Consider the following 112,046-nt stretch of genomic DNA (forward strand, 5'->3'; position numbering starts at 1 on the left):
GCTGATCAGGTATCCGGCGGTCGGGATCGAGACGCCGAAATCGGTCGCGACCTCGGGCAGCAGGCCCATGATCACGAATTCACTGGTATTGATGACAAATATCCCCAGGGCGAGGATCAGAACCGCAAAAGGCATTTTGGCCTCCTTTACTCGACGGATGAACCGAGTATCGGGGCAGGAATTTGGCGGGTGACCCCCAAAATATTGAAACAGCCGTTTCACTATCCGGCGTTGTTTGGCGCCCGGGCTTGCCGGATGTTGCCCGAGACATCCAGGTAAGGAGGTACCGATGCCAACGGAAATGACGCTTTATACCATCAACGGTTCATGCTCGGATGCGGTCGTGGCGCTCTGCGCCCATCTTGGCCTGCCGGTCGAGTTGCGGGAACGACGCGATCACGACGCCGATCTGGCGACGGTCAATCCCAGCCGGACGGTGCCGACGCTGGTGACCGACGAAGGCCTGACGCTGACCGAAACCACCGCCATCCTGAACCATCTTGCGCGCAGCTTTGCCGCGGAGATGCTGGGCCGGACCCCGGCCATGCGGGCCCGCAACGACGAGATGCTGAGCTTTCTCGCCACATCCGTCTACAATGCCTTCCTGCTGAGGTTCCGGCCCGATCGGTCTGCGGAGGATCCGGCTGCGCAGCAGGCCGTTCGCGCCATGTCCGACGCCGAGATCGCGAAGGCGCTGGACATGCTGGAGACGCGGGTCAGCAATCAGACCTTCGCCCTTGGCGAAAACCTGACATCATCGGATTTCTTCCTGCTGGTGATGCTGAACTGGGCCGATCGGATCGACGGCAGGCTGCTGAGATCCCGGCCAAAGCTGGCCGCCCATTTCGAGGCGTTGAAGGAAATGCCGTTTCACGCCCGTGCCTTTGGTGCGCAGGCCGCCTGAAGCGATGTCAGCCATGACAGATATCAGGTTCGAAACCGGCGCGGCCAGCTATGGCGGCGTTTTCGTCGACCGGCAGGCGCGGCGCACGGTACTGATCCTACCCGATTGGCGGGGATATCAGACCGCTTATGCCATGCGCCGCGGCATCGAGATTGCCGATGCGCATGGATGCAATGTGGTGGTCAGCGACCTTTACGGAGAGGCCTATCGGCCCCGGGAATACGGCGGAGATGCCGAGATCTGGATCGCCCGGACCCTGGGCGACCCTGAAGCCCTGCGCGGCAATCTGTCGACCTATATCAGCGCCCTGTGCGAGACGCTCTCGATCACACCGCGAAGCCTGCATGTGGTGGGATATTGCCTCGGTGGGGCGCTGAGCTTCGAGATGGGCCGGGCGGATGCCGATCTGGCGGCGGTCGCCAGCGTGCACGGCATCCCGTCAAGCAGAAAGCCCATCACCATGCTGGCAAGCGACACGCGCTTTGTCGCGATCCACGGCGCGTCGGACCCGATCATAGGCATGGAGCACATCACCGCCTTCCAGACCGAGATGACCGAGGCGGGCGTGGACTGGATCAGCCTGGCCCTCGGGCATGCCCGCCACGGCTTCACCAATGAAGAGATCGACCCACACGGCCAGGCGCAACGGTTTGATGCGGGCGCGGCACGCCATTGCCTGAACGGCCTACAAAGCTTTCTTTATGCGGAGGCGACGCCATGACACCCGATCAACGCGTTCTTATCGTCGGCGCGGGGCCCGTGGGCCTGACGCTGGCCTGTCTTCTGGCCAGCGCCGGGACGCCGTTTCGCATCATCGATGGCAAACCGGCCCCCGTCGGCGACTCGCGCGCCCTGGGCGTGCACGCCCGCACGCTTGAGGTGATGCAATCGCTGGACCTGGCCCAGGCGTTCATCCGCCATGGCCGTGTCACCCGCTACATGACATTTCACGACAAGACGCGCGCGCTCTTCTCTCTCGATTTCGAAATTCTGCGCCGCGACACGGCCTATCCCTTCTATCTGATCCTGCCGCAATCGATCACCGAGCGGCTGCTTTATGACAAGCTGCGCAGCCTTGGCGGGGACGTGGAGTGGAACACCACCCTGCGCAGTCTGGAGGAAGATGCCGATGGCGTTGTCGTCCATTCCGCGGGCAAGACCATGCGGCATGATTATGTGGTGGGCTGCGACGGCGCCGCGAGCGTCGTGCGCAAATCCCTCGGCATAGATTTTTCCGGGCTCACCTATGACGCGCGTTTCGTGCTGTCGGAAGTCAGGATCGCCGAAGACCGGCTGGCCACGGACGCAACCCATGTGATCATGGCCAACCAGTCCGTTCTGGCGGCGATCCCGCTGCCGAACGGCGCCTATCGGCTGGTCGGGCCGGACAGTATGGCCAGCACCGATCTGGCATCGGGCGCACAGATCAGCTTTGATGCCTTTGCCGATTTCCTGCGCCGCAACGGGCTGTTCCCCGATACGCGCCTTTATGATCCGTCGCGCGTCGTCTCCTACAAGATGCAGAAACGTGTCGCTGACAGGTTCATGACCGGCCGGGTGTTTCTGGCAGGCGATGCCGCGCATATTCACTCGCCCGCCGGCGGGCAGGGTATGAATATGGGTATTCAGGATGCGGCCAATCTGGCCTGGAAGCTCTCCGTCTCGCACCACGGGCCGGCCCCGGGCCTGCTGGACAGCTACGGCCAGGAACGGCGCGGCATCGCGCTCAGCGTCGCAAATGGCACGGACCGTGCCCTGCGCCTGATGAATTCGCCCAATCTTCTGCATCGGATCGCATTCCGCTTCGTCGCACCGGTTCTCTGCCGTTTCTGGCAACCCCGAGTGCTGATCGAGGCGATGGCGCAACTGCGGATCGCCTATGGGACCGGGCCCGATCCGGTCGCCCCGGGCAAGCGGCTGCCATGGGTACGGCTGGCCGATGGCGGCGACCTCTTTGACCTGCTGGCGCCGGGCCGGATGCTGGTGCTGCACCTGTCGGGCGGCGATGCACTAGGTGGTGCATGGCCCGTCGACGAGATCAGGCTGGACGACAATCGCTATTACCGCCCCGGCGAAACCGCAGGCCCTATGACGGTGCGCCCCGCAACTACGCGGGAGCGCGCGAAGCTGGGGCCGGTCGCGCGGGTTCTGGTCCGACCGGACGGCTATGTTGCGGCGGTTGACCGGTCGCTCCGCGATCGCGCGGTGTCCAACAGGCTTGGCGAGCTGTTCGCCGCAGGCGCGTCCGCGGATGGCTGATCCGCTTTTCATTGCCGGCCTTGGCGCAGTGCCCGGCCCGGACCGGCTTTCGGTCAGCGACGCGGTTCGGGCAGGTCGGTACGAAAAAGACCGCGCCGAGGCGGACGGCTATGTCTCCATCATCCGGGAGCCTGTGCGCGCATCTTACGAAATGGGCCTTGCCGCCGCAAAGGACGCGCTTGCGGAGGCGGGTCTTCGCGGCATCGATCTGTCCGGGCTGGCCTATACGTCGATCCATCGTCACGGCCAGCCGCGGTTATGGGCGCCGGCATCCTGGGTGCAGCGCCATCTGGATATCGGCGGGCATGTTCCGGCGCTGAGCGTGAACCAGGGCTGCAATGGCTTGCTTCAGGCCATGATCGCACTTGGACCGCTTTGCGATCGACGTCCCGACGGGCAGCTGTTGCTGGTCGGGGCGGACCGGTTCGAGGCATCGGGTTTTGACCGCTGGCAATCGGATTACGGGCTTTTGTACGGCGACGCGGCGGCAGGCGTGGTCCTGTCCCGCCGGGGCGGGTTCGCCCGGGTTCTGCATCTGGCGCTTGACGGTGCCCCCGATCTGGAAGAGCTGCACCGCGACGCCGCGCCCAGCGATGAAACGCCCGATAGCTGGCGCCGCGAATACGATGTGCGCCGCAGCAAAAAAGCGTTTCTGGCGGCGCATGGCCATGCAGGCTTCGCAGGGCCGCTGAACCGGGCGCTTGATCGTCTGAAGACCGGACTGCTGTCCAGCCCGGACTGGACAGGCCCTGCGGATTGGCTCTTCACGCCCTTTGTCGGGGCCTCCGTCCGCGATGCGACATATGAGGCGGTCTTCGGCGCGCTCGGGCAGCGATCCGGCTGGGAGATCGGCAGGACGCACGGCCATCTGGGCACCACCGATGGCTGGGTCGGTCTGGCGGAGATCCGCGCGAAAGGCCTTCTGCACAGCGGCGACCGCGTTCTGATCGTCTCGGCCGGGGTGGGCTTCAGCTGCGGCGTGATCCTTCTTGAAATCCTCTGAACTGAAAAGGAAAGATCCATGAAAACCAGGCAAATAGGACAATCCGGGCTCAGCACCTCAACGCTTGGACTGGGCTGCATGGCGATGTCGGAGTTCTACGGTGCGTTTGACGAGGCCGAGGCGATCTACACGCTGGAGCGCGCGATGGATTATGCCGTCACCATGCTGGATACCGCCGATCTCTACGGAGATGGCCGGAACGAGGAACTTCTGGGCCGGTTCATCGCCCAGACCAGCCATACCCCCTTGATCGCCTCCAAATGCGGCATCGTCCGGACCGACGAGATCATGTCGGACGGAAACTTCAAGCGGGAGCGCTGCGGCACTCCCGACTACATCACCGCAAGCTGCGACGACAGCCTGCGGCGGCTGGGGATCGACGTGATCGATCTTTACTATCTGCACCGGGTCGATCCGAACGTTCCTGTGGAGGACAGCATGGGCGCGCTTGCCGAGCTGAAGGCCGCCGGCAAGATCCGCGCGATCGGCCTCTCCGAACCCACGGCTGACGAGTTGACGCGCGCCAATACGGTGGCTCCGGTCGATGCGGTACAGTCGGAATACTCGCTCTGGACCCGGCTGGTGGAGGACGAAGTGTTGCCTGTCATTCGGGATACCGGCGGCACCCTGGTCTGTTACTCGCCGCTTGGCCGGGGATTGCTGCGCAAGACAGGTGCACCGCCCAAGCTGGACGCGGATGATTTCCGCCGGACCTTGCCACGGTTCACGCAAGACAGCTTCGATGCCAATGCGCCTTTGTTCGATCTGCTGGACGAGGTCGCGGCGGAGGCCGGTGTGAGCGTACCGCAGCTGATGCTGATCTGGCTGCTCGATCAGGGCGGTGACATCGTACCGATCCCGGGCGCGCGCAAGATCGCACATCTGGAGCAGAATGCCGCCGCCGTCGATCTGAGCGTCGATCGGGCCGCGCTTGATCGCCTCTCCGCAGCTTTCTCGCCCAACGCGGTCGTCGGCGCACGCTATACCGAGGGGAAGGCGGTGAAAGCCGGCTGATCTCGCGGCGGAAGCATATGGCGGCATCGGAGCACGCGCCCCCTAGGTGGGATCGCCGCCCCGAGCCGCCATGATGCTTGCGGACTCCTTCCTGATCGCCTTGCGGATGAAGTCGCGAAATTCCGTGATATGGCGATAGCTGGACAACCTGTCCGCGGTGACAAGCCAAAGCGGCATCGTGCCCACCACGCCCGGCGTCATCAGGGCGCGCACGCCGGGAAGTCGCTGGCCCACGATATCCGGCAAGATACCTGCGCCGATACCGTTCTGGATCGCGTCCACCAGCCCGGTGTACTCCGATATCGCCAATCCGGTGCGCCGCGCACTGAGCACTTCACTCAGCTTTTGCTGAGGCATGCTCACACTTGTGCCCGGCGTCCATGTAATGCCGCGAAGCCCGGTTTCCGACAGGGCCTGCCACGCATCCACGGGTTCGAACCCGTCCGGCAGGATCCCTTCGGCGCAATAGACGTTGAAGGACACCGAGCCGACGCGCTGCCGCACGACGGCGCCGCGTTCGGGTTCGACAAATCGCAACGCGACATCCCCCTGCCCCGAGCCGATATCGACAATCCGAAACGATGTATCCACATCGATCATCACGTTCGGCCAGCGTTCCATATAGGATTCGATATTGGGAAATATCAGCGCATTGGCCAAGGCGGGCGTGGTGGAAAACCGCAATTCGATCCGCTGAGTGTCGCGCATGCGGGTTGCAAGATCGGGCGCGTTGGAAAGCAGACGTTCGGCTTCCTGCCATATCTCGACAAGGTTCTGAGCGTTCGGCGTCAGCTCCAAACCCTGGTTGCAACGGCTGAGCAACGGGAACCCGATTGCCTTTTGCAGCGAATTTATCCGTCGGCTGACGGTGGGGCCGCTGATTTTGAGATCCTGTGCCGCATTCGCGACCGATCCCGCGCGGAGGTAGCCCAGAAATACGCGGATATCTTCCCAACTCGGATCACGTGACACGGGTCTCAACCTTAAATGGCCGGGTAAAACACCGCTATCGCGGCACGGGGGCAGCGCAGGGAAACTAGCACATAGCCCAAACCCTCACCACATGGGGACCGGGCACGGCGTGTATTTGCGCGCGCGGGCGCCCGGCGAACTCCGGTATGCCCGCCCTGACGGCGCGATCCGCGGTCCGTTGGTCACTATGCAGGCGCTGTTTGAAGTGTCGACGCCCCGTTGTCCGGGCCGGCAAGCCGATCTCGCGCCGGTTTTCGCCGCGCCGGGCTAGCGCGCGGCCATCGCCCCGCTGGCCTGCAATCGGGAGAGGTCGTAGCCGTTGAAGGCCAGCACTTCGCGCGCGGCGGCAAGGCGATCGGCCGGGATCACGGGCTCCCGGTTCAGGATCCAGCCGGCGCGCCCGTCGGGCTGGCCGATCACAGCGGTGCGGTACCCTTCATCAACCCACAGGACCCAGTAGGGCGCGGCCACCGGCACGCCGGAGAGCCGGACCGACAGGCGGCCGGGTCCGACGATGGTGGCCCGTCCGCTTATGTCGTCGGTCGGCACGCCGGTTTCATCAAGGCAGGTGTTGCGAATGGCAATATCGCCCCCGGGGCGCGGTTGATACTCCGCTATGGCACCGGCGCAACCGGCCTGGAACGGGTTGGGATACCGCGCCACTTCGTACCACCGCCCCGCATAGCGCGCCGGATCGAAATTCGCGTTGGAGGCGATGGTCACCGACTGATCCCTGTAGCTGGGCGCGAAGACGCCGCAACCCGACAGTGCGAGCAGAAGAAGAGACACGATTGCAAAACGCATGGGAACAGCCCTGACGATGAGTATCGGACATAGCTGAAGCCAGTTCCGCCATCGGGGCAACCCCCCGCAACGGCGGGACGGCGACCAATAGCCACTATCCGAGCAAATATGTCAGGAAATCCGTCGGACAGTCTTGTGCGCGGCGCGATCCATCGCCTAGAGCAGGTACATGGGACGACGCTACTCCTCCTCCAGACGGCTTGGCGCGCTGGCATGGCTGGCGGCAGGCCTGTGCATCCTGCCGATGGCGGCGGTGGTTCTGGCCGCACTGACCGGCGGGCTGGAGACATTGACCCGTCTGGGCGAAACGGTACTGCCGCGCTATGCCGCCACGACGGGCATCCTGATCCTCGTGGTGGGCCTTGGCACCGCGATCATCGGCTCCGGTACGGCATGGCTTGTCACGGCGACGCGCTTTCCCGGCCGGCGCGTTCTCGAAATCGCTCTTGCCCTGCCGCTGGCCTTCCCGGCCTATGTGCTGGCCTATGCCTACACCGATTTCCTCGATCATCCGGGATGGGTGCAGACGACATTGCGCGACGTGATGGGCTGGGGCCCCCGCGACTATTGGTTCCCCGAGATCCGGTCTCTTGGCGGCGCGGCGGCGATGCTGACGCTGGTTCTCTATCCTTACGTCTACCTTCTGGCCCGCGCGGCGTTCCTGCAGCAATCGGCGACGGCCTATATCGCCGCGCGAACGCTCGGGCGCGGGCCATGGGGCGCGTTCTACCACGTTTCCCTTCCCATCGCGCGGCCTGCCATCGCCGGTGGCGTTCTTCTGGCCTTGATGGAAACCCTCGCCGATTACGGCACTGTCGCCTATTTCGGCGTGCAGACCTTCGCCACCGGCATCTATGTCAGCTGGTTCGGCCTCTTCGACCGGGCGGGCGCGGCACAACTGGCGCTGTGCCTGCTTGTCGTGGCGCTGGCCCTTGCCATGCTGGAGCGCTCGCAACGCAAGCACCTGCGTCACCACGATGCCGGGCGGCGGTTCGAGCGGATGGAGCCCATCACGCTGACCGGGCGGCATTCGGTCGGCGCATTCGTGTTTTGCGCGTTGCCGGTCCTGCTCGGGTTCCTTCTGCCCACGATCCTGCTGATCACGCTCGGCTGGGACTCGGGCGAGCTGTTGTTCACACCGCGCTATCTGGCCTTTTTGCAGAACTCGGTGACGCTTGCGAGCATCGCCGCGATCCTCACGGTCGCCGCCGCCGTGTTCCTCGGCTCCAACGCGCGCCTGCATCCGACGCCGAGCGCAAAGGCCACGACCCGCGTGGCGGGGATCGGTTATGCGGTGCCGGGCGGGGTGATCGCGGTTGGCCTGCTCTTTCCCTTCGCCGCGCTCGACAATGCCATCGACCGGATGATGGAGGCCAGTTTCGGGATCGACACCGGGCTGCTGATCACCGGGTCGATCTGGCTGATGATCGTGGCCTATATGGTCCGCTTCATGGCCGTGGCGCTCAACACCTACGATTCCGGGCTGGCGACGATCAACCCCAATGTCGACGCGGTGGCGCGCACCCTTGGCCAGAGCCCGATACCGATGCTGCGGCGCATCCACTTGCCGGTGCTGAGACCCGCGGTGCTGACGGCGCTGCTGATCGTGTTTGTCGATGTGATGAAGGAACTGCCCGCGACGCTGATCCTGCGGCCTTTCAATTACGACACCCTGGCGGTGCAGGCGCACCGGCTGGCCTCGGACGAGCGCCTGCATGAGGCCGCGGTGCCAAGCCTCGTGATCGTCGCCGTCGGGCTGATCCCGGTAACGCTTCTATGCTGGAGCATCGGGCGGGACGCCCGGGTCGGCCGGGCGGCACGGCGCACCGGCAGCGGGCAGCTCGAAGCGTAGGCCAGAGCAAAAAAAAGCGGGCGCCACATGGGCACCCGCTTCGCGATATCTGTCGGTGGCTTTTGGCCGGGCTTACTCCCAACCGGCGTTGTTCAGCACATCCACCGCGGCGTCCACATTGTCGGCGATTTCCGATAGATCGATCGTATCGGGGCGGAAGATGCCAAGCGACGCGACCGAGGGGCTGAGGGCCACACCCGGGACCGCAGGATACTCATCGTTGCCCGCGGAGAAGTATTCCTGCGCCTGATCGCTGGCGAGATACTCCAGGAAGGCGATGGCGTTGTCGCGATTTGGCGCATGCGCGGCGACACCGCCACCCGAGATGTTCATATGCGCGCCCAGATCGTTCTGGTTCGGGAACACCCACCCGACCATGTCGAGCGAGCCGGACAGGCCGTCAACCTCGGTGCGGATGGCGCGACCGAAGTAATAGGTGTTCGACATCGCGATGTCGCACTCCCCCGAAACGATACCGCGAAGCTGATCGGTGTCGCCGCCCTGCGGGTCGCGGGCGAAGTTGCCGACCACGGCGGTGGCCCATTCCTGGGTCGCCTCGACACCCAGATGCGCGATCAGCGCGGCAACAATGTTCTGGGTATAGACGTTGGAGGAGGAGCGGATGCAGACCATGCCCTCATATTCCGGGTTGGCGAGATCCTGATAGGTCCGCGGCGGGTTTTCGACATCGTTACGGTCGTAGAACAGGATCCGCGAGCGCTGCGAGAAACCGAACCAGTGGTTTTCGTCATCCTGCAGATAGGCCGGAATGCGCGCCTCAAGCACGTCGCTTTCCACCGGCTGCAGCAAACCCATATCGGTGGCGCGCGCGAGGCGGACGGTGTCGACGGTCAGGAACACGTCGGCGGGCGAGTTCTCGCCCTCGGCCTCCATCCGCGCGATCAGTTCATCGGCATTGCCTTCGATCCGGTTGATGGCGATCCCGGTCAGCTCCGTGAATTCGGAATAGAGCCGTTCGTCGGTGTCGTAATGGCGGGAGGAATAGAGGTTCAGTTCCTGAGCCTGGGCGGCTGTCAGGCTGCTCGCGACGATGATTGTGCCGAGCAGAAGGGCAAGTGTGCGGGTCATCTAGGACGCTCCGTTGCTGGAATTCGATATTACCTGACCGTTTTTGTCGGTTGGGTGGGGGTTTTGAACCTCATCCCTCTCGAGGTGTCAAGAATATCCGACTAAAAGAATCGGAAAAACTATTGAAACACGCGCCCTTGCCGCCCCCTGCGCCAGAAGGCAGGGTGCCGGAAGAGACCGCAGAAGGGGCCATGAGATGAAAGCCGGGTTGGCATTTCTGGTGCTGGGCTATGTGCTCAGCCAGTTCTACCGCGCCTTTCTGGCGGTTCTGGCCCCGGTTCTGGGCGCGGAAATCGGGGCCGGGGCGGAGGATCTGGCCCGCGCCTCCGGCCTGTGGTTCGCGGCCTTCGCGATCATGCAGATCCCGGTGGGCTGGGCGCTGGACACGATCGGGCCGCGAGTGACCGCGGCGGCTCTTTTCGGTCTCTGCGGGGCGGGAGGGGCCGCAGTTTTTGCCATGGCGCAGGGGCCGGGCGCGATCCAGATTGCAATGGTCCTGATCGGCATCGGATGTTCGCCCGTCCTGATGGCCAGCTATTACATCTTCGCGCGGGTCTATTCGCCGGCGGTGTTTGCAACACTGGCAGGCGTTACCGTCGGCGTCAGCTCGCTCGGCAACATTGCCAGCGCCCTGCCAATGGCCAGCGCGATCGACGCTTTCGGCTGGCGCGAGACGGTATGGGCCCTGGCCGGGATGACCCTGGCCGTGGCCCTCGCCATGGCGCTGCTGGTGCGCGATCCGGCCAAGCCCGATGGCGAACCCAAGGGCTCCTTGCTGGACGTGCTGCGCATACCCGGCCTTTGGCTGATCCTGCCGATGATGTTCGTCTGCTACGCCCCCGCCGCCGGGATCAGGGGGCTTTGGATCGCACCCTACATGACCGATGTCTATGGCGCGGTGCTTGCCCAGATCGGAACCGTCACGTTGATCATGGGCCTGGCCATGGCGGCGGGCAATCTGGCCTACGCCCCGCTGGATCGGCTGTTCGGCACCAGAAAACGGGTGGTTCTCGCCGGCAATCTGGTGGTGGTTCTCTGCTGTCTTGTGCTGTGGATCTTTCCGGCGGGCAGCTACTGGACCGCCGTCATGCTGGTGACGGCCATCGGCCTGTTCGGCGCAACCTACCCGATGGTCATCGCCCATGGGCGCAGCTTCCTGCCAGCCCATCTGACAGGGCGCGGGGTGAGCCTGCTGAACCTGTTCGGCATGGGCGGCGCCGGCGTGATGCAGTTTGCCAGCGGCCCGTATTTTGCATGGCTTTCCACAGATGCGCCGCCGGCCGATGCGTTTGGCACATTGTTCGGTGTCTTCGGGCTGGTCGTGCTTTTGGGATGTCTGCCCTATCTCTTTGCTCAGGATCGCACGGATTGAGCTTTGTGCGCCACTGACGGCAGTATTCGGGCCAAAGCTCTGGCCAAACCCGGGCCCGGGCCGGTATGGCCTGCCGCATACGTGCATTTGACGTGCCGCACGCGGCACCGGTTCTGGCGGAGACACCCCGAAACATGTCCCCTGATTTCCTGTCCCGCATGCGGGGCGACTGGCTTGGCAATATCCGCGGCGATCTCCTGTCCGGTCTGGTTGTCGCGCTCGCCCTGATCCCCGAGGCGATCGCCTTTTCGATCATCGCGGGCGTGGACCCGAAGATCGGGCTTTATGCGTCCTTCTCGATCGCGGTGATCACCGCCATTGCGGGCGGGCGACCGGGCATGATCTCGGCTGCGACGGCGGCCACGGCGGTGTTGATGGTGACGCTGGTTCGCGATCACGGATTGCAATACCTGCTGGCGGCGACGGTTCTGGCCGGCCTCCTGCAAATCGCGGCCGGGTTTCTGAGGCTCGGCACAGTCATGCGGTTTGTCTCCCGCTCGGTCATGACCGGGTTCGTCAACGCGCTTGCGATCCTCATCTTCATGGCTCAACTGCCCGAACTGATCGGGGTGCCCTGGCTGACATATGTCATGGTGGCGGGCGGTCTGGCGATCATCTACCTGTTTCCCTACGTCACGACGGCGATCCCCTCCCCGCTTGTCTGTATCGTCGTGTTGACCGGTCTGGCCCTGATGGTGGGTATGGATCTGCGAACCGTGGGCGATATGGGCGCGCTGCCGGATACGTTGCCGGTGTTCCTGATCCCCGATATCCCGCTGACACTGGAAACCTTGCAGATCATCCTGCCCTATTCCGCCGCCGTGGCTGCCGTGGGGTTGCTGGAAAGCCTGATGACCGCGCAGATCGTCGACGATCTGACGGATACGAAATCGGACAAGAACCAGGAATGCATCGGCCAGGGCCTCGCCAATACCGCGACCGGCTTCATTGGCGGCATGGCAGGCTGCGCGATGATCGGCCAGTCGATGATCAATGTGAAATCGGGCGGGCGCGGGCGCCTGTCCTGCTTTGCCGCGGGTGTGTTCCTGCTGATCCTGATCGTGGTTCTGGGCGATATCGTGTCGATCATTCCGATGGCCGCACTGGTCGCGATCATGATCATGGTGTCCATCGGCACGTTCAGCTGGTCGTCGATTGCCAACCTGCGGGATCATCCGCGCAGCTCCTCCATCGTGATGCTGGCAACGGTGGTGGTGACGGTCTACACCCACAACCTGGCTATCGGCGTGCTGACCGGTGTGCTGCTGTCGGGCATTTTCTTTGCGGGGAAAATCGCGCAGCTCTTCCGGGTCACGTCCGAGCTGTCGGCGGATGGCATGACACGGACCTATCACGTGCAGGGACAGTTGTTTTTCGCCTCCGCCGACGCCTTCGCCGCGGCCTTCGATTTCGGTGAGGTGCTGGAGCGCGTGGTGATCGACGTCACCCGCGCCCATATCTGGGATATCTCGTCGGTTGCCGCGCTGGACATGGCGGTGCTCAAGTTCCGCAGGGATGGTGCCGAGGTCGAGATAAAAGGCCTGAACGAGGCGTCCGAGACCATCGTGGACCGGCTGGCCGAACATGACAAACCGGGCGCCATGGACCGGCTGATGGGACATTGAGGGGGGAACCGATGGGCAAGATCATCGCACTGGTCGACGGGTCGATCTATTCGCAAAGCGTATGTGACCATGCGGCATGGGTCGCGAAGGGGAAGGGCTGGCCTGTCGATATCGTCCATGTGATCGGCCGCCGGGATGAAAGCACCGATCCGCGCAACCTGTCGGGCAATATCGGACTGGGCGCACGGACGGCGCTGCTGCACGAACTGGCGGAGCTTGACGCGCAAAAGGCCAAGCTGGCCCGCAAGCGCGGGCAGGCAATCCTGGAGGATGCCGTGGCCCGCGTCGCCGCCGAGGGGGTCGCGGCGCAATCCAAACTTCGGATGGGGGATCTGGTGGAGACCCTGCGCGAGATGGAAACGGAGGCCGAACTGATCATCGTCGGCAAGCGCGGCGAAGCGGCCGATTTCGCCAAGATGCATCTGGGCAGCAATCTGGAACGGGTGATCCGCTCCTCGACCAAACCGATACTGGTGACCTCAAGGGCGTTTCAGCCTGTGAAGACACTGTTGGTGGCCTTCGATGGCGGCGGATCGTCCCTGAAGGCGATTGATCATATCGCCCGTTCGGAGCTTTTTGCCGGGCTGGGCATCCATCTTCTGACCGTCGGCACCGAAAGCACCGGCTTGAGACGCGGGATCGAAGGGGCCGCGGCGCTGTTGACGGGCGCCGGGTATCAGGTGACGGCCGAGGTCGTGGCCGGAGAGCCCGAGACGGTCATCGCCGAACGGGCCGAAGCCCATGATTTCGATCTGCTGATCATGGGCGCCTACGGGCATTCCCGGATCCGGAACCTGTTCATCGGATCGACAACGACCGAGATGATCCGGTCCTGCAAGGTGCCGATCCTGCTGTTCCGCTAAGGCCGATACGGTCCCGCCGGAGGCCTCTTTCGGGAGATCTCCGGCGGGGATGTTTCAGGGCAAGGACGCGACGGGCGCCCGCTACGCTCACGCGGCGTGGCGACGGGGCCGGCGCGGTTTGCGGCTGCCGGTGTTGCCTTGGGGCTTGCCGGCCTGCCCGTTGCCGCCGCCCGGGCCGCGACGCCGCTGTCCGCCACCACCGCGACGCGGCTTGTCGGACTTCACGGCGGCCGGACGGGTCCCGCCCGCGACGGGGATTTCCAGCTTCATCACCTTTTCAACCTGTTTCAGCAGATCGATTTCCTCGGCAGAGCACAGGGTGATCGCCTCCCCCTCAAGACCGGCGCGCGCGGTACGACCGATGCGGTGAACATAATTGTCGGGGACATCCGGAAGGTCGAAGTTGATGACATAGGCGACGCCCGGAATGTCGATGCCACGCGCGGCCACATCCGTTGCAACCAGCGTCTTGATCTGACCGTCGCGAAATGCCTTGATCGCCCGTTCACGCTGCCCTTGCGACTTGTTGCCGTGGATCGACGCTGCGTTGAACCCGTCGGCCACGAGACCCTTCATCAGCTTTTCCGCCCCATGCTTGGTGCGCGCGAAGACAAGGGTCAGCGCCTCGGGATCGCGGGAGAGGATTTCGCGGAGCTTGGCCGGTTTCGCCGGTTTCTCCATGAAATGGATCGACTGGGTGACCTTGTCCGCCGCCTTGCCGGGCGGGGCAACCTGCACCCTGCGCGGGTTGGTCAGATAGGCGCTCGACAACTCTTCCATCTGTTTCGGCATCGTCGCCGAGAACAACATGGTCTGGCGGGGGGTGCCCAGTTTCGGCGCGATCCGGCGCAGCGCATGGATGAAGCCCATGTCGAGCATCTGGTCGGCCTCGTCCAGAACCAGATGCTGCACCGTGTGCAGCTTGACCGCACCGCGATCCATCAGGTCGATCAGGCGGCCGGGCGTGGCGACAAGAATGTCCGTGCCGCGATCCATGCGCTTGATTTGCGCGTTGATCGACTGGCCACCGACAACGACCTGCACCTTCAGCGGCGTGCCGGTGGTAAAGGCCCGAAGGCTCTCGGCGATCTGATTGGCCAGTTCGCGGGTCGGCGCAAGGATCAGCGCCTTGGCGGTCTTGGGGTCGGGTTTGCCGTGCAGAGCAAGCAGATGCTCGATCAACGGCAGGCCGAAGGCCAGGGTCTTGCCGGTGCCGGTCTGCGCCAGGCCCAGGATGTCATGGCCGTCCAGCGCAAGCGGGATCGCCTGGTTCTGGATCGGGGTGGGTTCCTTGAAACCGGTTTTCTTCAGCGCGGTCATCAGGGTCGGCGAGAGGCCGAGCATATCGAAATCGAACAAATAGTACCTTTCTTGCGCGGAACCGGCTGGCCCGCGCGATAACATGGGTCGGAGCCGCGGCACTGCGCGGCGTCGAAGGGTGCGATCCGGCGCTAGGACGACACGGGCGTTTCCCGTGCAGACCGGCCAGATCGTCAGACCCTGCGTGATGGGGGCTGTGGAGAGATCTTCATTCTGTCGCGCGGATGCGCGGCTGCTCACGCGGCAGCGCAGAATGCTTGAGAGGCACATGCGGCCTTGCCGTGCATAAGTCAAGGCTCATGGGGCTTTTCCTTTGCGATAGCATCCTTTATGTGCCGCGCATCCAGACCTGAAGGATATGACAATGGGCTATCGAGTCGCCGTCGCCGGCGCCACGGGCAATGTGGGCCGCGAAATGCTGAACATACTGGCCGAGCGCCAGTTCCCCATCGATGAAATCGTGGCGCTGGCGTCGCGCAAGTCGCTTGGAACCCAGTGCAGCTTTGGCGATAAAACCCTGACCACAAAGGATCTGGACACGTTCGATTTCGCCGGATGGGACATCGCGCTCTTTGCCATCGGCAGCGAGGCAACCAAAATCTACGGGCCGCGTGCGGCGAAGGCGGGCTGCGTCGTCATCGATAACTCCTCGCTTTACCGCTATGACGCGGACGTTCCCCTCGTCGTGCCGGAGGTGAACCCCGAGGCCGTGGACGGCTATGCCAGGAAAAACATCATCGCCAATCCGAATTGCTCGACCGCGCAGATGGTGGTGGCGCTGAAGCCGCTGCACGACCGCGCCAGAATCAAGCGTGTCGTCGTGTCGACCTATCAATCGGTTTCCGGCGCCGGCAAGGGTGGCATGGATGAGCTGTGGGACCAGACCAAGGGCATGTATGTACCCGGGCAGGAAAAGGCCCCCGATCAGTTCACCAAGCAGATCGCCTTCAATGTGATCCCGCATATCGACTCGTTTATGGACAGCGGCGAGACACGGGAAGAATGGAAGATGGTCGCCGAGACCAAGAAGATCGTCGACCCCAAGATCAAGGTGACCGCCACCTGCGTGCGCGTGCCTGTTTTCGTCGGCCATTCCGAGGCGATCAACATCGAGTTCGAAGAGTTCCTCGACGAGGATGAAGCGCGCGATATCCTGCGGGAAAGCCCCGGTATCATGGTCATCGACAAGCGCGAGGACGGGGGGTACGTCACACCCGTGGAATGCGTGGGGGACTATGCGACCTTCATCAGCCGCATCCGGCAGGACAGTACCATCGACAACGGTCTGAACCTGTGGTGCGTGTCCGACAATCTGCGCAAGGGTGCAGCGTTGAACGCGGTCCAGATAGCGGAGACGCTCGGCAACCGGATGCTGAAGAAGGGCTGAGCTTTCCGGAACTGGTTATTGTATAACCGGCGCAGTCAGGGGAAGCTTTGCGGGATGATCTTTCCCGGAGGTTTCCCCGATGCGTTGTACCGTTTCCGCTCTTGCCCTGATCGTGGCCACCGCGGCCCATGCGGACGATATCGTGACCCGCGCGGATATCGCCCGGGCGACCGTCTATATCACTTCGGCCGAGATCAGCCGCACCACAACCGTCACCGTACCGGCGGGAACCCATCGGGTGATCGTCGCCTTGCCCGGCGGTTCCGGCGAAGTGCCGCAGGTTTCGACCGAGGCGGATGTGGTTCTGGGCGTACCGAGTGAGGTGTTCGGCGTTCCGGTGGCCGAGGGCGCGCTGGACACCGCCGCACAGGCCCGCGCCCGCGACGCGGTCGATACCGCGCAAGAGGCGGTGCAGATGGCGGAGGACAGAATTGCCCGTGCCGATGCGAATATACGCGGCGCAAATCTGCAGATCGCCTATCTGGAAGCTTTGGCGCGGGGCGGGGAAGACGGGGCGGAGATGCCCGATGACCCGAATGATCTTGCCATCTATCTTGGCGCGATCGGCACAGAAACCGCACGGGTCGCCGAAGACCTGCAAGCCGCACTGGTCGCCCGACGCGACCTGACCGATGATCTTGACGCCCGCCAGACCGATTTGCGCAGTGCCGAGCAGAGGCTGGCCGCGCTGCGGCCTTTCGGAGCAACGGTCGACGGTCTGGCCATCGAGGTTACCGCCGCCTCGGAAACGACACTCGACCTGACGCTGGAGCATTTCGCTCAAGACATTGCCTGGTCCCCTAGCTACGAATGGCATCTCGACAGTGAAACGGGCGCTCTGTCGCTCGACCGGTTCATCTCGCTCGCCGTCGACAGTGGCGAGCTCTGGCAGAATGTGGCGGTTACCTTCTCAACCTCCAACCCGTTCCGGCAAAGAGAACCAAGCGACCTTTACCCACAGCCCGCGCGCATTCATGAGCCGCGCCCCGAACCGACCCTGCGCGGTGCAATGGATATGTCCGAAGCCATGTTGAGTGGCGGTGCCCCCGCCATGGAACCTGTCGTTGTCGCCGATGAAGCCGCCGCGGTCGATTTTCTGGGGCTTGAAGTCAGCTACAGCTACAGCAGCCCGGTTTCCGTGGGTGCGACAGGCCAAACGATCCTGCCCCTCGATGGTCTGACCTTCGAGACGGAACTGACCAATCGCGCCGTGCCGCGGAGCGACATGACCGCCTTTCTGGTCGCGGAGTTCGACAATGACAGCGGCGAGCCGATCCTGCCGGGCGAGGCCCTGTTCTTTCGCGATGGCGGACTGATCGGTAGCGATTGGATCGAGATGACAATACCAGTCGGCGCCTCCGAGGAGCTTGCGTTCGGCCCTGTCGACCATCTGCGCCTGACCTGGCAGGATCTGTCGCTGGACGAAGGCGACCGGGGCATTTTCGTGCAATCGAACACGCAGGAGCGGCGGGTCGGGTTCACCGTCGAGAACACCTCCGACAGCGCCGAAGAAGTCCGCGTACTATACGCCACACCCTTCGCGGAGCAAGAGGATCTGGACGTGGATGTCACGCTCACCCCGCAACCCTCCGCGCGCGATGTCGACGATCTGCGCGGTGTGGTGGCATGGGACATCACCCTCGCCCCCGGGGAGACGCAGGATTTCCGGATGGATGTCAGCTTCGCCTGGCCCGAGGGGCAGGTGTTGAGCTGGCGGCCTTGAGGGCCGCCAGCGGGTTATCCGGCCTCGGCCAGCGCCTTGAGATTGGCCAGACCCGTCTCGTAGTCGCCTCCCACCAGTCCATCCATCGTCAACCCCATCCAGCGACCGATAGGATTGTTCCCCATATCCATGTCGAGGCCCCAGGTGACGGTCGTATCGCCCCCGCTCCCGGCCAGATCGAACCAGGCTTCGGCCGTGCCCATGTCGCCGAAATCCAGCGCCGTCACGACACGTTCATTCTCGACGCTTTCGACGATTTCCTGACGGCCATCGCCGACACTCGGCTCATCGGACCTCCACTCCATCGTGGCGCCGACCCCGGCTTCGGGCCCGCTATGGGTGACCTGAACATTCGGATCAAGCGCCATCCAGGGCGACCATTCCTGTCCCCGTCGAAGGGAATTGACCAACGGAAACACCTCCTCCGGCGGCGCGTCGATCGTGATCTGGCGTTCGACGACGACATTCCGGGGCAACAGATACGCCCCCGCCACAAGCAAAATGACCAGGACGACCAGGCCAATGAACAGATTTCGAACCAGGCGCATGACACAACCTCCCTGCCGTTTCGTGCTGCCAGACTATCATGAAGCGCCCGGAATTGCGCCGCTGGTCATATCCGGCCCGGCGAGCCCCACCAGACAAGCGCGCCATGTGAACACGGCATGTGTGCGATGGACGAGCGGACCGGACTTAGCGCCCGGGCCCGAAATGGCAAAAACAGTGCGGGCTTGCGGGCCATGTCTTCCGCCCCCGGGGCGAGAGCGGTTGGAGTTCCGAAGCCTCATTCCGGGGTGATCGACCTGCGAGCGCCGCTTCGGCGAAGAGATCCCGCCGGTTCCGCAACCCGAACCGCTTACCGCGCCCTGACAGGCCATTCGGACACGGCGGGCACACTACCTAGAACCGCTCGGCCCTCAGGACCTCGCAATCGAGCACGCTGACAACACCGATATGACGATCCACCACGCTGAAGGCTGCATCCAGCAAGTCATCCAGTTTCTCGGGCCGTATAATGCAGACAACGCTGACCATACCGCCCGCGCGGCTGACCTGACCCTCGCGGCTCCACCGACCGGACCGGCCCGAGCCGCCAAGTACGGGCAGGATCGTGAACCCCGTGACGCCCGCTTCGATCAGCGCGTCGGACAACCTGCTTTCCATCACCGATTCGATGGCGATTTCGACCCGTTTCGCTTTGTGGGTTTGCATTGGTGTCAGCCTCCGGTGACAGTGCGGGCAATCGCCAGATATATCGGTATGCCGAGCGTCAGGTTAAACGGGAACGTGACCCCGAGCGAGAGGGTCAGATAGATCGATGGGTTTGCCTCGGGCAAGGCCACGCGCATTGCCGCCGGGACCGCGATATAGGACGCCGAGGCCGATAGGGTCATGAAAAGAAGCACGCCACCGGTCGACAGGCCCAGAAGCACCCCGGCGGCGAGGCCAAACATGCTCCCGATCAACGGCATCATCACCCCGAAAAGGAACAGCGGCGGACGCAGCACGCCACGGGCTTCGCGCAGGCCCCGCCCCGCGACCAGCCCCATATCCAGCAGGAACAGGCACAGCACACCCTGAAACGGCGCGACGATGAAACTCGCGATCAGGTCGAGCCCTTCCTGCCCCGTGATCCAGCCGATCAGGAATGAACCCACCAGCAGAACGATCGAACCGTTCAGCAGGATCTCCCGGATCAGCCCCGGCTCCATGCCGCCCTGTCCGGCGCTACCGAACCGCGCGATCAGCCAGAGCGCCGACAGGATCGCGGGGGCCTCCATCATGGCGGCGACGGCAACCATGTAGCCTTCGCTGTCCAGACCGGCGCTGGTGATGACGGAGCTTGCGGCGACGAAGGTCACGATCGAGATCGACCCGTAATGCCCGGCGACCGCCGCCGCATCGATAACGGACAGCCCGGTCATGACCCGCAGAAGCGCAAAGGCCACAAACGGGATCACAAAGGAGAGGATCGCGCCCGCGATGAGCGACATGATCAGGGTTGCATCCAGCCCATGCGCGGCAACGCTGGCCCCGCCCTTGAACCCGATGGCAAAGAGCAGATAGAGCGACATGCCCTTGGCGACGGCCTCGGGGACGGACAGATCGGACCGCGCGAATGCCGCCGCAAGTCCCAATGCGAAGAACAGGATGATCGGCGAGATCAGGTTATCCGCCGCAAGTGCCAGAATGCCGTCCATGGGGCCGCCTTTGCCAAGCTTCACGCGGGGATAGTCGCTGACTCACGTCAGGTAAAGGGGCCTAGCTCTTGACGAAACGCCTGACGGTCCCGTCGAACACCTCAAGGTCACCATCGGCCAGTTCGGCCCACAGCCCGTGCAGGCTCAACTCGTCCCGATCCACCGCCTCGGCCACGAAGGGGTAGCTCAGAAGGTTTTCCAGCGAGACCTGAATGCCCTCTTTCTCCAGCGCGGTCTGGCGCAATGCGGGGTCTTCGATGTCGCCGATCCGCTCATACCCCACACGCAGAACATCGAGCCAGCGACCGATGAAGCTTTCCTTCTGCTCCAGCTCGGGCGCGGCGCCGGAACACATGTCGATGCAGCCCCTGACGCCCCCGCAATTGGAGTGCCCCAGAACCAGAATGTGCTCCACCTTGAGCACCTTCACCGCGAACTCCACCGCTGCCGCTGTACCGTGGTGCTCGCCGTCGGGCGTGTAGGGCGGCACAAGATTGGCGATGTTGCGATGCACGAAGATTTCGCCGATCTGCTGGCCGAAAACCGATGTGACCGCGACGCGGCTGTCGCAACAGGCGATGGCCATTGCGCGCGGATGCTGACCCTCTTGCGCCAGCCGCTGAAACCAGTCGCGATTTTCGACAAATGTGGTTTCTTTCCAGCCCTTGTAACGGCTCATCAGGTAGGATGGCAGGGTTTTGACGCGGTGCATGTCTCGACTTTCCTTTGGGCGCTACGCAACTAATGCGCATTCAGTGCAATTTCGAGATGTTTTTCCGCCGCGCCTCAATCGTTTCTTCAGAAGCTCGGGCCAGTTTGCCCGTGCCGTGGGGGCAGAAGTGGAGTGAGCAATGGAGCGATCCGTAACGATTTTGCGGGTGGAGGAGCCTGCCCGGTTCAATCCGGATCGGCTGGAAAAACTATGTGCCGAACTGGGTGAGGTGCAGGCGGAATCCGAGGTGGCGAATGCCCTTGGAGAGATCGGGGTTCTGCTGGAAAGAATCGCAGCGGTCGGGGACCGGCATGGCATCGCGCAACTGGCGGGCTTTCTGGGCAAGCTGATATCGGCTTCCGACAAGATCGGCATGGCAACGCTGGCGCGCGTGGCCCGCGATGTCGAGGCAAGCTACGCCCGTGGAGACGCGGTCGCACTTGCCGCGACGCTGGCGCGGCTGCAACGGGTCGGTGAACGGTCGATCCTTGCCGTCTGGGATCTGGAGGATCTGTCGGGCTGATGGGGCTTGCAGCGCAAATCGGGCGCGCTAGGGTGGCGCAACACAAGGAAACTGCCCGATGTCCGCCCGATTTGCCGAAGACAGCGCCGAAGCGATCCCGCTCCATCTGCTTGCACCCGATGATGTTCCCGATAGGCTCCCGTCCCTGACCGACGCTCAGCGCGCATGGGTCACGCATCTGGGCTTTTCGGGAAAAGCGGGCGAGGCCGTCAGTCTCGCCGATGCGGAGGGTGGGCCGGCAATGGCCCTTGTCGGTCTTGGCTCAGCGCGGGACCGGGCCCGCGAACGGTTCGCGACGGGGGCAGCTATTGCGGGCCTCCCGAAAGGCATCTACCGCATCGCCGCCCCGCCCGACGGCGCCGCCGGTCACGAAATCGCCCTTGGGTATCTGCTGGCCGGCTACCGGTTTGACAGATACCGGACGCAGCCGGGGCCGGAGGCGGCGCTGGTGGCCCCGGACGGCTGTGATGCCAACCGGCTGGAACAGATCGCCGCGGCGGAGTTTCTGACGCGCGACCTGATCAACACGCCCGCCGAGGACATGGGCCCCGATGCGTTGGAGGCCGCACTGCGCGGGCTTGCCGGGCGCTACGGGGGCGAGGTGAACTCCACCGAGGACGCGGCGCTGATCGCGGCCAATCTGCCGCTGATCCATACGGTCGGCCGCGCCGCCGCGCGCCCCCCGAGACTGCTGGACATGATCTGGGGCGAGAGCGGCCCGGCCCTGACCCTGGTGGGCAAGGGCGTGTGTTTCGACACCGGCGGGCTGAACCTGAAGCCAAGCGCCTCCATGGGCCTGATGAAGAAGGATATGGGCGGGGCCGCCACGGTGCTGGGCCTGGCGCGGATGATCATGGCTGCCGGCATGCCTCTGCGCCTGCGGGTTCTGATCCCGGCGGTTGAAAACGCCGTTGCGGGGAATGCGTTCCGGCCCGGCGACATCCTGACCGCGCGGAACGGGCTGACCGTCGAGATCAACAACACCGATGCCGAAGGTCGGCTCGTGCTGGCCGATGCTCTCGCACTGGCCAGCGAAACACCCCCCGATCTGCTGGTTTCGATGGCGACGCTGACCGGGGCGGCCCGGGTTGCCGTAGGCCCGGACCTTGCGCCGTTCTACACCGATGACGAGGCCCTGGCCGCGGCGCTGGCGACAGCCGCGGGGGAGGTGGCGGATCCGGTCTGGCGGATGCCGTTCCACGAACCCTACGAAACCATGATCGAACCGGGCATCGCCGATCTGGACAATGCGCCGAAAGGTGGCTTTGCGGGCTCGATCACGGCCGCGTTGTTCCTGCGCCGCTTCGTGGCCGACACCGCGCGCTATGCTCATTTCGACATCTATGGCTGGCAGCCCAGCGCAGCTCCGGCGCGGCCCAAGGGCGGCGTCGGCCAGGGCGCGCGCTGCCTGTTCGAGGCCTTGCCGAAGGTGCTGGGCCTATGAATGACCCGCGAATGACCCCGAGCAACGGGCGCGTCGCCCATGTCTCTCTTCAGGGGAAGATCGACGCCAAGAAATTCGTGCAGGGCCGCTGGACCATGGTGCAGCAACCGATGGCCAATATCACCGACCAGCCCAACGGGAACCGCATCAGCCAACTGGTTTTCGGAGAGCGGTTTCTGGTGCTGGAGGCGAAGGACGGCGCGGCGTTCGGCCAGTGTGAGCGGGATGGCTATGTGGGCTACATGGTTGCGGGCGCGCTGACCGAACCGGAGGACCCGACCCATTGGGTCGTCGCACCGGCCACGCATCTCTACCCCAAGGCGGATTTCAAGGCGCCACCGGATGTTTCGGTGTTTTTCGGCTCCCGGGTCCGGGTGCGTGCGGAGCGCGAGAGGTTCCTGCGCATTCACACCGGTCATTTCATTCCCAGATCGCATCTGCAGCCCATCACGGCCCGGTTCGGCGACATGGTGGGCGTTGCCGATCTGTTTCTTGGCACACCGTATCTGTGGGGCGGGACAAGCCGTTGGGGCATCGATTGCTCCGGCCTGGTGCAGACGGCGCTTTTGGCATGTGGCGTGGCCTGCCCCCGCGACAGCGACCAGCAGCAGGAAGCCCTTGGCCGCGAGTTGCAATATGGCGAGCCGCTGCAAAGGGGCGATCTGGTCTTCTGGAAAGGACATGTCGGGATCATGGCGAATGAGCGGATGCTGCTGCACGCCAATGCCCATCACATGGCCGTGGCCTATGAACCGCTGAAAGACGCCGCCGCGAGGATCGAGGCCGCAGGCGATGGCACGATCACGGCACGCCGCAGGGTCGGGATCGGCTGAAAGCTCACTCCACGGCGCGGATCAGCTTGCGTTCCAGAACGCGCAGGACGGCTTTCAGATCGTGGCCGCGTTTCAGAATGCGGCCGTCCATGCCGATCACCGAATACTGCCCCTGCCGGGCCGCCAGTTTGGGGCGTTTTTCGATCCGGTAGATCGGGTGTTCGGCACTGCGCCGGAAAATCGAGAACACGGCAACGTCGCTCAGGAGCGAAATGCCGTAATCCCGCCACTCGCCTGCCGCCACCATCCGGCCATAGATGGCAAGGATCGCGGCAAGCTCCTTGCGATCAAATGCAACCTTTTCAGGAATACGCTCGGGGTTTCTGGGCTGGATCTGGACGACCATTTTTCAAATCTGGCGCGGGTCGCGGCGTAAATCAAGCGCGGCCCACCCGTGATGTATGAAAGGGGGACATCTACTCCCCTTTTCTTGAGGACCGGACAGCGCAACCTACTCCCGCACTTTCGCCTCATAGGCCTCCGCGATATCCCGGGTCAGCGCGCCGACCTCGAAGTTATAGTCCCCGATCCGGCCCACAGGCGTGACCTCCGCCGCCGTGCCGGTCAGCCAGCACTGCTCGAAGCCTTCCAACTCCTCGGGCATGATATGGCGCTCATGCACCTTGATCTGGCGCTCTTTCAACATGCCAATCACCGTTTGCCGGGTGATGCCGTTCAGGAAGCAGTCGGGGTCGGGCGTGTGCACTTCGCCATCCTTGACGAAAAAGATGTTCGCGCCCGTCGCCTCGGCCACGTAGCCCCGGTAATCGAACATCATCGCGTCGGAGCATCCTTTCGCCTCGGCGGCGTGTTTCGACATGGTGCAGATCATGTAGAGGCCCGCCGCCTTGGCATGAGACGGGATCGTTTCGGGCGAAGGGCGTTTCCATTTGGAGATGTCCAGCTTTGCGCCCTTCATCTTGGCATCGCCATAATAGGCGCCCCATTCCCAGGCCGCGATCGCCAGCCGCACCGGATTTCGCGCGGAAGCGACGCCCATATCCTCGCCCGAACCACGCCAGGCCACGGCCCGGACATAGGCATCGGTCAACCCGTTTGCCTTCATCACCTCGTATTTCGCGGCCTCGATCTCATCGACGGTCCAGGGGATCTCCACATCGATGTAACGCCCCGAAGCCAGCAGACGTTCGGAATGCTTCCGGCTTTCGAAGATCTTGCCGTTATAGGCCCGCTCTCCTTCGAAGACGGCCGAAGCATAATGCATCGCGTGGGTCAGAATGTGCACATTGGCATCGCGCCACGGCACCAATGCACCGTCCATCCAGATCGTGCCATCGCGGTCATCATAGGTTCCGCTCATGTTTCCCGTCCTTCATCATCTTACGGCGCCGAGGGGTTGCCGTTTACGTTTGTTGCGCAAAATATGACCGAAACGGACATAAAATTGCGCAAAACCGCGCAACCGCTACCAATTGATTCTTGGAAAGTCAACAAGGCTGACATAAACTGTGGCAAAGCCCCGATCGGGCCGAAGGAAGGGACATGATGATGGCGGATCGCGGAACGGCCAATGCGTTGGTCAGCGGGGAAAGCCTGCTTTTCCTGACCGACGAGCAGTTGCGCCGCGGGATCGAGGCGATGTTTTTCGCCTATCGCGGGTTCACGGCAGACCCGGATCGGATCTTGCAGAACTACGCCTATGGCCGCGCCCATCATCGGGCGATCCACTTCATCAACCGCAGTCCGGGCACGACGGTCAACAATCTTCTGGATATTCTCGGGGTTACCAAGCAGTCGCTGAACCGGGTCCTGCGCGCACTGGTCGATGACGGGCTGGTGGAAAGCCGGGTCGGCACCCGGGACAAACGGGAGCGGCATCTGTTTCTGACCGATGCAGGCATTGCGCTGGAACGTGAGTTGTCGGATGCGCAGCGAAGCCGCATGCGGGCCGCCTATCGCGCCGCCGGCCCCGAGGCCGTAGCCGGGTTTCGTACCGTTCTGGAGCAGATGATGGACCCCGACATGCGCCGCCACTATCAAACGACGACCGAGAGCGCATCATGAACGAGACCGTCGCCCATCTGCTGATTGTCGATGATGACGAGCGCATTCGCGGATTGCTGCAGAAATTCCTGATCCGTCATGGCTTCATGACCAGCGTGGCCCGTGACGCGGCCCATGCGCGGCGGCTTCTGTCCGGGCTGGAGTTCGATCTGATCGTGCTGGATGTGATGATGCCCGGCGAAGACGGGCTGGACCTGACCCGTGCGCTTCGCGAAACGCTGAGCACGCCGATCCTGCTGCTGACCGCCAAGGGGGAGGCCAGTGAACGGATCAACGGGCTGGAAGCCGGCGCGGACGATTATCTGCCCAAGCCGTTCGAACCGAAGGAGCTGCTTCTGCGGATAAATGCGATCCTGCGCCGCCTGCCTGCCATGACCGAGCCGCAGGACGCCCCGAAGGTTCTGCATCTCGGCAGCATCCGCTATGATCTGGAACGCGGCGAGATGTGGCAGGGTCAGGACAGTATCCGCCTGACGGCGACCGAAGCCGCGCTGATGCGGATCTTTTCGGCCTGTCCGCATGAGCCGGTCAGCCGGGCGCAACTGGTCGAGGATCTGGGCCGGGACAAGGGGGCGGGCGCCGAACAGGCGCAGGAACGCGCGGTCGACGTTCAGATCACGCGGCTCAGACGCAAGATCGAAGCCGATCCGAAGCAACCCCGCTATCTGCAGACCGTGCGCGGGGCGGGCTACATGCTGGTGCCCGACTGATGCCGACACTTCTGGTCGAAAACCGCGCCGGGCTCGCCCATGAGATGCCCGCCGGACATCCGGAACAGATTGCGCGCCTGCAGGCAGTGCTGGACGTGCTTGCCGGACCGGAATTTGCCGGGCTGATCCGCGCCGAAGCGCCGATGGCCGGCGAGGGCGATCTGCTGCTGGTCCATCCCGCGGAACATATCGCCCCGATCCGGGACGCGATCCCGGATCGGGGGCTCGCGGCACTTGACCCCGACACCTCGGTCTCGCCAGGCTCCTGGGAGGCGGCGCTGAAAGGTGTCGGCGGCTGTCTCCATGCCGTCGATCAGGTGCTGTCGGGCGAGGCAACGAACGCCTTTGTCGCCAGCCGCCCGCCCGGTCATCACGCGGAACGCATCCGGCCCATGGGCTTTTGCCTGTTCGGCAACATCGCGATCGCCGCGAAGCACGCATTGGAGAGGCATGGCCTGTCCCGTGTTGCGGTGGTGGATTTTGACGTGCATCACGGCAACGGCACACAGGATCTGCTGTGGGATGAGCCACGCGCCTTCTTCGTCTCCTCCCACCAGATGCCGCTTTATCCCGGCACGGGCGCGCCTTCGGAACGGGGCGGGTCGAACAACATCCTCAACCTGCCGCTTGGCCCCGGAACCGGCGGCGCGGAAATGCGGCGGATCGTGGAAACCCGGATGCTGCCACGACTGGCGGAGATCGCACCCGACCTGCTGCTCATCTCCGCCGGCTTTGACGCTCACAGGGCGGACCCGCTGGCCAATCTGAACTGGGATACCGAGGATTTCGCCTGGATCACACGAACGCTCTGCGCCTTCGCCGGGGCGCATTGCGGCGGGCGCGTGGTCTCGACTTTGGAAGGCGGCTATGATCTGGATGCACTCGCGGCCTCGGTCGCGACCCACGTGACGGTGTTGATGGAGCAAGACGGATGAGCGCGCAGAAACCGATTGAGGACATGAGCTTCGAAGAGGCCATTCGCGAGCTTGAAACCGTCGTGACGGCGCTTGATCGCGGAGATGTGGCGCTGGAGGAATCCATTGGGCTTTACGAACGGGGCGCTGCTCTCAAGGCAAGATGCGAGGCCAAGCTGAAAGAAGCCGAGGAGAAGGTTGCGCAGATCACGCTGGATGCGACGGGCCAGGCAACGGGAACGACGCCTGCCGACGGCGCGTAAGTGTTTCAGAACGCGCTTGGCGAGGCGCAATCCGTTATCGGGCAGTTTCTGGAAGACCGGATGGCGCGACTTGCGCCCGGCACGATATCCGACGCGATGCGCTATGCAACGACGGGCGGAAAACGGCTGCGCGGGTTTCTGGCATTGGAGGCCGCACGGCTCTTCGATGTGCCTTTTGCGCAATCGGTTCATGCGGCCGGCGCCGTGGAATGCCTGCACGCCTATTCGCTGGTCCATGACGATCTGCCCTGCATGGACGACGATGACCTGCGCCGGGGCCAGCCCACAATCCATGTGAAGTGGGATGAGGCCACCGCGGTTCTTGTGGGCGATGCATTGCAAAGCTTCGCCTTCGAGCTCTTGTCCGATCGCGGCGCAGGCGATGCGGCCCAAAGGATAGCCCTTGTGGCCGGTCTGGCGCGTGCTTCTGGCGCTGACGGTATGGTGCTGGGACAGGCCCAGGATATCGCGGCGGAAGCTACCGGTCGCGCGTTGGGTATCGACGAGATTACAGAGTTGCAGGCCAACAAGACCGGCGCCCTGATCGCATGGCCGGCGGAAGCGGGCGCCATTCTGGGGCGCGCAGACCCGGTGCCGCTGCGGCGATACGCTCATGCCATCGGCCTTGCTTTCCAGATCGCCGATGACATCTTGGACATCGAGGGCGATGTCGCGAAGGCAGGCAAGAGGCTTCAGAAAGATGCCGCCGCCGGAAAGGCTACATTCGTATCGCTGCTGGGTCTGGACGGAGCGAAGGCACGCGCCGCCGATTTGGTGGACGAGGCGGAAGCCGCGCTGACACCCTATGGCGACCGGGCCCGGACCTTGAAGGCGCTGGCCCGCTATATTATCGCCCGCGACAGGTGAATGCGCCCCTGAAGGGAGGCCAGACGATGACCAGCCAACCCCACACCCCGCTGCTCGACCGGGTCAGGAGCCCTGCCGATCTTAAGCGCATGTCCGATGCGGAGCTTCGCGCGCTTGCCGATGAACTGCGCGCGGAAACCATCGCGTCGGTCAGCAAGACAGGCGGGCACCTCGGTGCAGGGCTTGGCGTGGTGGAAATGACGGTTGCCATCCACGCCGTGTTCGATACTCCAAGGGACCGGCTGATCTGGGATGTGAGCCACCAGTGCTACCCGCACAAGATCCTGACCGGGCGCCGCGACCGGATGCCGACCCTGCGCCAGAAAGACGGGATCAGCGGGTTCACCAAACGCAGTGAAAGCCCCTACGATCCCTTTGGCGCGGCCCATTCCTCCACCAGCATTTCCGCCGCTCTCGGTTTTGCCGTGGCCCGCGATCTGGGGGGCGCGCCCGAGCATGGGCTGGGCGACGCGATTGCGGTGATCGGCGATGGCGCGCTCAGCGCCGGCATGGCCTATGAAGCGATGAACAATGCGGGCCATCTGGGCAAACGCCTGATCGTCATCCTGAACGACAACGAGATGAGCATCGCACCGCCCACGGGCGCCATGTCTTCCTATCTCTCGCGGCTCTATGCGGGCGCCCCGTTTCAGGAGTTGAAAGCCGCGGCCAAGGGGGCCGTTTCCCTGCTGCCGGAGCCCTTTCAGGAAGGTGCCCGCCGGGCCAAGGAACTGCTGAAAGCCGCCACGGTCGGCGGCACCTTGTTCGAGGAACTCGGCTTTTCCTATGTCGGGCCGATCGACGGGCACGATATGGAACAGCTTCTCGCCGTTCTCAGAACCGTCAAGGTCCGGGCCGACGGGCCGATCCTGATCCATGCGATCACCAAGAAGGGCAAGGGATACGTCCATGCCGAGAGCAAGCCCGACGGCGGCCACGCCACCGCGAAATTCGACGTGCTCACCGGAGAGCAGAAAAAGGCTCCCTCCAACGCGCCCTCCTATACCAAGGTTTTTGCGCAGGCCCTGATCCGCGAGGCGGAGGATGATCCGCTGATCACCGCCGTGACGGCCGCGATGCCCGATGGCACCGGCCTCAATCTTTTTGCCGAGCGGTTTCCGACCCGGTGTTTCGACGTGGGCATCGCGGAGCAGCACGCGGTGACATTCAGTGCCGGCATGGCGGCCGGGGGCCTGAAACCCTTCTGCGCGCTCTACTCCACCTTCCTGCAGCGCGGGTATGATCAGGTTGTCCACGATGTGGCGATCCAGCGCCTGCCCGTTCGGTTCGCGATTGACCGCGCGGGCCTCGTTGGCGCGGACGGGGCAACGCATGCGGGCAGTTTCGATATCGCCTATCTGGCAAATCTGCCGGGCTTCGTGGTGATGGCCGCGGCGGATGAAGCGGAACTGGTCCATATGGTCGCCACCGCACGGGCAATCGACGACCGGCCATCGGCCTTCCGCTTTCCCCGGGGCGAAGGTGTCGGCGTCGAAATGCCGGAACGCGGGACCGTACTGGAGATCGGCAAGGGCCGCATCGTGGCGGAAGGCTCCCGGGTTGCGATCCTGTCCTTCGGGACGCGACTGAAGGAAGTGCAGGACGCCGCCGAAGCGCTGAGTGCCAACGGGATCACCCCGACTATCGCGGACGCCCGTTTCGCCAAGCCGCTGGACGAGGATCTGATCCTGCAACTTGCCCGCCATCACGAGGCGCTGATCACCATCGAGGAAGGCGCCATTGGCGGTTTCGGATCGCATGTCGCACAGCTTCTGGCCGAAAACGGGATGTTCGACAGCGGACTCAGATATCGCTCCATGGTGCTGCCGGATATCTTCATCGATCAGGCCAATCCGCGGGACATGTATGCCGTGGCCGCGATGAATGCCGAGGACATCGTGGCGAAGGTGCTGCGCACGCTGGATATCGGCGTGATCGGAAAACGCGCCTAGGACGGCAGGGTTGCCGCGGGATCGGGCAGAGGCCGCATCGACGCGCTGATCTCCATCGGCAGGCGCCGCCCCCGGCCCGGCTTGCCCAGCATGTGGCCCCGATCTACAACGATCTCTCCGCGCGAGATGACGGTTTCGGGCCAGCCTTTGACCACCCGGCCGGCATAAGGGTTGTAGCCGGTGTTGTCGTGCAGATCATCCGCGCCAAAGGTGACGGCCCTTTCAGGATCCCACAGCACGATATCCGCGTCCGCGCCGGGCGCGATCCTGCCCTTGTCGGGCAGACCGTAGATATCGGCCGGATTAGTCGCGGTTAGCGCCACGAAGCGTTCGGCCCCGAGCCGGCCCTGCGACACCATCGCGTCGAACAGGAGCGGCAAGCGGGTTTCCAGCCCCGGCATACCATTAGCGATCTTGTTGAACGGCGCATCGTGGCCATGGGCAAACTTGCCGGTGTCATCCAGCCGATAAGGGGCATGATCGGAGGAGACCACCTGCAGATCCCCCCGTTCCAATGCCTGCCACAAAGCCTCCTGATCCTCAAGTTCCCGCTGCGGCGGGCTGCACATCAGGCCAGCGGCCTCATTGCCCGGAAGATCAAGCTGATCCGCCGTCATGAAGAGGTAATGAGGGCAGGTTTCGGCCAGCGCGGGCACGCCGCGCGTGCGGGCGGCCCGAACAATCTCCACACCCTCGGCGCAGGAGATATGGAACAGCATGACGGGCTGGCCTGTCACCTCGGAAAAGATGCACATCCGGTTCAGCGCCTCGATCTCGGCGGCACGGGGGTGGGAGGCGGGATGGAACCGCGCGCCCGTTTTCCCGGCTTCGATCAGACGCCGGGTCATCCAGCGGATCAGCCCGTCATTCTCGGAGTGGATATTGACCAGACCGCCATGGGAGCGCGCGCACCACAACACATCCAGAATATCCTCGTCGCCCATGCGCACCTTGTCATAGACCGTGAAAAGCTTGATCGAGCGGTGACCCTGAGCAAGAAGTGCAGGCAGATCATCCGTCAGGTTCCCGCCGGAGAGATCCGATACGATGATATGGAACGCGTGATCGCAGATCGCGCCTTTGGCGGCCAGCGCCTGATAATCCTCCACCACGGCTGAAAGCTTTTGCCCCGGGTGCTGCGCCGCAAAGGAAATCGTGGTCGTGGTGCCGCCCATCAGGGCGGACCGCGTCGCCGTTTCGAAGCTGTCGGCATTCATCAGCCCGGCACCGGAAAGCTGTTCGATATGGCAATGGCTGTCGACGCCGCCCGGCATGACCAGTCGCCCGGTGGCGTCGATCTCCACCGGGGCATGTCCGACCTGCTGGCCGACCGCCACGACTTTCCCGCGCTGAACAGCGATATCCGCGCGCTCCGTCCGCTCGGTTGTTACCACTGTTCCGTTGCGGATTATCATGTCATGAGACTGTGTCGCCATGCGTTTGCCACCTGCTCAGAGTTGCCCAGTTCGGTACACTTACGGTATACGCAGACAAAGCCGGAGGGCAAGTTGCCGCGAAAGCGGTCCTGTCGGGCCCTCGTGGCGGGAGGTGAGAAGATCATGAGTATCAATCAGGCGCAATCCGGGGCGAAAACGCTGAGCGCGGCCGTGCATGACCGGCTGAAGGGGATGATCCTGGGCGGGGATCTTCCGGCCGGCACCCGGCTTCAGGAGAAAGCATTCGCCGAGCGGCTTGGCGTGTCGCGGACGCCCGTGCGCGAAGCGATTGCCAGACTGGTGAGCGAAGGTCTTGTCAGCCGCGTGAATGGCGGCGCGCCTACGGTCAGCAATATCTCGATCACCGACATCATGGAGCTTCTGCATGTCCGACGGCTGCTGGAATGCGAGGCGGCGCGCCAGGCGGCCGGCGTCAACGGGCCGCCGGAGCCATTCATCTCCTTGCGCAAAAGGGTGACGGACTTCCTTGGCCCGCAACGCCCGACACCCACGGAGCATGCCGCGCTGGACGATGAACTTCACGCGCTTATCGCAAAACGCGCCGGGTCCGGCCTTCTGCATGAGTTGATCGTCGGACTGAAGCTGAAGACCCGGATGTTCGACAACGGATCGATCCCGGAACGGTTCGAGCCGGGCTGCCGGGAGCATATCGAGGTCATCGATGCGATCCTGGCGCAAGATCCGGACCGCGCCGACAGGGCGATGCGGCTTCATCTGGAAAATGTCCGGTCGGCGATCCTGGCACATGTAAACCGTCTTTTCTGACGGCATCCCGCCTTTTCGATGAGCAGATCCACCTGATCGGCGGGCTAATCCCGCCATCTCCGTTGACAGGATATACTTTTGGTATACCGTCGGTATGGAATCACGGAGAAGAGGGCCGCGCGTGAGCAGTTCAATCGATACCACCCCGGCAAGGGCAAGACCGGGCGGAGAGGTCGAGCTTGCGATCACCTTCCTTTACTACCGCGATCTGCCCGCAGCGATGGACTTCTACGAAACGGTTCTGGGACTGGAACTGGCCATCGATCAGGGCTGGTCGAAGATCTACCGGATTGCCGGGCAGGCCCATGTGGGGCTGGTTGACGAAACCCGCGGCATGCAGCGCGCATCGGAACAGAAACCCGTGCAGATCTGTCTGCGCGTGGCGGATGTCGACGCCTGGTATGACTGGATCCAGAATAACGAGGCCAAGGGTCTGACCCGGATGTTCGAAAGCACGGAACTTGGCATCCGCGCCTTCGCCTTCAACGATCCCGAAGGCTACCAGATCGAGATCCAATCGGTGCTGGCATAGGCGCCGGCATCGCAACGAGACAAGGGCGGCAAAACGCTCCGGCAGAACGCCATCAACAAGGAGACAGCTGAAAATGACGAAACAATTCCCCACCAAGTTGAAAGGGCTGCTGGCAACGGCCGCGCTTGCTCTGGTTCTGCCCGGCATCGCCGCGGCGCAGGATCAGACCCTGACCGTCGGTCTGACCGCCGACGCCGTACATCTTGACCCGCAGGCCGGCGAAGAGCTGTCCAGCAACATCATGTTCTACCACCTTTACGACCCGCTGGTGCGCCGCGACGCGAACCTGCAATTCGGGCCGGGTTTGGCGGAAAGCTGGGAACTGGTGGATGACGTCACCTGGCGCTTCACCTTGCGCGAAGGCGTGACCTTCCATAACGGGGAACCGTTCACCGCCGACGACGTGATTTTCACATTCGACCGGCTGAAAGACTCGCTGATGTCGAACCTGGCCAAGAACATCGACACCTATACCGCCGTTGATGAGCGGACGATCGAGATCGTCACCTATCAGCCCTATGCCGCCCTGCCGAACGATCTGGCCGCGATCCTGATCCTGAACAGGGATCACGCCGAGGCCGTGGGCGAAGACCAGATGGAGCTGCAACCGGTCGGCACGGGCCCCTATCGGTTGAATGAATGGATCCGCGAAGACCGGATCGTTCTGGATGCGTTTCAGGAGTACTATGCAGGACCCGCGGAGATCGATCAGGTGGTGTTCCGCCCGCTGACGAACCCCGCGACACGGACGGCGGCCCTGCTGACCGGAGAACTGGATATCGTGCAGGATCTCTCGGTGCGCGATGTGGAACGGGTTGCCGCGGAGGACGGATTTGAGGTCGTCACGCGGCCCAGCCTTCTGAACCTCGTTCTGGCACTGGATGTGCGCCCCCAATCGCCGACAATCGATCTCGACACCAACCCGATGACCGACAGGCGCGTGCGGGAGGCGATTGCCCGCGCGATCGATGTGGAGACGATCCGCACGGTGATCATGAACGGGCTGTCCACCCCTTCGGAGCAATATGTCCCCTCCACCCATGTGGGATATCTCGAAGGCGCCAATTTCCGCGAGATGTACCCGTTCGATCTGGAGGCGGCCCGGGCTCTGATGGCCGAGGCGGGATATGCGGACGGCTTCACCATGACCCTTGACGCCACCAACAACCGCTATGTGAACGATGCGCAGATCGCCCAGGCGCTGGCCTCGATGCTGTCGCAGATCGGGATCACGCTGGAGTTGAACCTGATGCCGCGCGCGAACTTCTTCGGCTATATCCGGGTGCCGTCCGAGCAGTCGAGCTTCATCATGTCCGGCTGGGATGTGCCGTCGGGCGATGCCGGATCGATGTATGCCAGCATGTTCTATTCGCCCGGCACCCGCGAAGGGTATTCGCAGGTCAACCGCGGCCACTACTCCAACCCGGAAGTGGACCGTCTGATCGATCTGGCGGACTCGACCCCGCGGATCGACGAGCGCGATGCCCATTTGCAGCAGGTCACCGAAATCCTGTTGCAGGACATTCCGATGATCCCGGTTCATTACGAACAGGATATCTACGGCGTGCGCGACGGGATCGAGTTTGAACCCCGGACAGACAAGTTCCTCTGGGCTTACGACATCCGCATCACCGAGTGATCTCTCCCACGGGGGGTGGCGCCGGGTCTGGTGCTACCCCCTGCCTTTTCAGATACATCGAACCCGGGCCAGTCCCGGTTGCGCGGCGGGCCCCGCCCCCGCAATGAGGACCTGGCATGTTCGCCTATACCGTCAAACGCCTGATCCAGATGGTGGTCGTCCTGTGGGCCGTCTCGGTGATCGTCTTCCTGATGATGAGTTTCACGGGCGATCCGGTTTTCATGGTAATCCCGATCGATTCCTCCGACGCCGAGATCGAACAGGCACGGCGGATTCTGGGTCTCGACCGGTCCCTGACCGAGCAATACTTCATCTTTCTGGGCAATCTGCTGCAGGGCGATTTCGGCACCTCCTACGTGTTTCGCCAGCCCGCGATCGATCTGATCCTGGAACGTCTTCCCGCCACGATGGAGATCGTGGTCGTGGCCATGGTCATCGCGACGACCATCGCGATCCCGCTCGGGGTCTATGCGGGCGCCAATCCGGGCAAGCCGCTCAGCCGGTTGATCATGTCGGGCTCGCTTCTGGGTATCTCCCTGCCCGGCTTCTGGGTCGGCATGATGCTGATCTATTTCTTCGCCGTCGAATGGCGCATCTTCCCGTCCTCCGGCCGCGGTGACACGGTGGAGGTTTTCGGCGTCCCGACCTCCCTTCTGACCGCGGATGGCTGGAGCCACGTCCTGTTGCCGGCGATCACGCTTTCGGTCGGTACGCTGGCGATCCTGCTCAGGATCACGCGCGCGGGGATGATGGAGGTTTCACGGCAGGATTACATGAAATTCGCCCGCGCCAAGGGCGTGTCCCGCAGGGGCGTACTCTATGGCCACGGCCTGAGGAACGGTCTGATCCCGGTAGTCACCATCTTCGGGTTGCAACTGGGCGATCTGATCGCCTTCGCCACGATCACCGAAACGATCTTCGGCTGGCCGGGCATGGGCAAGCTGCTGGTCGACTCCATCTATCGCGCGGACCGCCCCGTAATTGTCGTCTATCTGATGCTGGTGGCGCTGATCTTCGTGGTGATCAATTTCCTTATCGACATCCTCTACACGATGATCGACCCGCGCATCACGGTGAAATAGCATGATGCAAGCTTTTCTCGCCTCGCAATTCTTCTTCAACTGGCGCCGCAACCTGTCGGCGATCATCGGCAGCGTCATCATCGCGATCTTCATCGTGATCGTGGCGTTCGGCCCGTTGATGGTGGCGCAGGATCCCTATGACCTGACGCAACTGAACCTGCTGGACAGCTACAAACCGCCGGTATGGCTGCCGGGCGGCGACCCGCGATACCTGCTGGGAACCGACGGACAGGGGCGCGACGTTCTGGCCTCGATCATCTATGGCACGCGGGTATCGGCGCTGATCGGGATCGCGGCGATGCTGTGCTCCTGCCTGATCGGCACCAGCCTCGGGCTTCTGGCGGGGTTCTACGGCGGGCGGCTCGACGCGATCATCATGCGGATCGCCGACCTGCAACTGTCCTTCCCCTCCATGCTGATCGCGCTGTTCCTGATGTCGGCGGTGGGCACCGGCGTCGACAAGGTGCTGATCGCGCTGACGGCCGTGGGGTGGGTTGTCTATGCCCGCACGGTGCGCGGCTCCACCCTCGGAGAGATCGAAAAGGAGTATGTGCAGGCCGCGCGGGTTGCCGGGCTCACGAACGCCAAGATCATCCGCCGCCACGTGCTTCCCAACGTCCTGACCCCGCTGATCGTGATCGCGACCGTGCAGGTCGGTACGTTCATCCTGATCGAAGCATCGCTCAGCTTTCTGGGCGTGGGTGTGCCGATCACGCAGCCATCCCTCGGCCTGCTCATCAAGAACGGGTTCGACGTGCTGTTTTCCGGGCTCTGGTGGACCTCCGTCTTCCCCGGCCTGATGATCATGGCGATGGTTTTCGGCATCAACCTGTTCGGCGATTTCCTTCGCGACGAACTGAACCCGAGGCTGAAATGACCATGCAAAGCGAGAGCCGGGATCCGCTGTTGTCCGTTCGTGACCTGAGAACATGGTTCCACACGTTTTCCGGCGTGGTTAAGGCCGTGAACGACGTCAGCTTCGATCTGGCCCAAGGCGAGATCATGGGGCTTGTGGGCGAATCCGGTGGGGGCAAATCGGTCGTCGGGTTTTCGATCCTGGGTTTGATCGACCCGCCGGGGCGGATCGAGGGCGGGCAGATACTGCTCGATGGGGAGGATCTCGCCAAGGCCCCGGAAGACAGGTTGCGCAAGATCCGCGGACGGGAGATTGCGATGATTTTCCAAGATCCGATGACCTCGCTCAACCCGGTTCACACGATCGGGCGACAGATGGATGAAATGCTGCGTCTTCATACGGATATGGACGAGGCCGCCCGCCGCAGACGCTGTATCGAGATGCTCGAAAGCGTCGGCATTTCCCAGGCCGAGGACCGGTTGCGCGCCTATCCACACCAGTTTTCCGGCGGTATGCGCCAGCGCGTGGTGATCGCCATCGCCATGCTGGCCCATCCAAGGCTGATCATCGCGGATGAACCGACGACGGCGCTTGACGTCACCATTCAGTCGCAGATCCTGAAGCTCATGAAACGGCAGGTCGCGGATCACGGTGCCTCGATGATCCTCGTCACCCATGATCTGGCCGTGGTCTCGGAGGTCGTGGACAAGATCACCGTGCTTTATTGCGGGCAGGTCGTGGAGCGCGGCGATGTCCGCGATGTCATCTCCGCGCCATCCCACCCCTATACCCGCGGCCTGATCGATTCGATCCCCAACCCCGACCATCGGCAGCCCCGGCTGAGCCAGATCCCCGGCACGGTCCCGGATATCCGGAACCTGCCCAAGGGCTGCAATTTCCGTGACAGATGCCCCCGGGCGCAGGCGCTTTGCGCGCAGGAGGAACCCAAGCTCGCCCCCACCCGCCAGAGCCTGTTTGCCGCGTGTCATTTTCCAATCGGGACCGGAGGTGACGCATGACTGCGATGCTGGATGTGGAGGGGCTTGAACAGCGGTTCCATCTGAACCCCGGCCTGCTGGACCGGCTGAGTTTCGAGGGTGGCCGCCCGCGGTTGAAAGATCTCGTCGTGCATGCGGTCAATGGTGTCAGCTTCTCGATCGCCAAGGGCGAGGTGCTTGCGCTGGTGGGTGAATCCGGTTGCGGGAAATCCACGGTCGCCAAGACCATCGCCCGGATCTACGACCCGTCCTCGGGGCGCATTCGCATCGAAGGAGAGGATATCACCGAATACGACCATGCAAGACTGCTGCCGGTCCGCGCCAAGATGCAGATGATCTTTCAGGACCCGTTTGCCTCTCTGAACCCGCGTCAGAAGGTTCGCGATATCGTGGCCGAGCCCCTGTTGCAGCAAGTCGGCGATGGCGCGCGCGCCGAGGTGGCCGACAAGACCGAGGCCCTGCTTGCCCGCGTCGGGCTCAACGCCGAACATGGCGGGCGGTATCCGCACCAGTTTTCCGGCGGACAAAGGCAGCGCATCGGGATCGCCCGCGCCTTGTCCGTCAACCCCGGCCTGATCATCGCCGATGAGCCGGTCTCTGCGCTTGATGTCTCGATCCAGGCGCAGATCCTGAACCTGATGATGGATCTGCGGGATGAATTCGGGCTGGCCTATCTGTTCATCAGCCATGATCTGTCGGTCGTCCATCACATCGCCGACCGGATCGGCGTGATGTATCTGGGTTTCATGGTGGAAACCGCGCCGCGCGATCAGCTTTTCGTAAAGCCGCGCCATCCCTATACGCGGGCGCTCTTGTCCGCCGCGCCCAGCATCCGGCCAAGCCGGATGACGGAAGAGATCGAACTGACGGGCGAGGTGCCGAGCGCCTTGTCGCTTCCCACGGGCTGCTGCTTCCGCACGCGCTGCCCCTTTGCATGGGACCGATGCGCCGTGGAGCGCCCCGTCCTGCAGGATATCGGCGACGGGCAAAGCGCTGCCTGCCACCTGATCGACGAGCCGGAAAGAGATAACCCATGAACCGCCCCCTGATCATCGTGCAGCCCCGTCTGCCGCTGCGAGACCCGCATGATTGCACCGACGCAAACGATGAGCTGGCGATTTACGAAGCCGTATTCGACACGTTGATCAGACGGGAGGGAACAGGCTTCGTTTCCCGCCTCGCAGAAAGCTGGACCGTGTCGGAGGATGCGAAAGACTGGGTTTTCAAGCTGCGCGCGGGTGTCCGGTTCCATGACGGCAGCCCTTGCGACGCGGCCTCGGTCTGCCTGTCGCTGTTGCGGATGGCCCGGGCGGACAAAGGCTATACGCTCGGTTCTCCGGGTGTCTGGCGGCAGTATCTGGGCGGCGCACACGTTGCCGCGCCGGATGATCGGACCGTTTCGATCAGCCTTGCAACGCCGATGGCCGATTTGCTTGATGTCCTGGTGCAGGGTTATGTCGCCGGCCCCGCCAGCCTGGGCGATCTGGACGCGGGCATCACCGACCGGCCGATAGGCACGGGGCCATACCGCGTGATGCATGCGGATAACGCGGCGTTGGAACTGGCCCGTGTGCCGGATCATTTCTCGGGGACGCCCGCACATCAGCATATCCAGATCCGCCTTGTCCCCGATGCCGGGCAACGCCTGTCGATGCTGCAGGAGGCGGCGGCCGATGTCGCCACATCGCTGGACTATCACGCCAGCCAAAGCCTGAGCGCGCCCCGCTTCACCCGGGTGGAAACCACCGTGCCGGTCGCGATCATCTATCTGCTCAACGCGGCGAAAGGCCCGCTGGCCGATGCCCGTCTTCGCCGTGCGCTGAACCTTGCACTTGACCGGCAGGATTTGATCGACACCGTGGTCGGCGGCGCGGCGCGGCCCCTCCTGGGGTTCGTGAGCCCCATGCATTTCGGCGCGGGGGACGGGGCCGCATTGCCGCAGGATCTGACCGCAGCCAAAGCGCTTTTGGCGGATGCCGGATATGCCGACGGGCTCACGCTGTCGCTGGATTGCCCGACCCGCCTGCCAGACGAAGCGGAACAGCTTACCGCCGCCCTTGGCGCACAGCTGGCCAAGATCGGCATCACGCTGGACATCAAGCTGCATTCAGACCGCGAAGCCTATGCCCATATGGTCCGCCGCAAGGAAATCGGCGATCTGTGCGTCTTCGATTCAAGCCCCCTGTCCACATTCAGGGTGCTGCATGAAAAGATCGACGCACGGGTCAGGGGGGCGTGGTGGCAAGGCTATCACAACGCCGATGTGGAAACCCTGATCGACGTAGCGCGGACCACCCCGAACGAGATCACCCGCGCCGCCCTGTTTCAGGAGGCCTATGCCGAGATGCAGCGCGATCCGCCCTGGCTGACACTTTACAACCCGATCCGCGTCACCGGCCTGCGCGGCGATCATCCCGGCTTCGACTTGCCGGTGGATGGCGTGCTGAACATTGCCGGGCTGCCCGGGATGGAGGACGCGTGATGGCCGATCTGCTTGTCACGGGCGCCACGATCATCGCCGTCGATGCGGCTCGCAGAGTGATTTACGACGGGGCGATGGCCATCACCGGCGGGCGGATCACCGCCATCGGCCCGCGCGACGAGGTCGAGGCCGGCCATGACGCCCCGCAGGTCATCGATGCCACAGGCAAGGTGATGCTTCCCGGTCTGATCGATGTGCATGCCCATGCAGGCCACGGGCTGATCAAGACCATGGGCATGGAACAAGCCAACCACTGGGAGCGGATTTGCGGGGAGGTCTATACCACCGGTTCGACACCGGCGTTCTGGTATGCGGAGGCCCGATTGGCGGCGCTGGAGCGGTTGCGCTTCGGCGTGACCTGTGGCGTCTCCCTTCTGGGCGGCGGCGATACCATCATGCGGACCGACAGCCCGGAATATGCCGCCGCCCATATGGAGGGCGTGGCCGAGATCGGCACCCGCGACGTGATGGCCGTCGGCCCGACCCGCGCGCCGCATCCGCTGACCTATGCAACATGGCAGGCCGATGGCCGCGCCAGCCATCATCCGGTTAGCTTCGAACAGCAGCATGCCACCTGCGAGGAGGTGCTGAGCCGCTGGCACGGCGCCAATGCCGGTCGGTTGTCGGTCGCCTTGATTTACCCGGTCCTGCGCGACGAACACGAACGCAATATGGCGCCGCGCGATTACAGCGATGCCTGCCGTCAGGCGCAAATCATCCGTGCGCTGGCGCGGGAGGCGGGCGTGGTGTTCACCCAGGACGGGCATTGGCGCGGATCGGTCCGCCGCGCCCATGATCTCGGCCTGCTTGGCCCCGATACGCTTCTGTCCCATGCGATCGATCTGCACGAGGACGAAATCCTGCTTTGCGCCGATACTGACACGAGGATCGCGCACAACCCATCGGCCATTGCATCGGTCATGGGCCGCTGCCCGGCGGTCGAACTGATCGAGGCGGGGGCGACCGTCGCCCTCGGCTCGGACGCGACGGCCCCGGATCGCTCCGGCGATATGTTCCGGCACATGCAGCAGGCGATGCATTACCATCGCCGGCATTTCAGCGATGCGGGCATCCTGCCCCCCGGCAAGACCCTTGAGATGGCCACCATCGATGGCGCGACGGCGCTTGGGCTGGCCGATCAGATCGGTTCGCTGGAAGTTGGAAAGAAGGCCGATGCAATCCTGATCGATATGCAACGCCCTCATCTCTACCCGCTGAACATGGAACCCTTCCGTGTCGTCTATTTCGCCAATGGCAACGATGTGGATACGGTGCTGATCGATGGCGAGGTGCTGTTGAGCGATGGCGTGCCCACCCGGGTCGAGACCGGCGCGGTGCTGGCCGAGGCTCAGGCGGAGGCGGACGCGATGATCGACCGGATCGGCGCCAGGGACATGCTTGGTGTTCCGCCGGGGTTCTGGCGACAGGCCCGGTATGACGGAGGGACAGTATGAGCATCCATATCATCAACCCCAACAGCAGCCGGGCCGTGACCGACGGTATCGACGCGGCCATTGATCCGATGCGCGCGGCCAGCCCCGTTCCGATCCTCTGCAGCCATCTGCAGGGCACCCCCGCGGGGATCGAAACCCAGGCCCATGTGGATGGCGTGGTGGCCCCGCTTCTTGCACGTGCCGCGGAGCTGGAAGAGGAGGCATCGGCCTTCGTGATCGCCTGTTTCTCGGATCCCGGGCTTGCAGCACTGCGCGAGCAAAGCGCCAAGCCGGTTCTGGGTATCGCCGAAAGTGCGGTTCTGACCGCGATGACGCTTGGCCAGCGCTTCGGCATCCTGTCGATCCTGCCCACCTCCGTTCCGCGGCATATGCGGTTTCTTGGTGCAATGGGCGTGATGGACAGGCTGGCCGGGGATCTGCCGCTAGATCTGGGTGTGGCCGATCTCCGGGACGAGGCCCGGACATTCGCCCGCCAGAAGGAGGTGGGCGCGCGCCTGCGCGACAGCCACGGCGCGGATGTGCTGATCCTCGGATGTGCGGGCATGACGGCTTATCGCAACCGCCTGTCCGACGCGCTTGGCCTGCCCGTTGTCGAACCCTGTCAGGCCGCTGCCGCAATGGCGATCGGCCGTGTCGCCCTCGCCAAGACCGATGTCTAACAAAGGATCCTTGCCATGACCCATCTGACCGAAGACGCGCATGGCGTTTACGTGATTGCCGTCACCCCGTTCCTGCCCGATGGGGGCCTGGATCTGGAAAGCACCGACCGGATGGTGGATTTCTATCTGGAGACGGGGGCGACCGGCCTGACGGTTCTGGGCATGATGGGGGAGGCCCCGAAGCTCACCATCGAGGAATCGCGCATCGTCGTGCGGCGCATCCTGGCGCGTGTGGCCGGCCGTGTGCCGGTTGTGGTCGGGGTATCCGCGCCGGGCCTTGCGCAGATTCAGGCGCTCAGCGCGGCAGTCATGGATGACGGGGCCGCAGGCGTCATGATCGCGCCGCCCGGCAACCTGCACACCGATGACCAGATCGTCTCCTACTACCATCAGGCGGCGCATTTCATCGGTGACACACCCTTCGTCCTGCAGGATTTTCCGCTGGCCACGGGCGTTCACATGTCCGTCCCGGTCATCAAGCGGATCATCGAAGATCTGCCCGGTTGCGTTTGCCTCAAGCATGAAGACTGGCCCGGGCTGGAGAAGATCTCCGCATTGCGGGCGGAGGGCGCCGTTTCACGGCGGATCTCCGTGCTTTGCGGCAATGGCGGACTGTTCCTGCCCGAGGAAATGGCGCGAGGCGCCGACGGGGCGATGACGGGGTTCGGGTATCCGGAAATGATGGTCGACGTCGTTCGCCACCATCATTGGGGCACACCCGACCGCGGACAGGACATATTCGACGCCTACCTGCCGCTGGCACGCTATGAGTTGCAGCCGGGCGCGGGGCTGGCGGTTCGGAAATACGTGCTGGCCAAACGCGGCGTGATTGCGCATGCCACGCTCCGCCGCCCCGGCGCGGCAATCACCGATACCGCCCGCGCCGAGGTGGATCGTCTGATCGAGAGACAAGAGAAACGTTTGAAGGAGATTGGCTGATGGAACTGGGAATAGCCGGGAAACGCGCATTGGTTCTGGGGGCCAGCCGGGGTCTGGGCCGGGCCATAGCCGAAGGTCTGGCCACGGAGGGCGTCGAGGTTTTTGCCGCCGCCCGCAGCGTCGACAGGATCACCGACTGGTCCGCGGATCTGCCGAACGTCACGCCGATGCCGGTCGATCTCGCCGATCATGCCAGCGTCATGCGGCTTGCCGAAACGCTTCTGTCGGCGGGCGGCGTCGACATTCTGGTCACAAACTCCGGCGGCCCGGCCCCCGGCCCCGCCGCCACCTCCGCACGCGGCGACTGGATCGCGCAGTTCGAAGCGATGGCGGCGAACATCTTCGATCTTTCGGCCCGGCTTCTGCCCGGCATGCGCGCGCGTGGCTGGGGCCGCATCATCTGCATCACGTCGTCGGGCGTGGAACAGCCCATTCCCAATCTGGCGCTTTCGAACGGTATCCGGTCTGCCGTGGTGGGCTGGGCCAAGACACTGGCCGCCGAAGTCGCGGCGGACGGGGTGACCGTGAATGTCGTTCTGCCGGGCCGCATCCATACCGACCGGGTCGATGAACTTGATGCCGCCGCCGCGAAACGGACCGGCAAACCGGTGGAGGATATCAAGTCCGCCTCCGCTGCCAGCATTCCCATGGGCCGCTATGGCAAACCGTCGGAATTCGCCGATATGGTGGTGTTTCTCGCCTCGGAGCGCGCCTCCTATGTGACCGGCAGCCGGGTCCGGATCGACGGGGGCTCTATCCGCTCCTAGTCAGTCGGAGCCTGTCCGCTGCCGCTCCCCGTCCCGCTCCTGCAGATGCTTCTCGATCATCTCCAGACGGGCCAGAACCTCGTCGCGATAGGCATCCGTCGCGGCGTTGCTTTCCTCGGCATGGGCATCCTGCATCGAGTTCACGATCAGACCCACCAGAAGGTTCACCACCGCGAAGGTCGTCATCATGATGAAAGGCACGAAAAACACCCACGCGTACGGATAGACCTCCAGAACCGGGCGCACGATACCCATCGACCAGCTTTCCAGCGTCATGATCTGAAAGAGCGAATAGAGCGACCGCCCGAGGGTACCGAACCATTCGGGGAAGCTGGCCCCGAACAGCTTGGTCGCCATCACCGCCCCGATATAGAAGATGATCGCCATCAGCAGAAAGACCGAGCCCATGCCGGGCAGCGCGGTCACGAAACCCTCGACCACCCGGCGCAGGCGCGGCGCGACCGAGATCACGCGCAGAACCCGCAAAATCCGCAGCGCCCGCAACACCGACAGCCCCTGACCCGCCGGGATCAGGGCAATGCCGACAATCACGAAGTCGAAGTTGTTCCAGCCGGACCGGAAGAAATTCAACCGGTGCGCGATCAGCTTCAGCGCGATTTCTATCACGAAGATGCTCAGGCAGATCCGATCGAGCAGCAGGATCAGAGGCCCCGCCGCATTCATCAGCGTGGGCGACGTTTCCATGCCCAACAGAATGGCATTGAAGATGATGACACCGATGATACCGAAGCGCACTTGGGGTGTGTCCAGTAAATCCGCAAGTTTTTGTCGTGTCATCCCTGCCCCTTCTTCGGCTTCGCCTCGATATGGGGCAGGGTCAGGCTCGCAGCAAGCTCCACATGAGGGCTCCACCGAAACTGATCGACGACTTGCACCCAATTCAGGCGATAGCCTGCCTCGGTGAGGGTTTTGGCATCGCGGGCAAAGGTGACCGGGTTGCAGGAAACCATTGCCACGCGCGGCACCTGCGCCTTGGCGATCTCGCGGGTCTGCGCCTCGGCACCCGCGCGCGGCGGGTCGATCAGGACGGCATCAAATCGCGCCAGTTCATCGGCAAGAAGCGGACGGCGGAAGAGATCCCGCGTTTCGGTTGTCAGCGGCTTGAGCCCGGTCGCCAGGCGCAGTCCACGGTCCAGCGCCGCGATCATCTCGCCATCCCCCTCGACCGCATGAACGCGCGCTGCAACCGCAAGCGGCAGCGCAAAGGTGCCGCATCCCGCGAAAAGATCGGCGATGTGCGTCGCTGATCCGGTGGCCTCCCTGACCGCGGCCAGCAGCGCCGCTTCCCCGTCCCCGGTGGCCTGCAGGAAGGCCCCGGGCGGTGGTGTCACCTTGGCCGGGCCGAATTCCTGTACCGGCAGGGCGCTGGTGAAAACGGTTTCACCGCCCCATGTAAGGCGCGCAAACCGCCCGATGTATCTCGGCAGCGCCATCCGCAGGGTCTCATCCAGCGGCTTGCCGCCAGTGACGGCGCAATCGATCCCCGCTTCCGATCGGGTCAGGGCGAAGGCCAACGTGGCGCTGCGCGATCCGCCCAGCCGGGTTATCTCCTCCAATGCCGGGATCATCGCCATCAGATCCGGGTGCAGTACGAAACAGTCTCTGATCGGCACGATCGTGTCTGATTTTCGCGCGTGAAACCCGACCATCGCTGCCTTTTTGGTGCGCGTTCCTGCAAGGGTCGCGCGACGGCGGGATCGCGCGGGGGACACGTGAACTGGCCGAAAACCGGCCTCCAGACCCTGTGCCGCCAGCGCCTTGCGCACGACATCCTCCTTCCATTCGGCCAGAAACCGGTCGGACGCATGTTGCAAGGAGCAGCCGCCGCAACTCCGAAAATGCGGGCAAGGCGCACGAACCCGCTCTGCCGAGGGCGTCACGATACGCGCATCCTCGATTCTGCCGTTCAGAACGGTTCCGTCCACGATCTCTCCGGGCAGGGTCAGGGGCACATAGACGGGCCCCGGCGCGATGCCGTCGCCGTGGTGGCCAAGCCGTTCGATCTCAAGCATGGGCACCTCTTGGCCCGCGCGCCGGAGCGGTCACGCTATCAAGACCACACCGCGGCGGCGCCGGATACGGCGGTTGGCCCGCCCCGCCACACCCTTGAGCAGCTTTCTCCGTCACTCCGCGGCCTCGCGGATGCCGATAAAGCCGCCCGATTGCCGGTTCCAGTACCGCGCGTAAAGCCCGTCCTGCTCCAGAAGCGTCTCATGGGTGCCCTCTTCCACGATGCGACCTTCGTCCAGAACGACGATCCGGTCCATCCGCGCGATGGTCGACAGGCGGTGGGCGATGGCGATCACGGTCTTGCCCTCCATCACGTCGGCCAGCGTGGTCTGAATCGCCGCCTCGACCTCGCTGTCAAGAGCGCTTGTCGCTTCGTCAAGAATCAGCACCGGCGCGTTTTTCAGAAACGCCCGGGCCAGCGCGATCCTCTGACGCTGCCCGCCGGACAGCTTAACGCCCCGTTCGCCAAGATGCGCATCGTAACCTTTGCGGCCCTTGTGATCCTCCAGATCCTTGATGAACTCATGGGCCTCGGCACGTTTCGCGGCGGCAAGCATCTCCGCCTCGGATGCACCGGGGCGACCGTAGAGGATATTGTCCCGTGCCGACCGGTTGAACATCGCGGTTTCCTGCGTGACCATCCCGATCTGGCGGCGCAGACTGTCCTGGGTCAGATCCCGCACATCGCAGTCGTCAAGCAGGATACGACCCTCTTCCGCATCATAGAGCCTTAAAAGCAGTGCGACCAAGGTTGATTTCCCCGCGCCAGAGGCCCCGACCAGCCCAAGCTTTTCGCCGGGTTCCACCACCAGAGACAGGTTGCTGATACCGCCCAGATCCCGGCCATAGGAGAAGCTCACATCGGAATAGGTGATCCGACCCTTGGCACGCTCCAGCTCCAGCGCGCTTTCATCGTCGACGAGGCTGTGAGCGGGGGTCAGCGTGTTCATCCCGTCCTCGACCTCTCCGATGCTGCTGTAGATACCCATGAGCGTGAAGCTGACCCAGCCCGTCATCTGCGAAATCCGCATCGCGATCGCCCCGGTCGCGGCGATGTCGCCCGGTGTCGCGATGCCCTGGCGCCAGAGAAGGATCACGCCGAGGATCAGAATGACCGGAAGCAGCCCCGCAACCGCCATCAGCGCAAAGCGGAAACCGGTCGACAGATAGCCGAACTCAAGCGACCGGTCGCGCAGCATCTGCATCGCGCGGATGGCCGCGGTATCTTCATGGGCGGTGTGCCCGAAAAGCTTGACCGTCTTGATATTGGTGATCGTGTCGACCACCTGCCCCGTCACCATCGCCCGGGCGCCGGCGCGCGCGGCCGCCCTCTGTCGGATGCGGGGCAGGAACCAGGCGATCATCCAAAAGTAGAGCGCAAGCCACACCAGCAGGACGAGAGCGATCCGCCAGTCGATAAAGGTCAGCAGCAGGACCGATCCAATCATCGAGGCGAGCGCGAAGGCGATGGCGTTGATGATTTCGCCCAGGGAATTGGTCAGGGCCTGCGCTGTCTGCATCTGCTTTTGCGCGATGCGGCCTGCAAAATCGTTGTCAAAGAAGCTGACCGCATGGCCAAGCGACCACCGATGCAGGCGGCTTTGCACCAGAGGATAGACATTGGGCGGCAGGACAATGCCGTTGAACGCGGCGCTGGCACCAAAGACAACCGGGCGCAACAGGACAAAAAACGCGGCATATCCCAGGACCAGCAGCCAGTTTTCGGCGAAATAGGCGGCGGCATCACCGCTGTTGACGGCGCTGTCGATGATCATGCCCAGCAGAAGTGCGGTGAACACCTCTGTGGTCCCCGCGATGGCCGAGGCGGCGGTGGCGATGAAGATGACCGGCCAGGCACCGGCGAGACACCAGCGACAGAAGGCCAGAAGCGTGCGCGGCGGCGGGCCTTCGGCGGGCGCAAACCCGTCGATCATGTCGCCCAGACGCTGCATGAGGGTCATCACGGCCTGTTTCATTCCGCGGCCTCGGTGCCGATGAACCCACCCGACTGGCGGGCCCAGAACCCGGCATAAAGCCCGTCTTTCGCCAGGAGTTCGCCGTGGCTGCCCTCTTCGGCAATCCGACCGCCATCCAGCACGAGAATCCGGTCCATCTGGGCGATCGTGGACAGGCGGTGGGCAATGGCAATCACGGTTTTTCCTTTCATCACGCCGTACAGCGTGTCTTGGATCGCGGCCTCCACCTCACTGTCGAGTGCCGATGTCGCCTCGTCCAGAATCAGGATCGGGGCGTCTTTCAGAATGACCCGGGCAAGTGCCACGCGCTGCCGCTGGCCGCCGGAAAGCTTCACGCCGCGTTCGCCCACCTGTGCGTCGTATCCCTGCCGGCCTTCGGGGTCTTGCAGGTCAAGAATGAACTCATGGGCCTCGGCCCGCCTGGCCGCGGCGATCACCTCGGCCTCCGACGCATCCGGCCGGCCATACAGGATGTTCTCGCGGACCGACCGATGGAGCAGCGAGCTGTCTTGCTGCACCATGCCGATGGCCTGTCGCAGGCTGTCCTGAGTGACATCGGTGATGTCCTGCCCGTCGATCAGAATCCGACCCTGTTCCGCATCGTAGAACCTGAGCAGGAGCTTGACGAGCGTGGATTTCCCCGCACCGGAGCGGCCAATCAGGCCGATCTTCTGTCCGGGCTCGATCAAGAGGGACACGTCCTGCAAGCCGCCGCCCTTGCGGCCGTAATGATGGGTCAGTCCCTGAAGCTCGATTGCGCCCTTTTTCAGAACCAGTTCCTTCGCGTCCGGCTTGTCCACCAGCGTGATTGGCTGGGCGATGGTCTCCATCCCTTCGGCGACGATGCCAAGGTTCCGGAAAAGCGACGACAGGGCCCACATGATCCAGCCGGTCATCGCGTTGAGACGAAGGGTCAGAGCGGTCGCGGCGGCAACCGTGCCGACGGAGGCCGCGCCGACACTCCACAACCAGACGGCCCAGCCGACAACGCTGACAATCAGGAACCCGTTAATGGCGGTCAGCGCCACATCCATCGTGGTGAAAATCCGCATCTCCCTGGCAAAGGTCACGCGGGCATGCTCGATCGCTTCCTTGGCGTAGTTGATCTCACTGTCGTGATGGGCGAACAGCTTGACCGAATGGATGTTGGTATAGCTGTCCACCACGCGCCCAGTGGTCTGCGAGCGGGCATCGGAACTGGCCTTCGAGGCGGGGCCGACGCGGCGTATCGTCCAGCGTACCAGCCCCGCGTAGAGGCCGAGCCAGATGATCAGCGGCACCGCGAGGCGCGGATCCGCCTCGGCCAGCAGGATCGCGGCACCGATCAGATAGGCCACCGAAAAAGTGATGGCGTCGAAGACCTGAAAAATCGCCTCGCCCGCGGCGGGTGGCGTCTGCATGATCCGGTTTGCGATGCGGCCCGCAAAGTCGTTCTCGAACCAGCCGACCGATTGGCGCAAAACGTGCTTGTGGGCCCGCCAGCGAATGAGCGTGCCGAAATTCGGCAGGATGCCGTTGTTCAGCAGCGCCACGTTCACGCCCTGCAACACGGGCCGGAAGATCAGGATGAACACCGCCACCAGAATGAGTTCCAGACCGTAACTGTCCAGCACGGTCGACGGATCGCCCGACGACAACAGATCGACGACGCGGCCCATGTAATAGATCAGCGCAACCTCGACGGCCGCCACGAACAGCGACGTGGCCGCGGTCAGCGCAAAGAGCCGTTTGAACGGCAGGGAATACTCCCAGAGGAACGGCCAAAGACGGGTCTCCGGCCTGTCCCGTTCGGGATAGGCCGTGTAGGGATCGACCAGATTCTCAAAAAAACGGTACATCGGACCATGCCGGTTTGCGGGCGCTGAAATGGCTGAGACTCGGGATATAACCCCCCCGTCACAGAAAAACCATGACGGCCGACACCGCCAGAGCGCTTGCCATGATCCGGGCAAAGATCCGCCAAGCTCGTGGTGTCTTTAGCAGATAGGCCAAAGCGGCTCCTGCGAGGGTCCAAAACAGGCAGACAAAAAGATTCAAACCCGAAAATGCCATGGCAAGACGCTGCGCTTCGCCCAGCGGCCCGAGACCGGCCCCGTAACCGGCGGCGGCGGCCATTGCGACGGCCCATACCTTGGGGTTGACCCATTGGAACAGAACCGCCTCCACGAAGGTGAAGGGCCGGTCGCCCTCCTGCCGGTCGCCGCCCGCGGCCGAGGATTGCCAAAGCTTCCAGGCCATCCACAGGATCCAGCCGCAGGCCGCCAGCTTCAGCGCGGTTTCCAGCCCGGGGCCCGCCGCCGACAGCGCGGCGCCGACCCCAAGGCCCGTCAGCCCCGCAGTGACGCCGACGCCCACGACAACGCCCAGGATATGCGGCAATGTCCGGCGAAAGCCGAACCGTGCCCCCGATGCGGTCAGCAGGATGACATTCGGACCGGGGGAGAAGAGGCCGACAAAAACAAAGGCATATAGCGGATCCAGAACGTGCTCTCCGCTGTCAGGACAGGAGCGCGGTGCGGTCGAGCGTAAAGCCGGATGCGATCCAGCGGTTTTCCAGCTCCTTCAGTTTCGCCCCGAGTGCCGGGCCGGACAGCGCAGGCATCAGATCCGCAGCGGTAAGCGGGAAACGGGCGTCAGCCCCACGCGCGACATCATCCAGTTCGGCCGGATCAAGCCGCCGCTCGAAACTGGCCCCCCGCAGCATCAGGATATCGCGGGCGTCGTCCGCGCCATGGCGGTACCCAAGCTCCATGGGCCCGGCGGAGGTTCCGATCTGTTCGGCAATCAGGGCAAGACGCCGGCCTTCCGCCTTGCTGAGTCTCAGGGCGCTTTCCGGAGATTGCCCCCCCAGCGCGGCCAGTCTTCGGATCGGATCGGCCGGAATGTCATGCGCATCCTCGATATCAATCAGGATCGGCAAGCGGCGCGCATCCGCGCCGGGCAGGGCATGGATCAGCACACCGGTCTGCGCCATTGCCGCGACAGCCGGGGCCGGGTTCGGGGCTGACAGGAGTTTCTTGATCTCACTGCCGATCCGTTCCTTCGACAAGGTCTCCAAACCGGCAGACAGAGCCGCACAGGCAGACAGACCATCCGTGTCCGGGCCGTTTTCCGGATCCGCGTACCAGGCGTGGAACCGGAAGAAACGAAGGATGCGAAGATAATCCTCCCGGATGCGATCCTCCGCCCGTCCGATAAAGCGGAGCCGCCGGCCGGACAGGTCCGCCAGCCCCTCGCCGGTCGGATCGAGAACCGCCCCGTCCGGTGACGCATAAAGTGCGTTCATCGTGAAATCCCGACGCGCGGCATCCTCGGCGATATCCGTCGAGAAGGCGACGGTCGCGTGCCTGCCATGGGTTTCGACATCCTTGCGAAAAGTCGTGACCTCGTGAGGTTTGCCTTTGGCGATCACGGTCACGGTGCCATGCTCGATCCCGGTGGGCACGGCGCGCAGCCCGGCATTTTCGGCCAGATCGCACACCACGTCCGGCGTTGCATCGGTGGCGATATCAATATCGCTCACCGGCGCGCCGATAAGACCATTGCGCACGCAGCCACCCACGAACAGCGCCTGAAACCCGGCCGCTTTCAGCATGGTGCAGACCGCCTGCGTTCCGCCATGGTCCATCCACGGGCCCTGCAACTTCATTCGGTCACCCTGTCGGCCAGAGATTTGAGCATCCGCGCCGTCGCACCCCAGATATAGTAGGGCCCGTATGGCACGACATAGAACTGCCGCCAGACACCGCGCCAGCGTCGCCGTTCGACGCGATAAACCGTCGGATCCATCAGCATCGCAAGCGGCGCGAAAAAGACCTCCGCGACCTCTCCGGGTTCGGGAATGGCCACGAACCCGCGATTGAGAGAGGCCAGCACCGGGGTGACCTCATAGCCTGTGACCGTTTCGTGACCCGGCAGTTGCCCCATCACCGAGACATCGCCGCGCCCCAGGCCGATCTCTTCCTCCGCCTCGCGCAAGGCAGCATCCACCGCATCTGTGTCGGCGTCATCCACCTTGCCACCGGGAAAGGCAATCTGACCCGGATGATGCTTGAGGTGGGAGGCACGTTTGGTCAGGATCACCTGCGGTTCGCCGCCCGTTTCGGCAATTGCCACCAACACCGCCGCGGGGCGCAGTTTCCGACCCTGCGGCAGGGCGACATCAGGGTTCAGATCGTAATCGGACGATGGTCGCGCAGGCCTGGCCAGCGCGGCGCGCAGCATGTCCAGATCAACTGGCCGGCCCATCGCCATCATCCACGGGTCTTGCCGCCTCAAACCCCAGTGTCAGGGGGTCGAATTCGTAATGCGCGCCGCAAAACTGGCAGTCGGCGGTGACGATCCCGCTTTCGGTCGTCATGTGAGAGATATCCTTGGCCGAATAGATCGACAGGCTTTGCCGCACCTTCGCCGGCGAGCAGGTACACCCGAACTGGACGGCCTGCGCGTCGAAAACCCTGGGGCTTTCCTCATGAAAGAGACGGACCAGAAGATCGGTCGGGGCGACGCGCGGACCAATCAGTTCCAGATCTTCCACCGTATCCAGAAGCGTATTGGCGCGGTTCCAGTTTTCCCCTTCATCGGCGTCCAGAATATCCTCGGCCGAGAGCAATCCTTCTTCGCCGGAGCCGTCCTCGCCCGTCGCATGCGGAGACGCCTTGGGCATGTGCTGCAACATCACGCCGCCGGCGCGCCAATGCACGCCCTCGCCCGGCTCCTGCGAACGGCCATAGCTGAGCGCGAACCGTGTCGGCAACTGCTCGGACTGGGCAAAATAGGCCTCAGCGCAGGCGGTCAGGGCACCCCCCGCGATCGGTGTGATCCCCTGATAGGGCGCATTGCCCGCACCCTGATCGATCAGGATCGCGAAGTACCCCTTGCCGATCTGGGCAAACGGATCGGCGGCATCGTCGAAGCCATCCTTGTCATAACTTGCATAGGCGCGGATCTGTGCCGGCGCGCCATCCTCGGCGGGCGCGAAGAAATCCGTCGCAATCAGGCGCAAGGGTCCGTCACCGCGCACTTGCAGCGACAGTTTCCAGCGCAGCTTGATGGTCTGCCCGACCAGAGCGGTCAGAAGCGCCATTTCGGCCACCATTGCCTCCACGCCCGCCGGGTAACTGTGCTGCGACAGGATATTGTCCAGCGTTCCGTCCAGACGTGCCACGCGGCCCCTGATATCGGAGCGATCAAGCTGGAACGGGAGGACGGTATCGTCCCACGCGATTTTTGCAGTCAATGTCATTGGGTTTCCTTGTGCCCCATTGGGCTGGCATATCGCGCCCATATAGGCGCGGCAACTCCAATCCCAAGGGGTTTCGGGGTGACTTGCCCCGGTTCCCTTGGTATCGAGCGGATCGTGAGCCTTTTGGTCAGGGACGCCGGAATGAACATAGAAACGACACCGCTGGCCGGTTTGCTGATCCTGACACCGCGCCGCTTTTCCGATGAGCGGGGGTATTTCAGCGAAAGCTGGAACCGCAGGACGCTTGCAAGCCACGGGATAGAGACGGAGTTTGTGCAGGACAATCACTCAATGTCCGAAGCGGTCGGAACGATCCGCGGCCTTCATGCGCAGACCCCGCCCCATGTGCAGACCAAACTGGTGCGCTGTGGCCGCGGATGCGTGTTCGATGTGGCCGTGGACGCAAGGACAGGCTCACCCACCCGCGGGCAATGGTTCGGTGTCGAGTTGAGCGCCGAAAACGGGCGCCAGCTTCTGATCCCGGGCGGGTTCCTGCACGGCTTCGTCACCCGCGCGCCGCAGAGTGAGCTGATCTACAAATGCAGCGACTTCTACGCGCCCGATTGCGAGGCCAGCGTGCGGTTTGACGACCCAGATCTCGCGATCGACTGGGGCCTTGGCGATACGGATCCCGTCCTGTCGGCGAAAGACGAGACGGCGGGCCGGTTCGCAGCGTTCGACTCGGGCGTCCCTTGGGTGGGAGACGTCTCATGAAGCTGATGGTGACCGGCGGCGCCGGGTTCATCGGCTCCGCCGTGGTGCGGCTGGCGGTCGCCCGCGGCCACGAGGTGGTGAATGTCGATGCGCTGACCTATGCGGCCTGTCTGGAAAACGTCGCCATGGCTGCCGACAGCCCGCTTTATGCCTTCGAACAGGCCGATATCCGCGACGCCGCGGCGATGAACCGCGTGCTGAGCACCCACCGGCCGGACGCGATCATGCATCTTGCCGCCGAAAGCCATGTGGACCGCTCCATCGACGGGCCACTGGCCTTTGTCGACACCAATCTGCGCGGGACCGCGACCCTGTTGGAGGCCGCGCGCGGGTTTTGGGCGGAACAGGGCCGGCCCGAGACGTTCCGGTTCCATCACGTCTCCACCGACGAGGTGTTCGGCAGTCTGGGGGAAACCGGCCGGTTTTCCGAAGAGAGCCCCTACGCTCCGAACAGCCCCTATGCCGCGTCCAAGGCCGGCGCCGATCATCTGGTGCGCGCGTGGCATGAGACCTATGGTCTGCCGGTCGTGCTCAGCAACTGTTCCAACAATTACGGGCCGTTTCATTTCCCCGAAAAGCTGATCCCCGTGGTGATCCTGAAAGCCTTGGCCGGAGAGCCCATTCCCGTCTATGGAACAGGCTCTAACGTGCGGGATTGGCTCTATGTCGAAGATCATGCGGAGGCTTTGATGACGGTCCTCCAGAAGGGCCGGATCGGGCGCAGCTATGCGATCGGCGGCGAGGCCGAGGCGCGCAATATCGATCTGGTAGAGACGCTTTGCCGGATCCTCGACCGCAAACGCCCCAAGACCCGCTCCTATGCCGATCAGATCAGCTTTGTCACGGATCGCCCCGGCCATGATCAGCGCTACGCGATCGACCCCACGCGCATCCGCGAAGAACTCGGCTGGCGGCCCAGCCTGTCCTTGCAGGAGGGGCTGGAGCGCACCGTGGACTGGTATCTGGCAAACGAGGACTGGTGGCGCGCCCTGCAATCCCGCGACGGAATCGGCAACCGGCTCGGGATCTTGTCATGACGGTTCTGGTCTTCGGCGCATCTGGCCAGGTTGGCGGGGTTCTGGCAGGCCTGCCGGAGGTCGTGGCCCTCGATCGCCACAAGGCGGACCTGAGCCGACCGGAGATCTGCGCCGGGGCTATCGAGGATGCGAAGCCCGATCTGGTGATCAACGCGGCCGCTTTTACCGATGTGGACGGCGCCGAGGAACAGGAAGCGCGCGCCCATCGGATCAATGCCGATGCTCCGGAGGCGATGGCGCGCGCCTGCGCGGCGATGAACATTCCCTTTGTCCACATCTCGACCGATTATGTCTTCGACGGCGCCGGGCAGACGGCACGAGCGCCCGATGCACCGGTCGGACCGCTCGGCGCATATGGGCGCAGCAAGCTGGCGGGCGAAGAGGCCGTTCGCGCGGCGGGAGGCGTCCATGCGATCCTGCGCACCTCCTGGGTGTTTGACGGGCACGGAAAGAACTTCGTGACCACCATGCTGCGGCTCGGCGCCAGCCGTGACCGGCTTGCAATCGTGGCCGACCAGATCGGCGGGCCAACCCCGGCCGATGCGCTAGCCCATGCCTGCCTGTCCGTCGGGCGGCATCTCGGCCTCGCCCCGGACGATGGCGGCACCTATCATTTTGCAGGAACACCGGATGTGAGCTGGGCCGATTTCGCAAGGTCGATCTTCGATGTCGCGGGGCTTGATTGCGATGTGGAGGACATACCCACGACAGCCTATCCGACACCGGCCCGGCGGCCTTTGAATTCGCGCCTGGACTGCACCCGGACGGCGACCATCTTTGGCCTTCAGCGCCCCGACTGGCGGGCGCATCTGACGGCCTATCTCTCTTCCGGTGAAAGGCCCCGCACATGACGGATCGCAAAGGCATCATTCTGGCGGGCGGATCCGGGACGCGGCTTTACCCGATCACCATGGGCGTGTCGAAGCAGTTGCTGCCGGTTTACGATAAACCGATGATCTACTACCCGCTCAGTGTCCTGATGCTGGCGGGCATCCGCGAGATCGCGATCATCACCACGCCGCAGGACCAGGCCCAGTTTCAGGCCCTGATGGGCGACGGCGGTCAATGGGGCCTCGATATCAGCTTCATCACGCAACCCTCCCCCGATGGTCTGGCGCAGGCCTATCTTCTGGCAGAGACCTTTCTGGGCGGTAATCCCTCCGCGATGATCCTTGGCGACAACCTGTTTTTCGGCCATGGCCTGCCCGACCTGATGGCGGATGCCTCGTATCTGGGCGGCACCGTGTTCGGTTATCACGTCTCCGACCCTGAACGGTATGGCGTTGTCAGCTTCACGGCTGAAGGGCGGGCCCGGGAGATTGTCGAGAAACCGGCCAGGCCCGCGTCCAACTACGCGGTCACGGGTCTGTACTTTCTGGACGGAAGCGCACCGGAACGGGCGCGGGCGCAGGCCCCCTCCCCCCGAGGTGAACTGGAAATCACCGATCTGCTGCAAAGCTATCTCGATGACGGCGTGCTGGATGTCCAACTCATGGGGCGCGGCTATGCATGGCTAGACACCGGCACCCATGGCAGCCTGCTGGACGCAGGCAATTTCGTCCGCACGCTGGAGACCCGGCAGGGCCTTCAGGTCGGCTGCCCCGAAGAGATCGCCTTCGAACAGGGCTGGATCACCCTCGATGAGCTTGCCGCCCGCGCAAGTCTGTTCGGCAAGAACGACTATGGCCGCTACCTCTCCGATCTTGTCGCGGCCGCGTCCCGCTAGCGGGTTGCGGTGGCGCATGATACCGGAAAGGGTGGCGTTGAGGTTGTTCCAAAGGCTTCGATTGCAATGAAAATCCTCTTTGTGCATCAGAACTTCCCGGGCCAGTACCGGCAGCTGGTCAACTGGCTGATCGCGCAGGGCGGGCACCAGATGGTCGCGCTGACGCAAAGCAAGACACCCCCGAAAATCCCGGGCATGGCAGTTTACGGCTACACGCCCCATCATCGCCCGTCGGACGAGGCTTATGCGCTGTCAAAGTACTGGGAGGAGTGTTGCGGCGCGGGCTTTGGCGTGGTCCGCGCGTGCCGGAAGCTGGAAGCCGAAGGGTTTGTCCCCGATCTGGTGCTGGGGCATGTGGGCTGGGGCGAACTGACATTCCTGAAACAGTTCTGGCCGGATGTGCCGATAATCGGGTTTTTCGAGTATTTCTACCTCGCCAAAGGCGGGTCCGTCGGGTTCGACCCCGAGTTTCCCGCCTCACCAGACACGCCTTTTTTGATGCACGCGCGCAACGCGGTGAACTTCGCCAATATCGAAACCGTGGATCTGGGCCATTCCCCGACGCGGTGGCAGATGGAGACATTCCCGGAAAGTTTTCACCCGAAGCTCTATTGCTGCCATGACGGTATCCGCGCCGATCTGTTGGGCCCGAACCCCCAGGCGGAGGTTCGCCTTGGCCGGCTGAAGCGCAATGTCACTCGCGAGGACGAGATCTTCACCTACATGGCCCGCAATATGGAACCGACCCGTGGGTTCCACATCTTCATGCGCGCCCTGCCCGATATTCTCGCTGCCCGGCCCAAGGCCCGTGTGCTGATCATTGGCGGGAGCGAGACCTCCTATGGCAAGAAAAGCAGTCTTCAGGGCGGCTATCGCGCCGAAATGGAACGCGAGATCGGCGACCGGGTGGATTGGGACCGCGTTCATTTTCTGGGTCGCGTGCCTTACAAAGATTTTCAGAAGATCATCCAGATCAGCCGGTGCCATATCTATCTGACGGTCCCTTTCGTTCTGTCCTGGTCAGTGCTGGAATGCATGGCGATGGAAGCCACGATCGTGGCCTCCGACACCGCGCCGGTGCGGGAGGTGATGACCCATGGCGAAACCGGTCTTCTGGTCGATTTCTTCGATCCCGCGGCCCTCGCCGGGCAGGTGATAGACGTTCTGGAACACCCCGGAGACCATGCGCATCTGGGGCCTGCGGCGCGGGCGCATGTCCTTGAAAAATATGATTTCCTCAGCCGCACCTTGCCTGTGCATCTGGACCAGATGAACCGTCTGGTTCCCAAGGTCAAACAGATCAGGCTGCCGGGCTGACGCCTCTGCCTAGTCCGAGATGTTCGCCGCCTGATTTCCCAGCCCGACAATCGAGCCGAACAGGCCGAATATGGTCTGCGCCGCCGTCACCGGGCTTTCGGTGGCCAAAACCAGATCGCCGGGCGCGATGCGGAAATTGCGGGCGCTGAACAGCCCATCCGATGTGGTCAGATCGAGAGTGAACACCACCCGCTGCTGTCTTGGCCCGCGGGTGCCCGCCTGCAACGCAGACACGGGGTATTCCCGTAGGATCAGCACACCCTGAGGATCGGCGCGGGCGGCCGAAACCCCGCCGATAATGGCCATGGCATCCAGCGCCGTCACGACATCCTGCGGGAAGCGATGCTGCGCCTGAAGCCCGGCTGCACCAAGCGACAGGAAGTACCGCCTGTCCTCTTCGACGATAATCTGATCGCCGCCGCGCAGGCGCGTATCCAGTTGCGGTTCGCTGTAAAGACGGTTGATGGATGTAGCGTAGATCCGGCCGGCGCGAACCAGTCGGATCTGCGGGTTGGCAAGCGCGGGCTGAACCCCACCGCCCTGCGCGATCAGGCCGAGAACGGTGAACGACCGGTCCGGCAGCGGATATGATCCGGGCGCATTCACGCCGCCCACGAGATCGACCGAATTGCCGCGCCCCTCGGACAGGCTCAACTGCACCTGCGCTGAAGGCACGATCGCTTCCAGCGCCTCCTGAATGCTCTCCCGCGCAACTTCGGGAGACATGCCTGCCACCTGCGTGCTGCCCACATATGGCACGAAGATCGTCCCGTTCGGCGCGACCCGGAGATTCGTCAGCGGGACCGCGCGCTGCTCGTCCGTACTCAGAAGCGAGTTTTCGTTGCTGTCCCAGATCGTGAGATCCAGCGCGTCGCCTGCGGCAATCACTTGCCCGCGGGACCCGGCGCTGGCGGCGATCCATTGCCGATGCGGTTCGCCCGTAAGCGGCCATTCGGCCAGGGTTGGCAGGAAGTCGCGCGTCACGGCATAGACCGCGAAATCCGCCGCGTCATCGTCGGCGCCTTGAAGTATCTCTCGTTCCAGCGGCGCCCCGCGCGGCAACGCACAGGCGGCAAGGCCAAGACAGATCAGAACAACAATACCGACGCGCGATATGCGCTTCATACTCACCCGCCCGCCTTGTTCGTTAAAGTCGTCTTAACACTCTTCGAACGACAATAGGCAGGTGACCAGAACGGTCAACGATTTGCGTTCGGAAAGGCAGTAATGTGCGAGTTTTGGTCCTTGGAGCAACAGGTCGATTGGGGCAGATGCTGCGATGGGCGTGGCGCGATCGGCCGGGCTTCGATGTCACATGGCAGACCAGACGGGCGATGCCGGGCGACGACTGGCTGGTTCTGGACCCGCTGACAGAGCCTGAACGCCTGAGGCAGGCCGCATCGGGGCGCGACGCCGTTGTGGTGCTGGCGGGCGTCGTACCTGGCCGAACCGAACCGATGTCCGACAATACGCGCCTGGCATTGGCGGCCGTGAATGCGGTTGCCGAGGACGGCCCGCATGTTTTTCTGGCCTCTTCGGCGGCGGTGTACGGATGCCCCGAAACGCCATGCCGGGAAACGACGCTCCCACGGCCCACGACCCATTACGGGCATGCCAAATTGCGGATGGAGCGGGCGGCCCGCGCCCGGATCCCGGCGGTCACCTGTCTCAGGATCGGCAATGTGGCCGGGGCCGATGCGCTTCTGCGCACGCGCGGTCAGGAAAGCGGGCCGGTTGCGCTGGACCACTTCCCCGACGGGCGCAGCCCAAGGCGCAGCTATATCGGCCCGGCCAGCTTCGCCCGGGTTCTTGCCGAACTGATCGAAGCCGGTGCGCGCGGCGTTCGGTTGCCTCCGACACTGAACATTGCCGCGCCCGAACCGGTCGAGATGGCGGACCTTCTGGAAGCGGCCGCTATCCCGTGGGAAACCCGCCCCGCCCCGCCCGACGCTCTGGCCAGATTGGACCTCGATGTAACGAGACTGAGCAAGCTTGTATCCTTGCCGGTCGCGACCGGCACGCCGGCCTCTCTCATCGCGGAGTGGCGCACCTACCCCGGACAGGGCGGTGCGATCCGGTGACCTGGTACAAACGCGCGTTCGATCTGCTGCTGGCGAGTATTCTGGCAATCGTTCTGGCCCCGGTCCTTGTGGGCCTGCTTATCTGGCTTTGGTGGGTTCAGGGCTGGCCCGTGTTCCATGTTTCCGAACGGATGCGCAGCCCGGACCGGGCGTTCCAGCTTGTCAAATTCCGCACGATGACGTGCGCCCGGGCCGATAGCGGTGTCTCGGGCGGTGACAAGTCCGACCGGATCACGCCCGCGGGCAAATGGCTCCGCGATCGCCGGCTGGATGAGCTTCCGCAGCTTTGGAACGTGTTCAGGGGCGATCTCAGCTTCGTAGGGCCGCGCCCCCCGCTGCGCCTTTATGTCGAAAGGTTCCCGGATGTCTATGCAGGGGTGCTCAGAAGCAGGCCAGGGATCACCGGGCTTGCGACACTGGTCTACCACCGCCACGAAGAGCGGCTGCTGTCCCGGTGCAGAACGTCGGCGCAGACCGACGCCGTCTATGCCCGGGCCTGCATCCCCCGGAAAGCGCGGCTCGATCTCCTGTATCAGCGCCACTGCAGCTTGTGTTTCGACACGGTCCTGATGCTGAAGACGATCCGCCGGGTGGTTGCACGCTAGGCCGGCGCGGGAGGCGCCCAAGCCCGGTTTGACCTCTTAGACAAATCATGTCAGCACTCGGCGATCAGGGGCACAAGGTGATACGGATGACAGACAAGATCCTCCTGACCGGGGGGGCGGGATATATAGGCTCTCATACCTATCTCGCCCTGGTCGAAGCCGGATACGAGGTCGTCATCCTCGACAGCTTCGCAAATGCCCATGCGGATGTGCCGGACAGGCTTGCCCGGATTTCCGGCGCGCCGGTGACCTGCATAACCGGCGATGTGCGCGATAGCGCTTTGCTCGATCGGATCTTTTCCAGCCACCGGATTACGGCGGTTGTCCATTTCGCCGCCCTCAAATCTGTGGCCGAGAGCGTCCAGATGCCACTGACGTACCTGGAGAACAATCTCGGCGGGCTTCTGGTGCTGCTTGCCGCGATGGACCGGGCCGGGTGCCGCAAACTCGTGTTTTCCTCCTCCGCCACGGTTTATGGCATCCCCGATGAAACCCCGACGCCCGAAACCGCCCCGCGGCGCAGCATGAACCCTTACGGCAAAAGCAAAATCATGAGCGAGGAGGTCCTGGAGGAGCTTGACGCGGCCAATGCGGATTGGGCCATCGGCATCCTGCGCTATTTCAACCCCGCCGGCGCGCACAGCTCCGCGCTTCTGGGCGAAAACCCCCGCGATCTGCCGAACAACCTGATGCCGTTCGTGGCAAAGGTCGCCTTGGGTGAGCTGCCGCGGATTCAGGTCTTCGGAAATGATTACGACACGCCCGACGGCACCGGCGTCCGCGATTACATTCATGTCGAGGATCTGGCGCGGGGGCATGTTCTGTCACTGGACGCCCTCATCTCCAAAGGGCAAAGCCATCTGGTCAATCTGGGGACGGGGCGGGGTCAGTCCGTTCTGGAAATCATCGCCGCCTATTCGGACGCCTGCGGTCACGATCTGCCATTCGAGATTGTGGCCCGCCGGCCCGGCGATGTACCCATCTATTGTGCGCGCACCGAACGGGCGAAGGAGGTGCTTGGCTTCTCGACGGAAAAAAGCCTCGCCGACATGTGCCGGAGCAGTTGGGCCTGGGCGATGCGCGGTGGGTCGAGCTAGATCCGCGCCGCGTCACCCTGCGGACAGCGCATGCAAGGACGGCCCCGCCTGGGGGCCGTCAAGCTTCCGTGAGTGTACCGATCCAGATCAGGGTGCAAGACTGCCCGTGGTGGTGGTCGTCGTCGAATCGTCTCCGCCACCGACGACGACCGCCAGGAGGAGGCCGGCCCCAGCGGCTGCGGCGATGCCGGTTCCCGCGAACCCGGTTCCCGCGCCCGCAGGCAATGTGGCGGTCGGTGCCGCAGGTGTCGTCAGTCCCGCGGCCTGAGCCTGCGCCTGGGTCAACTGGCAGGTTCCACCCACGACCGCACCGCCGAATGATGTGCATTGGCTGGGCGTGACCTGAGCGGCAGCCGGAACGGCGAAGGTTGCGGCGACAGCCGCCGCTGCAAAAAAGACCGGGGTGCGTTTCATCGGGGGAACTCTCCAAACAGTGAACAAGACCTTATCATTTTGGTAGCATCTGAGGCCTATCCGATCAACGGGACAGGCAGGGCCGCGGCGGCCGGGCGGCAAACCGCTAATCGATCACGCGCTCCAGCAAAATATAGCCCAAATCGGTCCCAACCCATTGCCGGGAGCGGCGCATGACAGAATAGCTAAAATTGTCTGTATCTCGCCAATACGTGTTTTCGATACCGTCTGTGCCCGAGCGGCATGTCTCTTGAAAACGCCGGGTGGCGTAGGCCTGTCCGAAAACGGTGATACGCTCCGGGCCGGCGTCGGCAAGATGGCAGTCAAACCGGGTCACGACGATCTGGTCAAGACCGTCCAGATGGCGATATCGGCGCGTATAGACCATCGGCCCGTCGCCCCGCATCGCCGCCAGAACCGGCGCCGTCTCCGCGGTGTAGAGATCCTGGCCAAGGCCTCTTGTCCCGGTCAGAACGCCCCCGGCTTCGCTCAGGGTGCTGGCATCGCCCGCCTGCCAGGTGACCACACCCCGGTTTTCCGCGACCTGAACCAGACCGGCGCGCCGCATGCGGGTTTCGGAAAAACCCACCAGAAAGGGACTTTCGAAGCCTTGAGCCGCGAGACTGGCCCGTGTCACGGTAAACCCGTCATTCCCGCGATCTTCGCGGCTTTGCACCCATTCGCCGGCAAGCGGGCCAAGCTGTGCAAACGGATCGGTGGTGGCGCCGGGGCCGCATCCCCACAGGGCGAATGCCAGAACGATGCCCAGTCCGATCCTCATCGCCACACCCGTGCCCATTGATCGTCGATGCGATGGGTCTGCCCCTGCCGCACCCGGTCATGAAGCCGGCCCGGGACGCTCAAGCGCGCGCCGCCGTCGCGCGTAACCGGCCGGATTGTCGTGCCGACACTTTGCTGGCTGGGCCGCCCGGTAAACCAGCTGACCGGAATGCTGAGCGTGATACCCTTGTCGAAGCTGCCTTCGCCAAACTCCTCCGCCGATGCGCCGGTGAGCGTGGCAAAGGCACCAACGCGCCATCCATTGGCGAATTCCCGGGAGATGGTCAGCGTTGCGCCCAGATCGCCCGCGAGGTACCGACCCACGTCAAGCTGCGCCCGGAAGCCGTTATCAAATCGGTAGTACGCTGACAGATGGCCGGTCACCACATCATAGTCCCTTACGCCGAAGAGCATGTCGTAGTCGCGCTGGATCGCGTAATTGATCTCGGCGCCCAAAGCCAGCCGGCTGTCCACCGGCGCCCAGAGCAGCTCCGCAGAGACGCCGGCGAACATGCGCTCCAGATAGCCGATCGTGACCCGGCCATAGACGTCATCTCCCAAGCTTCGGTAGTGGGCGAAAGTCAGCGTCTCGATGACCGGGCTGTCATTGCCTTCGTAGAGTGGCAGGCTGGTCCGCACCGGCGGCAGGCGCGAGGGGGAGACACGTGCCCGATCAAGCGTGCCGGCCAGACGTTGCGCGATCGATCCTTCCACGACCCAACCGGGCTGAAACTCATAGCTGCCGCGCAGGCGCAGACCCAGATCCAGCAGCACGGGGTTTTCCGGGTCGAAGAAACTCGTGCGAGTGTAAGGCCCCAACGACCACAAAAGGCGCGGGTAAAGCTCCGCCACCAGATCCTCCGGATCGGTTGGAGCGGCGGCCGTGATACCTGTGACGGCGCGCAACGCCTCGGCCGCGTTCGGCGCAACGTCGAGGGCCTCCAGATCGGAGCGGCGCAGCACGACCGTCGACAAGGCAAGCCCCTGATCCATCAACACGATCCGGAAGGTTTCGACCGAGAGCGGCATGGTCGCATGCAGCACTCGGGCGGTTCTGCCGATCGCCTGCGCAGTGGCGAGGTAGCGGGTGTTCTCGACACGGATCTCAACGCTGTCCGCGCGGATGTCATATGCGACCAGGATCTGCCCCTCGGCCTCCAGCGCGGCCCGCAGACGGTCAGCCAGCGTCGCGTCGATACCGGGGATCTCGCGCCAGGTTTGTGCCCACGCATCTGGCGCTTCGGCGCGCGCGGGGCGTGGCACGATCGGCGGTGGCGCGGTCTGGCGCAGCCCGCCGGAGGGCGGGCGGGCCGGGTTGAAGGAAAGCTGGGCCGTCAGGCCAAGCTCCGACCCGTAGAGGTAATATCCGCCCAATCTCAAACTGTCATTGACCTGATACTCCACGCCGAAGTTCCAGGGGGACTGCCGTGTGAAAACGCCGCGACCGGTTTCCGGCCGATAGGCATCGGATGAGTATTCGACCTTGAACCCGAGCCGGTCGGTCGGCCGCCATTCCAGACCACCGAAAAACGCGGCTTCGCCCCGGAACCATTGATCGACGGACAGCTCGCCGCCGGTGCTGTTCGGATCGAAGGTCGGGCGTGTGCCGGAGACAGGTGCCCCGAAGGAGTTGTAGCTGCCAAGACGGCCCCAGCCGACACCGGCGGTCAGCGTCAGATCCGTTCCGAACCGTCGGGAGGCGACCACATATTCGCCCGCGTAGATGCCGGTTCCGACGAAATCCTGAAGCCCGATCACGACCGAGGGCCAATAGCGCCCCTCTTCCAGCACCTGATAGCGGAGATCGAAGCTGCGGTCGTAATAGGTCTCGAACCCATCGGCATTCCAGTCCGCCGTCGCCGCGTATCGAAACGATCCCGACAGGCGCGGCGTTATCTGGAAGCTCAGCGTGTTCCGGGTGATGCCGCCAAAATGCGATACGGTGATGTTCAGCTCGCCATCGGGCTGCATCTGGGCGGAGGGCATATCGACAAGCCCGGTGGCCCCAAAGAAGTTGAGGCTTGGTCGTGTGATCGTATCGGGTTGCAGGTCTTGGCCCATGGCGGGCAAGGCCAGGCCAACGATGATCGAAAGCGCCGCCATACCCGCCCTTGCGGCGCCTGCCCCCCGCGGCCGCGCGTGCGGACCGGCAGTGTGCGAGACCTCTGGCCGTGCCCCTGCCGCCCGCCTCATGAACTTATGCGCTGTCACGACGCCCCCACGCCCCGCGTGTCTTCGTCGGGCATCGGCGGTTTGAGCCACCGGGCCACAAGCGCGCGGGCGCGCCTCGCATCGCCCGAGGCGATGGCTTCCCGCGTGCCCCGGATGATGGAGGCCACCTCGATTTCCGATAGAAGAGGTTCCTGCGCGAAGAGAATCTTGGGATGGCGCGTGGCCGATATGGTCCCCGAAACGGTCAGTTCCTCCTGCAGTTTTTCACCGTTCCGCAGCCCGGTGAAGACGATTTCGATATCGCCGTCAGGTGTCTCGTCATCCTTCACGGTGTAGCCCGCGCGTTCTATGACCTGGCGCGCAAGCTTCCAGACCGATACCGGCTCGCCCATCTCCAGCAGAAAGACCTCGCCGTCGCGGGCCATGGCACCGGCGCGCAGCACCAGATGAACCGCCTCCCGCACGGTCATGAAATAGCGGATCACGTTCGGATCCGTCACGGTGACCGGCCCGCCGCGATTGACCTGTTCCTGAAACAGCGGCACGACGGAGCCGGAAGAGCCCAGAACATTGCCGAACCTGACGATACCGAAGGCGGTTTCGGGATGCCGCGACGCGAAATCCTGGACGACCAGTTCAGCGATGCGCTTGGTGGCGCCCATGACGCTTGTGGGCCGGACGGCCTTGTCGGAGGAGATCAGGACAAACCGTTCCACCCGTCCATCGGCGGCCTCGCGCGCCAGCGTGTGAGTGCCGAGCACATTGTTTTTCAGCCCGGCCAGCGGATTGAGTTCGACCAGGGGGACATGTTTGTAAGCGGCCGCGTGAAGAACGACCTGAACGCCGTTTTCCTGGATCACCTGCCGCACCTGCCGCGCATCGGTCACCGACCCCAGAACCGGAACGATCTCCACCCCGCTGCCCTTGTTCAGGGGGCGAAGTTCCATTTCGATATTGTAAAGCGCAAGCTCGCTCAGTTCATAGAGAACCAGCCGGCTCGGCGCACAGGCCAGAACCTGGCGAGCCAGCTCCGCCCCGATAGAGCCCCCCGCGCCCGAGATCAGCACGGATCGCCCGCTATAACTGCCGCAGGCTTCTTCCAGCTCAGCGGTCACCTGCGGGCGCTGCAGATAGGAATGGGCGTCAAGCGTGGTCAACCGTTCAAGCAAGGGCTCTTCGCCGATCAGCTGCGAGAACGATGGCAGGGTCTGCACTTCAAGGCCCTTGTCCTGAAGATTGCGGGCGATCCGTGCCTGTTTCGGCTGGCTGAGGGACGGGATCGCAAGCAACACACGATCCACGTTCAGCTCCGTCACGAGGGTGTCTATCCGCACCGGCGCATGGACAGGGAGCCCGGCGATCAGCAGACCGTGGAGCGCCCGGTTGTCGTCGACAAACGCGACGGGGTCGATTGTTTCATGCGATTTCAGGGCGGTCGCAAGCTGCATCCCGGTTGTTCCGGCGCCATAGATCAACACGCGGCATCGCTTCGTATCCCACCGGTAGATCGCAAGGAGTATCTGGTACATGACCACGCGACTGGCGGCGGAAAGCAAAAAGAAGGTGATGCCGAAATCGATGTGCAGACTTGGCGGAATATCAACGGAAAACAGCCCGCTCAACACCGCGGCTCCGATCGCCAGATAGATGGCGAAGGCCATGGTTTTTGCCACGCCGCGCCACTCATACGCACTGACCCGGATATCCGGGACGCCTAGCAAGACGGAAATCACCGCGCCAAGGGCCATCAGGTAGGGCAGGATCGGCAGCACGAATTCCAGGGTTTGCAGGGGCGGAACGGGCATCGCCTGAACCGCGAAGGAAAACACCAAAGCCAGCGGGATCAACACCACGTCCACGATCAGCAAGGTGACCTTCTTTTCGCGGCGCGTGAGAGATTTGACGAAATTCAGCATTCACAGTCCAGATCGGGTGCCTTTCTTTCGAAAGGCCAAAGGAGCAAAGGGGAACATGGCACCCGAAGGCGACCAAGTTTGGTCTCTTTGCCCCGATCCACCGTGGGCGTTATTGGTTTCCCAATTCTTAACGCTACCAAACATTCATCGCCCGCGACGAGGCATCGGATGCTGCGCCTGCGAAATCCCGCCGATGACGATTCGCCATGGCTGGCCTTGGCGGAGCGGGCGCGGGTTGCTATGGCTGCAAAGCCCATACAGACAAGGACAGTTCATGCCATCGCCCATTTCACGCAAAGCGCTGGTCACCGGGTCTTCCGGCTTCATCGGATACCACCTTTGCAAGCGACTACTGGCCGATGGATGGCAGGTGGTCGGCATAGATGCGCTCACCGACTACTACGATGTCAGGCTGAAGACCCGCAGGCAGGGAGAGTTGCTGCAAAACCGGGGCTTCCAGACTGTGACGGAACGGATCGAGACTCCGGGCATTCTGGATCGGCTTTTCGCCGATCACAGGCCCGACGCGGTCATCCATCTCGCGGCGCAGGCGGGTGTGCGGTATTCGATCGAAAACCCCGAAAGCTACGTCAATGCCAACCTGGTCGGGACATTCCGGGTGCTGGAGGCCGCCCGTGCGGTGCCGCCTGCGCATCTGCTGCTGGCCTCGACCTCCTCGGTCTACGGGGCAAGTGCTGATATGCCCTACGCGGAAACGGCAAAATCGGACACGCAGATGTCGTTCTACGCGGCCACCAAGAAAGCCAACGAGGCCATGGCGCATTCCTATGCCCATCTCTTCGGACTTCCGACGACCATGTTCCGCTTTTTCACCGTCTACGGACCCTGGGGTCGCCCGGACATGGCGCTCTTCAAGTTTACCAAGGCGATTCTGGAAGGCGCACCCATCGACATCTACAATCACGGCGATATGGCGCGCGACTTCACCTATGTGGATGACCTGGTCGACGGCATCGTGCGGCTGATCAATGTGGCACCCGTCCGTCCCGGGGAGGCGGAGGAGATTGCCGAGGGCGACAGCCTCTCGCCCGTGGCGCCCTGGCGCGTTGTGAACATCGGCAACTCGGAGCCCGTCCAGTTGATGGATTTCATTGCCGCGATTGAGGACGCGATCGGCAAGCCCGCGATCCGCAACATGATGGATATGCAGCCGGGCGACGTTCCGGCGACCTGGGCCGATGCGGATCTGCTGCACAGGCTGACCGGCTATACGCCGCAGACAAAGGTTGCCGACGGGGTTGCGCGTTTTGTGGCGTGGTATCGTGATTTCTATGATGTCTAGGCACCTCGCCTTGCCGAAAAGCCGGTGATAAGCTTCACGAAATCCAGCCCGAAAAGGGCGTGACAAAAGGGCAGTGGGCGCATGCGTATTGCGATGATTGGAACGGGCTATGTCGGTCTTGTCTCCGGGGTGTGTTTTTCGGATTTCGGGCATGACGTTGTCTGCGTCGACAAGGATCCGCGCAAGATCGAGATGCTTGATGCGGGCAAGGTGCCCATCTACGAGCCGGGCCTCGACGCGCTGCTGGCCAAGAATGTGGAGGCCGGGCGGCTGACCTTCACAACCGATCTGGCCCGGGCGGTCGACGGGGCCGAAGCGGTGTTCATCGCAGTCGGAACGCCCACGCGGCGCGGCGACGGTCATGCGGATCTGACCTATGTGATGGCGGCGGCGGAAGAGGTTGCAAATGCCCTGACCGGCTACACCGTGATCGTGACCAAATCGACCGTGCCCGTCGGGACGAACCGAAAGGTGAAACAGGTTGTCGCCAAGGCGAACCCGTCCGCTGAGTTCGATGTCGCCTCGAACCCGGAATTCCTGCGCGAAGGGGCCGCGATCGACGATTTCATGCGCCCCGACCGTGTGGTGGTCGGCGTGCAGACGGAGCGCGCGGGCGAGGTCATGGCCGAAATCTACCGCCCACTGTTTCTGCGCGACTTTCCGATCCTGACGACCGATCTGGAAAGCGCCGAGATGATCAAATATGCTGCCAACGCTTTTCTCGCGACGAAAATCACCTTCATCAACGAGGTTGCCGCGCTCTGCGAAAAGGTCGGCGCGGATGTGAAGGAGGTTTCCCGCGGGATGGGTCTGGACGGCCGTATCGGCAACAAGTTCCTGCATGCCGGACCGGGCTATGGCGGATCCTGTTTTCCGAAAGACACATCCGCCCTGGCCCGGATCGGGCAGGAACACGCGGTGCCGCAGCACATCGTTGAAACGGTGATCCGCGTGAACGACCATGTGAAGCATCGCATGATCGAAAAGCTGCGCGATCTCTGCGACGACAGCTTCAACGGCAAAACCATCGCGGTTCTGGGGGTGACGTTCAAACCCAATACCGATGACATGCGCGATGCGCCGTCCCTGAGCATCGTGCCGGCCCTTGTCGGTGGTGGCGCAAAGGTCCGCGTCGTGGACCCCCAGGGCCACCGCGAAGGGGAAAGCCTGCTGCCCGGTGTCAGTTGGTTCGATGATCCGTACAAGGCCGTAAACAATGCCGATCTGGTGGTTATCCTGACCGAATGGAACGAGTTTCGGGCATTGGACCTGGAGCGCATGGCCAAAAAAATGGCAACGCCCCGCATGGCCGATCTGCGCAATATCTATTCGGCCAGAGATGCCAAGCGGGCCGGGTTCGAGGCATACACCGCCGTCGGGCGCGGGTAGACGGGATCGGCCCAGAGCGCCGCCCTTCAGGAGTGCGACCGGAGTTTCGAGCTAGGCGATGCCTGCGCGCAGGCAATCATGCAGGTGCAGAAGACCGATGGGGCGCCCTGTATCGTCGACCACGAACAGTGCTGTGATCTTGCTTTCCGACATCATCGCCATCGCCTCGGCCGCCAGCATGTCCGGGCCGATGCTGCGTGGATTGCGCGTGGCCACATCGCCGGCGGTTCTGTCCATCAGGCCATCCATATTGCGCCGAAGATCCCCGTCGGAGATCACACCGATCAGTTTGTGATCGCCGACCACACCTGCGATGCCGAAGCTTTTCTCGCTCATCTCAAGGAGTGTGTCGCCCATTGCGGTCTCCGCGCGAACCAGCGGCAACTCCTCGACGCCGTGCATCAGCTGGGCCACCTTGCTTAGCTGGGCGCCAAGCTTGCCGCCGGGGTGGAAGGTGCGGAAATGCTCGGGCAGGAACCCGCGCCGCTCCATGACCGCCACGGCCAGGGCGTCGCCAAGCGCCAGTGTGAGCGTGGTCGACGTGGTGGGCGCCATGCCGATGATGCAGGCCTCGGGCGCAGACGGAAGGATAAGCCTGAGATCGGCCGCACGCATCAATGTGCTGTCGGCCTGACCGGATATGCCGATCATCGGAATGGAAAATCGCGCCACATGGGCCACGATATCCCGAAGTTCCGCCGTTTCCCCGGAGTTGGAGATGAGGATTGCCAGATCGCCGGGCATGATCATGCCCAGATCGCCGTGGCTCGCCTCCGCAGGGTGTACGAAGGCGGATGGGGTCCCGGTGGAGGCCAGGGTGGAGCTTATCTTTCGCGCGATGTGGCCGGATTTGCCGATGCCGGACAGGATGACCCGGCCCTTCACGTCCAAAATCGCCTCTACCGACGCTTCGAAATCCGGCGGGAGGTTCTCCGCCATGTCGGAAACCGCCTGCCCTTCGATCCGCAGAACGCGGGCCGCTGTGTCGCGGATCATCTGATCGAATGTCTTGTCCATATCCGGTTCCATAGCCCAAGGATTCGCCAAAGGACAGAGGCCGGGTTTTCAACCGGGCGCGGGGCTGCCATAGCTCTTCGCAGTGCCAGACACCACGATGGAGACCCCATGAACCGCCGTTTCGGCAAGCCGCCCGACCCGACCCGCCGCTATACGCCCCGTGCCGGTGTCTATGCGATCATCCACTGCGGCGATGGGCTTCTGGCGACGTTTCAGGAACGCCCGCGGCCTGAATTCCAGCTTCCCGGCGGCGGTATCGACCCCGGCGAAAGCGCCATCGCGGCGTTGCATCGGGAAGTGATGGAGGAAACCGGACACCGCATTTGCGCGCCGCTCCGGATGGGGATGTTTCATCGCTTCACCTACATGCCGGAATACGATCTCTGGGCGCAGAAGCAATGCCACGTCTATCTGGCCCGTCTGGGGCTTCGGATCGGCCCCCCCTGCGAGCCGGGTCACTGGCCGGTGTTTCTTCCCTGGGCAGAGGCGGCAGAGCGACTGGCGGTTTCCGGCGACAGGCATTTCGTTTCGCAAGCCATGGCGCGGCTCAGCTAGCCGCGCCGGTGTATTCCAGCAAGATAGCCGACACGTCATCGGGAAAATCCGAGCCGTTGGCGTAGCCTTGCAAGTCGGTCAGGAGACCATCGAGAAACCGCCGCCCGGTTTGCAGGCCCCCGGCTTGCAGCATCTTGGTCAGCCCCTCCTCCCCCAGCATTTCCCCGTGAGGCCCGGGGCATTCGGTCAGCCCGTCGGAATAGATCAGCAACCGGTCGCCGGGGGCCAGTTCGGCCTCCAGCGTTTCATATTCCGCGTCGGGCAAGAGACCGACGGGCAGACCACCCCGGCCCAGAAACTCCACCCGGCCATCGCGGCGCTGCACGGCAGGATGGGGGTGGCCGGCCTGGACCATCGAGATCCTGCCTGTCGGCAAATCCAGGATGACGAGACAGAGCGTGAAGTAGAGATCGGTTTCGACTTCCTCCAGCATCAGGCGGTTCAGACGCGCGGCCACCAGATGTGGAGAAAGGGGCGCATAGCCACCGCCCGCCCGTCGTTCCAGCGCGATGTTCTGTTCCGGAGAGGCCGAGGTCAGCCGTCCGGCCAGCCGCGCGGTCATCATGGCGGAGGTCACGCCGTGGCCCGACACATCCAGCGAAAACAGCCCGATCTGACGGTCAGAAACCGGAAAGTATCCGACAAGATCGCCGCCCACATGTCCGCTGGACCGCAGCAGGAACGAGGCCATCGCCGTATCGAACTGACGCATGGTATCCTGCAGAAGCGAGGCCTGAAGCTTCTTGGCCTCCATCAGGTCGCGATCAAGCGCATCGTAAAGCGCGCTGATTTCGGACAGGGCCGCGCTGACCATCTTGTTCTTTGCCACCAGCTCCCGCTGCATGGCCACGATCCGTTCACCCGCGTGAATGCGTGCGCGCAATTCCGGGCCATTCACCGGCTTGGTCAGGAAATCATCGGCCCCGGCATCCAGACCATGCGCGATGGCGTTCTTGTCGCTTTTCGATGTCAGAAGCAGGATATAGGCATAGCTTTCGCGCGCCATGGCACGCACACGGCGACAGAATTCAGGACCATCCATTCCCGGCATCACCCAATCGCTTACAATCATCGTGATCGTCGGGTCCGCCAGAAGCTCAAGGGCGATTTCGGGGCGCTCACAAGACAGAACGTCGTGCCCCCATCGCTTCAGAAGTGAGCAGAGCAGCGTTCTTTGGGCCCTGCTGTCATCCAGCACCATCACCCGCTCGCGCGGCCGGGCAGGGTCCAGCGTCGGCACATGTGCCGACGCGCGCAGGGAAAGGTTCATGTTCGGCACCGGCACGACAGGGTTTTTCCGTTCTCCCGGAAACTCGTCGCATGGCGGGCCTTAATGGACCATGAAAGCGAAAATGCGAACGATCTCGCGAGTGACGCGAAACTTAGCCTTAACTCTCGCCCCCGTAAGACCTTGGACCAATCTCAGGCAGAGGACGCTCATGATCGACTGGGACAGATTGAACGAACTGCGCCGCGACATCGGCGAAGACGACTTCCTGGAGGTGGCCGAACTCTTCGTCGAGGAGTTGGCGGAGGTGATGAGCCGTCTTGCCATCGCGCCGGCCACGGCAACACAGAATGATTTCCACTTTCTGCGCGGCAGTGCGGCCAATCTGGGCTTCGTTGAATTCGCCAGCCGCTGCGCCGCCGCCGAAGAGGCGTTGGGAACGGGCCAGTCCATTGATTTCCAATCCCTTTGTGAAATCTACACAAAGTCTCTGGCCGAAGCGGCGGGCGTCTTGCCCACGGCAAGTCAGGCCGCCTGAGATCCCCGTCAGATCAGGAATTGCGCCAGAAGATCGTCATCGGTGATATCGCGCACGGCAAAACCGCGCGCGCCGATACGGGCGAACAACCCGTCGAACTGCTGCGGATCCCGCGTTTCGATGCCGATCAGGACGGATCCGAAATTCCGTGCGGATTTCTTGAGATACTCGAAGCGTGCAATGTCATCATCCGGGCCCAGAAGGTTGAGGAACTCCTTCAACGCACCGGGGCGCTGCGGTAGACGCAGAATGAAGTACTTCTTCAATCCCTGATACCGCATCGCACGTTCCTTGACCTCGGGCAGGCGTTCGAAATCGAAATTGCCGCCGGATGTCACGCAGACCACGCTCTTGCCCCTGATCTCTTCGGAAACACTGTCCAGCACGTCGACGGCCAAGGCGCCGGCCGGTTCCAGAACGATGCCTTCGACATTCAGCATCTCGCCGATCGTCACGCAGATCCGGTTTTCCGGCGACAGAAGCACGCGCGACGGGTCGATATCCCTGAGCACCTCGAAGGTCCGCGCGCCGATTTGCGCGACCGCCGCGCCATCCACGAAGGTGTCGGTGATCGGGACGGTCACGGGTTTTCCGGCGGCCAGCGCCGCGGTCAGGCTGGGGCCGCCTTCGGGCTCCACCAGTGTCAGCCCCGTATCGGCCCCGACGCCGCGCAGATAGCGCGCAACACCCGAAGACAGACCGCCCCCGCCGACAGGCAGGATCATCAGATCAGGCGCATGCCCCAACTCGTCAAGCACCTCCAGCGCGACCGAGGCCTGTCCCTCGATCACGTCCGGATCGTCGAAGGGCGACAGGAAATGCGCGCCTTTCTCCGCACAGAACGACTGCGCGGCAGCGAGGGTTTCATCGAAGAAATCACCGATCAACGTGATCGAAACCGCGCCGCCGCCAAAGGCGCGCGTCTTCTCGATTTTCTGTTTCGGTGTGGTGACCGGCATGAAAACGGTGCCCTGCACCCCGAAATGCTGGCACACATAGGCCACGCCCTGGGCATGGTTCCCGGCGCTGGCACAGACGAATTGCCTTTGACCTGGATTATCGGCCAACGCCTTGCGCATCGCATTGAAGGCGCCGCGGATCTTGTAGGACCGCACCGGGCTCAAATCTTCGCGTTTCAGCCAGATATCGCAACCATGGCGATCCGAGAGATGCACATTCCGCTGCAGCGGTGTGGGCGGAAAAAGCGCGCGCATCGCCTGCTCGGCCGCACGGGCGGTATCGGTGAAATCACTCATCCCATCGGCCTGCCGTGAAATCCCGGCGCTGTCCAGCACCTAGTTCAGCGCGCGACCTTCGACCAGATTTCCGTAAAGCGTGGTCATCAGCGCCAGATTGACCAGGAGTTGAAGCCACAACACGAAAAAGACCAGAACGAGGCCGATCAATGGAACGAACTGCAAGACGCCATTCAGCAATGCAAAAACGATCGGGATCACGATGATCGGCAACAGGATTGCGCCGGACACGGGGCGTGTGAGGGACCAGCTTTCCCCAAGCCCCATCGGCTTCCCAAGGGCGGCGGAGGGCAGGATCAGGCCGATCCGGGTCACGACCCAGAGAAATCCGATCGTGACGCCAAGGCGCAGAAATCCGAAAATCGACGGCGATTCCGTAAAGGCCCGGATGACTACGCTCAAGACGGAGAAGGCGAGGGCGATCAAAAGGATGATCACAAAGATACGGAACGCCGCCCAAAGATAGCGCCCGACGAAGGACCAGTTCCAGTTTGGCAGGAGAAGACCTCCACGTTCTTCGAGGAGGACGTAACGGTGCCAGCCCACGGCAGCCCAAGCATAACTTATGACCGAGACCGCGAGCAGAAGAAGCACGTAGAGCAAGACCGTTCCCGCATTTTCTAAAAGATACGCTTCAAAACGCTCTACTTCTTCGTGGTAACCAGGAGCGGTCTGATCCATCGCCATGAGGTCTGGCCCCGCCAGTGAAGTAACCAGTGCCACGGTCAGCGCGTAGGGCAGGATCGTCAGAAGCAAGGTCAATCTCGCGGCCTGACCCAGATTGCCGAAAACCTGCTGCACCACATGCCGCAGCAGTTGATACCCGTAGTCCATTCCCGATCTCCGCCCGTCTTGCCCCGACCCTGAAAACCCGCTATCCGCCCGTCGGTCAATATCAAAACCAGCCCGGAGTTCCCATGTCCGCCCCCAAGAAAGTTGTCCTTGCCTATTCAGGTGGCCTCGATACGTCGATCATCCTGAAATGGTTGCAGACCGAGTACGGGTGCGAGGTCGTGACCTTCACCGCCGATCTGGGGCAGGGTGAGGAGCTTGAGCCCGCGCGCAAGAAGGCCGAAATGATGGGGGCAACCTCGATCCATATCGAGGATCTTCGGGAGGAGTTCACGCGGGATTTCGTTTTCCCGATGTTCCGTGCCAATGCTCTGTACGAAGGGCTCTATCTGCTCGGCACCTCCATCGCACGGCCGCTGATCTCGAAACGTCTGGTCGAAATCGCGGCCGCCGAAGGTGCCGACGCGGTTGCCCATGGCGCGACGGGGAAGGGCAACGATCAGGTGCGGTTCGAACTGGCCGCCTATGCGCTCAACCCCGATATCAAGGTTATCGCACCCTGGCGCGAATGGGATCTGACAAGCCGGACGAAACTGATCGATTTCGCGGAGAAAAACCAGATCCCCATCGCCAAGGACAAGCGCGGAGAGGCCCCGTTCAGCGTCGACGCGAACCTCCTTCACACCTCATCCGAGGGGAAGGTGCTGGAGAACCCGGCGGAAGAAGCGCCCGACTATGTCTATCAACGCACCGCGCATCCCGAAGACGCGCCTGACACGCCCGAATACATCGAAATCGGTTTCGAAAAGGGAGATGCCGTCAGCATCGACGGCACCGCGATGTCCCCGGCGACGATCCTGAGCAGGCTCAACGACCTGGGCGGCAAGCATGGGATCGGCCGTCTCGATCTGGTGGAGGGCCGCTTTGTCGGCATGAAATCCCGCGGTATCTATGAAACGCCCGGCGGCACGATCCTCCTGGAGGCGCATCGCGGCATCGAGTCGATCACGCTGGACCGTGGTGCGGCCCATCTGAAAGACGAGCTCATGCCGCGTTATGCGGAGCTCATCTACAATGGCTTCTGGTTCTCCCCGGAACGCGAAATGCTGCAGGCGGCCATCGACCATTCGCAGGCCCATGTCACCGGCACGGTGCGGCTGAAGCTTTACAAGGGCCTCGCCCGGACCGTCGGGCGCTGGTCCGACCACAGCCTGTATTCGGAAGCGCATGTGACCTTCGAGGACGATGCGGGCGCCTACGATCAGAAAGACGCGGCGGGCTTCATCCAGCTGAATGCCCTGCGCCTGAAACTGATCGCATCGCGAAACCGTCGGCTGAAGGGCTGAGCGGGCAATCGAGCCGGCAAGGGCGCAGGCAGAACCTTTCCACCCGGAAACGCGGGCTGGTCAATTTGAAGGATGTATCTATGGCGCTGGAAGACATGGCAGAGCGTATTCAGGCCGGGTTGTCGGGCAAGACCTTCGACGGGTCGTTGAAATTTGATTGCGGCAAAGACGGCGTGATCGTGCTGGCCGACGGTGCCGCCACCACCCATGATCGCGACGCCGACTGCACCATCAAGATATCTCAGGATAATCTGAGCAAGCTTCTGACCGGCAAGCTCAACCCGATGACCGGGGTCATGATGGGGAAACTCAAACTCTCCGGCGATATGGGCGTGGCAATGAAGCTTGTTCCGTTGTTGGGATAGGCCGCGGCCGCAGGCCCGGGTCGGGTCACGCGCGCGCCCGTCGCTACAGCTCCGCCGCGAGCCGCGCGCCCTGATCGATCGCGCGCTTGGCATCCAGTTCCGCCGCCACATCCGCACCGCCGATCACATGGGCGCGGATACCGGCGGCCTCCAGGTCATCCGCCAGGCTCCGTTCGGGAAGCTGACCGGCGCAGAGGACCACCGTGTCGGCCGCAATCAAGGTCGGGTTTTCACGGGCATCGCCGAAGCTCACGTGAAGGCCATCCGCGTCGATCTTTTCGTAATTCACGCCGGTCACCATCTTGACGTTCTTCATCTTCAGAGCGGCGCGATGAATCCAGCCCGTGGTCTTGCCCAGACGTTTGCCGGCCTTCTCGGCCTTGCGCTGGAGCAGCGTGACATCGCGGGCGGCAGGCTCCGGCTGCGGACCCTCGGGCGCCAGCCCGCCCCGGTCCAGCTCGGGGTCGCTGACGCCCCATTCCTTCCGCCAAAGCGCCGCATCCTCGGTCGGACTTTCGCCTTCATGGACCAGAAACTCCGCCACATCGAACCCGATACCGCCTGCACCGATGATCGCGACCCGGGGGCCGACCGGAGCCTTACCCGCCAGCACATCGATATATGACAGCACATTCGGGCCATCCTGCCCGGGGATTTCCGGGTCGCGCGGTTTGACGCCGGTGGCAACCACCACCTCGTCAAAGCCGGAAAGCGCGTCGATGTCGGGGGCCGCGCCCAAACGCAGGTCCACGCCACGCTTCGTCACAGTCGTCTCGAACCACTGCGTCAGGCCTTTGAATTCCTCTTTGCCCGGTATCTCCTTGGCCATGTTCAACTGGCCGCCGATCCGGTCGTCCTTGTCGAACAACACCACCCGATGGCCACGTTCCGCCGCGACCATCGCGGTGGAGAGGCCGGCGGCGCCGGCACCCACAACCGCGATGCGTTTTGCGGCCTTGGCGGGCTCGTACCGAAGCACGGTTTCATGGCAGGCCCGCGGGTTCACCAGGCAGCTGGTCAGCTTGCCGCTGAACGTGTGATCGAGACAGGCCTGATTGCAGGCGATGCACGGGGCGATTTCATCTGCCCGGCCCGCCTCCGCCTTCGCGACGAACTCCGCATCGGCCAGAAACGGGCGGGCCATCGACACCATGTCGGCGCAACCCTCGGCCAGCACCTCTTCGGCAACATCCGGCATATTGATGCGGTTGGAGGTGATCAACGGAATGCCCACCTTGCCCATCAGCTTCTTGGTCACCCATGCAAAGCCCTTGCGCGGTACGCTGGTGGCGATCGTGGGAATCCGCGCCTCATGCCAGCCGATCCCGGTATTCAGGATCGTGGCACCGGCCGCCTCGATCGCCTGCGCAAGGGTCGCGACCTCCTCGAAGGTGGATCCGTTCGGGATCAGATCGATCATGCTGAGGCGGTAGATGATGATGAACTCCCGGCCCACGGCCTCCCGGGTGCGACGCACGACCTCGACCGGCAGACGCATCCGGTTCTCATAGGAACCGCCCCAACGATCTTCCCGCTTGTTGGTATGGGTCACGAGGAACTGGTTCAGGAAGTACCCTTCCGATCCCATGATCTCCACACCGTCATATCCTGCCTCCTGCGCGCGCAAGGCGGCGGTGACGATATCGGCGATCTGCTTCTCGATCCCCGCCTCATCCAGCTCTTTCGGGGGAAACGGCGAGATCGGGGATTTTATCGGCGATGGCGCCACACAGTCGGGCGAATAGGCATAACGCCCCGCATGCAGGATCTGCATCGCGATCCGGCCGCCGGCCTCATGCACCGCATCGGTGACCACCTTGTGATTGGCAATATCCTGATCCGAATACAGACCCGCGGCACCGGGAAAAACACCGCCCTCAGGGTTCGGGGCCATCCCCCCGGTGACGATCAGCGCCACCCCGCCACGGGCGCGTTCGGCATAGAACTCGGCCACGCGAGGCCAGTCCTTCGTCTCTTCCAGCCCGGTATGCATCGACCCCATCAGCACGCGGTTTTTCAGAATGCAAAAACCCAGATCCAGCGGCGCAAAAAGATGCGGATAAAGTGCATGAGCCATGGTGACGTCCTCCCGACGCGCAGCTAACTGAGAGCGATGGGGCCTGTCACGCCCAACGCTGCGTCATCTCCCCTTACCGCAAAAAGCTCCGATCCCGCGCCCGGGGAACGGCCGTTGCGGGCTCAATCCTCGCCGGTTTCGGTGCAATGGCGGCGAAAGGCCCGTTTCAGAAGGTCAAGCTCGGCCCGCAACAGCGCAATTTCCGCACGCAGATCTTCGTCCAGCGGCGTGCCGGCCATCAGCGTGATCCGGTCCAGCACCTCGCCATCTGCCGCGCTGCGCAGGCTGACCACCTGCACCCCGTCGCTCAGCACCGCCCCCGGCAGGTCGAAACCCACGTGAAACCGGTTCTTTCCGTCGCCGGAGCCGATATCTGCGGTGCCGATCACCCGCTCCATATGCACCGCCTCGATGACAGGCGGCATGTCCGGCGCGGTCAGAACGCCCTCATACCGCCCGCCATGCAGGCGGGTCCGTGTCAACGTCACCATCCGTGCGGCTCCCTCACAAATCGGCCCGTGGGGCGCGAAGTATGGTCATGTCCCATATCGACACCTGATTCATTTGCGGCCCTTCGAAGATCAGATCAAGCCACATCTTCTCCAACCGTTTCTCGTTGATCTTGGAATAGGCCAGATCGAACTCCGCCACGGCACTGTCGCCGTCAAACTGGAACTGGCGGACGATCTGTTCGCAATTCGGCCCATGCTGGACATTCAGGCGTGCGTAAACTTCCAGCGGGCTTTCCAGCGTGGCCCGCAGACCGACCTTCAGGAAATGGTCCCGCGTCAGGCCATCAAGCGCGTCCTGCGGCAGATCCTGCACCACCGACAGGAACGAGCCGTCAAACCGGTAGACATCCAGAATCAGGCCAAACGGCGCCGCGATATCGGTAAGCCGATTGCGGACCTGCCGATAGGACAGCTCCAACAGGCGGGCATCGTGAAACAGCTTCACACCGCCGCCCAGATCCTTGGGCGACGTAACCGAAACCTCGCCTGCGGGCAGAATGGGCACCACCCAGGGCGCAGGTCGAAACGCCCAGTCGCACTGATCTGGCCGCTCGATCCGATCCTGCCCCGATCCGGCATTCAACAGTGCGGCGTCCGCTGCAAGCCGGGCCCGGTCCAATTGATGACGCAGGGAGGAGAGCCGCTTTCGCAGGGCGCGCAGCTCTGCCGGCGGCATGGTATCGGCCTCGTCGGCAATCTCCGCCCAGCGGCGCAGGGCCCGTTTCAGGCTATGACGTTCCAGAAAGCTGATCCCGCGTATCGCCATTCATGTGCCCCTTTTCCCGGATCCGGCGTCATCCCAGTTTTAGCCGAGCCTGGTTAACCGAGTATTCTGCGAAACAGGCCAACATTCCAGAGCGTTCCGGCCGGCCGCGGCGCCACGGCCTCCGGCGGCGGCGCGGGCAGCGCATTGGCCGGTCCCGAAAAAGCTGGATCGCCGCTGTTCGCACCGCTCACTGCGGCCGCGAATTCCCGCAAGGTGGCAAGACTTGCCTCGTCGCTGACGGGTTGTGCGTCCAGCCCCAGAACGCTCAGCGTCGCAATCCGGGCGCCCACATCCAGATAGGCCCGCCAGTATTCCGCCCGCACACCTGCGACGGGGCCCTCACTCGTGTCACGGGCGTGCAGGAAATAGATGTCGCCCTGGTGGAAGCTGTCCAGCACCGTCACCGTGCCCGCATCCTGGCTCCGGCTCAGAAGGCCCAGCCCTTCGTCGGAACGAAAGAACTCGTCCAGTCCGGGGATGGACTCGCGCAGGCTCCCGTTGTCGGACGGTTCCGAAATCGATGCGGTCAGAACCGCGGGAACCGGCGGTTGGCCGGCTCTGCGCGAGTTCGAGATCGCCGCGCAGTTTCCCATGAGCACGAAAGCCGTGACCCCCCGGTCCTGGGTTGCGGTCGGGTCCACGCAGAAGCCCGGAGGGCCGGCCACCACCACCTGATCGGTCGTCACCGCGACCTGTGCCGGCGCCGGGCTCGTGTTCCCGCCGGTCCACGGGCCCAGCCCGCCGCACCCTGAAAGCGCCAGCGCGGCGAGCAGAACAAGTGAGTTAGATGTCCATATAGACATGCTTCTCCTCTTTCGCCCCGGGATGGGTTACTGCCCCATACCGGGCCGAGCCCACAAGCTGGGCATACTTCCAAAGCGCACCGGAGGAATAGATCGTCTCGCGCGGACCTTTCCACGCCTCTCTGCGCGCGGCCAGTTCCTCGTCGCTGAGGTCAACGCTGATCTCACCCTTGATCGCGTCAATCGTGATGACATCGCCGTTCTTCAACATGCCGATCGGGCCGCCATGCGCCGCTTCGGGCCCGACATGGCCCACGCAGAACCCCCGCGTCGCGCCGGAGAATCGTCCGTCGGTGATCAGCGCCACCTTCTTGCCCATGCCCTGCCCGCTCAGCGCGGACGTCGTGGCCAGCATCTCGCGCATGCCGGGCCCGCCGGCGGGCCCTTCGTTGCGGATGACGATCACTTCACCCTCTTCATAGGCGCGATCCTGCACCGCCTGAAACGCGTCTTCTTCGCATTCGAAAACCCGGGCGGGGCCAGTGAAGATCTGCTGGTCCTCGCTCATGCCCGCGACCTTCACGATGGCGCCGTCCGGTGCGATATTGCCCTTCAGGCCGACAACGCCGCCGGTTTTGGTGATCGGGTTGGCGACCGTATGGATCACGCGCTCATCGGCCTCGCCCCGGATCATGTCCAGTTCCTCGCCGATCGTCCGTCCCGAGGATGTCATGCAGTCTTCGTGGATGAGGCCCGCCTTGCGCAGCTCCTTCATGACGACGGGAACGCCCCCGGCCTCGTAAAGGTCTTTCGCGACGAACTGTCCGCCGGGTTTCATGTCCACGAAATAGGGCGTGTCGTGAAAGATGTCGCAAACGTCGAACAGATCGAAATCGATGCCGGCCTCATGGGCGATTGCCGGCAGATGCAGGCCCGCATTGGTCGAGCCGCCGGTACACGCCACCACGCGGGCCGCGTTTTCAAGGCTCTTCCGGGTGACGATATCGCGCGCCCGGATATCCTTTTCGATCAGGTTCATCACCGCCTTGCCCGAGGCGACGCCATACTGTCCGCGGCTTTCATAGGGCGCGGGCATCCCCGATGAATTGAGCAGTGCAAGGCCGACGGCCTCGCTGACGCAGGCCATGGTGTTGGCCGTGAACTGGCCGCCACAGGCCCCCGCGCTTGGGCAGGCGACGCGCTCCATGATCCCCAGCTCGGCATCGGTCATCTGCCCCGCCTGATATTTTCCGACCGCTTCGAACATGTCCTGAACGGTGATGTCCTTGCCCTTGTAATGGCCCGGCAGGATCGAGCCGCCATACATGAAGACCGACGGCGTGTTCAGCCGCACCATGGCCATCATCATCCCCGGCAGGGACTTGTCGCACCCCGCAAGACCGACGATCGCGTCGTAGCAATGGCCACGCATGGTCAACTCGACCGTGTCGGCAATCGCATCGCGGGAGGCCAGGGAGGATCGCATGCCTTCATGCCCCATGGCGATACCGTCCGTGACGGTGATGGTGGTAAACTCCCGCGGGGTCCCGTGGGCCGCCTTCACGCCCTCCTTGACCGACTGTGCCTGCCAGTTGAGTGCGATGTTGCATGGCGCGGCCTCGTTCCAGCAGGTTGCCACGCCGACGAAGGGCTGGTTGATATCCTCCTCGGTCAGGTCCATCGCATAGAAATAGGAGCGATGCGGCGCACGGGAGGCGCCTTCCGTCACATGTCGGCTTGGCAGTCGCGATTTGTCGGTCTTCTTGCTCTGCATGGTCGGGCCTCCCTCTGCCATATCCGTTCTGGTCCCGACTGAAATAGCCGTGCAAACAATGCCATACAAGCGCGATTGCCGCAGACCCCCCGGGCGGGGTATGCTTCCGGAAAACGAAAAGGCAGGCAGATTCTCTAGATGCAGTATCCGGCAATGGACGCATTTGTTGCGCCAGCGCGCGCTTATCCGCAATTGTGGCGGCTGCTTCTTGGCATCGTTCTGGCCACGGTTGTCTATCTTCTGTGCTTTCTGCTGATCCTCGCCGCGCTCGCGCTGACCAGCGGTCTGGACGGTGCGCAGACCTGGATCGTCCGCATGGGGCAGGCGACCGGCCCCACCGGGACGCTGCTGTTGCTGGCCACATTCCTTGGCATGGCGCTCGGACCCTTCGCCGCCGCGCATGTGGTGCACCGGCGCCCGGTCGCGACGCTCTTCGGGCCCCGGCAGCGGTCCATCCGCCATTTCCTTGTTGCATTGGCCATCTCTGCGGCGCTGTTCGGCCTCTCCGCCCTTGTTCCGCGCGACATCGCCATTCAGCCGAACATCACGCCGTCTCTCTGGCTGTCGTTCCTGCCGCTCGCGCTGGTCGGCGTGCTGGTCCAGACGGGCGCCGAGGAAATCCTGTTCCGCGGATATCTGCAGCAGCAGCTTGCCGCCCGCTTCGCCTCGCCCCTGATCTGGATGGTCCTGCCATCGGCGCTTTTCGCCATGGCCCATTTCGACCCCGCCACTATGGGCGGCAACGCATGGCTGATCGTGGCCGCGACCGGACTGTTCGGCATCCTTGCGGCCGACCTCACCGCGAAGACCGGCAGCATCGGGGCCGCATGGGGGTTTCATTTCGCCAACAATGTCTTTGCAATCCTTCTGCTTTCGCTTGACGGGCCGCTCTCCGGCCTCGCGCTCTACACGACCGATTTCGGACCCGAAGCCGCCGACGTCCTGCGCCCGCTCATTCTGATCGACATGGTGGTGACCGGTTTGGTCTGGGCGGCGATCCGGGTTGCCCTGACCCGTGGCAGCCCGCCAGCGATCCGCATCTGACAAGGTGCCGCCCGCCGCCCGTGCAATCCTGCGTGGCACACATGGCAGACCGGTTGAGCACCAATTGCAATTCCCGCCTGCCCGGCATATCTCAACGCAACAACGGCAAGTACCGGACCGACCATGAACTGGATCACCAACTACGTCCGTCCCCGGATCAACTCGATCTTCTCCCGTCGCGAGATGCCCGAGAATCTGTGGACCAAGTGCGATGAATGCGGAACGATGCTGTTCCACCGGGAATTGGCCGAAAACCTCAATGTCTGCACGAATTGCGACCACCATATGGCGATCAGGCCGCGCGATCGCTTCACGGCCCTGTTCGACAACGGCATCTTTTCCGAGATCGAAGTTCCCAAACCCCTGTCCGACCCGCTGCATTTCCGCGACCAGAAACGCTATCCCGACCGGATGAAAGCCGCCCAGCGCAGCACCGGCGAGGCCGAGGCGATGCTGATCGCCGAAGGGGAGGTCGGGCGCAGCAGGATCGTCGCCGCCGCGCAGGATTTTTCCTTCATGGGCGGGTCGATGGGCATGTATGTGGGCAATGCCATCGTGGCCGCCGCCGAACGGGCCGTGAAACGCAAACTTCCCTTCGTGCTGTTCTCCGCCGCGGGCGGCGCGCGCATGCAGGAAGGCATCCTGAGCCTGATGCAGATGCCGCGCACCACCGTCGCGGTGCAGATGCTGCGCGAAGCCGGCCTGCCCTACATCGTGGTCCTGACCCACCCGACGACCGGCGGCGTCACGGCTTCCTACGCCATGCTTGGCGACATCCATATCGCCGAGCCGAATGCGCTTATCTGTTTCGCCGGACCGCGGGTAATTGAACAGACGATCCGCGAAACACTGCCCGAAGGCTTCCAGCGATCCGAGTATCTGCTGGACCACGGCATGCTGGACCGCGTCACACATCGCGGAAAGATGCGTGACGAGTTGATCACCATCATCCGCCTGCTGACGGGACAGCCGCCCGCCGTGCGCGGCGATTTGCCCGCGCCGGAGCCAATCGTATCGGAACCGGATGCGCCTGTGGCACCACCCACGGCAGAGGCTCCGAAAACATCGTGAGCGCGCTCCACTCGGACATCCTCCTGGACAGGATGATGTCGCTTCATCCCAAGATCATCGATCTGACGCTCGACCGGATGTGGCGTATTCTTGAGGCGCTCGACCATCCGGAACGGCACCTGCCGCCCGTGATCCATATCGCCGGAACGAATGGCAAAGGGTCCACGCTGGCCATGATCCGCGCCGGGCTGGAAGGTGCGGGCCACGTCACCCACGCCTATACCTCGCCTCATCTGGCCCGGTTTCACGAACGTATCCGCGTGGCCGGCAAGCTGATCGACGAGCAAAGCCTGTCGCGCCTTCTGGATACATGTCTGAAAGCCAATGGTCCCGAGCCGATCACCTATTTCGAGATCACGACCGCGGCGGCGCTTCTGGCGTTCCGGCAGACGCCCGCGGATTACGCCCTGCTTGAGGTCGGCCTGGGCGGGCGGCTCGATGCCACCAATGTGGTCGCCCGGCCCAGCCTCACCGTGATCACGCCGGTCGATCTGGACCACCAGCATTTTCTGGGCGACACCTTCGCCAAGATCGCGGCGGAAAAGGCGGGCATCCTGAAGCGGGGCGTGCCTTGCGTGGTCGGCCCGCAACATGACGAGGCGCTCGACGTGATCGAGGCGCAGGCCGCCAAAGTGGGCGCGCCGCTTCTGGCCTACGGGCAGCATTGGCATGTCTGGGAAGAACGCGGGCGCATGGTCTATCAGGACGAAACCGGCCTTCTCGATCTGCCGCTGCCCAACCTGATCGGGGCCCATCAGGTGCGGAATGCGGGGGCGGCCCTGGCGGCGCTCCGCCATCTGGGCCTTGATGAAGAGGCGTTCGAGGCTTCGGTCACCTCCGCCGAATGGCCCGCGCGGATGCAGCGCCTGCGCCAGGGGCCGCTGGTCGACATGGCTCCGGATGCGGAATTGTGGCTCGATGGCGGTCACAACCCTCACGCCGCCCGCGCCATCGCGGCGGCTCTGGCGACATTACCCGACCGGCCAACCCACCTCATCTGCGGGATGTTGAACACCAAGGATGTCGCCGGGTTCATGGCACCATTGGCAGATCATGCCGCAAGCCTGCATGGCGTCACCGTTCCCGGGCAATCGGCAACCCTGCCCGCGGCGGACACTGTTGCCGCCGCAAAATCCGTCGGCATCCCGTCGCAGACCGCTCCCGATGTGACCGGCGCACTTGCGGAGATCATCGCGCAGAACCCACATGCCCGCGTGCTGATCTGCGGGTCGCTCTATCTTGCAGGGATCGTTCTTCAGGAAAACGGATAACGCGCCGCGCAGCCCGCCGGCAGATGCAGGCGGAAACCGACGCTTCTAAGTTCCCCAATCCGCGCCCTGCATCTCGCGCAACCGGCTGGCCGTGCGTTCAAACTCGAAACTGCCGGATCCCTCCAGATAGAGCTTCTCCGGCTCCGCATCGGCCGAGATGATCACCCGGACATGGCCTTCGTAGAGCGCATCGACAAGCGTGACGAACCGCTTCGCCTCGTTGAACTTGGAGCTGTCGAGTTGCGGTACACTCTCCAGCACCAGCAGTTTGATCGCACCCACCAGGGCCAGATAATCCGCGGGACCCAATGGCTTGCCGCACAGGTCCCAGAATCCCGCCCGCGCCATCCCCGCCCAGTACATCGGCAGATGCACCTCTCGCCCCTTGACCTCAAGAACCAGATCTTCGTGCTTTCCATGGGTCAGATCCTGCCACAGCGTGTCGATCGCACGGCGGGCGGCGGCGTTGGCGGGGGTGAAGTAGATCTGCTCCCCGGCCAGCCGGTCCTGCCGGTAATCCGTCATCGCGGCCAGTTCATCGACTTCCAGCTTTTCTTCCAGCAGGGCAATGAAGGGCAGGAACAGTTTCCGGTTGAGACCGTCCTTGTAGAGATCGGACGGGCGCCGGTTCGAAGTCGTCACCACCATCACGCCCGCTTCGAAAAGCTTCTCGAACAGCCGGCCGACAATCATTGCATCGGCGATGTCGGTGATCTGCATCTCGTCGAAACACAGCAGGCGCAGGTCCTTCGAAATCGCGCTGGCCACCGGTTTTATCGCATCGTCCACCCCGGTCTTGCGGGCCTCGTGCAGCGCATTCTGTATCTCCTGCATGAAGGCATGAAAATGCACCCGACGTTTTTCGGCGATACCCACATGGGCGAAAAAGAGATCCATCAGCATGGATTTACCACGCCCGACGCCGCCCCAGAGATAAAGGCCCGAAGGTCCGTCTTCGGCGGGTTTGCGGAACCGGGAGAACAGGGAGGCCTTGCGCGGGGCCTCAAGACGTTCGCGCAGCCGCTCCAACCGCACGAGCACGGCCCGCTGTTCGGGATCCGGGCGAAGCAGCCCTTCGCTGACGCGTGTGTCGTAGATGGCCGTAAGATGCTGCCCCATGATCCTATGCCTAGCCCGAAGCCACGCGGGAGTGCCAGCAAAAACAAGGCGATGGGCGTTTCGTCAAAAATTCTGACCCGACCCATAAGGACAACTGATTTGACCTGAATCCGGCAAGGCGCGATGCTTTCCCCACCTTTGCCCGGAGCGGTCACCTTGGACAGTCGCGCGCCCCTTTTCACACCGGTTCTGATCGGCGGCTGCATCATCATCATGATCTGCTTTGCGATCCGGGCGAGCTTTGGCGTTTTCCAGATCCCCATCGCGGAGGAGTTCGGCTGGCTGCGCGCTGAGTTTTCGCTGGCCATCGCAATTCAGAATCTCGCATGGGGCATCGGACAGCCGCTCTTCGGCGCGATTGCCGAACGCTTCGGTGATCGCAGGGCGATTGTCCTCGGGGCGCTGCTTTACGCCACCGGCCTCGTGTTTTCGGCCCATGCGATCACGCCCGGGCAACATCAGCTTCTGGAGATCCTTGTGGGCTTTGGCATTGCGGGCACCGGCTTCGGGGTGATCCTTGCCCTCGTCGGTCGGTCGGCGTCGGACAAGAACCGCTCCGTCGCGCTCGGGATCGTCACCGCTGCGGGATCGGCGGGTCAGGTCGTCGGGCCTCCGCTGGCGGAAGGATTGATGAGCGTCATCCCCTGGCAGGGTGTCTTTCTGGTCTTCGCCGGCATGATCCTTGCTTCCCTGCTCGCCCTGCCCTTGCTCCGCGCTCCCAAGCCGGGCGGGAAAGCGGAGCTGGAGGAGAGCATGGGCGAGATCCTTGGCAAAGCCTTCCGCGATCCGTCTTTCACGCTGATCTTCGTCGGGTTCTTCTCCTGCGGCTATCAACTGGGCTTCGTGACCGCGCATTTTCCGGCCTTCGTGACGGAGTTGTGCGGGCCGATCGCCCCAGGCTCCATGCTCCACGATATCGGCATCACAAGCACCTCCGCGCTTGGCGCCGTGGCAATCTCCCTGATCGGCGTGGCGAATATCGCAGGCACGATCTGCGCCGGATATCTGGGAAACCGCTTTCCGAAAAAATACCTTCTGGCGGGGATCTACGTGGGCCGCACACTCGCCGCCGGGATATTCATCCTGCTTCCGATCACACCGATCAGCGTCATCGTCTTTTCGGTCGTCATGGGGTCTCTGTGGCTGGCGACGGTGCCGCTGACCTCGGGTCTGGTCGGGTACATCTATGGGATGCGCTACATGGGCACGCTCTACGGGATCGTGTTCTTCAGCCACCAATTGGGCAGTTTTCTGGGTGTCTGGCTGGGGGGCTGGCTTTACGACATCTATGGCGATTACACCGCCGTCTGGTGGGTCGGTGTCGCCGTGGGCGCATTGTCGGCGGTGGTGCATCTCCCTGTGAAAGAGACACCGCTGCGAAACCGCGCGCCCGCAGCCGCTGCGGCCTAAAGGCTCTGTTCAACCGCCTCGGCAATCCGGGCCGCATGGGTATAGACCAGACGGTGATCGGCCCCGTCGATCCGAACCTGCCGGGCCGCGGGGTTCAGGCGCGACAGCTCCCCAAGCGACCAGATCGGGATCACCTCATCGTCGCTGCCCCAGATGGCCAGCACTGGAACACCCGATTGCGCGACAAGCCGATGATCTTCCGCCATATCCTCGGACAGGACGTTGCGCGTCGCGGAAAGGATGGCAGCCATGGTGCCCTCGACCCGCACATCCTCTTGCATGCGGGTTGCCATCTGCGCGGCAAGGTCACCGGTGCGGGATGTGCGCGCCAACTCCCAGTTCATCAGGACGGGCCCGGCAACCCCATGCAGCCAGTCACCAAACAGCGGAAGGCGCGCGGTGAGGTCGGCAAACCATCCCAGCTCCGTCCGCAGCCCTGCCGCCGCAACCAGTATCAGCTGGCTGACCTGATCGGGCGCTTCCACCACGCGGGCCGTGGCGATGGTTCCGCCCATGGAATAGCCGCACAGAGTCACGGGCCCGTCAATCTCCTGAGACGCGAGAAGATCGCGCAACTGCCGCATGAAGAACTCGCGTGTTTGCGGGCCGGGCACACGGTCGGAGAGGCCACGGCCATACAGATCATAGGTCAGGACCCGATAGCCCTGCGCCGTCAGATGCGGGAGCAGCGCATTCCAGACATAGGACGGCGTGGACAGGCCGTGGATACAGACCATCACCCGCCCGTCTTCGGGCCCGTGCCATGCGAAATGGGTCTTGCCATCGGAAAGCTTTATCAGCTGGCCATCCATGCGCGTGCGGGCCGTGGCCAGATCGGTCTGGGTCAGTCGCGCCGCAAGCCAGCCTCCCACGAGGCCGAGCACCAGTAGCGCAAGCAGCCAGATCATCCGCTTCCGGCCTGCCTGAGGATATAGGCGCTGGTCATCAGGTCCAGATGCGCGCCGCCGCCATTCTTGAACAGCGTGATCTCGTCATCGCTCTGGCGGGCGAATGTGCCGGCGGCAAGATCGTAATAGTCCGCAATCACATCGTCCGGTCCGATCACGCCACGGGCGATCGGGTCCTTCAATTCGCCGATATGGGCAATGGCGGTTTCGCGACTGTCGACAAAGATGCGGGCGCGGTTCAGCGCCGTGTCATCGGCTTCGCGCATATCCGGGCGATAGGCGCCGATCAGGTCGATATGCTGACCGGGCCGAAGCCAGTCGCCCATGATCAGAGGATCGGTCGCCATGGTGGCGGAGGTCACGATATCGGCCTGTCCGACCGCTTCGGACAAATCCTCCATAGGTGTCGTTCCCGGACAGTCTTCGGCAAATCGCGCGGCCCCGTCCGGGCTGCGGTTCCAGACGGCGAACTGTGCATCCGGGAAATAGGCCCGATACGCGGCCCAGAGGCTTCGTCCCACGGTTCCCGCGCCCACGATCAGGATCCTGCGGCTCTCCGGCCTGGCGAGCTTGCTGGCCGCAAAGGCGCTGTCGCCCGCTGTCTTCCACTTGGTCACGAGATGAAAATCGAGGATCGCATCCAGCCCGCCATGGCCGTCGTTGAAAAGCGACACGCTGCCCCCGACGGTGGCCCGGTCCTGCGCCGGGTTGCCCGGGAAAATCGTGGCGGTCTTCACAAGCAGGCCCAGCCCGTCGATCCAGGCCGCGCGGGACAGCATCGTGTCCTCGCCGCGATACAGGAAACTATCGGTGATCTCGGCCTTCGGTAGGCGGTGCCCCGCCTCGATCGCATCGCCGAGGCCGCGCCATGTGAGGACGTTTTCGGCCGCACCGCTGATGAACTCCGGGCTCATGCGGCGGCCTCTTCCAGGCTCAGAAGATCATGCATCACCAGCGCATCGGCCCAGCCTGCCGGCCCCTCGAACAGATGCGCCTTCCAGCCGCGGACCCTGGCGGCCGAGATATTGGCGGCCCGGTCATCGGCGAAAAGCAGGTTTTGGGGTGCGACACCCGATTGCTCCTCCACTAGCTCATAGATCCGCGGATCGGGCTTGGTCACCCGCATCCGGCCCGACACATATTCCTGATCGAACTCGTTGAGGAAATCGAACTGCGTCTGCGCATAGGCATAGCTTTCAATACCGAAATTCGTCAGGGCGAACACCGGCACGCCCCTGGCGCGGAGCGCCCTGAGCAGCTTGACCGAATGGGGGATCACGGGTTGCGCAAGCTCGATCCAGCGGTCATGCCACATGCGGATCTCCGTCGCGAAGTCCGGGTACCGGGCCGCGGTCTCGTAGATGACATCCTGAAACCCGTGGCCAAGATCGACGCGCTCGTTCATCGCGTGCAGGTCCACCGCATCGAACAGGGCGCGGCGGCGCGCCTCTCCGATCTCGCGGTCATAGAAGCGTTCGGGTTGCCATTCGATCAGCACGTTGCCGATGTCAAAAATCACCGCGTCAATGGTCATGCGGCAACCCCGTACATGGCATCGGCATGGAACGCGACATGATCCTCCATGAAGCTGGAAACGAAGAAGTAACTGTGGTCATAGCCCGGCTGCATGCGCAGCGTCGCGGGCTGGCGGCGGGTGGCGATGGCAGCGGCAAGCGCCTCGGTCTTCAGAAGGTCGCCGAACTGATCCGCCGTGCCGGTGTCAATCAGGACCGGCCCCGGAAACCCCTGCTCCCGCATCAGGAATGTCGCGTCATGCGGCTCCCAGAGCGCGGTGTTTTCGCCCAGATACGCGGCAAACTGTTTTTGGCCCCAGTCGCTTTCCATCGGATTGCAGATCGGCGCGAATGCCGAGACGGAGGCAAAACGGTCCGGGAAGCTCATCGCGATGGTCAACGCCCCATGCCCGCCCATGGAATGGCCGGTGATGCCTTGGCGCGCCTCATCCAGCGCGAAGCGTTTGAAGAGCGCGCGGGGCAATTCGTCGGTGATGTAATCCCACATCTGGAAATGCTCGGCCCAGGGGTCTTGCGTGGCATTCACGTAAAACCCGGCACCCTGACCGATATCAAAGGCGTCATCATCCGCCACGCCCGTGCCGCGGGGAGAGGTGTCGGGGAAAACCAGGGCTATGCCGTGATCTGCCGCCCAGGCCTGCGCGCCCGCCTTCACCATGGCGTTTTCATGGGTGCAGGTCAGACCGGACAGATACCAAAGCACGGGCACCGGGCCATCCTTGGCTTCCACCGGCTGGAACAGGCCGAAGGTCATTTCGGTGCCCGTCGCTTTCGACGCATGGGTGTAGACGCCCTGCGTTCCCCCGAAACACCGGTTTTCCGAGACGGTATCCATGGCGATGCTCCCCCTGCTATGGCCCGGGCCTAGGCGTAACGCGGCCCGGGCAACGCGTCCAGCCCGGCGCTCATCCGGGCGCAATACCGGCCAGCCCCGCGACCCAGGCGATCACGACCGAAACGGTGACGATGCTGATCGCGGTGGATATCAGGATCGACGCCGAGACGCGATGCGGTGCGACCCCGTAATGCTGTGCCAGAATGTAGACGTTGCCTGCCACGGGCAGCGATGCCGCGGCAATCATCACCGCGGCATCAAAGACCGGCACCGGGAACAGAACCAGTGCCGCCAAGGCCACGGCCGCCGGATGCAGGACAAGCTTGCAGAAGGTCAGCCAGCCCGCGACGGTCATCCGCTCGGCGGATTTGCCGGCCAGCGATGCGCCGATGGCAAAGAGCGCCCCGGGCGTGGCCGCCGCGCCCAGTATCGCCAGAAACTCGTTGACCGGGCCGGGCACCGCCCAACCGGTCGACGACCACAGAAGACCAAGCGTGATCGACACGATCATGGGGTTTTTCACAAGCCCCAGGCCAACCGTTTTCAGGACACCGAGCGACATCCTGCCATCGCGGCTACCGGTGATGAGGATGACGATCAGACTGGAGAAAACCACAAGGTCCAGCGCGAGGACCATCAGAACCGGGCCCGCCGCCGCCGGGCCCAGCAGCACCACCAGCATCGGCACACCCAGAAAGCCCGTGTTGCCGATGACCGCGCATTGCGCCTCGACGGCGGCCTCTTCGATGCCACGGCGGCGGAACAGCGCAACCGCCGTCGCAATCAGGTAGACGGTGAAACAGCCCCAGAGATAGGCCGCAACGAACCACCAGTTGAAGATCTCGGCGAGGGACAGATTCGCCGCAAAGCGGAACAGCATCGCCGACAGGGCGAAGTAGAAGACGAATTTGGTAAGATAGGCGGTCGCTTCGGCGGTGAAAAACCCGCTGCGCCCGGCCTGGAACCCCAATCCGATCAACGCGAAGAATGGCAGGGTCTTCAGAAAAATCTCGACCATATCAGCGGGCTAGTCGATTGCCGTGGACCTGTCCAGCATGGCCTGCCGCAACGGCGCTTCCGAAGGTCGACGCGATCTCTTGAAACTACAGACTGAACTGTTTAGTTTTAGAGGCATCGGTGGAGCGGGCCATCATCCCCCAGACAGTCGACAGGCTCTGTTCCGCCGTTCAGAGAGGGTTTTTGACGAATGTCCCATATGTCGAAAACCCCGCCCGGCCCGAAAAAGCCGGGGGACTTTGACTGACCAATCTCCCTGTCGGTCAAGGGCGGGGGTGCCGGTTCGGCGCCTCCGCCCTCCGTTTTAAGGTGATCACGGCGATGGCCCCCTTGATTGAACTAAACAGAACAGTCTACACTTCCCCCCGGTGGACGGAGCAAACATGAACGCAGAACCCCAGATCAAGAAGGGTCGCAAATACGATCAGGTCATCAGCGGTGCGCGCGAAGTCTTCATGCGTGAAGGCTTCGAAGGAGCCAGCGTCGATGTGATCGCACGCGACGCCGGAGTATCCAAGGCAACTCTCTACAGCTACTTCCCTGACAAGCAGCAGCTTTTCCTGGCTGTCCTGCAGATGGAATGCGACTTCCAGAAGAAGGCCTCGATGGATATCGAGATCCAGCAGCGTTCGGTGCCGGATGCGCTTCATCATATCGCGTCCTCGATGCTGGAGTTCTTTCTGTCGGATGCCGGTTTGTCGATCTTCCGTGTCTGCGTGGGCGAAGCGCAGAGATTTCCCGAACTGGGCCGGGCGTTCTACGAAACCGGCCCCTGTACGGCCATGGCGCAGATGGCGGCCTTCATGGAAAGCCCCAAGGCGCGCGAAGTGCTGGATATCGAAGATGCCGCCCAGGCCGCGGATACCTTCATGCAGCTTTGCCGAACCGATCTGATGCTTCAACGCCTGATGGGCGTCGCTCCGGTGCCGACGCCCGAGCAGATCGACAAGGTCGCCGGCGAGGCCGTCAAGACCTTCATGGCGCGCTACGCCCGGCGTTGATCAGTCCAGCCGCCGCACCAGCATCTGGTTGCCGTTGCCGCGCTTGACCTCCAGCATTTTCAGGCTTTCAACCAGATCGCTGAGCTTTCTCTTGCCATAGGTCCGCGTGTCGAAATCGGGGTTGGCCGCGGTGATGAACTGGCCGATCTGCCCAAGGGAATACCAGTCGTCCTCCTGATCGATGCTTTCCATCGCGCGCAGGATCAGATCGCGCGCATCGGTTACCGATTTGTCCTTCGGGCGGTCGGCGCTCTGCGTCGCGGCCCGGTCCGGCTCTCCCAGAAGGTTCTCGACGAAGATGAACCGCTTGCAGGCCTTCCGGAACGCGTCCGGCGTTTTCCGCTGGCCGATGCCATAGACATCGAGGCCCTGTTCGCGAACGCGGCTGGCCAGACGGGTGAAATCGCTGTCGGAGCTTACCAGCACGAACCCGTCGAAACGGCCCGAATGCATCAGATCCATCGCGTCGATGACCAGTGCGATGTCGCTGGCGTTCTTGCCGACCGTATTTGCAGGCTGGTGATGGGGCACGATGCCGAACTCGGCCTGAACACCGGACCAACCCTTCATGTGGGACGAGCTGAAATCGCCATAGATGCGCCGCACGCTGGCCTCTCCGAAGCCGGCGATCTCATCGAAAATCGCCTTGGCGTGCTTGTAGGAGGTGTTGTCGGCGTCGATCAGTACGGCAAGAAGGGGCGTGTCATTGGGCAAGCGGGAATACCTCGTGTGGCAGGGTTGAGCAGGTTTGCCGGCCAGCCCAAAGCGCGCGAAGGGCTTCGGCCTGAATGGCGTTGAGATCGGGAATGTAGATCGTGCCGCTGGAGACCGGCGCGTCGATGATGCTTTCCAGAACGCGCATTCCGCAAATCGAGATAGTCATTTCAAATCCGGTCCCGACTTCGGTCCAACTGGCATATTCGGCCGCGGCTTCGGGCTCAAGACGGATGAAGACATCGGTGATCTCTCCGCTGTCGGAGATCTCGATATCCGCAACGTCCCCGGGCATGATCGCCGTGAGCCGACCGATCAGCGCATAGGTGATCATCGGCTCCGGCGTGGGCGTCATCAGCAGGTCAAGCGCCCTGTCCGACACCGCGCCCTGCGCATGGGCGAAACCGGCAAGCACGCTCAAAGCGGATGCAAGAATGATCAGGCGATGCGACATTGGCGGACCCTAAACCAACGATCGGAACATCACCAGCGCGTCGACATACCCCTCCCGCGGATGATGAAACGCATCGGGCAGGCGCCCGACCGTTTGAAATCCGGCCTGTTCCCAGATCGCGATGGCCCGGGTGTTCGTGGCGATCACGAAGTTGTACTGCATCGCGCGGTAGCCAAGACGCCGTGCCTCCTCCAGGGAATGGGCCAGCATCGCCCGCGCCACGCCCTTGCCGCGCGCCTCGGGCGCGGTGATGTAGCCGCAGTTGCAGACATGCGCGCCACCGCCGCCCTGATTGGGGCGAATGAAATATGTGCCAAGCAGGTTCGTCCGATCCTCCGCAAGGAACACCGTTTTCTCCGGTGCGGTCCAGTAGGAGATAGCGTCTGCCCGGGAGATTTCGGGGTCGACCGTATAGGTGTCTCCGGCGCGGAATGTGGGCTTGAGGATCGACCATAGCCTGTCCGCGTCATCCGGCCTCCAGGATCGGATGGTCAGGCCTTGGGGGGCGGCTTGGGTCACGGGCTAGACCAGGTCAGCCAGCGCCGCGAAAAGCGCGCGTTCTTCGGTATGAAAATCATCCTCCTCCCCGTCCTCTTCGGGCATCCCGTTCAGCATGTAGGCAAAGGACAGATCCGCCGCCGCATCATGCCAAACCCCGCCCACAAAGCCATAGGCCGAAGCGAAATGGCCAACAAGCGGGCGCGGATAGCCCGGCGGATGGTCCAGAAACTGGAGACCCGCACCGTAATCCTGAAACACGTCGGGGGATCCTTCGGTCGGGCCGTCGGTGCGGCGCCAGAGGCGGGTCTGGTCGAACCCCGGGATCAGGCCCGCAAGCCGCAGACATTGGCCAAGTGACGTGCGCAACCCGCCCTGCGGGCCGAAGGCGCCTGCGTGGCGGATCGTGGCGCGGGGCACTTCCAGCCCGGTTGGCGCGCTGACCCCTTGCGGCGCGATCACGGCATCGATCCGTGGCTCAAGACCGCTTTCGGTTCGCCGGTAGCACGGGATCGCATTCCGGCGCGCCGCGACGCCCGACCAGTTGAAGCCACCCTCGATCCCCGCCGACTGCATCCACGCCTGCGCCGCATCGCCGAAATCCGCGCCCGCCGCCGCCTCGGCCAGCAGGATGTAGCCAAGGTTGGAGTAGGCGAACGCGCTGCCGGGGGCCGCGCCCCAGACCGCATGCCCGTCCATCCACTCCGCCAACGGCATATCGGGCGGGATCAGATAGCCGCCCGCATCGCTCAGCCCTGCGCTATGAGACAGAACCTGCCCGACGGTGACCGGCAGGTCGGGATGCCCGGGGTGACGCAGGGGCCAGCCCAGATACGCGCTGATATCCGCATCGAACCGCGGCCCGAGACGTCCCAGCAGAACCTGCGCCGTCACGATCTTGGAAATCGACGCGACCCGCAGAAACGCGTGTTCGTTCCAGGGGCCCAGCCCCGGCGCGCTGGCCGTGAAGAACTCCGGCAGGCGGTTGTCCTGACGAAGACCGACACCTGCAAACGCGAACCGTTGCCCGAACTCGGCGATCAGGTCGGCAAGGACCGGTCTCAATATACCACGACGGACCTGATGCTTTCGCCGGCATGCATCAGGTCGAAGCCTTTGTTGATCTCGTCAAGGCCGAGGATATGCGTGATCATCGGATCGATCTCGATCTTGCCCTCCATGTACCAGTCGACGATTTTCGGCACATCCGTCCGCCCGCGTGCGCCGCCGAAGGCCGTGCCGCGCCAGCTGCGCCCGGTGACAAGCTGAAATGGCCGGGTGGAAATCTCGGCCCCTGCGGGTGCCACACCGATGATGATGGATTCGCCCCAGCCCTTATGCGCGGATTCCAGCGCCGCGCGCATCACCTGCACATTCCCCGTTGCATCGAAGGTGTAATCGGCACCGCCGCCGGTCAAGTCGACCAGATGGGCCACCAGATCGCCGGAAACCTCCGTCGGGTTCACGAAATCGGTCATCCCGAAATGCTTGGCCATGGGGATCTTGTCGGGGTTGATATCGACACCCACGATCTGATCCGCACCCGCCATCCGCAAGCCCTGGATCACGTTCAACCCGATGCCGCCCAGGCCGAACACGATGGCCCGGCTGCCGATCTCGACCTTCGCGGTATTGATGACGGCCCCGATGCCGGTGGTCACGCCGCAGCCGATATAGCAGATCTTGTCGAACGGCGCGGCCGGGTTGACCTTGGCCAGCGCGATCTCGGGCAGGACAGTGTGGTTGGAGAAGGTCGAACAGCCCATGTAATGCAGGATCGGCGTCCCGTCGAGCATGGAGAACCGCGAGGTGCCATCCGGCATCACCCCTTTTCCCTGGGTGGTGCGGATCGACTGGCAAAGATTGGTCTTTGGATGAAGACAGTACTCGCATTCCCGGCATTCGGGCGTGTAGAGCGGGATAACGTGATCCCCCGGTTTCAGACTGGTGACACCGGGTCCGACCTCCAGCACCACGCCGGCCCCTTCATGACCAAGGATCGCGGGGAAAAGCCCTTCGGGATCTGCGCCGCTCAGCGTGAATTCATCCGTATGGCAGATGCCGGTGGCCTTGATCTCCACCAGAACCTCGCCCTCCTTCGGGCCGTCCAGGTTCACCTCCATCACTTCCAGCGGTTTGCCGGCTTCCAGCGCGACTGCGGCACGGGTGCGCATGATAAATCTCCCTCCGGGTCTTGTGTTTCCGGCAGCCTCGACCAATCTCAGGGTCTATGCAATGGAGATAAGCGGATGCGTTTCGCACTTGTGATTGTCCCGTTCATGGCACTCGCCGCCTGCCAGGAGCAAGGCGTGGGCGACGACCCAGAGTCTCTCGGCGCGACGGATGCCTGCGGCGCCTCAGGCTGGCAGGCCCTGATCGGCGAGCATCGCGATGTGCTGGCCGCGATGACATTTCCCGCACCGATGCGCGTTTACGGGCCGGATGATGCCGTGACGATGGATTACAGCCCCGAACGTCTGAACGTCATCCATGATGAAGACGGCATTATTACGCGGGTCGAATGTGGATGACTTGCGCCGCCCGGTGATTCCCCCTATATCCGGGTCAACAGCGGCGCGTCGGCCTCCACCCCCGACGCTCCACCGGAGAAGTGTAACGGGCCGCGCGCCCGTTTTTTTGTGCCTGGATAGAATGTCTGACCTTGTTGCCAAAACATCCATCGACCGCCGGATGGCGGAGATCCTGACCCCGGTCATCGAAGACATGGGGTTCGAAGTGGTGCGCATCCGGCTGATGGGCGGCAAGACCAACACGCTGCAGATCATGGCCGAGCGCCCCGAAGGCGGGATCGAAGTGGACGAATGCGCGCAGATCTCCACCGCCGTCAGTGCGACGCTTGATGTGGAGGATCCGCTGGAGGATGCCTACACGCTGGAAGTTTCAAGCCCCGGCATCGACCGGCCCCTGACCCGGCTGAAGGATTTCGAGACCTTCGAGGGCTACGAGGTCAAGCTTGAGACGACCCAGCTGATCGACGGGCGCCGCCGGTTCAAGGGTGTGCTGGCCGGTGTCGAGGGCGATGAAGTCCTGATCAATGTGGATGAGGGCACGATCGGATTGCATTTCGACTGGCTGAGCGACGCGAAGCTGGTGCTGACCGACGAGCTGATCACCGAGATGCTTCGCCAGCGCAAGGCGGCGGGCATCATCGATGAAACCGAATTTGACGAGATAGAAACCGAAGAAGCCGGTGAGGCGGAGGACTAGACCCATGGCAATTACATCAGCAAACCAGCTGGAGCTTCTGCAGACCGCCGAGGCCGTGGCGCGTGAAAAGATGATCGACCCGGAACTGGTGGTCGAGGCGATGGAGGAAAGCCTCGCCCGGGCGGCCAAGTCGCGCTACGGCTCCGAGCTGGATATCCGCGTGTCGATCGACCGCAAGACCGGCAAGGCCACTTTCACCCGTGTCCGCACGGTTGTGGACGAGGTCGAGAATCACTTCACCGAACTCACGGTGGAGGAGGCGAAGCCGTTCAAGGAGGACGCCGCCGTCGGAGACGAACTGATCGACGAAGTGCCCCCCGTTGAAATGGGCCGGATCGCCGCGCAATCGGCCAAGCAGGTGATCCTGCAGAAGGTCCGCGAGGCCGAACGCGACCGCCAGTTCGAGGAATTCCAGGACCGCGCGGGCACCATCATCAACGGTGTCGTCAAGCGGGAGGAATACGGCAATGTCATCGTCGATATCGGCCGCGGAGAAGGCGTGCTGCGCCGGAACGAGAAGATCGGCCGCGAAAGCTATCGCCCGAACGACCGGATCCGGTGCTACATCAAGGACGTGCGTCGGGAAACGCGGGGTCCGCAGATTTTCCTCAGCCGTACCGCGCCGGAATTCATGGCAGAGCTTTTCAAGATGGAAGTGCCCGAGATCTACGATGGGATCATCGAGATCAAGGCCGTTGCCCGCGACCCGGGATCCCGCGCCAAGATCGCCGTGATCTCCTATGACAGCTCGATCGACCCGGTCGGGGCCTGTGTCGGGATGCGCGGCAGCCGCGTTCAGGCCGTCGTCAACGAGTTGCAGGGTGAGAAGATCGACATCATCCCGTGGAACGAAGACGCACCCACCTTCCTTGTGAACGCCCTGCAGCCGGCGGAGGTGACCAAGGTCGTGCTCGATGAGGAAGCCGAGCGGATCGAGGTCGTGGTGCCCGACGAACAGTTGAGCCTTGCGATCGGACGGCGCGGCCAGAACGTCCGCCTGGCCAGCCAGCTGACCGGGCTGGATATCGACATCCTGACCGAGGAAGAGGAAAGCGCGCGTCGTCAGGCCGAGTTTGCCGAGCGCACGAAAATCTTCATGGACACCCTTGATCTGGACGAGTTCTTTGCCCAGCTTCTGGTCTCTGAAGGCTTCACCTCTCTGGAAGAGGTTGCCTATGTGGAGCAGGACGAGCTTCTGGTCATCGACGGTGTCGACGAAGCCACGGCGCAGGAGCTTCAGGCCCGCGCCCGGGATTACCTCGACGAACAGAACAAGCTAGCGCTGGAGAAGGCCAAGGAACTGGGTGTCGAACAGAGCCTCATTGATTTCGAGGGGCTGACACCCCAGATGCTTGTGGCCCTTGGCGAGGACGGCGTGAAGACGCTGGATGATTTCGCCACCTGCGCCGATTGGGAGCTTGCGGGCGGATGGACAACCGTCAACGGCGAGCGCGTGAAGGATGACGGCGTTCTGGAAAGCTTCGATGTCAGCCTTGAGGAGGCGCAGAACATGGTGATGACCGCGCGCCTGCAACTGGGCTGGGTGACCATCGAAGAGCTTGAGGCCAAGGCCGCCGCTGATGCGGAAGCCGTGGCCGAGAGCATCGCCGAAGCCGAGGAGGCCGGGGCCTGATCGCAGGCCTCGGAGAGACGCGGAATGACCCGCGGCGGCCGGACCAAGATCCGCGATGAGGCCGAAAGGCGCTGTATCGCCACCGGAGAGACGCAGCCGAAGGGCGGTCTGATCCGATTTGTGGTCGGCCCCGAGGGGCAGGTTGTGCCGGATGTTCTGGAACGCCTGCCGGGGCGGGGCATCTGGGTCAGCGCCGATCGGGCCGCTCTGGAGCTTGCTGTGAAAAAGAACCTGTTTTCGCGCGGTGCGAAGATGCAGGTGACGGTGCCGGCCGACCTGCTCGACCAGACAGAGACCGTCCTGACCCGGCGCCTCACCGATCTGATCGCGCTCAGCCGCAAGGGCGGTTACGCGGTCGCCGGGTTTGAAAAAGTGAAGAGCTGGCTGGCCGAAGGGCGGGCCAAGGTGCTGCTGCAGGCCTCCGACGGGTCGGAACGCGGCAAATCAAAGCTCTGGACGCCTGAAGGGGGCCGTTTTTTCGGCTGTTTGACGGCAACTGAATTGGGTTTGGCATTCGGACGCCAAAGTGTGATACATGGCGCGCTTGCCGCTGGTGGACTCACTGCGCGTGTTGTAGAGGAAGCGGCAAAGCTGCAAGGCCTGCGTAAGGCAAACGGCGGAACCGCCGCCGGGAAGGATACGAAGAACGCATGAGCGATCAAGACGGAAAGAAACCCCTTGGCTTGTCGGGCGGCGCCCGCAGCGGACGTGTGAACCAGAGTTTTTCACGCGGACGCACCAAAAGTGTCGTGGTCGAAACCAAGCGCAAGCGCGTGATGGTCCCCAAGCCGGGCACGGCCGCGGCCGCGCAGGCCGAAGGGAATACGCGCCCCAGTGGTGTATCTGACAGCGAGATGGAGCGCCGTCTGAAGGCCCTGCAGGCCGCAAAGGCCCGCGAGGTCGAGGATGCGCAGCGCCGCGCGCAGGAAGAGAAAGACCGCGAAGAAGAGCGTGCGCGCAAGCGTGCCGAGATCGAGGCCAAGGAACGCGAAGAGCGCGAGCGCGAAGAAGCGCTGAAAGCCAAGGCCGAGGAAGATGCCCGCCGCAAGGCGGATGAGGACGCGCGCCGCAACGCGCCCGAGGCCGTGGCCGAAGCCCCTGCCGCACCTGTCGAACCGACCGGGTCGCGCGGCGGCGGAAAGCCCTCCTCCGCTCCGGCGCGTAAGGACAACGAACGCGACGACAAGCGCGACCGCGGCGCAGGCAAGGGCGACCGTGACGGTGGCCGCCGCTCCGGCAAGCTGACGCTCAACCAGGCCCTCACCGGGGGCGAAGGTGGCCGCCAGCGCAGCATGGCCGCGATGAAGCGCAAGCAGGAACGCCAGCGCCAGAAGGCGATGGGCGGGAATGTCGAGCGGGAAAAGGTCACGCGCGACGTGCAGGTGCCGGAAACGATCATCGTGTCCGAGCTTGCCAACCGTATGGCGGAGCGGGTTGCCGATGTCGTCAAGGCGTTGATGCAGAACGGATTGATGGTCACCCAGAACCAGCCGATCGATGCCGATACAGCCGAACTGATCGTGGAGGAATTCGGCCACAAGGTGGTGCGGGTTTCCGATTCCGACGTGGAAGATGTGATCGACCAGGTCGAGGACAAGGAAGAAGACCTTCAGCCGCGCCCGCCGGTGATCACCATCATGGGCCATGTGGACCACGGCAAGACCTCGCTTCTGGACGCGATCCGGAACGCCAAGGTCGTGGCCGGAGAGGCCGGTGGCATCACCCAGCATATCGGCGCCTATCAGGTGAAGACCGACAGCGGTGCGCTTCTCAGTTTCCTGGATACACCCGGCCACGCCGCGTTTACGTCCATGCGGGCCCGGGGCGCGCAGGTAACGGATATCGTTGTGCTTGTTGTTGCCGCGGATGACGCGGTGATGCCGCAGACCGTGGAGGCGATCAACCACGCCAAGGCGGCCGAAGTGCCGATGATCGTGGCGATCAACAAGATCGACAAGCCCGATGCCAACCCCGACAAGGTTCGGACCGATCTGCTTCAGCATGAGGTGGTCGTCGAGAAGATGTCGGGCGACGTGCAGGATGTCGAGGTCTCCGCGATCTCCGGTCAGGGGCTCGATGAGCTGTTGGAAGCCATCGCGCTGCAATCGGAAATCCTGGAACTGAAAGCGAACCCCGAGCGGGCCGCATCCGGCGCCGTGATCGAGGCGCAGCTTGACGTGGGCCGGGGCCCTGTTGCCACCGTTCTGGTGCAGAATGGTACGCTGAAACAAGGGGATATCTTTGTTGTCGGGGAGCAGTGGGGCAAGGTCCGCGCGCTGATCAACGACAAGGGTGACCGCGTATCCGAGGCCGGGCCGTCGGTGCCGGTCGAGGTTCTGGGTCTGAACGGAACGCCCGAAGCGGGCGACGTTCTGAACGTGGTGGATACCGAGGCGCAGGCCCGCGAGATCGCGGAATACCGCGAGAATGCGGCCAAGGAAAAACGTGCCGCCGCCGGCGCCGCGACGACGTTGGATCAACTTCTGGCGAAAGCCAAGGAAGACGAGAACGTCTCGGAGCTGCCGATCCTGGTGAAAGCCGATGTGCAGGGCTCTGCCGAAGCGATCATTCAGGCCATGGAGAAGATCGGCAATGACGAGGTGCGCGTGCGCGTGCTGCATTCCGGCGTGGGCGCGATCACCGAATCCGATGTGGGCCTGGCCGAGGCCTCGGGCGCGCCGGTTATCGGCTTCAACGTGCGTGCCAATGCGCCCGCACGGAACACCGCCAACCAGAAGGGCGTCGAAATTCGCTATTATTCAGTGATTTACGACCTTGTGGACGATGTGAAAGCAGCCGCATCCGGCCTGCTGTCGGCCGAAGTTCGCGAGAACTTCATCGGCTATGCGGAGATCAAGGAGGTCTTCCGCGTCACCGGTGTGGGCAATGTTGCGGGCTGTCTCGTGACCGAGGGTGTGGCCCGCCGCTCCGCCGGGGTGCGCCTGCTGCGCGACAACGTCGTGATCCATGAAGGCACGCTGAAAACCCTGAAACGCTTCAAGGATGAAGTGAAGGAAGTTCAGTCGGGTCAGGAATGCGGCATGGCGTTCGAGAACTATGATGACATTCGCGCAGGCGATGTGATCGAAATCTTCGAGCGGGAAGAGGTGGAGCGGTCGCTCGCCTGAGTTTCCCGGTCCCCGATCGACAAAAAGGGCGCCCATCGTGGCGCCCTTTTTCGTGTCCTTGGGTATATCAATTGTAGATCAATTTGCCGGTGCGGCGTTCGCCTCTCCGGGGTTCAGGCGCCAGACCGACAGGTTCAGCGCTCCGGCGACGGTGACCCAGAGCAGATACGGCACGAAGAGAAGCCCCGCGATGGTGTCGAGCGCGAAGAAGCTGATCATGGTGCCGGCGACGCCGATCCAGAGGCCGATCATGATGAAGAAGGCGGTCTTGATCCGGCGAAGGCCGAAGAAGATCGGCGTCCAGAGCGTGTTGAAGGCAATCTGCATCGCCCAGAACGCCATGCCATAGGCATTCCCCTCCAGAACCGCGATGCGGGCGGCGGCAACCGCGGCACAGATGTAAAGCGTGGTCCATGCCAGAGGGAAAAGCCAGTTGGGTGGGGTCCAGACCGGTTTGGCAAGATTGCGATACCAGTCGCCGGGCGAAAACATCGACCCGGTGGCGGCAGCCGCGCAGCAGGCGGCGAGAAATATGGCGAAAAGACCCCAGTCCATGGAAGGGACATAGAGTATCCGCGTCACTATTCCAATGAGCGTTGTAACTGATCCCGCGCTTCGAGTTGCGCAAAGAGGGAAATGACGCCGTCGCCCCATGTGCTGCGATCCGGCACCCGGCGGGCCGCCGCCTCCACAAGGAAAGCGACTTCGGGGAGCGGCTTGGCGTAGATCACGGCACTGCCCGGCATGACGCAGGAGGCGCCCGCGTGCAAAACAGACAGGCCGAGCCAGCCCAGTTTCTGCCCGCGCGTGGTGTGGGCACGCATGGTGATGCTGTCATATCCCCTTCGTTTCAGGGACTTGCCGATACCGGCATAGATATGGCGCGCGGCGTATATTCCGGGGCGAACCGAAAGGGGCAGACATGCGATGCCGGGTTCGGAGCGATAATAGAGCCGGTCCGCCTCCACCAGCAGGCGGCGGATGATCTTCGCCAGCCGGGGTGTCATGACCGGGTTCGCCAGAAACGCCTCGGGATCAAGGCGCTCGGCCTCCATCATCTCGGTCGGCAGATAAAGCCGCCCGGCGCGCGCATCTTCGCCCACATCGCGGGCGATATTGGTCAGCTGCATCGCCACGCCCAGATCGCAGGCCCGCGCCAGCGCGTGTTCGTCCCGCACCCCCATGAGCACACACATCATCGCCCCCACGGCGGAGGCGACACGGGCCGAATAACCGCGCAGATCGCTGATCGTCGCGTAGCGCCGTTCCATCCCGTCCCATGCGAGACCCTCCAGAAGCGCCTCGGGCAGGGCACGCGGCATCTCGAACTGCTCGATCAGCGCGGCAAAGGCGCGGTCGGCCGGAGCGTTCCGGGGCGTTCCCGCATAGGCCAGATCGAGCCGGTCGCGGAGCCGCAGGACCGCGGCGGGTTTCTGGCTGTTCAGGTCCACCTCGTCATCGGCCAGACGGCAGAAGGCATAAAGCGCCAGAGCCGGGTCGCGGACATGGGCGGGCAGCAGTTTCGACGCCGCGTGGAAGGAATAGGAGCCTTCGCGGATCGCCTCGCGGCAATGCGCCAGATCGGCGGCATTCGTCATTCGGCGGCGACTTTCGTTTCAGTCTCGGACATGGAGCGGGGCGCGTCGGGCACAAGCTGGGACAGGACCTCGGAGGAGGTCACCACGCTTGGAATGCCTGCGCCCGGATGGGTCCCCGCACCGACCAGATAAAGGTTTTCGACCTCCTCGGAGATATTGTGCGGCCGGAACCAGGCGCTTTGGAAGATCCGCGGTTCCAGCGAGAACCCGGCGCCATGGGGGCTGAGATAGCGGGACTGGAACGTATCGGGCGTGAACACCTCGCTTGCGCTGAGACGGTCGGCGAACCCGGGCAGCAGCTTGTCCTCCAGAACCTGCGCCATGTTCTGACGATAGGCTTCGACCTGTTCGGCCCAGTCGACGGATCCGGCGCCATGCAGATTGGGCACAGGCGAGAGCGCATAGAAGGTGTCATCCCCCTCCGGCGCGCAGGACGGATCGGTGACCGACGGCCGGTGGAGATAGATCGACATGTCCTCGGCAAGATGCCGTTTCATGAAGATATCGTGCAGCAGACCCTTGTAGCGCGGGCTGTTCAGGATCGTGTGGTGCCCGACATCGGACCATTTCCCGGCGGTGCCACGGGTGCCGAAATACCAGACGAACAGGCCCATGGACCAGCGGGCGCGGTTCAGCCGCGCGGGCGTCCAGCGGCGCTTCCTGTGATTGCGCAGGAGCCGGTCATAGGTGTGGCCGGGATCGGCGTTGGAGACGACGATGCCCGCCCGCAGGATCTCTCCGTCATGTGTGCGGATACCGGTGGCGCGGCCGTTTTCCACAAGGATTTCATCGATCTCCTCGCCCAGCCGGACGGTGCCGCCCTGATCTTGGATCACGCGGACCATGGCATCGGCCATCGCCTGAACGCCGCCCATCGCGTAATGGACGCCGAACTCCTTCTCCAGATAACTGACGAGAATATACATCGACGTCACATGAAGCGGGTCGCCGCCGATGAACAGCGGATGGAAGGACAGGGCCATACGCAGGCGCGGATCCTTCACCCTCGCGGCGGCATGGGCATAGACGGATTTGTCGGCGCGGTATCGCACGAAGCCGGGGATCTCCCGGATCAGATCCATCAGTCTGTTCATCGGTCTGCGGCCAAGACCTTCGAAGCCGAACTGATAGCGGCGTTCGCTGTCGATCAGGAACTTCCGGTAGCCCGGCACGTCACCGGGAGAAAGGCGCGCCACCTCGGCCAGCATCGCCTCTTCATCCTGGCGCACGGCGAAGCGCGACCCGTCATCCCAGCGGATCTCGTAATAGGGATCCATCGGCCTGAGATCGACATCGGCGTGAAAATCGCGGCCGCATTCCGCCCAGAGCTGTTCGAACACCTGCGGCACGGTGACGATCGTGGGCCCCAGATCGAAACGGTGCCCGTTCCGGGTGAGCGAGGAGCCGCGCCCACCCGCCCGGTCAAGCCGGTCGATCAGCATGACACGATAGCCCTTGGCGCCCAGCCGCATGGCCGCGGACAGGCCGCCGAGGCCCGCGCCGATGACGATGGCGGTTTCGGAATGGGGGTGCGGGGCGTCCTCGATCATCATGTCGCTAGCATAATCTGTCTAGTTGGATTTACAATACGGCATCGGCTGGCCTTCAGCGGATGACCTGACTCTCCTTTCGTCTGATCGGGTTAGCCGAAGACTGTCAGATAAATCTGACATATTTGAGGATGCGACCATGCAAGCCGTGACCCTGAGCCTGTACCGCTTCGACAGCCTCGCCGCGCGCCTGTGGGCATTCGGGCAAATGGCGACGGCCCGATTCGCGCTGAAGGCGCTGCCCGAGATCGGGTTTTTCAAGCTCTGCGGGTCGGGCACCGGGGAGGGTTTCACGCCGATCCCGAACACGGGCGTCTATGCGATACTGGCAACCTGGCCCGATGCCGGGACGGCGCGCCGGGTGATGGACCAAGCGCGGGTGTTCCGCCGCTATGCCGCGATGGCCAGCGAGACCTGCACGCTTTATCTCGGCAGCCGGTCGGCGCGCGGGGCGTGGTCGGGGCAGGCGCCGTTCGAGACATCTGATGCGCCGATTGACGGGCCGATCGCGGCACTGACCCGCGCGACGCTGAAACCCTCCGTCGCGCTGCGATTCTGGCGGCGGGTGCCCGATATCAGCCAGGTGATCGGCGAAGACCCGAATGTGATGTTCAAGATCGGCGTGGGGGAGGTGCCCCTGCTGCATCAGGTGACCTTTTCAATCTGGCCCGACGCCGCGACCATGGCCGGTTTTGCCCGCGCCGACGGCCCCCATGCGCGGGCAATCAGGGCCGTGCGAGAGGAGCGCTGGTTTTCCGAGGAATTGTATGCTCGATTCAGCGTCGATGACGTGACCGGAACATGGGAGGGGCGCGTGCCCCTTCAGACGACCAAAAAGGCCTGACTTTACATGACCAACGCTTTTCCGTTTTCGGCCATTGTCGGCCAGGAGGAAATGAAACAAGCCATGATCCTGACCGCGATCGACCCCGGCATCGGCGGCGTTCTGGTGTTCGGGGATCGGGGCACCGGGAAATCGACCGCCGTGCGCGGGCTGGCGGCGCTGCTGCCGCCGATCATGGCGGTGGCCGGATGCCCGGTGAACTCGGCCCGCGCGGAGGATGTGCCGGACTGGGCCAATCTCAAGGACAGCGGCCTGATCGAGAAACCGACGCCGGTGATCGACCTGCCGCTTGGCGCGACCGAGGATCGGGTGGTGGGGGCGCTTGATATCGAACGGGCGCTGACCCAGGGCGAAAAGGCGTTCGAGCCGGGCCTGCTGGCGCGGGCCAATCGCGGCTATCTCTACATCGACGAGGTGAACCTGCTGGAGGATCATCTGGTCGATCTGCTGCTGGATGTGGCCCAGTCGGGCGAAAACGTGGTGGAGCGCGAGGGGCTTTCGATCCGCCATGCGGCGCGGTTTGTGCTGGTCGGGTCGGGCAATCCGGAGGAAGGCGAATTGCGGCCCCAGCTTCTGGACCGGTTCGGCCTGTCGGTGGAGGTGACCTCGCCCACGGATATCGATGTGCGGATCGAAGTGGTCAAGCGCCGGGATGCGTTTGACCGGGATCGCGCCAGTTTCGGCGGGGCATGGCGCGCGGATGACATGGCCTTGCGCGGCAGGATCGTGGCCGCGCGGGAGGCGCTCGCCGGCATCGAGGCTTCGGAAAACGTGCTGCGGGATTGCGCCGAGTTATGCGTGGCGCTTGGCTCGGACGGGCTGCGTGGAGAGTTGACGCTGTTGCGCGCCGCGCGCGCGCTTGCCGCGTTCGACGGCGCGACATCGGTCACGCGGGACCATCTGCGATCGGTGGCGGCTTCGGCGCTCAGGCACCGCCTGCGGCGGGATCCGCTGGACGAGGCCGGCAGCACGACGCGGGTGGCCCGGCAGGTGGAGGAGGTGCTTGGGTGAACGGCAATGACCAGCGCTGGACCAACGCCAATCTGGCGCTTGCCTGCTTTGCGCTGGACCCTGCCGGTTTGGGCGGCATCTGGCTTCGCGCCCGGTCCGGCCCGGTGCGGGACCGATTCATGGATGGTCTCTATCTTGCGGTTCAGGGTCGAAATCCGCGCCGATTGCACCCCAATATCGGAGACGATGCGCTTTTCGGCGGCGTCGATCTGGCGGCGACGCTGGCCAGCGGACAACTGAGCCGGACCGAAGGCATTCTTTCGCAGCCGTCGGTGTTGATCCTGCCGATGGCGGAACGCACCACGCCCGGGCTTGCCGCGCGGCTGGCCGCCGCGCTGGACCGGCAAGACGGGCTGTCCCTTGTCGCGCTGGACGAAGGCGCGGAGCCCGATGAGACGCTGGCCGGCGCGCTTGCGGACCGGGTGGCGATCCATCTGGACCTGTCCGATCTTGCATTGGGGGACGCCCCGCCGCTGGCAATGGATCCGGGCGCGCTGGCCGAGGCGCGCGCGCTTCTGCCCCGCGTCACCCTGCCCGATACCGCGATTACGGAAATCGCGGAGGTTGCGCATCGGCTGGGCGTCCGGTCGCTTCGGGCACCGCTGCTTGCACTGGCGGTTGCGCGGGCGGCGGCGGCATTGTCGGGTGAGAGCGAGGTGGACGAGCCGGACCTGATCGTGGCCGTCGAACTGGTGCTGGCGCCGCGGGCCACGCAGATCCCCGCGCCGCCCGCGGAGGAGGAAGAGGAAGACCCGGCCGAGCCGGACACGCCCGAGCCGCCGGAGCCGCCCGACGACAGCGACGAGAGCACGCAGCCCGAAGCCATACCGCAGGAGATCCTGCTGGAAGCCGCCCGGGCAATGCTGCCCCCCGATCTTCTGGACCGGCTGGAGGCCGGAAAGGCCGCGCGCGCCGCCACGGGCAGCGCCGGCACCGGGGCGCGGAAGAAAGGCAACCGGCGCGGGCGGCCCATGCCCTCCCGGCCGGGGCACCCGGGCGGCGAGGCCCGGGTTGATCTGGTCGCGACCCTGCGCGCCGCGGCGCCATGGCAACCGATCCGGCGGCAGGCAAGCGGCGATGCCGACCGGCTTCATATCCGTGTCAGCGACATCAGGCTTCGGCAATTCGAAGAGCGCTCCGACAGGGCGATCATCTTCGTGGTCGATGCGTCGGGCTCGGCCGCGCTGTCACGTCTGGCCGAAGCGAAGGGCGCGGTGGAATTGCTGTTGTCGGAGGCTTATGCGCGCCGCGATTACGTCGCGCTGATTGCGTTTCGCGGCGACGGGGCGGAGGTGCTGTTGCCGCCCACCCGGTCGCTGGTGCAGACCAAGCGGCGGCTGGGAAGCCTGCCCGGTGGCGGCGGCACGCCGCTGGCCGCGGGTCTGAAAGGCGCGCTGGAGATGTGTTTGCTGGCGCGCAGCAAGGGGATGACGCCCTCCGTCGCGCTGTTGACCGACGGGCGCGCGAATGTGGCGCTGGACGGTACGCCGAGCCGGGCACGGGCGGCGGAGGACGCGGCCCTGATGGCCCGGGCGCTGAGGGCGCGGGGGGTTCCCGGGATCGTCATCGACATGGGCAACCGGCCCGCGCCCGGGCTGAACGATCTGGCCCGGGAAATGGGAACGCCCTATCTGGCACTGCCGCGCGCCGATGCGCGCATGCTGTCGCGCGCGGTAGACGGGGCGCTGGAGCCCGCGGGATGAGCGCCGCCGCGGACGATCCCGCGCGCGCGGCGCCCCCGCACCCCGCCAAAGGGGTGGTGCCGGATGACTGGCCGCTGGTCGGCCATAGCCGGATCGTCGCCGCCGCCCCGCATCGGTGGCATGTGCAGATCATGGGGGATGGTCCCGATCTGCTTTTGCTGCACGGGGCGGGCGCATCCAGCCATTCATGGCGCGAGGTGATGCCTGAACTGGCCAGGCAACACCGGGTGATCGCGCTGGACCTGCCGGGGCATGGGTTTACCCGAACCGGTGCGCGGGGGCGGTCGGGCCTGCCGGCGGTGGCGCTGGACGTCGCCGCGTTGCTGGCGCATCTGGAGGCGGAGCCGCGGCTTATCGTCGGGCATTCCGCGGGCTCCGCCGTGGCGCTGCAACTGGCGCGGACGATGGCGGTGCCGCCGCAGGGGGTCGTGATCATCAACGGCGCCCTGGAAAACTTCAAGGGGGCGGCGGGCTGGCTGTTTCCGATCATGGCCAAGGCGCTGGTGCTGAACCCGTTTGCGGGCCTGCTGCTGGCGCGGGGCGGCGCATCGATGGCCAGCGTGCGCAATCTGGTCGGCACGTCGGGGACGGAGCTGAGCGAGGAGGGGCTGCGGCTTTACCAGCGGCTGATTTCCGACCGGAAACATGTCGAAGGCACGCTGGCGATGATGGCGGCATGGTCGCTGGAGGAGTTGACCCGCGCGCTGCCGGAGATCGAGGTGCCGGCGCTGTTCCTGCACGGGACCGAAGACAGCGCGGTTCCGCTGGCCGTGGCGGAACGGGCGGCGGGTGCGATGCCCGATGCACGGCTGCTGCGGCTGGATGGGGTGGGCCATATCGCGCATGAAGAAGCGCCGGAGCGCGTTCTGGCGGAAATCGCGGGGTTTGCCGCCGCCCGGATTCGCGACTGAAAAAGGCGGCCCCGAGGGCCGCCTTTTTAACCATGTTTCGCCCTCCGCCGTCGGCGGGAGGGATCTATTCCTCGGCCGGGGCCAGCGACGCCAGATAGGCGTAAAGATCCGCGGCGTCTTCCTCGGACCGGACGCGGAAGCTCATCGAGCCGCGTGCGCCGCTTTCGTCGAGAAACTCACGCAGGAAGCCGGTGGGATCCTGAACATAGGCCACGAAGGTTTCCTCGTCCCAGACCAGACCGGCCTCCCCGGCTTCGACCATGGAGCCGGAATACCGGAAATCCTCAACCGTGCCGGCGGTCCGCCCGGAAATGCGGTAGAGGTTCGGACCGGTGCGGGCGTTGCGCCCGGCAAGGGTTTCGCCCTCCGCATCCACGACGACGTGGCACGCGATGCACTGACGAAACGCCGCCTCGCCCGCCTCTGCATCGCCGCTTGGCGTGGCGGCGTGGCTGTCGGCGAAGGCCATGGGTGCCGTGAGAAGTGTTGCCGCCGCGGCGAGAATCATCGTGCGGTTCATAGGTATACTC

Annotated in this window: 109 protein-coding genes (1 of these 109 running past the window's edge); 60 read left to right on the forward strand and 49 right to left on the reverse strand. The window is 63.7% G+C overall.

Annotation, left to right across the window (positions count from 1 at the left end):
• Positions 1-135, reverse strand: the 5' end (the start) of a protein-coding gene (locus tag ACQ651_RS15540; RefSeq protein ID WP_227285730.1) for an MFS transporter. The gene continues 1,014 nt to the left of window position 1, outside the view; the window shows 135 of its 1,149 coding nt (coding positions 1-135); the start codon lies at positions 133-135; its stop codon lies off the left edge, out of view.
• A 154-nt stretch (positions 136-289) separates the two neighbouring features.
• On the opposite strand from ACQ651_RS15540, the gene ACQ651_RS15545 reads away from it, so the two are divergent.
• Genes ACQ651_RS15545 through ACQ651_RS15565 form a run of 5 tightly spaced genes read left to right on the forward strand, consistent with a single transcriptional unit; the run spans position 290 to position 5,180 of the window.
• Positions 290-904, forward strand: coding sequence for a glutathione S-transferase family protein (locus tag ACQ651_RS15545; RefSeq protein ID WP_227285729.1), 615 nt, complete (start codon positions 290-292; stop codon positions 902-904).
• A gap of 13 nt (positions 905-917) precedes the next feature.
• Positions 918-1,625, forward strand: coding sequence for a dienelactone hydrolase family protein (locus ACQ651_RS15550; RefSeq protein WP_227285728.1), 708 nt, complete (start codon positions 918-920; stop codon positions 1,623-1,625).
• On the forward strand, positions 1,622-3,163 hold the full coding sequence (locus ACQ651_RS15555; RefSeq protein ID WP_430449774.1) for an FAD-dependent monooxygenase: 1,542 nt from the start codon (positions 1,622-1,624) through the stop codon (positions 3,161-3,163). Before ACQ651_RS15550 ends, ACQ651_RS15555 begins: the two co-directional genes overlap by 4 nt.
• The gene (locus ACQ651_RS15560) at positions 3,156-4,166 is read left to right on the forward strand and encodes a 3-oxoacyl-[acyl-carrier-protein] synthase III C-terminal domain-containing protein (protein WP_227285726.1); all 1,011 of its coding nucleotides are present in this window, start codon (positions 3,156-3,158) and stop codon (positions 4,164-4,166) included. Before ACQ651_RS15555 ends, ACQ651_RS15560 begins: the two co-directional genes overlap by 8 nt.
• Before the next feature lie 18 nt (positions 4,167-4,184).
• A complete protein-coding gene (locus ACQ651_RS15565; RefSeq protein WP_430449775.1) occupies positions 4,185-5,180 on the forward strand; it encodes an aldo/keto reductase in 996 nt (331 codons plus the stop codon).
• Positions 5,181-5,222: 42 nt separating this feature from the next.
• On the opposite strand, the gene ACQ651_RS15570 is transcribed toward ACQ651_RS15565, so the two are convergent.
• The gene (locus ACQ651_RS15570) at positions 5,223-6,152 is read right to left on the reverse strand and encodes a LysR family transcriptional regulator (RefSeq protein ID WP_227285724.1); all 930 of its coding nucleotides are present in this window, start codon (positions 6,150-6,152) and stop codon (positions 5,223-5,225) included.
• A 267-nt stretch (positions 6,153-6,419) separates the two neighbouring features.
• Positions 6,420-6,956 carry a lipocalin family protein gene (locus tag ACQ651_RS15575; RefSeq protein WP_227285723.1) on the reverse strand — a complete coding sequence of 179 codons (537 nt, stop codon included), beginning with the start codon at positions 6,954-6,956 and terminating at the stop codon, positions 6,420-6,422.
• Between the two features lie 169 nt (positions 6,957-7,125).
• On the opposite strand from ACQ651_RS15575, the gene ACQ651_RS15580 reads away from it, so the two are divergent.
• The gene (locus tag ACQ651_RS15580) at positions 7,126-8,808 is read left to right on the forward strand and encodes an ABC transporter permease (protein WP_227285722.1); all 1,683 of its coding nucleotides are present in this window, start codon (positions 7,126-7,128) and stop codon (positions 8,806-8,808) included.
• A gap of 72 nt (positions 8,809-8,880) precedes the next feature.
• Here ACQ651_RS15580 and ACQ651_RS15585 read toward each other — a convergent pair whose 3' ends face one another.
• A complete protein-coding gene (locus ACQ651_RS15585) occupies positions 8,881-9,897 on the reverse strand; it encodes an extracellular solute-binding protein (RefSeq protein WP_430449776.1) in 1,017 nt (338 codons plus the stop codon).
• 196 nt (positions 9,898-10,093) lie between these two features.
• On the opposite strand from ACQ651_RS15585, the gene ACQ651_RS15590 reads away from it, so the two are divergent.
• From ACQ651_RS15590 to ACQ651_RS15600, 3 genes are all read left to right on the forward strand, one after another.
• Positions 10,094-11,269 (forward strand): MFS transporter, encoded by a 1,176-nt coding sequence (locus ACQ651_RS15590; protein WP_430449777.1) that lies wholly within the window; start codon positions 10,094-10,096, stop codon positions 11,267-11,269.
• 134 nt (positions 11,270-11,403) lie between these two features.
• On the forward strand, positions 11,404-12,894 hold the full coding sequence (locus ACQ651_RS15595; RefSeq protein ID WP_430449778.1) for a SulP family inorganic anion transporter: 1,491 nt from the start codon (positions 11,404-11,406) through the stop codon (positions 12,892-12,894).
• 11 nt (positions 12,895-12,905) lie between these two features.
• Positions 12,906-13,757 carry a universal stress protein gene (locus ACQ651_RS15600; RefSeq protein WP_430449779.1) on the forward strand — a complete coding sequence of 284 codons (852 nt, stop codon included), beginning with the start codon at positions 12,906-12,908 and terminating at the stop codon, positions 13,755-13,757.
• 87 nt (positions 13,758-13,844) lie between these two features.
• Here ACQ651_RS15600 and ACQ651_RS15605 read toward each other — a convergent pair whose 3' ends face one another.
• Positions 13,845-15,116, reverse strand: coding sequence for a DEAD/DEAH box helicase (locus tag ACQ651_RS15605; RefSeq protein WP_430449780.1), 1,272 nt, complete (start codon positions 15,114-15,116; stop codon positions 13,845-13,847).
• Between the two features lie 325 nt (positions 15,117-15,441).
• Here ACQ651_RS15605 and ACQ651_RS15610 point away from each other — a divergent pair, with 325 nt between their 5' ends.
• Entirely contained in the window at positions 15,442-16,464 is a 1,023-nt protein-coding gene (locus ACQ651_RS15610; protein ID WP_227285717.1) for an aspartate-semialdehyde dehydrogenase, read from the forward strand.
• Between the two features lie 79 nt (positions 16,465-16,543).
• Positions 16,544-18,187, forward strand: a complete 1,644-nt coding sequence (locus ACQ651_RS15615; RefSeq protein ID WP_430449781.1) for a mucoidy inhibitor MuiA family protein — start codon at positions 16,544-16,546, stop codon at positions 18,185-18,187.
• Between the two features lie 14 nt (positions 18,188-18,201).
• Here the strand turns inward: ACQ651_RS15615 and ACQ651_RS15620 are convergent, their stop codons facing one another.
• From ACQ651_RS15620 to ACQ651_RS15635, 4 genes are all read right to left on the reverse strand, one after another.
• The gene (locus ACQ651_RS15620) at positions 18,202-18,735 is read right to left on the reverse strand and encodes an SRPBCC family protein (protein ID WP_227285715.1); all 534 of its coding nucleotides are present in this window, start codon (positions 18,733-18,735) and stop codon (positions 18,202-18,204) included.
• 352 nt (positions 18,736-19,087) lie between these two features.
• Positions 19,088-19,399, reverse strand: coding sequence for a P-II family nitrogen regulator (locus tag ACQ651_RS15625; RefSeq protein ID WP_121897474.1), 312 nt, complete (start codon positions 19,397-19,399; stop codon positions 19,088-19,090).
• A gap of 5 nt (positions 19,400-19,404) precedes the next feature.
• Positions 19,405-20,388, reverse strand: coding sequence for a sodium-dependent bicarbonate transport family permease (locus tag ACQ651_RS15630; RefSeq protein ID WP_227285714.1), 984 nt, complete (start codon positions 20,386-20,388; stop codon positions 19,405-19,407).
• Positions 20,389-20,449: 61 nt separating this feature from the next.
• The gene (locus ACQ651_RS15635; RefSeq protein ID WP_227285713.1) at positions 20,450-21,100 is read right to left on the reverse strand and encodes a carbonic anhydrase; all 651 of its coding nucleotides are present in this window, start codon (positions 21,098-21,100) and stop codon (positions 20,450-20,452) included.
• A 139-nt stretch (positions 21,101-21,239) separates the two neighbouring features.
• Between ACQ651_RS15635 and ACQ651_RS15640 the strand changes: the two genes are divergently transcribed.
• The 3 genes from ACQ651_RS15640 to ACQ651_RS15650 are packed head-to-tail and all read left to right on the forward strand — an operon-like array spanning position 21,240 to position 23,900.
• Positions 21,240-21,623, forward strand: a complete 384-nt coding sequence (locus ACQ651_RS15640) for a hypothetical protein (protein ID WP_227285712.1) — start codon at positions 21,240-21,242, stop codon at positions 21,621-21,623.
• A gap of 58 nt (positions 21,624-21,681) precedes the next feature.
• A complete protein-coding gene (locus ACQ651_RS15645; RefSeq protein WP_430449782.1) occupies positions 21,682-23,067 on the forward strand; it encodes a leucyl aminopeptidase family protein in 1,386 nt (461 codons plus the stop codon).
• An 11-nt stretch (positions 23,068-23,078) separates the two neighbouring features.
• The gene (locus tag ACQ651_RS15650; protein ID WP_430449783.1) at positions 23,079-23,900 is read left to right on the forward strand and encodes an NlpC/P60 family protein; all 822 of its coding nucleotides are present in this window, start codon (positions 23,079-23,081) and stop codon (positions 23,898-23,900) included.
• Positions 23,901-23,904: 4 nt separating this feature from the next.
• Here ACQ651_RS15650 and ACQ651_RS15655 read toward each other — a convergent pair whose 3' ends face one another.
• Both ACQ651_RS15655 and ACQ651_RS15660 read right to left on the reverse strand, forming a co-directional pair.
• A complete protein-coding gene (locus tag ACQ651_RS15655) occupies positions 23,905-24,246 on the reverse strand; it encodes a DUF2794 domain-containing protein (RefSeq protein ID WP_227285709.1) in 342 nt (113 codons plus the stop codon).
• Between the two features lie 105 nt (positions 24,247-24,351).
• Positions 24,352-25,221 (reverse strand): branched-chain amino acid aminotransferase, encoded by an 870-nt coding sequence (locus tag ACQ651_RS15660; RefSeq protein WP_430449784.1) that lies wholly within the window; start codon positions 25,219-25,221, stop codon positions 24,352-24,354.
• 188 nt (positions 25,222-25,409) lie between these two features.
• On the opposite strand from ACQ651_RS15660, the gene ACQ651_RS15665 reads away from it, so the two are divergent.
• The 6 genes from ACQ651_RS15665 to dxs are packed head-to-tail and all read left to right on the forward strand — an operon-like array spanning position 25,410 to position 30,631.
• Positions 25,410-25,925: a MarR family winged helix-turn-helix transcriptional regulator gene (locus tag ACQ651_RS15665; RefSeq protein ID WP_375552835.1), complete on the forward strand. Its 516-nt coding sequence runs from the start codon at positions 25,410-25,412 to the stop codon at positions 25,923-25,925.
• The gene (locus tag ACQ651_RS15670; protein WP_430449785.1) at positions 25,922-26,635 is read left to right on the forward strand and encodes a response regulator; all 714 of its coding nucleotides are present in this window, start codon (positions 25,922-25,924) and stop codon (positions 26,633-26,635) included. The genes ACQ651_RS15665 and ACQ651_RS15670 overlap by 4 nt, the downstream gene beginning before the upstream one ends.
• The gene (locus tag ACQ651_RS15675) at positions 26,635-27,570 is read left to right on the forward strand and encodes a histone deacetylase family protein (RefSeq protein ID WP_430449786.1); all 936 of its coding nucleotides are present in this window, start codon (positions 26,635-26,637) and stop codon (positions 27,568-27,570) included. Before ACQ651_RS15670 ends, ACQ651_RS15675 begins: the two co-directional genes overlap by 1 nt.
• Entirely contained in the window at positions 27,567-27,812 is a 246-nt protein-coding gene (locus ACQ651_RS15680) for an exodeoxyribonuclease VII small subunit (RefSeq protein WP_227285705.1), read from the forward strand. Before ACQ651_RS15675 ends, ACQ651_RS15680 begins: the two co-directional genes overlap by 4 nt.
• On the forward strand, positions 27,813-28,679 hold the full coding sequence (locus ACQ651_RS15685) for a polyprenyl synthetase family protein (RefSeq protein ID WP_430449787.1): 867 nt from the start codon (positions 27,813-27,815) through the stop codon (positions 28,677-28,679). It begins immediately after the preceding gene.
• 26 nt (positions 28,680-28,705) lie between these two features.
• A complete protein-coding gene (dxs, locus tag ACQ651_RS15690) occupies positions 28,706-30,631 on the forward strand; it encodes a 1-deoxy-D-xylulose-5-phosphate synthase (RefSeq protein WP_227285704.1) in 1,926 nt (641 codons plus the stop codon).
• Here dxs and hydA read toward each other — a convergent pair.
• On the reverse strand, positions 30,628-32,067 hold the full coding sequence (hydA, locus tag ACQ651_RS15695) for a dihydropyrimidinase (RefSeq protein WP_430449788.1): 1,440 nt from the start codon (positions 32,065-32,067) through the stop codon (positions 30,628-30,630). The two genes, dxs and hydA, sit on opposite strands and share 4 nt — an antisense overlap.
• Positions 32,068-32,190: 123 nt before the next feature.
• Between hydA and ACQ651_RS15700 the strand changes: the two genes are divergently transcribed.
• The 12 genes from ACQ651_RS15700 to ACQ651_RS15755 all read left to right on the forward strand — a co-directional run bounded on the left by ACQ651_RS15700 (position 32,191) and on the right by ACQ651_RS15755 (position 44,261).
• On the forward strand, positions 32,191-32,853 hold the full coding sequence (locus ACQ651_RS15700; RefSeq protein ID WP_227285702.1) for a GntR family transcriptional regulator: 663 nt from the start codon (positions 32,191-32,193) through the stop codon (positions 32,851-32,853).
• A gap of 121 nt (positions 32,854-32,974) precedes the next feature.
• Positions 32,975-33,385 (forward strand): VOC family protein, encoded by a 411-nt coding sequence (locus ACQ651_RS15705; protein ID WP_227285701.1) that lies wholly within the window; start codon positions 32,975-32,977, stop codon positions 33,383-33,385.
• 73 nt (positions 33,386-33,458) lie between these two features.
• Positions 33,459-35,024, forward strand: coding sequence for an ABC transporter substrate-binding protein (locus ACQ651_RS15710; RefSeq protein ID WP_430449789.1), 1,566 nt, complete (start codon positions 33,459-33,461; stop codon positions 35,022-35,024).
• A gap of 116 nt (positions 35,025-35,140) precedes the next feature.
• Positions 35,141-36,106, forward strand: coding sequence for an ABC transporter permease (locus ACQ651_RS15715; protein WP_227285699.1), 966 nt, complete (start codon positions 35,141-35,143; stop codon positions 36,104-36,106).
• Position 36,107: 1 nt separating this feature from the next.
• A complete protein-coding gene (locus ACQ651_RS15720; RefSeq protein ID WP_227285698.1) occupies positions 36,108-36,983 on the forward strand; it encodes an ABC transporter permease in 876 nt (291 codons plus the stop codon).
• A gap of 29 nt (positions 36,984-37,012) precedes the next feature.
• The gene (locus tag ACQ651_RS15725) at positions 37,013-37,981 is read left to right on the forward strand and encodes an ABC transporter ATP-binding protein (protein WP_430449790.1); all 969 of its coding nucleotides are present in this window, start codon (positions 37,013-37,015) and stop codon (positions 37,979-37,981) included.
• Complete coding sequence (locus ACQ651_RS15730) at positions 37,978-38,997, forward strand: ABC transporter ATP-binding protein (RefSeq protein ID WP_430449791.1); 1,020 nt, start codon at positions 37,978-37,980, stop codon at positions 38,995-38,997. The genes ACQ651_RS15725 and ACQ651_RS15730 overlap by 4 nt, the downstream gene beginning before the upstream one ends.
• On the forward strand, positions 38,994-40,442 hold the full coding sequence (locus tag ACQ651_RS15735; protein WP_430449792.1) for an ABC transporter substrate-binding protein: 1,449 nt from the start codon (positions 38,994-38,996) through the stop codon (positions 40,440-40,442). The genes ACQ651_RS15730 and ACQ651_RS15735 overlap by 4 nt, the downstream gene beginning before the upstream one ends.
• A complete protein-coding gene (locus ACQ651_RS15740; protein ID WP_430449793.1) occupies positions 40,442-41,896 on the forward strand; it encodes an amidohydrolase family protein in 1,455 nt (484 codons plus the stop codon). The genes ACQ651_RS15735 and ACQ651_RS15740 overlap by 1 nt, the downstream gene beginning before the upstream one ends.
• Positions 41,893-42,555, forward strand: coding sequence for an aspartate/glutamate racemase family protein (locus ACQ651_RS15745; protein WP_227285693.1), 663 nt, complete (start codon positions 41,893-41,895; stop codon positions 42,553-42,555). Before ACQ651_RS15740 ends, ACQ651_RS15745 begins: the two co-directional genes overlap by 4 nt.
• A gap of 15 nt (positions 42,556-42,570) precedes the next feature.
• A complete protein-coding gene (locus ACQ651_RS15750) occupies positions 42,571-43,494 on the forward strand; it encodes a dihydrodipicolinate synthase family protein (RefSeq protein ID WP_430449794.1) in 924 nt (307 codons plus the stop codon).
• Positions 43,494-44,261 (forward strand): SDR family oxidoreductase, encoded by a 768-nt coding sequence (locus ACQ651_RS15755; RefSeq protein ID WP_430449795.1) that lies wholly within the window; start codon positions 43,494-43,496, stop codon positions 44,259-44,261. The genes ACQ651_RS15750 and ACQ651_RS15755 overlap by 1 nt, the downstream gene beginning before the upstream one ends.
• Here ACQ651_RS15755 and ACQ651_RS15760 read toward each other — a convergent pair whose 3' ends face one another.
• From ACQ651_RS15760 to ACQ651_RS15795, 8 genes are all read right to left on the reverse strand, one after another.
• Positions 44,262-45,059, reverse strand: coding sequence for an ion transporter (locus ACQ651_RS15760; RefSeq protein ID WP_227285690.1), 798 nt, complete (start codon positions 45,057-45,059; stop codon positions 44,262-44,264).
• Complete coding sequence (locus tag ACQ651_RS15765) at positions 45,056-46,294, reverse strand: class I SAM-dependent RNA methyltransferase (protein ID WP_430449796.1); 1,239 nt, start codon at positions 46,292-46,294, stop codon at positions 45,056-45,058. The genes ACQ651_RS15760 and ACQ651_RS15765 overlap by 4 nt, the downstream gene beginning before the upstream one ends.
• A gap of 111 nt (positions 46,295-46,405) precedes the next feature.
• Positions 46,406-48,268 carry an ABC transporter ATP-binding protein gene (locus tag ACQ651_RS15770; RefSeq protein ID WP_430449797.1) on the reverse strand — a complete coding sequence of 621 codons (1,863 nt, stop codon included), beginning with the start codon at positions 48,266-48,268 and terminating at the stop codon, positions 46,406-46,408.
• Complete coding sequence (locus tag ACQ651_RS15775; protein WP_227285688.1) at positions 48,265-50,106, reverse strand: ABC transporter ATP-binding protein; 1,842 nt, start codon at positions 50,104-50,106, stop codon at positions 48,265-48,267. The genes ACQ651_RS15770 and ACQ651_RS15775 overlap by 4 nt, the downstream gene beginning before the upstream one ends.
• A 58-nt stretch (positions 50,107-50,164) precedes the next feature.
• Positions 50,165-50,749, reverse strand: coding sequence for a LysE family translocator (locus tag ACQ651_RS15780; protein WP_430450339.1), 585 nt, complete (start codon positions 50,747-50,749; stop codon positions 50,165-50,167).
• A gap of 16 nt (positions 50,750-50,765) precedes the next feature.
• Positions 50,766-51,917, reverse strand: coding sequence for a CCA tRNA nucleotidyltransferase (locus ACQ651_RS15785; protein ID WP_430449798.1), 1,152 nt, complete (start codon positions 51,915-51,917; stop codon positions 50,766-50,768).
• Positions 51,914-52,516 (reverse strand): CoA pyrophosphatase, encoded by a 603-nt coding sequence (locus tag ACQ651_RS15790; protein WP_430449799.1) that lies wholly within the window; start codon positions 52,514-52,516, stop codon positions 51,914-51,916. The genes ACQ651_RS15785 and ACQ651_RS15790 overlap by 4 nt, the downstream gene beginning before the upstream one ends.
• Entirely contained in the window at positions 52,500-53,513 is a 1,014-nt protein-coding gene (locus ACQ651_RS15795) for an Hsp33 family molecular chaperone HslO (RefSeq protein WP_430449800.1), read from the reverse strand. The genes ACQ651_RS15790 and ACQ651_RS15795 overlap by 17 nt, the downstream gene beginning before the upstream one ends.
• 141 nt (positions 53,514-53,654) lie before the next feature.
• On the opposite strand from ACQ651_RS15795, the gene rfbC reads away from it, so the two are divergent.
• The 5 genes from rfbC (at position 53,655) to ACQ651_RS15820 (ending at position 58,307) form a co-directional block, all read left to right on the forward strand.
• Positions 53,655-54,227, forward strand: coding sequence for a dTDP-4-dehydrorhamnose 3,5-epimerase (gene rfbC / locus ACQ651_RS15800; protein WP_227285684.1), 573 nt, complete (start codon positions 53,655-53,657; stop codon positions 54,225-54,227).
• Positions 54,224-55,264: a dTDP-glucose 4,6-dehydratase gene (rfbB, locus tag ACQ651_RS15805; protein ID WP_430449801.1), complete on the forward strand. Its 1,041-nt coding sequence runs from the start codon at positions 54,224-54,226 to the stop codon at positions 55,262-55,264. Before rfbC ends, rfbB begins: the two co-directional genes overlap by 4 nt.
• Positions 55,261-56,115, forward strand: a complete 855-nt coding sequence (gene rfbD, locus ACQ651_RS15810) for a dTDP-4-dehydrorhamnose reductase (protein ID WP_430449802.1) — start codon at positions 55,261-55,263, stop codon at positions 56,113-56,115. Before rfbB ends, rfbD begins: the two co-directional genes overlap by 4 nt.
• Positions 56,112-56,990: a glucose-1-phosphate thymidylyltransferase RfbA gene (rfbA, locus tag ACQ651_RS15815; RefSeq protein ID WP_430449803.1), complete on the forward strand. Its 879-nt coding sequence runs from the start codon at positions 56,112-56,114 to the stop codon at positions 56,988-56,990. The genes rfbD and rfbA overlap by 4 nt, the downstream gene beginning before the upstream one ends.
• Before the next feature lie 66 nt (positions 56,991-57,056).
• The gene (locus tag ACQ651_RS15820) at positions 57,057-58,307 is read left to right on the forward strand and encodes a glycosyltransferase family 4 protein (protein WP_430449804.1); all 1,251 of its coding nucleotides are present in this window, start codon (positions 57,057-57,059) and stop codon (positions 58,305-58,307) included.
• Between the two features lie 9 nt (positions 58,308-58,316).
• Here the strand turns inward: ACQ651_RS15820 and ACQ651_RS15825 are convergent, their stop codons facing one another.
• A complete protein-coding gene (locus ACQ651_RS15825) occupies positions 58,317-59,432 on the reverse strand; it encodes a polysaccharide biosynthesis/export family protein (RefSeq protein WP_227285679.1) in 1,116 nt (371 codons plus the stop codon).
• 104 nt (positions 59,433-59,536) lie between these two features.
• Between ACQ651_RS15825 and ACQ651_RS15830 the strand changes: the two genes are divergently transcribed.
• From ACQ651_RS15830 to galE, 3 genes are all read left to right on the forward strand, one after another.
• Positions 59,537-60,388, forward strand: coding sequence for an NAD-dependent epimerase/dehydratase family protein (locus ACQ651_RS15830; protein WP_430449805.1), 852 nt, complete (start codon positions 59,537-59,539; stop codon positions 60,386-60,388).
• Positions 60,385-60,993 (forward strand): sugar transferase, encoded by a 609-nt coding sequence (locus ACQ651_RS15835; protein ID WP_430449806.1) that lies wholly within the window; start codon positions 60,385-60,387, stop codon positions 60,991-60,993. Before ACQ651_RS15830 ends, ACQ651_RS15835 begins: the two co-directional genes overlap by 4 nt.
• A gap of 86 nt (positions 60,994-61,079) precedes the next feature.
• Positions 61,080-62,090, forward strand: coding sequence for a UDP-glucose 4-epimerase GalE (gene galE, locus ACQ651_RS15840; RefSeq protein WP_430449807.1), 1,011 nt, complete (start codon positions 61,080-61,082; stop codon positions 62,088-62,090).
• A gap of 87 nt (positions 62,091-62,177) precedes the next feature.
• Here the strand turns inward: galE and ACQ651_RS15845 are convergent, their stop codons facing one another.
• The 4 genes from ACQ651_RS15845 to ACQ651_RS15860 all read right to left on the reverse strand — a co-directional run bounded on the left by ACQ651_RS15845 (position 62,178) and on the right by ACQ651_RS15860 (position 67,372).
• Positions 62,178-62,504, reverse strand: a complete 327-nt coding sequence (locus ACQ651_RS15845) for a hypothetical protein (RefSeq protein WP_375551194.1) — start codon at positions 62,502-62,504, stop codon at positions 62,178-62,180.
• A 106-nt stretch (positions 62,505-62,610) separates the two neighbouring features.
• Positions 62,611-63,285, reverse strand: coding sequence for a YjbF family lipoprotein (locus tag ACQ651_RS15850; protein ID WP_430449808.1), 675 nt, complete (start codon positions 63,283-63,285; stop codon positions 62,611-62,613).
• The gene (locus ACQ651_RS15855; protein WP_430449809.1) at positions 63,282-65,387 is read right to left on the reverse strand and encodes a YjbH domain-containing protein; all 2,106 of its coding nucleotides are present in this window, start codon (positions 65,385-65,387) and stop codon (positions 63,282-63,284) included. Before ACQ651_RS15855 ends, ACQ651_RS15850 begins: the two co-directional genes overlap by 4 nt.
• Positions 65,388-65,491: 104 nt before the next feature.
• Positions 65,492-67,372, reverse strand: coding sequence for a polysaccharide biosynthesis protein (locus ACQ651_RS15860; RefSeq protein ID WP_227285672.1), 1,881 nt, complete (start codon positions 67,370-67,372; stop codon positions 65,492-65,494).
• A 274-nt stretch (positions 67,373-67,646) separates the two neighbouring features.
• On the opposite strand from ACQ651_RS15860, the gene ACQ651_RS15865 reads away from it, so the two are divergent.
• Together ACQ651_RS15865 and ACQ651_RS15870 are read left to right on the forward strand one after the other, a co-directional pair.
• Complete coding sequence (locus ACQ651_RS15865; protein ID WP_227285671.1) at positions 67,647-68,675, forward strand: NAD-dependent epimerase/dehydratase family protein; 1,029 nt, start codon at positions 67,647-67,649, stop codon at positions 68,673-68,675.
• A gap of 81 nt (positions 68,676-68,756) precedes the next feature.
• Positions 68,757-70,064, forward strand: a complete 1,308-nt coding sequence (locus tag ACQ651_RS15870) for a UDP-glucose dehydrogenase family protein (RefSeq protein ID WP_227285670.1) — start codon at positions 68,757-68,759, stop codon at positions 70,062-70,064.
• 51 nt (positions 70,065-70,115) lie between these two features.
• Here the strand turns inward: ACQ651_RS15870 and ACQ651_RS15875 are convergent, their stop codons facing one another.
• Entirely contained in the window at positions 70,116-71,081 is a 966-nt protein-coding gene (locus ACQ651_RS15875; protein ID WP_430449810.1) for a KpsF/GutQ family sugar-phosphate isomerase, read from the reverse strand.
• Between the two features lie 108 nt (positions 71,082-71,189).
• Between ACQ651_RS15875 and ACQ651_RS15880 the strand changes: the two genes are divergently transcribed.
• A complete protein-coding gene (locus tag ACQ651_RS15880; RefSeq protein WP_430449811.1) occupies positions 71,190-71,636 on the forward strand; it encodes an NUDIX domain-containing protein in 447 nt (148 codons plus the stop codon).
• On the opposite strand, the gene ACQ651_RS15885 is transcribed toward ACQ651_RS15880, so the two are convergent.
• Entirely contained in the window at positions 71,629-72,906 is a 1,278-nt protein-coding gene (locus ACQ651_RS15885; RefSeq protein ID WP_430449812.1) for a PP2C family protein-serine/threonine phosphatase, read from the reverse strand. The genes ACQ651_RS15880 and ACQ651_RS15885 overlap by 8 nt on opposite strands.
• A gap of 169 nt (positions 72,907-73,075) precedes the next feature.
• Here ACQ651_RS15885 and ACQ651_RS15890 point away from each other — a divergent pair, with 169 nt between their 5' ends.
• Positions 73,076-73,402 (forward strand): Hpt domain-containing protein, encoded by a 327-nt coding sequence (locus ACQ651_RS15890; protein WP_430449813.1) that lies wholly within the window; start codon positions 73,076-73,078, stop codon positions 73,400-73,402.
• Positions 73,403-73,410: 8 nt separating this feature from the next.
• Here the strand turns inward: ACQ651_RS15890 and ilvA are convergent, their stop codons facing one another.
• Together ilvA and ACQ651_RS15900 are read right to left on the reverse strand one after the other, a co-directional pair.
• The gene (gene ilvA, locus ACQ651_RS15895; RefSeq protein ID WP_430449814.1) at positions 73,411-74,658 is read right to left on the reverse strand and encodes a threonine ammonia-lyase IlvA; all 1,248 of its coding nucleotides are present in this window, start codon (positions 74,656-74,658) and stop codon (positions 73,411-73,413) included.
• A 39-nt stretch (positions 74,659-74,697) separates the two neighbouring features.
• Positions 74,698-75,492, reverse strand: coding sequence for a hypothetical protein (locus tag ACQ651_RS15900; RefSeq protein WP_430449815.1), 795 nt, complete (start codon positions 75,490-75,492; stop codon positions 74,698-74,700).
• An 83-nt stretch (positions 75,493-75,575) separates the two neighbouring features.
• On the opposite strand from ACQ651_RS15900, the gene ACQ651_RS15905 reads away from it, so the two are divergent.
• The gene (locus ACQ651_RS15905; protein WP_227285663.1) at positions 75,576-76,796 is read left to right on the forward strand and encodes an argininosuccinate synthase; all 1,221 of its coding nucleotides are present in this window, start codon (positions 75,576-75,578) and stop codon (positions 76,794-76,796) included.
• A gap of 80 nt (positions 76,797-76,876) precedes the next feature.
• Positions 76,877-77,161 carry an SCP2 sterol-binding domain-containing protein gene (locus tag ACQ651_RS15910; RefSeq protein WP_227285662.1) on the forward strand — a complete coding sequence of 95 codons (285 nt, stop codon included), beginning with the start codon at positions 76,877-76,879 and terminating at the stop codon, positions 77,159-77,161.
• A 43-nt stretch (positions 77,162-77,204) separates the two neighbouring features.
• Here the strand turns inward: ACQ651_RS15910 and ACQ651_RS15915 are convergent, their stop codons facing one another.
• The 5 genes from ACQ651_RS15915 to ilvD form a co-directional block, all read right to left on the reverse strand.
• A complete protein-coding gene (locus ACQ651_RS15915) occupies positions 77,205-79,238 on the reverse strand; it encodes an FAD-dependent oxidoreductase (protein WP_430449816.1) in 2,034 nt (677 codons plus the stop codon).
• Positions 79,239-79,360: 122 nt separating this feature from the next.
• On the reverse strand, positions 79,361-79,729 hold the full coding sequence (locus ACQ651_RS15920; protein ID WP_227285660.1) for a hypothetical protein: 369 nt from the start codon (positions 79,727-79,729) through the stop codon (positions 79,361-79,363).
• A gap of 13 nt (positions 79,730-79,742) precedes the next feature.
• The gene (locus ACQ651_RS15925; RefSeq protein WP_430449817.1) at positions 79,743-80,516 is read right to left on the reverse strand and encodes a DUF6478 family protein; all 774 of its coding nucleotides are present in this window, start codon (positions 80,514-80,516) and stop codon (positions 79,743-79,745) included.
• A gap of 53 nt (positions 80,517-80,569) precedes the next feature.
• Positions 80,570-81,319 (reverse strand): hypothetical protein, encoded by a 750-nt coding sequence (locus tag ACQ651_RS15930; RefSeq protein WP_430449818.1) that lies wholly within the window; start codon positions 81,317-81,319, stop codon positions 80,570-80,572.
• On the reverse strand, positions 81,300-83,033 hold the full coding sequence (gene ilvD, locus ACQ651_RS15935; RefSeq protein ID WP_430449819.1) for a dihydroxy-acid dehydratase: 1,734 nt from the start codon (positions 83,031-83,033) through the stop codon (positions 81,300-81,302). The genes ACQ651_RS15930 and ilvD overlap by 20 nt, the downstream gene beginning before the upstream one ends.
• Positions 83,034-83,186: 153 nt before the next feature.
• Between ilvD and ACQ651_RS15940 the strand changes: the two genes are divergently transcribed.
• From ACQ651_RS15940 to ACQ651_RS15950, 3 genes are all read left to right on the forward strand, one after another.
• A complete protein-coding gene (locus ACQ651_RS15940; protein ID WP_375551186.1) occupies positions 83,187-84,077 on the forward strand; it encodes a CPBP family intramembrane glutamic endopeptidase in 891 nt (296 codons plus the stop codon).
• Between the two features lie 123 nt (positions 84,078-84,200).
• Entirely contained in the window at positions 84,201-85,148 is a 948-nt protein-coding gene (gene accD, locus ACQ651_RS15945; protein WP_227285655.1) for an acetyl-CoA carboxylase, carboxyltransferase subunit beta, read from the forward strand.
• A 35-nt stretch (positions 85,149-85,183) separates the two neighbouring features.
• Positions 85,184-86,419 carry a bifunctional folylpolyglutamate synthase/dihydrofolate synthase gene (locus ACQ651_RS15950; protein ID WP_227285654.1) on the forward strand — a complete coding sequence of 412 codons (1,236 nt, stop codon included), beginning with the start codon at positions 85,184-85,186 and terminating at the stop codon, positions 86,417-86,419.
• Positions 86,420-86,464: 45 nt separating this feature from the next.
• Here the strand turns inward: ACQ651_RS15950 and zapE are convergent, their stop codons facing one another.
• Complete coding sequence (zapE, locus tag ACQ651_RS15955; RefSeq protein WP_430449820.1) at positions 86,465-87,538, reverse strand: cell division protein ZapE; 1,074 nt, start codon at positions 87,536-87,538, stop codon at positions 86,465-86,467.
• Between the two features lie 156 nt (positions 87,539-87,694).
• On the opposite strand from zapE, the gene ACQ651_RS15960 reads away from it, so the two are divergent.
• Positions 87,695-88,948 (forward strand): MFS transporter, encoded by a 1,254-nt coding sequence (locus ACQ651_RS15960; protein WP_430449821.1) that lies wholly within the window; start codon positions 87,695-87,697, stop codon positions 88,946-88,948.
• On the opposite strand, the gene ACQ651_RS15965 is transcribed toward ACQ651_RS15960, so the two are convergent.
• The 5 genes from ACQ651_RS15965 to ACQ651_RS15985 form a co-directional block, all read right to left on the reverse strand.
• The gene (locus tag ACQ651_RS15965; protein WP_430449822.1) at positions 88,945-89,856 is read right to left on the reverse strand and encodes an alpha/beta fold hydrolase; all 912 of its coding nucleotides are present in this window, start codon (positions 89,854-89,856) and stop codon (positions 88,945-88,947) included. The genes ACQ651_RS15960 and ACQ651_RS15965 overlap by 4 nt on opposite strands.
• On the reverse strand, positions 89,853-90,770 hold the full coding sequence (locus ACQ651_RS15970) for an ornithine cyclodeaminase family protein (protein WP_430449823.1): 918 nt from the start codon (positions 90,768-90,770) through the stop codon (positions 89,853-89,855). Before ACQ651_RS15970 ends, ACQ651_RS15965 begins: the two co-directional genes overlap by 4 nt.
• Complete coding sequence (locus ACQ651_RS15975) at positions 90,767-91,390, reverse strand: HAD family hydrolase (RefSeq protein ID WP_430449824.1); 624 nt, start codon at positions 91,388-91,390, stop codon at positions 90,767-90,769. Before ACQ651_RS15975 ends, ACQ651_RS15970 begins: the two co-directional genes overlap by 4 nt.
• Positions 91,387-92,226 (reverse strand): S-formylglutathione hydrolase, encoded by an 840-nt coding sequence (gene fghA, locus ACQ651_RS15980; RefSeq protein WP_227285648.1) that lies wholly within the window; start codon positions 92,224-92,226, stop codon positions 91,387-91,389. The genes ACQ651_RS15975 and fghA overlap by 4 nt, the downstream gene beginning before the upstream one ends.
• Positions 92,227-92,296: 70 nt before the next feature.
• Positions 92,297-93,244, reverse strand: a complete 948-nt coding sequence (locus ACQ651_RS15985) for an AEC family transporter (RefSeq protein WP_227285647.1) — start codon at positions 93,242-93,244, stop codon at positions 92,297-92,299.
• 382 nt (positions 93,245-93,626) lie between these two features.
• Here ACQ651_RS15985 and ACQ651_RS15990 point away from each other — a divergent pair, with 382 nt between their 5' ends.
• Positions 93,627-94,244: a TetR/AcrR family transcriptional regulator gene (locus ACQ651_RS15990; RefSeq protein ID WP_121897532.1), complete on the forward strand. Its 618-nt coding sequence runs from the start codon at positions 93,627-93,629 to the stop codon at positions 94,242-94,244.
• Here ACQ651_RS15990 and ACQ651_RS15995 read toward each other — a convergent pair whose 3' ends face one another.
• The 5 genes from ACQ651_RS15995 to ACQ651_RS16015 are packed head-to-tail and all read right to left on the reverse strand — an operon-like array spanning position 94,245 to position 98,084.
• The gene (locus tag ACQ651_RS15995) at positions 94,245-94,958 is read right to left on the reverse strand and encodes an NYN domain-containing protein (RefSeq protein WP_121897533.1); all 714 of its coding nucleotides are present in this window, start codon (positions 94,956-94,958) and stop codon (positions 94,245-94,247) included.
• Positions 94,948-95,412 (reverse strand): hypothetical protein, encoded by a 465-nt coding sequence (locus ACQ651_RS16000; RefSeq protein ID WP_430449825.1) that lies wholly within the window; start codon positions 95,410-95,412, stop codon positions 94,948-94,950. Before ACQ651_RS16000 ends, ACQ651_RS15995 begins: the two co-directional genes overlap by 11 nt.
• 9 nt (positions 95,413-95,421) lie before the next feature.
• Positions 95,422-95,931: an N-acetyltransferase family protein gene (locus ACQ651_RS16005; protein WP_430449826.1), complete on the reverse strand. Its 510-nt coding sequence runs from the start codon at positions 95,929-95,931 to the stop codon at positions 95,422-95,424.
• Between the two features lie 3 nt (positions 95,932-95,934).
• Complete coding sequence (locus tag ACQ651_RS16010) at positions 95,935-96,975, reverse strand: serine hydrolase domain-containing protein (protein WP_430449827.1); 1,041 nt, start codon at positions 96,973-96,975, stop codon at positions 95,935-95,937.
• Positions 96,972-98,084, reverse strand: a complete 1,113-nt coding sequence (locus ACQ651_RS16015) for an S-(hydroxymethyl)glutathione dehydrogenase/class III alcohol dehydrogenase (RefSeq protein WP_430449828.1) — start codon at positions 98,082-98,084, stop codon at positions 96,972-96,974. The genes ACQ651_RS16010 and ACQ651_RS16015 overlap by 4 nt, the downstream gene beginning before the upstream one ends.
• A gap of 75 nt (positions 98,085-98,159) precedes the next feature.
• Between ACQ651_RS16015 and ACQ651_RS16020 the strand changes: the two genes are divergently transcribed.
• The 5 genes from ACQ651_RS16020 (at position 98,160) to infB (ending at position 103,899) form a co-directional block, all read left to right on the forward strand.
• A complete protein-coding gene (locus tag ACQ651_RS16020) occupies positions 98,160-98,441 on the forward strand; it encodes an I78 family peptidase inhibitor (RefSeq protein ID WP_227285642.1) in 282 nt (93 codons plus the stop codon).
• A 121-nt stretch (positions 98,442-98,562) separates the two neighbouring features.
• Positions 98,563-99,138, forward strand: a complete 576-nt coding sequence (gene rimP, locus ACQ651_RS16025) for a ribosome maturation factor RimP (RefSeq protein WP_227285641.1) — start codon at positions 98,563-98,565, stop codon at positions 99,136-99,138.
• A gap of 4 nt (positions 99,139-99,142) precedes the next feature.
• On the forward strand, positions 99,143-100,771 hold the full coding sequence (gene nusA / locus ACQ651_RS16030; RefSeq protein ID WP_121897540.1) for a transcription termination factor NusA: 1,629 nt from the start codon (positions 99,143-99,145) through the stop codon (positions 100,769-100,771).
• A 24-nt stretch (positions 100,772-100,795) separates the two neighbouring features.
• Entirely contained in the window at positions 100,796-101,425 is a 630-nt protein-coding gene (locus ACQ651_RS16035) for an RNA-binding protein (protein WP_430449829.1), read from the forward strand.
• Positions 101,422-103,899 (forward strand): translation initiation factor IF-2, encoded by a 2,478-nt coding sequence (gene infB / locus ACQ651_RS16040; protein ID WP_430449830.1) that lies wholly within the window; start codon positions 101,422-101,424, stop codon positions 103,897-103,899. Before ACQ651_RS16035 ends, infB begins: the two co-directional genes overlap by 4 nt.
• 78 nt (positions 103,900-103,977) lie before the next feature.
• On the opposite strand, the gene tspO is transcribed toward infB, so the two are convergent.
• The 3 genes from tspO to ACQ651_RS16055 are packed head-to-tail and all read right to left on the reverse strand — an operon-like array spanning position 103,978 to position 107,047.
• On the reverse strand, positions 103,978-104,454 hold the full coding sequence (gene tspO / locus ACQ651_RS16045) for a tryptophan-rich sensory protein TspO (protein ID WP_227285638.1): 477 nt from the start codon (positions 104,452-104,454) through the stop codon (positions 103,978-103,980).
• Positions 104,455-104,480: 26 nt separating this feature from the next.
• A complete protein-coding gene (gene crtB, locus ACQ651_RS16050) occupies positions 104,481-105,497 on the reverse strand; it encodes a 15-cis-phytoene synthase (protein WP_430449831.1) in 1,017 nt (338 codons plus the stop codon).
• Positions 105,494-107,047 carry a phytoene desaturase gene (locus ACQ651_RS16055; protein ID WP_430450340.1) on the reverse strand — a complete coding sequence of 518 codons (1,554 nt, stop codon included), beginning with the start codon at positions 107,045-107,047 and terminating at the stop codon, positions 105,494-105,496. Before ACQ651_RS16055 ends, crtB begins: the two co-directional genes overlap by 4 nt.
• A 139-nt stretch (positions 107,048-107,186) precedes the next feature.
• Between ACQ651_RS16055 and crtA the strand changes: the two genes are divergently transcribed.
• The 4 genes from crtA to bchO are packed head-to-tail and all read left to right on the forward strand — an operon-like array spanning position 107,187 to position 111,516.
• Positions 107,187-107,891 (forward strand): spheroidene monooxygenase, encoded by a 705-nt coding sequence (gene crtA / locus ACQ651_RS16060; protein ID WP_375551173.1) that lies wholly within the window; start codon positions 107,187-107,189, stop codon positions 107,889-107,891.
• Between the two features lie 6 nt (positions 107,892-107,897).
• A complete protein-coding gene (bchI, locus tag ACQ651_RS16065; RefSeq protein ID WP_227285635.1) occupies positions 107,898-108,902 on the forward strand; it encodes a magnesium chelatase ATPase subunit I in 1,005 nt (334 codons plus the stop codon).
• Positions 108,899-110,605, forward strand: a complete 1,707-nt coding sequence (locus tag ACQ651_RS16070; protein ID WP_430449832.1) for a magnesium chelatase subunit D — start codon at positions 108,899-108,901, stop codon at positions 110,603-110,605. Before bchI ends, ACQ651_RS16070 begins: the two co-directional genes overlap by 4 nt.
• Positions 110,602-111,516 (forward strand): alpha/beta fold hydrolase BchO, encoded by a 915-nt coding sequence (gene bchO, locus ACQ651_RS16075; RefSeq protein ID WP_430449833.1) that lies wholly within the window; start codon positions 110,602-110,604, stop codon positions 111,514-111,516. Before ACQ651_RS16070 ends, bchO begins: the two co-directional genes overlap by 4 nt.
• A gap of 64 nt (positions 111,517-111,580) precedes the next feature.
• On the opposite strand, the gene ACQ651_RS16080 is transcribed toward bchO, so the two are convergent.
• Complete coding sequence (locus tag ACQ651_RS16080; RefSeq protein ID WP_375551169.1) at positions 111,581-112,036, reverse strand: c-type cytochrome; 456 nt, start codon at positions 112,034-112,036, stop codon at positions 111,581-111,583.
• Positions 112,037-112,046 lie beyond the last annotated feature (10 nt).

This window comes from Rhodophyticola sp. (assembly GCF_965284195.1).
Lineage (GTDB): Bacteria > Pseudomonadota > Alphaproteobacteria > Rhodobacterales > Rhodobacteraceae > Rhodophyticola.

What these genes read in the sequence shown, in the direction of transcription:
- ACQ651_RS15545 (WP_227285729.1), top strand. Translation starts at nt 290, where the DNA reads ATGCCAACGGAAATGACGCTTTATACCATCAACGGTTCATGCTCGGAT.
- ACQ651_RS15550 (WP_227285728.1), top strand. Translation starts at nt 918, where the DNA reads ATGACAGATATCAGGTTCGAAACCGGCGCGGCCAGCTATGGCGGCGTT.
- ACQ651_RS15555 (WP_430449774.1), top strand. Translation starts at nt 1,622, where the DNA reads ATGACACCCGATCAACGCGTTCTTATCGTCGGCGCGGGGCCCGTGGGC.
- ACQ651_RS15560 (WP_227285726.1), top strand. Translation starts at nt 3,156, where the DNA reads ATGGCTGATCCGCTTTTCATTGCCGGCCTTGGCGCAGTGCCCGGCCCG.
- ACQ651_RS15565 (WP_430449775.1), top strand. Translation starts at nt 4,185, where the DNA reads ATGAAAACCAGGCAAATAGGACAATCCGGGCTCAGCACCTCAACGCTT.
- ACQ651_RS15575 (WP_227285723.1), bottom strand. Translation starts at nt 6,956, where the DNA reads ATGCGTTTTGCAATCGTGTCTCTTCTTCTGCTCGCACTGTCGGGTTGC.
- ACQ651_RS15580 (WP_227285722.1), top strand. Translation starts at nt 7,126, where the DNA reads ATGGGACGACGCTACTCCTCCTCCAGACGGCTTGGCGCGCTGGCATGG.
- ACQ651_RS15585 (WP_430449776.1), bottom strand. Translation starts at nt 9,897, where the DNA reads ATGACCCGCACACTTGCCCTTCTGCTCGGCACAATCATCGTCGCGAGC.
- ACQ651_RS15590 (WP_430449777.1), top strand. Translation starts at nt 10,094, where the DNA reads ATGAAAGCCGGGTTGGCATTTCTGGTGCTGGGCTATGTGCTCAGCCAG.
- ACQ651_RS15595 (WP_430449778.1), top strand. Translation starts at nt 11,404, where the DNA reads ATGTCCCCTGATTTCCTGTCCCGCATGCGGGGCGACTGGCTTGGCAAT.
- ACQ651_RS15600 (WP_430449779.1), top strand. Translation starts at nt 12,906, where the DNA reads ATGGGCAAGATCATCGCACTGGTCGACGGGTCGATCTATTCGCAAAGC.
- ACQ651_RS15610 (WP_227285717.1), top strand. Translation starts at nt 15,442, where the DNA reads ATGGGCTATCGAGTCGCCGTCGCCGGCGCCACGGGCAATGTGGGCCGC.
- ACQ651_RS15615 (WP_430449781.1), top strand. Translation starts at nt 16,544, where the DNA reads ATGCGTTGTACCGTTTCCGCTCTTGCCCTGATCGTGGCCACCGCGGCC.
- ACQ651_RS15620 (WP_227285715.1), bottom strand. Translation starts at nt 18,735, where the DNA reads ATGCGCCTGGTTCGAAATCTGTTCATTGGCCTGGTCGTCCTGGTCATT.
- ACQ651_RS15625 (WP_121897474.1), bottom strand. Translation starts at nt 19,399, where the DNA reads ATGCAAACCCACAAAGCGAAACGGGTCGAAATCGCCATCGAATCGGTG.
- ACQ651_RS15630 (WP_227285714.1), bottom strand. Translation starts at nt 20,388, where the DNA reads ATGGACGGCATTCTGGCACTTGCGGCGGATAACCTGATCTCGCCGATC.
- ACQ651_RS15635 (WP_227285713.1), bottom strand. Translation starts at nt 21,100, where the DNA reads ATGCACCGCGTCAAAACCCTGCCATCCTACCTGATGAGCCGTTACAAG.
- ACQ651_RS15640 (WP_227285712.1), top strand. Translation starts at nt 21,240, where the DNA reads ATGGAGCGATCCGTAACGATTTTGCGGGTGGAGGAGCCTGCCCGGTTC.
- ACQ651_RS15645 (WP_430449782.1), top strand. Translation starts at nt 21,682, where the DNA reads ATGTCCGCCCGATTTGCCGAAGACAGCGCCGAAGCGATCCCGCTCCAT.
- ACQ651_RS15650 (WP_430449783.1), top strand. Translation starts at nt 23,079, where the DNA reads ATGACCCCGAGCAACGGGCGCGTCGCCCATGTCTCTCTTCAGGGGAAG.
- ACQ651_RS15655 (WP_227285709.1), bottom strand. Translation starts at nt 24,246, where the DNA reads ATGGTCGTCCAGATCCAGCCCAGAAACCCCGAGCGTATTCCTGAAAAG.
- ACQ651_RS15660 (WP_430449784.1), bottom strand. Translation starts at nt 25,221, where the DNA reads ATGAGCGGAACCTATGATGACCGCGATGGCACGATCTGGATGGACGGT.
- ACQ651_RS15665 (WP_375552835.1), top strand. Translation starts at nt 25,410, where the DNA reads ATGGCGGATCGCGGAACGGCCAATGCGTTGGTCAGCGGGGAAAGCCTG.
- ACQ651_RS15670 (WP_430449785.1), top strand. Translation starts at nt 25,922, where the DNA reads ATGAACGAGACCGTCGCCCATCTGCTGATTGTCGATGATGACGAGCGC.
- ACQ651_RS15675 (WP_430449786.1), top strand. Translation starts at nt 26,635, where the DNA reads ATGCCGACACTTCTGGTCGAAAACCGCGCCGGGCTCGCCCATGAGATG.
- ACQ651_RS15680 (WP_227285705.1), top strand. Translation starts at nt 27,567, where the DNA reads ATGAGCGCGCAGAAACCGATTGAGGACATGAGCTTCGAAGAGGCCATT.
- dxs (WP_227285704.1), top strand. Translation starts at nt 28,706, where the DNA reads ATGACCAGCCAACCCCACACCCCGCTGCTCGACCGGGTCAGGAGCCCT.
- hydA (WP_430449788.1), bottom strand. Translation starts at nt 32,067, where the DNA reads ATGGCGACACAGTCTCATGACATGATAATCCGCAACGGAACAGTGGTA.
- ACQ651_RS15700 (WP_227285702.1), top strand. Translation starts at nt 32,191, where the DNA reads ATGAGTATCAATCAGGCGCAATCCGGGGCGAAAACGCTGAGCGCGGCC.
- ACQ651_RS15710 (WP_430449789.1), top strand. Translation starts at nt 33,459, where the DNA reads ATGACGAAACAATTCCCCACCAAGTTGAAAGGGCTGCTGGCAACGGCC.
- ACQ651_RS15715 (WP_227285699.1), top strand. Translation starts at nt 35,141, where the DNA reads ATGTTCGCCTATACCGTCAAACGCCTGATCCAGATGGTGGTCGTCCTG.
- ACQ651_RS15720 (WP_227285698.1), top strand. Translation starts at nt 36,108, where the DNA reads ATGATGCAAGCTTTTCTCGCCTCGCAATTCTTCTTCAACTGGCGCCGC.
- ACQ651_RS15730 (WP_430449791.1), top strand. Translation starts at nt 37,978, where the DNA reads ATGACTGCGATGCTGGATGTGGAGGGGCTTGAACAGCGGTTCCATCTG.
- ACQ651_RS15735 (WP_430449792.1), top strand. Translation starts at nt 38,994, where the DNA reads ATGAACCGCCCCCTGATCATCGTGCAGCCCCGTCTGCCGCTGCGAGAC.
- ACQ651_RS15740 (WP_430449793.1), top strand. Translation starts at nt 40,442, where the DNA reads ATGGCCGATCTGCTTGTCACGGGCGCCACGATCATCGCCGTCGATGCG.
- ACQ651_RS15745 (WP_227285693.1), top strand. Translation starts at nt 41,893, where the DNA reads ATGAGCATCCATATCATCAACCCCAACAGCAGCCGGGCCGTGACCGAC.
- ACQ651_RS15750 (WP_430449794.1), top strand. Translation starts at nt 42,571, where the DNA reads ATGACCCATCTGACCGAAGACGCGCATGGCGTTTACGTGATTGCCGTC.
- ACQ651_RS15755 (WP_430449795.1), top strand. Translation starts at nt 43,494, where the DNA reads ATGGAACTGGGAATAGCCGGGAAACGCGCATTGGTTCTGGGGGCCAGC.
- ACQ651_RS15760 (WP_227285690.1), bottom strand. Translation starts at nt 45,059, where the DNA reads ATGACACGACAAAAACTTGCGGATTTACTGGACACACCCCAAGTGCGC.
- ACQ651_RS15765 (WP_430449796.1), bottom strand. Translation starts at nt 46,294, where the DNA reads ATGCTTGAGATCGAACGGCTTGGCCACCACGGCGACGGCATCGCGCCG.
- ACQ651_RS15770 (WP_430449797.1), bottom strand. Translation starts at nt 48,268, where the DNA reads ATGAAACAGGCCGTGATGACCCTCATGCAGCGTCTGGGCGACATGATC.
- ACQ651_RS15775 (WP_227285688.1), bottom strand. Translation starts at nt 50,106, where the DNA reads ATGTACCGTTTTTTTGAGAATCTGGTCGATCCCTACACGGCCTATCCC.
- ACQ651_RS15785 (WP_430449798.1), bottom strand. Translation starts at nt 51,917, where the DNA reads ATGAAGTTGCAGGGCCCGTGGATGGACCATGGCGGAACGCAGGCGGTC.
- ACQ651_RS15790 (WP_430449799.1), bottom strand. Translation starts at nt 52,516, where the DNA reads ATGGGCCGGCCAGTTGATCTGGACATGCTGCGCGCCGCGCTGGCCAGG.
- ACQ651_RS15795 (WP_430449800.1), bottom strand. Translation starts at nt 53,513, where the DNA reads ATGACATTGACTGCAAAAATCGCGTGGGACGATACCGTCCTCCCGTTC.
- rfbC (WP_227285684.1), top strand. Translation starts at nt 53,655, where the DNA reads ATGAACATAGAAACGACACCGCTGGCCGGTTTGCTGATCCTGACACCG.
- rfbB (WP_430449801.1), top strand. Translation starts at nt 54,224, where the DNA reads ATGAAGCTGATGGTGACCGGCGGCGCCGGGTTCATCGGCTCCGCCGTG.
- rfbD (WP_430449802.1), top strand. Translation starts at nt 55,261, where the DNA reads ATGACGGTTCTGGTCTTCGGCGCATCTGGCCAGGTTGGCGGGGTTCTG.
- rfbA (WP_430449803.1), top strand. Translation starts at nt 56,112, where the DNA reads ATGACGGATCGCAAAGGCATCATTCTGGCGGGCGGATCCGGGACGCGG.
- ACQ651_RS15820 (WP_430449804.1), top strand. Translation starts at nt 57,057, where the DNA reads ATGAAAATCCTCTTTGTGCATCAGAACTTCCCGGGCCAGTACCGGCAG.
- ACQ651_RS15825 (WP_227285679.1), bottom strand. Translation starts at nt 59,432, where the DNA reads ATGAAGCGCATATCGCGCGTCGGTATTGTTGTTCTGATCTGTCTTGGC.
- galE (WP_430449807.1), top strand. Translation starts at nt 61,080, where the DNA reads ATGACAGACAAGATCCTCCTGACCGGGGGGGCGGGATATATAGGCTCT.
- ACQ651_RS15845 (WP_375551194.1), bottom strand. Translation starts at nt 62,504, where the DNA reads ATGAAACGCACCCCGGTCTTTTTTGCAGCGGCGGCTGTCGCCGCAACC.
- ACQ651_RS15850 (WP_430449808.1), bottom strand. Translation starts at nt 63,285, where the DNA reads ATGAGGATCGGACTGGGCATCGTTCTGGCATTCGCCCTGTGGGGATGC.
- ACQ651_RS15855 (WP_430449809.1), bottom strand. Translation starts at nt 65,387, where the DNA reads ATGGCGGCGCTTTCGATCATCGTTGGCCTGGCCTTGCCCGCCATGGGC.
- ACQ651_RS15860 (WP_227285672.1), bottom strand. Translation starts at nt 67,372, where the DNA reads ATGCTGAATTTCGTCAAATCTCTCACGCGCCGCGAAAAGAAGGTCACC.
- ACQ651_RS15865 (WP_227285671.1), top strand. Translation starts at nt 67,647, where the DNA reads ATGCCATCGCCCATTTCACGCAAAGCGCTGGTCACCGGGTCTTCCGGC.
- ACQ651_RS15870 (WP_227285670.1), top strand. Translation starts at nt 68,757, where the DNA reads ATGCGTATTGCGATGATTGGAACGGGCTATGTCGGTCTTGTCTCCGGG.
- ACQ651_RS15875 (WP_430449810.1), bottom strand. Translation starts at nt 71,081, where the DNA reads ATGGACAAGACATTCGATCAGATGATCCGCGACACAGCGGCCCGCGTT.
- ACQ651_RS15880 (WP_430449811.1), top strand. Translation starts at nt 71,190, where the DNA reads ATGAACCGCCGTTTCGGCAAGCCGCCCGACCCGACCCGCCGCTATACG.
- ACQ651_RS15885 (WP_430449812.1), bottom strand. Translation starts at nt 72,906, where the DNA reads ATGAACCTTTCCCTGCGCGCGTCGGCACATGTGCCGACGCTGGACCCT.
- ACQ651_RS15890 (WP_430449813.1), top strand. Translation starts at nt 73,076, where the DNA reads ATGATCGACTGGGACAGATTGAACGAACTGCGCCGCGACATCGGCGAA.
- ilvA (WP_430449814.1), bottom strand. Translation starts at nt 74,658, where the DNA reads ATGAGTGATTTCACCGATACCGCCCGTGCGGCCGAGCAGGCGATGCGC.
- ACQ651_RS15900 (WP_430449815.1), bottom strand. Translation starts at nt 75,492, where the DNA reads ATGGACTACGGGTATCAACTGCTGCGGCATGTGGTGCAGCAGGTTTTC.
- ACQ651_RS15905 (WP_227285663.1), top strand. Translation starts at nt 75,576, where the DNA reads ATGTCCGCCCCCAAGAAAGTTGTCCTTGCCTATTCAGGTGGCCTCGAT.
- ACQ651_RS15910 (WP_227285662.1), top strand. Translation starts at nt 76,877, where the DNA reads ATGGCGCTGGAAGACATGGCAGAGCGTATTCAGGCCGGGTTGTCGGGC.
- ACQ651_RS15915 (WP_430449816.1), bottom strand. Translation starts at nt 79,238, where the DNA reads ATGGCTCATGCACTTTATCCGCATCTTTTTGCGCCGCTGGATCTGGGT.
- ACQ651_RS15920 (WP_227285660.1), bottom strand. Translation starts at nt 79,729, where the DNA reads ATGGTGACGTTGACACGGACCCGCCTGCATGGCGGGCGGTATGAGGGC.
- ACQ651_RS15925 (WP_430449817.1), bottom strand. Translation starts at nt 80,516, where the DNA reads ATGGCGATACGCGGGATCAGCTTTCTGGAACGTCATAGCCTGAAACGG.
- ACQ651_RS15930 (WP_430449818.1), bottom strand. Translation starts at nt 81,319, where the DNA reads ATGTCTATATGGACATCTAACTCACTTGTTCTGCTCGCCGCGCTGGCG.
- ilvD (WP_430449819.1), bottom strand. Translation starts at nt 83,033, where the DNA reads ATGCAGAGCAAGAAGACCGACAAATCGCGACTGCCAAGCCGACATGTG.
- ACQ651_RS15940 (WP_375551186.1), top strand. Translation starts at nt 83,187, where the DNA reads ATGGACGCATTTGTTGCGCCAGCGCGCGCTTATCCGCAATTGTGGCGG.
- accD (WP_227285655.1), top strand. Translation starts at nt 84,201, where the DNA reads ATGAACTGGATCACCAACTACGTCCGTCCCCGGATCAACTCGATCTTC.
- ACQ651_RS15950 (WP_227285654.1), top strand. Translation starts at nt 85,184, where the DNA reads ATGTCGCTTCATCCCAAGATCATCGATCTGACGCTCGACCGGATGTGG.
- zapE (WP_430449820.1), bottom strand. Translation starts at nt 87,538, where the DNA reads ATGGGGCAGCATCTTACGGCCATCTACGACACACGCGTCAGCGAAGGG.
- ACQ651_RS15965 (WP_430449822.1), bottom strand. Translation starts at nt 89,856, where the DNA reads ATGATCTGGCTGCTTGCGCTACTGGTGCTCGGCCTCGTGGGAGGCTGG.
- ACQ651_RS15970 (WP_430449823.1), bottom strand. Translation starts at nt 90,770, where the DNA reads ATGAGCCCGGAGTTCATCAGCGGTGCGGCCGAAAACGTCCTCACATGG.
- ACQ651_RS15975 (WP_430449824.1), bottom strand. Translation starts at nt 91,390, where the DNA reads ATGACCATTGACGCGGTGATTTTTGACATCGGCAACGTGCTGATCGAA.
- fghA (WP_227285648.1), bottom strand. Translation starts at nt 92,226, where the DNA reads ATGGATACCGTCTCGGAAAACCGGTGTTTCGGGGGAACGCAGGGCGTC.
- ACQ651_RS15985 (WP_227285647.1), bottom strand. Translation starts at nt 93,244, where the DNA reads ATGGTCGAGATTTTTCTGAAGACCCTGCCATTCTTCGCGTTGATCGGA.
- ACQ651_RS15990 (WP_121897532.1), top strand. Translation starts at nt 93,627, where the DNA reads ATGAACGCAGAACCCCAGATCAAGAAGGGTCGCAAATACGATCAGGTC.
- ACQ651_RS16000 (WP_430449825.1), bottom strand. Translation starts at nt 95,412, where the DNA reads ATGTCGCATCGCCTGATCATTCTTGCATCCGCTTTGAGCGTGCTTGCC.
- ACQ651_RS16015 (WP_430449828.1), bottom strand. Translation starts at nt 98,084, where the DNA reads ATGCGCACCCGTGCCGCAGTCGCGCTGGAAGCCGGCAAACCGCTGGAA.
- ACQ651_RS16020 (WP_227285642.1), top strand. Translation starts at nt 98,160, where the DNA reads ATGCGTTTCGCACTTGTGATTGTCCCGTTCATGGCACTCGCCGCCTGC.
- rimP (WP_227285641.1), top strand. Translation starts at nt 98,563, where the DNA reads ATGTCTGACCTTGTTGCCAAAACATCCATCGACCGCCGGATGGCGGAG.
- nusA (WP_121897540.1), top strand. Translation starts at nt 99,143, where the DNA reads ATGGCAATTACATCAGCAAACCAGCTGGAGCTTCTGCAGACCGCCGAG.
- ACQ651_RS16035 (WP_430449829.1), top strand. Translation starts at nt 100,796, where the DNA reads ATGACCCGCGGCGGCCGGACCAAGATCCGCGATGAGGCCGAAAGGCGC.
- infB (WP_430449830.1), top strand. Translation starts at nt 101,422, where the DNA reads ATGAGCGATCAAGACGGAAAGAAACCCCTTGGCTTGTCGGGCGGCGCC.
- tspO (WP_227285638.1), bottom strand. Translation starts at nt 104,454, where the DNA reads ATGGACTGGGGTCTTTTCGCCATATTTCTCGCCGCCTGCTGCGCGGCT.
- crtB (WP_430449831.1), bottom strand. Translation starts at nt 105,497, where the DNA reads ATGACGAATGCCGCCGATCTGGCGCATTGCCGCGAGGCGATCCGCGAA.
- ACQ651_RS16055 (WP_430450340.1), bottom strand. Translation starts at nt 107,047, where the DNA reads ATGATCGAGGACGCCCCGCACCCCCATTCCGAAACCGCCATCGTCATC.
- crtA (WP_375551173.1), top strand. Translation starts at nt 107,187, where the DNA reads ATGCAAGCCGTGACCCTGAGCCTGTACCGCTTCGACAGCCTCGCCGCG.
- bchI (WP_227285635.1), top strand. Translation starts at nt 107,898, where the DNA reads ATGACCAACGCTTTTCCGTTTTCGGCCATTGTCGGCCAGGAGGAAATG.
- bchO (WP_430449833.1), top strand. Translation starts at nt 110,602, where the DNA reads ATGAGCGCCGCCGCGGACGATCCCGCGCGCGCGGCGCCCCCGCACCCC.
- ACQ651_RS16080 (WP_375551169.1), bottom strand. Translation starts at nt 112,036, where the DNA reads ATGAACCGCACGATGATTCTCGCCGCGGCGGCAACACTTCTCACGGCA.